Annotated in this window: 102 protein-coding genes and 4 pseudogenes (1 of these 106 running past the window's edge); 50 read left to right on the top strand and 56 right to left on the bottom strand. The window is 70.4% G+C overall.

What is annotated here, in order from left to right:
- Window positions 1-324: the 5' portion of a helix-turn-helix domain-containing protein gene (locus tag MMR14E_RS04060; protein WP_331312923.1), read on the bottom strand. 105 nt of this gene lie to the left of the window's left edge; 324 of the gene's 429 nt are visible here — the first part of the coding sequence; the start codon lies at window positions 322-324; its stop codon lies off the left edge, out of view.
- 134 nt (window positions 325-458) lie between these two features.
- Between MMR14E_RS04060 and MMR14E_RS04055 the strand changes: the two genes are divergently transcribed.
- Both MMR14E_RS04055 and MMR14E_RS04050 read left to right on the top strand, forming a co-directional pair.
- Window positions 459-2276 (top strand): chloride channel protein, encoded by a 1818-nt coding sequence (locus tag MMR14E_RS04055; RefSeq protein WP_331312922.1) that lies wholly within the window; start codon window positions 459-461, stop codon window positions 2274-2276.
- Window positions 2273-2752, top strand: a complete 480-nt coding sequence (locus MMR14E_RS04050) for a hypothetical protein (protein WP_331312921.1) — start codon at window positions 2273-2275, stop codon at window positions 2750-2752. The genes MMR14E_RS04055 and MMR14E_RS04050 overlap by 4 nt, the downstream gene beginning before the upstream one ends.
- Before the next feature lie 19 nt (window positions 2753-2771).
- Here the strand turns inward: MMR14E_RS04050 and MMR14E_RS04045 are convergent.
- Together MMR14E_RS04045 and MMR14E_RS04040 are read right to left on the bottom strand one after the other, a co-directional pair.
- Window positions 2772-3395 (bottom strand): annotated as a pseudogene (locus tag MMR14E_RS04045) (4-(cytidine 5'-diphospho)-2-C-methyl-D-erythritol kinase); the annotation flags it as partial.
- Window position 3396: 1 nt separating this feature from the next.
- Window positions 3397-3573, bottom strand: a pseudogene (locus MMR14E_RS04040) (molybdopterin molybdenumtransferase MoeA); the annotation flags it as partial.
- Window positions 3574-3761: 188 nt separating this feature from the next.
- Here MMR14E_RS04040 and MMR14E_RS04035 point away from each other — a divergent pair.
- Complete coding sequence (locus MMR14E_RS04035) at window positions 3762-4904, top strand: aminotransferase class V-fold PLP-dependent enzyme (RefSeq protein ID WP_331312920.1); 1143 nt, start codon at window positions 3762-3764, stop codon at window positions 4902-4904.
- A gap of 126 nt (window positions 4905-5030) precedes the next feature.
- A complete protein-coding gene (locus MMR14E_RS04030; RefSeq protein ID WP_331312919.1) occupies window positions 5031-6347 on the top strand; it encodes a hypothetical protein in 1317 nt (438 codons plus the stop codon).
- 16 nt (window positions 6348-6363) lie between these two features.
- Here the strand turns inward: MMR14E_RS04030 and MMR14E_RS04025 are convergent, their stop codons facing one another.
- Window positions 6364-7362: a GNAT family N-acetyltransferase gene (locus MMR14E_RS04025; protein ID WP_331312918.1), complete on the bottom strand. Its 999-nt coding sequence runs from the start codon at window positions 7360-7362 to the stop codon at window positions 6364-6366.
- Between the two features lie 324 nt (window positions 7363-7686).
- Window positions 7687-8946, bottom strand: a complete 1260-nt coding sequence (locus MMR14E_RS04020; protein ID WP_331312917.1) for a glycosyltransferase family 4 protein — start codon at window positions 8944-8946, stop codon at window positions 7687-7689.
- A 106-nt stretch (window positions 8947-9052) separates the two neighbouring features.
- Between MMR14E_RS04020 and MMR14E_RS04015 the strand changes: the two are divergent.
- Window positions 9053-10099: pseudogene (locus MMR14E_RS04015) on the top strand (DUF1972 domain-containing protein); the annotation flags it as partial.
- Between the two features lie 133 nt (window positions 10100-10232).
- A complete protein-coding gene (locus MMR14E_RS04010) occupies window positions 10233-14276 on the top strand; it encodes an autotransporter domain-containing protein (protein WP_331312916.1) in 4044 nt (1347 codons plus the stop codon).
- 955 nt (window positions 14277-15231) lie between these two features.
- Here the strand turns inward: MMR14E_RS04010 and MMR14E_RS04005 are convergent.
- The 3 genes from MMR14E_RS04005 to MMR14E_RS03995 all read right to left on the bottom strand — a co-directional run bounded on the left by MMR14E_RS04005 (window position 15232) and on the right by MMR14E_RS03995 (window position 18910).
- Entirely contained in the window at window positions 15232-16119 is an 888-nt protein-coding gene (locus tag MMR14E_RS04005) for an ABC transporter permease (protein ID WP_331312915.1), read from the bottom strand.
- Window positions 16116-17045, bottom strand: a complete 930-nt coding sequence (locus tag MMR14E_RS04000) for an ABC transporter permease (RefSeq protein WP_331312914.1) — start codon at window positions 17043-17045, stop codon at window positions 16116-16118. The genes MMR14E_RS04005 and MMR14E_RS04000 overlap by 4 nt, the downstream gene beginning before the upstream one ends.
- A 221-nt stretch (window positions 17046-17266) precedes the next feature.
- Window positions 17267-18910 (bottom strand): ABC transporter substrate-binding protein, encoded by a 1644-nt coding sequence (locus MMR14E_RS03995; protein WP_331312989.1) that lies wholly within the window; start codon window positions 18908-18910, stop codon window positions 17267-17269.
- Window positions 18911-19207: 297 nt separating this feature from the next.
- On the opposite strand from MMR14E_RS03995, the gene MMR14E_RS03990 reads away from it, so the two are divergent.
- Genes MMR14E_RS03990 through MMR14E_RS03980 form a run of 3 tightly spaced genes read left to right on the top strand, consistent with a single transcriptional unit; the run spans window position 19208 to window position 21134 of the window.
- Window positions 19208-19840, top strand: a complete 633-nt coding sequence (locus MMR14E_RS03990; RefSeq protein ID WP_331312913.1) for a MotA/TolQ/ExbB proton channel family protein — start codon at window positions 19208-19210, stop codon at window positions 19838-19840.
- Window positions 19841-19842: 2 nt separating this feature from the next.
- A complete protein-coding gene (locus tag MMR14E_RS03985) occupies window positions 19843-20313 on the top strand; it encodes a biopolymer transporter ExbD (RefSeq protein ID WP_331312912.1) in 471 nt (156 codons plus the stop codon).
- On the top strand, window positions 20310-21134 hold the full coding sequence (locus MMR14E_RS03980; protein WP_331312911.1) for an energy transducer TonB: 825 nt from the start codon (window positions 20310-20312) through the stop codon (window positions 21132-21134). Before MMR14E_RS03985 ends, MMR14E_RS03980 begins: the two co-directional genes overlap by 4 nt.
- Before the next feature lie 99 nt (window positions 21135-21233).
- Here the strand turns inward: MMR14E_RS03980 and MMR14E_RS03975 are convergent, their stop codons facing one another.
- The 3 genes from MMR14E_RS03975 to MMR14E_RS03965 all read right to left on the bottom strand — a co-directional run bounded on the left by MMR14E_RS03975 (window position 21234) and on the right by MMR14E_RS03965 (window position 25662).
- Entirely contained in the window at window positions 21234-22367 is a 1134-nt protein-coding gene (locus MMR14E_RS03975) for a LacI family DNA-binding transcriptional regulator (protein ID WP_331312910.1), read from the bottom strand.
- Between the two features lie 110 nt (window positions 22368-22477).
- Entirely contained in the window at window positions 22478-23266 is a 789-nt protein-coding gene (locus MMR14E_RS03970; RefSeq protein ID WP_331312909.1) for a DUF1868 domain-containing protein, read from the bottom strand.
- Window positions 23267-23310: 44 nt separating this feature from the next.
- Window positions 23311-25662: a TonB-dependent receptor gene (locus MMR14E_RS03965; protein ID WP_331312908.1), complete on the bottom strand. Its 2352-nt coding sequence runs from the start codon at window positions 25660-25662 to the stop codon at window positions 23311-23313.
- A gap of 1040 nt (window positions 25663-26702) precedes the next feature.
- Between MMR14E_RS03965 and MMR14E_RS03960 the strand changes: the two genes are divergently transcribed.
- Together MMR14E_RS03960 and MMR14E_RS03955 are read left to right on the top strand one after the other, a co-directional pair.
- Window positions 26703-27845: a glycerophosphodiester phosphodiesterase family protein gene (locus MMR14E_RS03960; protein ID WP_331312907.1), complete on the top strand. Its 1143-nt coding sequence runs from the start codon at window positions 26703-26705 to the stop codon at window positions 27843-27845.
- 96 nt (window positions 27846-27941) lie between these two features.
- On the top strand, window positions 27942-28826 hold the full coding sequence (locus MMR14E_RS03955; protein ID WP_331312906.1) for a peptidylprolyl isomerase: 885 nt from the start codon (window positions 27942-27944) through the stop codon (window positions 28824-28826).
- A gap of 123 nt (window positions 28827-28949) precedes the next feature.
- Here the strand turns inward: MMR14E_RS03955 and MMR14E_RS03950 are convergent, their stop codons facing one another.
- Window positions 28950-29543: a prepilin peptidase gene (locus MMR14E_RS03950; protein ID WP_331312905.1), complete on the bottom strand. Its 594-nt coding sequence runs from the start codon at window positions 29541-29543 to the stop codon at window positions 28950-28952.
- A 47-nt stretch (window positions 29544-29590) separates the two neighbouring features.
- Between MMR14E_RS03950 and gspG the strand changes: the two genes are divergently transcribed.
- Both gspG and MMR14E_RS03940 read left to right on the top strand, forming a co-directional pair.
- Window positions 29591-30082 carry a type II secretion system major pseudopilin GspG gene (gspG, locus tag MMR14E_RS03945; RefSeq protein ID WP_331312904.1) on the top strand — a complete coding sequence of 164 codons (492 nt, stop codon included), beginning with the start codon at window positions 29591-29593 and terminating at the stop codon, window positions 30080-30082.
- Window positions 30083-30175: 93 nt separating this feature from the next.
- Window positions 30176-30847 (top strand): hypothetical protein, encoded by a 672-nt coding sequence (locus tag MMR14E_RS03940; RefSeq protein WP_331312903.1) that lies wholly within the window; start codon window positions 30176-30178, stop codon window positions 30845-30847.
- Between the two features lie 131 nt (window positions 30848-30978).
- On the opposite strand, the gene gspD is transcribed toward MMR14E_RS03940, so the two are convergent.
- Window positions 30979-33150 carry a type II secretion system secretin GspD gene (gspD, locus tag MMR14E_RS03935; RefSeq protein WP_331312902.1) on the bottom strand — a complete coding sequence of 724 codons (2172 nt, stop codon included), beginning with the start codon at window positions 33148-33150 and terminating at the stop codon, window positions 30979-30981.
- 154 nt (window positions 33151-33304) lie between these two features.
- On the opposite strand from gspD, the gene MMR14E_RS03930 reads away from it, so the two are divergent.
- Genes MMR14E_RS03930 through MMR14E_RS03895 form a run of 8 tightly spaced genes read left to right on the top strand, consistent with a single transcriptional unit; the run spans window position 33305 to window position 40138 of the window.
- Window positions 33305-35149: a GspE/PulE family protein gene (locus tag MMR14E_RS03930; protein ID WP_331312901.1), complete on the top strand. Its 1845-nt coding sequence runs from the start codon at window positions 33305-33307 to the stop codon at window positions 35147-35149.
- A gap of 13 nt (window positions 35150-35162) precedes the next feature.
- A complete protein-coding gene (locus MMR14E_RS03925; RefSeq protein WP_331312900.1) occupies window positions 35163-36404 on the top strand; it encodes a type II secretion system F family protein in 1242 nt (413 codons plus the stop codon).
- Window positions 36401-36877, top strand: a complete 477-nt coding sequence (locus tag MMR14E_RS03920) for a prepilin-type N-terminal cleavage/methylation domain-containing protein (RefSeq protein ID WP_331312899.1) — start codon at window positions 36401-36403, stop codon at window positions 36875-36877. Before MMR14E_RS03925 ends, MMR14E_RS03920 begins: the two co-directional genes overlap by 4 nt.
- The gene (locus MMR14E_RS03915; RefSeq protein ID WP_331312898.1) at window positions 36867-37274 is read left to right on the top strand and encodes a hypothetical protein; all 408 of its coding nucleotides are present in this window, start codon (window positions 36867-36869) and stop codon (window positions 37272-37274) included. The genes MMR14E_RS03920 and MMR14E_RS03915 overlap by 11 nt, the downstream gene beginning before the upstream one ends.
- Entirely contained in the window at window positions 37271-37948 is a 678-nt protein-coding gene (locus MMR14E_RS03910) for a prepilin-type N-terminal cleavage/methylation domain-containing protein (RefSeq protein WP_331312897.1), read from the top strand. The genes MMR14E_RS03915 and MMR14E_RS03910 overlap by 4 nt, the downstream gene beginning before the upstream one ends.
- Window positions 37939-39012, top strand: a complete 1074-nt coding sequence (locus tag MMR14E_RS03905) for a hypothetical protein (RefSeq protein ID WP_331312896.1) — start codon at window positions 37939-37941, stop codon at window positions 39010-39012. Before MMR14E_RS03910 ends, MMR14E_RS03905 begins: the two co-directional genes overlap by 10 nt.
- Window positions 39009-39662, top strand: coding sequence for a type II secretion system protein GspM (gene gspM / locus MMR14E_RS03900; protein ID WP_331312895.1), 654 nt, complete (start codon window positions 39009-39011; stop codon window positions 39660-39662). Before MMR14E_RS03905 ends, gspM begins: the two co-directional genes overlap by 4 nt.
- Window positions 39659-40138: a hypothetical protein gene (locus MMR14E_RS03895; protein WP_331312894.1), complete on the top strand. Its 480-nt coding sequence runs from the start codon at window positions 39659-39661 to the stop codon at window positions 40136-40138. Before gspM ends, MMR14E_RS03895 begins: the two co-directional genes overlap by 4 nt.
- 162 nt (window positions 40139-40300) lie before the next feature.
- Here MMR14E_RS03895 and MMR14E_RS03890 read toward each other — a convergent pair whose 3' ends face one another.
- The 3 genes from MMR14E_RS03890 to MMR14E_RS03880 form a co-directional block, all read right to left on the bottom strand.
- Window positions 40301-41251, bottom strand: coding sequence for a hypothetical protein (locus MMR14E_RS03890; RefSeq protein ID WP_331312893.1), 951 nt, complete (start codon window positions 41249-41251; stop codon window positions 40301-40303).
- Between the two features lie 893 nt (window positions 41252-42144).
- Window positions 42145-43290, bottom strand: coding sequence for a hypothetical protein (locus tag MMR14E_RS03885; RefSeq protein ID WP_331312892.1), 1146 nt, complete (start codon window positions 43288-43290; stop codon window positions 42145-42147).
- Window positions 43291-44693: 1403 nt separating this feature from the next.
- Window positions 44694-45407 carry an SDR family NAD(P)-dependent oxidoreductase gene (locus tag MMR14E_RS03880; RefSeq protein WP_331312891.1) on the bottom strand — a complete coding sequence of 238 codons (714 nt, stop codon included), beginning with the start codon at window positions 45405-45407 and terminating at the stop codon, window positions 44694-44696.
- Between the two features lie 304 nt (window positions 45408-45711).
- Here MMR14E_RS03880 and MMR14E_RS03875 point away from each other — a divergent pair, with 304 nt between their 5' ends.
- Both MMR14E_RS03875 and MMR14E_RS03870 read left to right on the top strand, forming a co-directional pair.
- The gene (locus MMR14E_RS03875; RefSeq protein WP_419539297.1) at window positions 45712-47346 is read left to right on the top strand and encodes a caspase family protein; all 1635 of its coding nucleotides are present in this window, start codon (window positions 45712-45714) and stop codon (window positions 47344-47346) included.
- Window positions 47340-48584, top strand: coding sequence for a cellulase family glycosylhydrolase (locus tag MMR14E_RS03870; protein WP_331312890.1), 1245 nt, complete (start codon window positions 47340-47342; stop codon window positions 48582-48584). The genes MMR14E_RS03875 and MMR14E_RS03870 overlap by 7 nt, the downstream gene beginning before the upstream one ends.
- Before the next feature lie 34 nt (window positions 48585-48618).
- Here the strand turns inward: MMR14E_RS03870 and MMR14E_RS03865 are convergent, their stop codons facing one another.
- The 3 genes from MMR14E_RS03865 to MMR14E_RS03855 form a co-directional block, all read right to left on the bottom strand.
- A complete protein-coding gene (locus MMR14E_RS03865; protein ID WP_331312889.1) occupies window positions 48619-49917 on the bottom strand; it encodes a VpsF family polysaccharide biosynthesis protein in 1299 nt (432 codons plus the stop codon).
- On the bottom strand, window positions 49914-52019 hold the full coding sequence (locus MMR14E_RS03860) for an exopolysaccharide transport family protein (protein WP_331312888.1): 2106 nt from the start codon (window positions 52017-52019) through the stop codon (window positions 49914-49916). Before MMR14E_RS03860 ends, MMR14E_RS03865 begins: the two co-directional genes overlap by 4 nt.
- Before the next feature lie 414 nt (window positions 52020-52433).
- Window positions 52434-54314, bottom strand: a complete 1881-nt coding sequence (locus tag MMR14E_RS03855; RefSeq protein WP_331312887.1) for a lysozyme — start codon at window positions 54312-54314, stop codon at window positions 52434-52436.
- Between the two features lie 401 nt (window positions 54315-54715).
- Here MMR14E_RS03855 and MMR14E_RS03850 point away from each other — a divergent pair, with 401 nt between their 5' ends.
- From MMR14E_RS03850 to MMR14E_RS03820, 7 genes and pseudogenes are all read left to right on the top strand, one after another.
- Window positions 54716-54916: a hypothetical protein gene (locus MMR14E_RS03850; RefSeq protein WP_331312886.1), complete on the top strand. Its 201-nt coding sequence runs from the start codon at window positions 54716-54718 to the stop codon at window positions 54914-54916.
- A complete protein-coding gene (locus tag MMR14E_RS03845; protein WP_331312885.1) occupies window positions 54913-57411 on the top strand; it encodes an AAA family ATPase in 2499 nt (832 codons plus the stop codon). The genes MMR14E_RS03850 and MMR14E_RS03845 overlap by 4 nt, the downstream gene beginning before the upstream one ends.
- Window positions 57412-57591: 180 nt before the next feature.
- Window positions 57592-57987 (top strand): annotated as a pseudogene (locus tag MMR14E_RS03840) (EamA family transporter); the annotation flags it as partial.
- A gap of 62 nt (window positions 57988-58049) precedes the next feature.
- The gene (locus MMR14E_RS03835) at window positions 58050-58736 is read left to right on the top strand and encodes a 5-formyltetrahydrofolate cyclo-ligase (RefSeq protein ID WP_331312884.1); all 687 of its coding nucleotides are present in this window, start codon (window positions 58050-58052) and stop codon (window positions 58734-58736) included.
- A gap of 3 nt (window positions 58737-58739) precedes the next feature.
- Window positions 58740-59558, top strand: a complete 819-nt coding sequence (locus MMR14E_RS03830; RefSeq protein WP_331312883.1) for a TIGR00282 family metallophosphoesterase — start codon at window positions 58740-58742, stop codon at window positions 59556-59558.
- Window positions 59559-59764: 206 nt separating this feature from the next.
- Window positions 59765-60754: a flagellar motor protein MotA gene (locus MMR14E_RS03825; RefSeq protein ID WP_331312882.1), complete on the top strand. Its 990-nt coding sequence runs from the start codon at window positions 59765-59767 to the stop codon at window positions 60752-60754.
- The gene (locus MMR14E_RS03820; protein WP_331312881.1) at window positions 60754-61767 is read left to right on the top strand and encodes a peptidoglycan -binding protein; all 1014 of its coding nucleotides are present in this window, start codon (window positions 60754-60756) and stop codon (window positions 61765-61767) included. Before MMR14E_RS03825 ends, MMR14E_RS03820 begins: the two co-directional genes overlap by 1 nt.
- A 464-nt stretch (window positions 61768-62231) precedes the next feature.
- On the opposite strand, the gene MMR14E_RS03815 is transcribed toward MMR14E_RS03820, so the two are convergent.
- The gene (locus MMR14E_RS03815; RefSeq protein WP_331312880.1) at window positions 62232-64076 is read right to left on the bottom strand and encodes an ABC transporter transmembrane domain-containing protein; all 1845 of its coding nucleotides are present in this window, start codon (window positions 64074-64076) and stop codon (window positions 62232-62234) included.
- 240 nt (window positions 64077-64316) lie between these two features.
- Between MMR14E_RS03815 and rpmE the strand changes: the two genes are divergently transcribed.
- Together rpmE and MMR14E_RS03805 are read left to right on the top strand one after the other, a co-directional pair.
- A complete protein-coding gene (rpmE, locus tag MMR14E_RS03810) occupies window positions 64317-64565 on the top strand; it encodes a 50S ribosomal protein L31 (protein ID WP_012322259.1) in 249 nt (82 codons plus the stop codon).
- A 367-nt stretch (window positions 64566-64932) separates the two neighbouring features.
- Window positions 64933-65715: a MetQ/NlpA family ABC transporter substrate-binding protein gene (locus MMR14E_RS03805; protein ID WP_331312879.1), complete on the top strand. Its 783-nt coding sequence runs from the start codon at window positions 64933-64935 to the stop codon at window positions 65713-65715.
- A gap of 55 nt (window positions 65716-65770) precedes the next feature.
- Here the strand turns inward: MMR14E_RS03805 and MMR14E_RS03800 are convergent, their stop codons facing one another.
- The 4 genes from MMR14E_RS03800 to MMR14E_RS03785 form a co-directional block, all read right to left on the bottom strand.
- A complete protein-coding gene (locus tag MMR14E_RS03800) occupies window positions 65771-66301 on the bottom strand; it encodes a DUF1465 family protein (protein WP_331312878.1) in 531 nt (176 codons plus the stop codon).
- 179 nt (window positions 66302-66480) lie between these two features.
- Window positions 66481-68625 carry a TonB-dependent receptor family protein gene (locus MMR14E_RS03795; RefSeq protein ID WP_331312877.1) on the bottom strand — a complete coding sequence of 715 codons (2145 nt, stop codon included), beginning with the start codon at window positions 68623-68625 and terminating at the stop codon, window positions 66481-66483.
- Between the two features lie 221 nt (window positions 68626-68846).
- Window positions 68847-69821: a copper chaperone PCu(A)C gene (locus tag MMR14E_RS03790; protein ID WP_331312876.1), complete on the bottom strand. Its 975-nt coding sequence runs from the start codon at window positions 69819-69821 to the stop codon at window positions 68847-68849.
- A gap of 46 nt (window positions 69822-69867) precedes the next feature.
- Complete coding sequence (locus MMR14E_RS03785) at window positions 69868-70245, bottom strand: hypothetical protein (RefSeq protein ID WP_331312875.1); 378 nt, start codon at window positions 70243-70245, stop codon at window positions 69868-69870.
- 229 nt (window positions 70246-70474) lie between these two features.
- Between MMR14E_RS03785 and MMR14E_RS03780 the strand changes: the two genes are divergently transcribed.
- Together MMR14E_RS03780 and MMR14E_RS03775 are read left to right on the top strand one after the other, a co-directional pair.
- Window positions 70475-71773 (top strand): L,D-transpeptidase family protein, encoded by a 1299-nt coding sequence (locus MMR14E_RS03780; protein WP_331312874.1) that lies wholly within the window; start codon window positions 70475-70477, stop codon window positions 71771-71773.
- Between the two features lie 214 nt (window positions 71774-71987).
- Window positions 71988-73652, top strand: coding sequence for a calcineurin-like phosphoesterase family protein (locus MMR14E_RS03775; RefSeq protein ID WP_331312873.1), 1665 nt, complete (start codon window positions 71988-71990; stop codon window positions 73650-73652).
- Window positions 73653-73685: 33 nt separating this feature from the next.
- Here MMR14E_RS03775 and MMR14E_RS03770 read toward each other — a convergent pair whose 3' ends face one another.
- Window positions 73686-74264: a type 1 glutamine amidotransferase domain-containing protein gene (locus MMR14E_RS03770; RefSeq protein WP_331312872.1), complete on the bottom strand. Its 579-nt coding sequence runs from the start codon at window positions 74262-74264 to the stop codon at window positions 73686-73688.
- Between the two features lie 165 nt (window positions 74265-74429).
- On the opposite strand from MMR14E_RS03770, the gene MMR14E_RS03765 reads away from it, so the two are divergent.
- Window positions 74430-74633 carry a hypothetical protein gene (locus tag MMR14E_RS03765; protein ID WP_331312871.1) on the top strand — a complete coding sequence of 68 codons (204 nt, stop codon included), beginning with the start codon at window positions 74430-74432 and terminating at the stop codon, window positions 74631-74633.
- 30 nt (window positions 74634-74663) lie between these two features.
- Here MMR14E_RS03765 and MMR14E_RS03760 read toward each other — a convergent pair whose 3' ends face one another.
- Window positions 74664-75053, bottom strand: a complete 390-nt coding sequence (locus tag MMR14E_RS03760; protein WP_012322268.1) for a hypothetical protein — start codon at window positions 75051-75053, stop codon at window positions 74664-74666.
- 317 nt (window positions 75054-75370) lie between these two features.
- Here MMR14E_RS03760 and MMR14E_RS03755 point away from each other — a divergent pair, with 317 nt between their 5' ends.
- Together MMR14E_RS03755 and MMR14E_RS03750 are read left to right on the top strand one after the other, a co-directional pair.
- Window positions 75371-75580 carry a cold-shock protein gene (locus tag MMR14E_RS03755; protein ID WP_010682786.1) on the top strand — a complete coding sequence of 70 codons (210 nt, stop codon included), beginning with the start codon at window positions 75371-75373 and terminating at the stop codon, window positions 75578-75580.
- A gap of 216 nt (window positions 75581-75796) precedes the next feature.
- Window positions 75797-76033, top strand: a complete 237-nt coding sequence (locus tag MMR14E_RS03750; protein ID WP_331312870.1) for an AsnC family transcriptional regulator — start codon at window positions 75797-75799, stop codon at window positions 76031-76033.
- Between the two features lie 41 nt (window positions 76034-76074).
- On the opposite strand, the gene MMR14E_RS03745 is transcribed toward MMR14E_RS03750, so the two are convergent.
- Window positions 76075-76890: a 3'(2'),5'-bisphosphate nucleotidase CysQ gene (locus MMR14E_RS03745; RefSeq protein WP_331312869.1), complete on the bottom strand. Its 816-nt coding sequence runs from the start codon at window positions 76888-76890 to the stop codon at window positions 76075-76077.
- Between the two features lie 421 nt (window positions 76891-77311).
- Between MMR14E_RS03745 and MMR14E_RS03740 the strand changes: the two genes are divergently transcribed.
- The gene (locus MMR14E_RS03740; RefSeq protein ID WP_331312868.1) at window positions 77312-77767 is read left to right on the top strand and encodes a DUF6101 family protein; all 456 of its coding nucleotides are present in this window, start codon (window positions 77312-77314) and stop codon (window positions 77765-77767) included.
- 14 nt (window positions 77768-77781) lie between these two features.
- On the opposite strand, the gene ubiA is transcribed toward MMR14E_RS03740, so the two are convergent.
- Window positions 77782-78729 carry a 4-hydroxybenzoate octaprenyltransferase gene (ubiA, locus tag MMR14E_RS03735; RefSeq protein WP_331312867.1) on the bottom strand — a complete coding sequence of 316 codons (948 nt, stop codon included), beginning with the start codon at window positions 78727-78729 and terminating at the stop codon, window positions 77782-77784.
- An 88-nt stretch (window positions 78730-78817) separates the two neighbouring features.
- A complete protein-coding gene (locus tag MMR14E_RS03730) occupies window positions 78818-79297 on the bottom strand; it encodes a hypothetical protein (RefSeq protein ID WP_331294091.1) in 480 nt (159 codons plus the stop codon).
- A 220-nt stretch (window positions 79298-79517) separates the two neighbouring features.
- Here MMR14E_RS03730 and MMR14E_RS03725 point away from each other — a divergent pair, with 220 nt between their 5' ends.
- From MMR14E_RS03725 to MMR14E_RS03705, 5 genes are all read left to right on the top strand, one after another.
- Window positions 79518-80270, top strand: a complete 753-nt coding sequence (locus MMR14E_RS03725; protein ID WP_331312866.1) for a 16S rRNA (uracil(1498)-N(3))-methyltransferase — start codon at window positions 79518-79520, stop codon at window positions 80268-80270.
- A 294-nt stretch (window positions 80271-80564) separates the two neighbouring features.
- Window positions 80565-81932 (top strand): glutamate--cysteine ligase, encoded by a 1368-nt coding sequence (locus MMR14E_RS03720; protein ID WP_331312865.1) that lies wholly within the window; start codon window positions 80565-80567, stop codon window positions 81930-81932.
- A 98-nt stretch (window positions 81933-82030) separates the two neighbouring features.
- Entirely contained in the window at window positions 82031-82378 is a 348-nt protein-coding gene (locus MMR14E_RS03715; protein ID WP_331312864.1) for a hypothetical protein, read from the top strand.
- Window positions 82379-82456: 78 nt separating this feature from the next.
- On the top strand, window positions 82457-82717 hold the full coding sequence (locus tag MMR14E_RS03710; RefSeq protein ID WP_331312988.1) for a sulfurtransferase TusA family protein: 261 nt from the start codon (window positions 82457-82459) through the stop codon (window positions 82715-82717).
- 37 nt (window positions 82718-82754) lie between these two features.
- The gene (locus MMR14E_RS03705; protein WP_331312863.1) at window positions 82755-83330 is read left to right on the top strand and encodes an NUDIX hydrolase; all 576 of its coding nucleotides are present in this window, start codon (window positions 82755-82757) and stop codon (window positions 83328-83330) included.
- Between the two features lie 2 nt (window positions 83331-83332).
- Here the strand turns inward: MMR14E_RS03705 and MMR14E_RS03700 are convergent, their stop codons facing one another.
- The 6 genes from MMR14E_RS03700 to MMR14E_RS03675 form a co-directional block, all read right to left on the bottom strand.
- Window positions 83333-84196, bottom strand: a complete 864-nt coding sequence (locus MMR14E_RS03700; protein ID WP_331312862.1) for a WecB/TagA/CpsF family glycosyltransferase — start codon at window positions 84194-84196, stop codon at window positions 83333-83335.
- Window positions 84189-85664 carry a GumC family protein gene (locus MMR14E_RS03695; protein ID WP_331312861.1) on the bottom strand — a complete coding sequence of 492 codons (1476 nt, stop codon included), beginning with the start codon at window positions 85662-85664 and terminating at the stop codon, window positions 84189-84191. Before MMR14E_RS03695 ends, MMR14E_RS03700 begins: the two co-directional genes overlap by 8 nt.
- Before the next feature lie 279 nt (window positions 85665-85943).
- Window positions 85944-87071 (bottom strand): glycosyltransferase, encoded by a 1128-nt coding sequence (locus MMR14E_RS03690; protein ID WP_331312860.1) that lies wholly within the window; start codon window positions 87069-87071, stop codon window positions 85944-85946.
- The gene (locus MMR14E_RS03685) at window positions 87068-88279 is read right to left on the bottom strand and encodes a hypothetical protein (protein WP_331312859.1); all 1212 of its coding nucleotides are present in this window, start codon (window positions 88277-88279) and stop codon (window positions 87068-87070) included. Before MMR14E_RS03685 ends, MMR14E_RS03690 begins: the two co-directional genes overlap by 4 nt.
- Window positions 88280-88365: 86 nt before the next feature.
- The gene (selD, locus tag MMR14E_RS03680; protein ID WP_331312858.1) at window positions 88366-89424 is read right to left on the bottom strand and encodes a selenide, water dikinase SelD; all 1059 of its coding nucleotides are present in this window, start codon (window positions 89422-89424) and stop codon (window positions 88366-88368) included.
- A 51-nt stretch (window positions 89425-89475) separates the two neighbouring features.
- Window positions 89476-90195 carry a cytochrome c biogenesis CcdA family protein gene (locus MMR14E_RS03675; RefSeq protein ID WP_331312857.1) on the bottom strand — a complete coding sequence of 240 codons (720 nt, stop codon included), beginning with the start codon at window positions 90193-90195 and terminating at the stop codon, window positions 89476-89478.
- A 157-nt stretch (window positions 90196-90352) separates the two neighbouring features.
- Here MMR14E_RS03675 and MMR14E_RS03670 point away from each other — a divergent pair, with 157 nt between their 5' ends.
- From MMR14E_RS03670 to MMR14E_RS03660, 3 genes are all read left to right on the top strand, one after another.
- The gene (locus MMR14E_RS03670) at window positions 90353-90862 is read left to right on the top strand and encodes a metallophosphoesterase (protein WP_331312856.1); all 510 of its coding nucleotides are present in this window, start codon (window positions 90353-90355) and stop codon (window positions 90860-90862) included.
- A 127-nt stretch (window positions 90863-90989) separates the two neighbouring features.
- The gene (locus MMR14E_RS03665; RefSeq protein WP_012322287.1) at window positions 90990-91313 is read left to right on the top strand and encodes a hypothetical protein; all 324 of its coding nucleotides are present in this window, start codon (window positions 90990-90992) and stop codon (window positions 91311-91313) included.
- A gap of 88 nt (window positions 91314-91401) precedes the next feature.
- Window positions 91402-91539, top strand: coding sequence for a hypothetical protein (locus tag MMR14E_RS03660; protein WP_273561625.1), 138 nt, complete (start codon window positions 91402-91404; stop codon window positions 91537-91539).
- Here the strand turns inward: MMR14E_RS03660 and MMR14E_RS03655 are convergent, their stop codons facing one another.
- Window positions 91540-91785 carry a hypothetical protein gene (locus MMR14E_RS03655; protein ID WP_331312855.1) on the bottom strand — a complete coding sequence of 82 codons (246 nt, stop codon included), beginning with the start codon at window positions 91783-91785 and terminating at the stop codon, window positions 91540-91542.
- Between the two features lie 168 nt (window positions 91786-91953).
- Here MMR14E_RS03655 and flaF point away from each other — a divergent pair, with 168 nt between their 5' ends.
- Window positions 91954-92325, top strand: a complete 372-nt coding sequence (flaF, locus tag MMR14E_RS03650; protein WP_020090652.1) for a flagellar biosynthesis regulator FlaF — start codon at window positions 91954-91956, stop codon at window positions 92323-92325.
- 15 nt (window positions 92326-92340) lie between these two features.
- Here flaF and MMR14E_RS03645 read toward each other — a convergent pair whose 3' ends face one another.
- On the bottom strand, window positions 92341-92754 hold the full coding sequence (locus MMR14E_RS03645) for a flagellar biosynthesis repressor FlbT (RefSeq protein WP_331312854.1): 414 nt from the start codon (window positions 92752-92754) through the stop codon (window positions 92341-92343).
- A 149-nt stretch (window positions 92755-92903) separates the two neighbouring features.
- Here MMR14E_RS03645 and MMR14E_RS03640 point away from each other — a divergent pair, with 149 nt between their 5' ends.
- Entirely contained in the window at window positions 92904-93680 is a 777-nt protein-coding gene (locus MMR14E_RS03640) for an SDR family oxidoreductase (protein ID WP_331312853.1), read from the top strand.
- A gap of 72 nt (window positions 93681-93752) precedes the next feature.
- Here the strand turns inward: MMR14E_RS03640 and MMR14E_RS03635 are convergent, their stop codons facing one another.
- From MMR14E_RS03635 to MMR14E_RS03615, 5 genes are all read right to left on the bottom strand, one after another.
- Window positions 93753-93983: a hypothetical protein gene (locus MMR14E_RS03635; RefSeq protein ID WP_331312852.1), complete on the bottom strand. Its 231-nt coding sequence runs from the start codon at window positions 93981-93983 to the stop codon at window positions 93753-93755.
- 210 nt (window positions 93984-94193) lie between these two features.
- On the bottom strand, window positions 94194-94445 hold the full coding sequence (gene moaD, locus MMR14E_RS03630; protein WP_331312851.1) for a molybdopterin converting factor subunit 1: 252 nt from the start codon (window positions 94443-94445) through the stop codon (window positions 94194-94196).
- Between the two features lie 70 nt (window positions 94446-94515).
- Window positions 94516-95115: a CDP-diacylglycerol--glycerol-3-phosphate 3-phosphatidyltransferase gene (gene pgsA / locus MMR14E_RS03625; protein ID WP_331294069.1), complete on the bottom strand. Its 600-nt coding sequence runs from the start codon at window positions 95113-95115 to the stop codon at window positions 94516-94518.
- Window positions 95116-95188: 73 nt separating this feature from the next.
- Window positions 95189-97255 carry an excinuclease ABC subunit UvrC gene (gene uvrC, locus MMR14E_RS03620; protein WP_331312850.1) on the bottom strand — a complete coding sequence of 689 codons (2067 nt, stop codon included), beginning with the start codon at window positions 97253-97255 and terminating at the stop codon, window positions 95189-95191.
- Window positions 97256-97329: 74 nt separating this feature from the next.
- On the bottom strand, window positions 97330-98046 hold the full coding sequence (locus tag MMR14E_RS03615; protein ID WP_331312849.1) for a protein phosphatase CheZ: 717 nt from the start codon (window positions 98044-98046) through the stop codon (window positions 97330-97332).
- Between the two features lie 270 nt (window positions 98047-98316).
- Between MMR14E_RS03615 and MMR14E_RS03610 the strand changes: the two genes are divergently transcribed.
- On the top strand, window positions 98317-99123 hold the full coding sequence (locus MMR14E_RS03610; protein WP_331312848.1) for a L,D-transpeptidase: 807 nt from the start codon (window positions 98317-98319) through the stop codon (window positions 99121-99123).
- A gap of 79 nt (window positions 99124-99202) precedes the next feature.
- On the opposite strand, the gene MMR14E_RS03605 is transcribed toward MMR14E_RS03610, so the two are convergent.
- The 4 genes from MMR14E_RS03605 to pgeF all read right to left on the bottom strand — a co-directional run bounded on the left by MMR14E_RS03605 (window position 99203) and on the right by pgeF (window position 102463).
- Window positions 99203-99967, bottom strand: coding sequence for a DUF2076 domain-containing protein (locus MMR14E_RS03605; protein ID WP_331312847.1), 765 nt, complete (start codon window positions 99965-99967; stop codon window positions 99203-99205).
- Between the two features lie 198 nt (window positions 99968-100165).
- Complete coding sequence (locus MMR14E_RS03600) at window positions 100166-100681, bottom strand: hypothetical protein (protein ID WP_331312846.1); 516 nt, start codon at window positions 100679-100681, stop codon at window positions 100166-100168.
- Complete coding sequence (locus tag MMR14E_RS03595) at window positions 100635-101429, bottom strand: hypothetical protein (protein ID WP_331312845.1); 795 nt, start codon at window positions 101427-101429, stop codon at window positions 100635-100637. Before MMR14E_RS03595 ends, MMR14E_RS03600 begins: the two co-directional genes overlap by 47 nt.
- Window positions 101430-101695: 266 nt before the next feature.
- Window positions 101696-102463, bottom strand: a complete 768-nt coding sequence (gene pgeF, locus MMR14E_RS03590; protein ID WP_331312987.1) for a peptidoglycan editing factor PgeF — start codon at window positions 102461-102463, stop codon at window positions 101696-101698.
- A gap of 144 nt (window positions 102464-102607) precedes the next feature.
- Here pgeF and MMR14E_RS03585 point away from each other — a divergent pair, with 144 nt between their 5' ends.
- Complete coding sequence (locus MMR14E_RS03585) at window positions 102608-102799, top strand: fibronectin-attachment protein (FAP) (protein WP_273561633.1); 192 nt, start codon at window positions 102608-102610, stop codon at window positions 102797-102799.
- 42 nt (window positions 102800-102841) lie between these two features.
- Here the strand turns inward: MMR14E_RS03585 and MMR14E_RS03580 are convergent, their stop codons facing one another.
- From MMR14E_RS03580 to rpsF, 10 genes are all read right to left on the bottom strand, one after another.
- A complete protein-coding gene (locus MMR14E_RS03580) occupies window positions 102842-103912 on the bottom strand; it encodes a class I SAM-dependent methyltransferase (protein WP_331312844.1) in 1071 nt (356 codons plus the stop codon).
- Window positions 103909-104811: a prolipoprotein diacylglyceryl transferase gene (gene lgt / locus MMR14E_RS03575; RefSeq protein WP_331312843.1), complete on the bottom strand. Its 903-nt coding sequence runs from the start codon at window positions 104809-104811 to the stop codon at window positions 103909-103911. Before lgt ends, MMR14E_RS03580 begins: the two co-directional genes overlap by 4 nt.
- Window positions 104812-104893: 82 nt before the next feature.
- The gene (locus tag MMR14E_RS03570; RefSeq protein ID WP_331312842.1) at window positions 104894-105781 is read right to left on the bottom strand and encodes a VOC family protein; all 888 of its coding nucleotides are present in this window, start codon (window positions 105779-105781) and stop codon (window positions 104894-104896) included.
- Between the two features lie 23 nt (window positions 105782-105804).
- The gene (locus tag MMR14E_RS03565) at window positions 105805-106707 is read right to left on the bottom strand and encodes an SMP-30/gluconolactonase/LRE family protein (protein WP_331312841.1); all 903 of its coding nucleotides are present in this window, start codon (window positions 106705-106707) and stop codon (window positions 105805-105807) included.
- A gap of 10 nt (window positions 106708-106717) precedes the next feature.
- Window positions 106718-107167, bottom strand: a complete 450-nt coding sequence (locus MMR14E_RS03560) for a cupin domain-containing protein (RefSeq protein WP_331312840.1) — start codon at window positions 107165-107167, stop codon at window positions 106718-106720.
- Window positions 107168-107356: 189 nt separating this feature from the next.
- Window positions 107357-108844, bottom strand: a complete 1488-nt coding sequence (locus MMR14E_RS03555; protein ID WP_020090635.1) for a replicative DNA helicase — start codon at window positions 108842-108844, stop codon at window positions 107357-107359.
- A 312-nt stretch (window positions 108845-109156) separates the two neighbouring features.
- A complete protein-coding gene (rplI, locus tag MMR14E_RS03550) occupies window positions 109157-109729 on the bottom strand; it encodes a 50S ribosomal protein L9 (protein WP_012322309.1) in 573 nt (190 codons plus the stop codon).
- 41 nt (window positions 109730-109770) lie between these two features.
- Complete coding sequence (locus MMR14E_RS03545) at window positions 109771-110805, bottom strand: hypothetical protein (RefSeq protein WP_331312839.1); 1035 nt, start codon at window positions 110803-110805, stop codon at window positions 109771-109773.
- Between the two features lie 129 nt (window positions 110806-110934).
- A complete protein-coding gene (rpsR, locus tag MMR14E_RS03540; protein WP_007561044.1) occupies window positions 110935-111186 on the bottom strand; it encodes a 30S ribosomal protein S18 in 252 nt (83 codons plus the stop codon).
- A gap of 3 nt (window positions 111187-111189) precedes the next feature.
- Window positions 111190-111651, bottom strand: coding sequence for a 30S ribosomal protein S6 (rpsF, locus tag MMR14E_RS03535; protein WP_020090632.1), 462 nt, complete (start codon window positions 111649-111651; stop codon window positions 111190-111192).
- Window positions 111652-111733 lie beyond the last annotated feature (82 nt).

Below are 111733 nucleotides of genomic sequence, written 5' to 3'. Positions count from 1 at the left end.
CGTCAGCGACAGCTCGCTCCGCCGCCTGTCCTCGACGGCGCGCGTCTTGGTCAGCAGGCCGGCCTCCACCATGCGGGACACCAGCTCGGCGGCGCTGTGGGGCGCGATCAGCAGCTGCTCGGCCAGCAGGCCGACCGTGGCCGGCGCGCGCCCGGCATGGCCCGCCAGCGTCAGCAGGGCCTGATGCTGCTGCGGCGGCAGCCCCGCCCGGGCCGCCGCGGCCTCGCTGAACGCCAGGAAGCGGCGGAGCCGGAAGCGGAAATCCGCCAGCGCCGCGTACTGCTCCCGCGACAGCGCCGCCGGTCCGGGGGCATCGGCCTCCATGATCGCCTCCGTGGTGAGTCTCTCGAGCCGTCGACGCCGCGTCGTATCGAGAGTCCCGCCCCGGCCGCAACGGCCGGGCCGTTGTCAAATATATCGGACTACGACATAAATCGTCTCGAGGAAGGGAGACCTCGATGAGCGGCGAGACGGAGAGCGGGCGCGGGGAGGAGAGGCCGCCGCGCCGGGCGCTGGGGGATTTCAGCGCGGACCGGCGGGTCCTGACGCTGGCCGGCCTGGCCATCGTCACCGGGACGGCCGCGAGCGGCACCGCCTGGGTCCTGCTCACGCTGATCGGCCTCGTGACCAATCTCGCGTGGTACGGCCGGCTCGACACCGCCTTGACCACCCTGGCCGACGCCGCGCCCGGGCCCAGGATGGTGGCGATCCCGGTGATCGGGGCGCTGATCGTCGGCGCCATGGCGCGCTACGGCTCGGAGAAGATCCGCGGCCACGGGATCCCGGAGGCGATGGAGGCGATCCTGATCGGCGGCAGCCGGATGTCGCCCAAGGTCGCCGTGCTCAAGCCGCTCTCCTCGGCAGTGGCGATCGGCACCGGCGGCCCGTTCGGGGCGGAGGGACCGATCATCGTGACGGGCGGCGCGGTCGGCTCGCTCTTCGCCCAGTTCTTCCATCTGAGCGCAGCCGAGCGGAAGACCCTGCTGGTGGCGGGCGCGGCGGCCGGCATGACCGCGATCTTCGGGACGCCCGTGGCGGCCGTGCTGCTGGCCGTCGAGGTCCTGCTGTTCGAGTGGCGGCCGCGGAGCCTCGTTCCGGTAACCGTCGGGGCGGTCACGGCGGCCTGCTGGCGGCCGGCCCTGTTCGGCGCCGGCCCGCTCTTCCCCTTCGCCGACAACCCGGTGCTGCCCTGGTGGGGGCTGCCGGCCTGCGCGCTGCTCGGCGTCGCCTGCGGCCTGATCTCGGGCGCGTTGAGCCGGGCGCTCTACGCGCTGGAGGACGGCTTCGGGCGGCTTCCCCTGCACTGGATGTGGTGGCCCGCCCTCGGCGCAGTTGTGGTCGGGCTGGGCGGCCTCGTGGAGCCCCGGGCGCTCGGCGTCGGCTACGACGTCATCCACGACCTGCTCTCCGGCCACATGCCGGTGAGCGCCGTGGCGCTGATCCTGGTGGTGAAGGCGGTGATCTGGCTCGCCGCCCTGTCGTCGGGCACGTCCGGCGGCGTGCTCGCGCCGCTGCTGATCCTCGGCGGCGCCGTCGGCTGGCTGATCGGCCTCCTGCTGCCCGGCGCCCACGGCTTCTGGGCCCTCGTCGGCATGGCGGCGATGCTCGGCGGCGCCCTGCCGGCGCCGCTGACCGGCGTCGTCTTCGCCGTCGAGGTGACCGGCGACGTCGCCGCCCTGGCGCCGCTGCTCGCGGCCACCATGGCGGCCTACGCGGTGACCGTGCTCCTCCTCAAGCGCTCGATCCTGACCGAGAAGATCGCCCGGCGCGGGCAGCACGTGACCCGGGAATACGGGATCGACCCCTACGACCTCGCCCGGGTCGAGGCGGTGATGACCCGCGCGGTCGAGACCCTGGACGAGGGCCTGCCCCTCGCCGAGGCCCTCGCGGCGATCGAGACCGGCGCCCACCACGCCTACCCGGTGATCGACGGCGCGGGCCGGCCCGTGGGCCTCGTCTCGCGCAGCGACGCCCTGCGCTGGACCCTGGAGGAGCGCGACGGCGAAGTCGCGGACGGCACCCTCGGCGAGCGCGTCTCGGACGCCGATCTCGCCGTCGTCCATCCGGGCGACGTGGTCTCGCACGCCCTCGACGTGATGCTCTCGGCCGGGCAGGGGCGCCTGCCGGTCACCGATCCGCGCACCGGCGGCCTCGTCGGGCTGCTGACGCGCAAGGACCTGCTCCAGGTGCGCGCCGCCGTGGTGCGGGCCGAAGCCGAGCGCCGCGCGTACTACCGGAAGGGGCGGGGTGAGCGGCGCGCACGGATGGACGCATGACCCTGGGTCCGCACCTTCCCGGCCGGGCCGCCCGCCTCGATCGGCTCGCGCCGGGCAGCTGCTACCTGATCGCCGGCGCGGCCGGGCCGGACCTCGCCCTCGCGGTCCTGCGCGAGGGTCGTCGGGAGGCCCTGCTGCTGAACCGCCGTCACGCCGTCGACGGCCACCTGCCGGTCGTGTCCGAGATCACCCCGGAGGCCGACGTGCTGGCGCTGCGGGGCGCCGTCCTGGCGCCGAGCGGCGCCCTCGCCGACATCGCCTCCGGCCTCACCGCCACGCCGGCCGCGCTCCACCTGGGCGACGGCAGCGCGTATCTGCGCGGACGCGACCGGGACGGCCGGCTCGCGACCTTCGAGGTCGGGAGCGGTCGGTCCAGCGCGATCGATCCCGGCGACCTGCCGCGGGCGCGCCGCTGGCGCGTGATGGTGCCGGAGGCGGGCGGCGTCGTGGCGGTCTACGAGGCGGGGCCCGACTGAGCGCCGCCCGCGGGCCGGCTCAGCGCAGGAAGGTCGACGCCACCCACCATCCCGGATGGGCGGCGCGCAGGGAAGCGGCGGCCCGGACGGCCGCGCGCCGGTCGGCGAACAGCGCGAACACGGTCGCGCCGGAGCCCGACATCCGGGCGAGGCGGCAGCCCTGGGCGCGGAGCGCAGCGAGCGCATCGCCGATCACCGGCGCCACGGTCAGGGCCGGGGCTTCCAGATCGTTGCGGGCCCCGGCCAGGGCCTGGAGCAGCGGGTCGGTGGCCGCGGCCCGCGGGATCGTCGGATGCGGCGCGCCCGCGAGATCCTGGCCGACGCTCAGGCCCAGCGCCTTGAAGACCGGGGCGGTGGGCACCGGAACGCCGGGATTGATCAGCACCGCCGGCAGCGGTTCGAGCCCGAGGGCCGGACCGATGGCCTCGCCCGCGCCGCGCATCATCCGGGCCCGCGGGTCGAGGCAGACCGGCACGTCGGCACCCGTCTCCCGCGCCACCGCGCCGACGGCCTCGTGGTCGAGTGGCAGCCCGTTGAGGCGCGCCAGCAGGCGCAGGGCCGCGGCGGCGTCCGAGGAGCCGCCGCCGATCCCCGCCGCGACCGGCAGGCGCTTCACCAAGTGGAAGGCACCCGCGCGCAGGCCCGNCGGCGCGCAGGGCGTAGCCGTCCACCGCGGCGTTGTCGAAGGGCGGCAGGTCGAGGGGCGCGACCACATCGTCCGCGAGGACCCGGCCGTCCGCCTCCGCGAGCGCGACCGTCTCGGTGCCGGACAGGACCGGGAGTCGCGCCCGGATCAGCGCCACCGCGTCGGCGACCCGCATCGGCGCGGGGGCGGCGTCGAAGCAGTCGGGGCTCAGGCGGCCCATGGCGCTGCCGGATCGGACTGGGGCGAGCGGGTCGGCACGGGCGGCCTCGCGGAGTGTGACGCGCCGACTTGCGGCATCGGCGCCGCGCGATCAAGCCCGGGCCGTAGTCCTGGCGGATCCGATCCTCTAGGCTCCCGGGCATCATGGCGTTCACCGAATCCGTCGCCGCGGCGCTGCCGTGCCAGCGCCACCTCTTCGAGATGCCCGCCGACGTCTGCTACCTCGACGCCGCCGCGTGGTCGCCGCTGCCGCGGGCCGTGCGCGCGGCGGGCGAGGCGGGGATCCTGGTGAAGAGCCGTCCCTGGGACCATCCGCGCACGGCGGTGCCGGCCTGGGCCGAGCGGGCGCGCGCTGCGGCCGCCCGGCTGATCGGAGCGGGCGCGGACGAGATCGCGATCGTCGGCGCGGTCAGCCATGCCATGGCGGTGGCCGCCCGCAACCTGAGCCTCGGGCCTGGTGGGCGCCTGCTCCGCGTGGCCGACGAGTTCCCGTCCCTGCGCTTCGCCTTCGACCGGCTGGCCGACCGGCAGGGTCTGGTGGTGGAGGAGGTCCCGCGCCCCTCGGACGGCGACTGGACCGCGGCGGTCGCGGCCGCGATCGCCCGTCCGGGTGCGCCGCCGCTCGCCCTCGCTACCCTGACCCCGCTGCACTGGACCGACGGCGGCCTGATCGACCTCGATCGGCTCGCCCCCATGGTCCACGCCGCCGGCGCGGCCCTGGTGATCGACGCCACGCAGGCCGCGGGCGCCGTGCCGGTCGACGTCGCCCGGTGGCGCCCGGATTTCCTGGCCTTCCCCACCTACAAATGGGCCCTCGGACCCTACGGTCTCGCCTTCCTGTACGCCGCGCCGCACCGGCAGGACGGTGCGGCCATCGAGGAGAATATCGGGAACCGGCCGCCGGCCGTCGGCGCGCGCCGCTACGACCGGGGCGAGCTCAACGATCCGGTCGCGCTGTTCATGGCGGTGACCGGGCTGGAGCAGATCGCCGCGTGGGGCGTGCCGGCGGTCGCCGCCGGGCTGCGGGGGCTGACGGACCGTTTGGCGGACGGGGCCGCCGACCTCGGCCTCACGCCGATGCCGCGTTCCCTGCGGGCGCCCCACGTCCTGGGTCTGCGGCCGCCCGCGGGCCTGCCGACGGGCCTGGTCGATCGCCTGCAGCGGGACCGGGTCTACGTGAGCGAGCGTTCCGGCGCCCTGCGCATCAGCCCGCACGTGTGGACGGACGGGGACGACCTCGCGCGCTGCCTTGCCGCACTGTCCGAGGCCGTCCGGGGGATCACCTGAGACCGTCCGGAAACGGACGCTCCGGCATGCGTGCCGGGCCGGAGGAACGAGAATGCTGCGCCGCCGGCCGGTTCCCGGCGCCGGTGAACAGGCACGGCGCGCCCACACGGAGACCGTCCCCCCCACATGACCGACTCGATGCCGCGTTCCGGCGATCGGCTCTTGGGCGCCGGCCGCCTCCGTCTGCCCGGACCGATCCGCGCGATCTTCTCGGGGCGGTTCGCCGTGATCCTGTCGGGCGAGCTGACCCAGAGCCTGTTCCACTTCCTCCTCAACATCCTGCTGGTGCGCGCGCTCGGCGCGCACGATTACGGCGTGTTCGCCATCGTTTTCGCGGTCGGGGCCGTCGGCATCACCTACATCCGGGCCCTGGTGGCGGTCCCGGCGACGATCCACGTCGCCCGGAGCCTGGGGCGGCCGGCGGCGCTCGGCTACGACGTGATGTTCGGCTCGGGCGCGGTGCTGGTCTCCGGCCTCATGGCGGCCGGCGTCGGCGTCGCCCTGATCCCGGTGATCGGCCTCGGCGCCCTCGCGGCCGGCGCCTTCGTGGGCCTCTACGCCTTCCGCAGCTACCTGCGGATCGTGCTCCTCGCCCGCGGCCGGCCCCGGATCGCCGGCCTGAGCGATCTCGTCTACGCGGTCTGCGGCGGTCTCCTCGTCGCGCGCTGGCTGACCGGCGAGGGCACGGCCCTTCTCGACCGGGCCTTCGCGGCGATCGCGCTCGCCCACGCGGTCGCGATCGCCGTGGCCTACGCGGCGCTGCGCGAGCGGATCCGCTTCGCGCTTCACGCGCGGGCGCGCGCCCGCTACCGGGCGATCTGGCGGACCCTGGCGTGGTCGCTCGCCGGCGTCACCAGCCTGACGGTCCAGGGACAGGGCCTGACCCTGCTGCTGGCGCTCCTGGCCGGACCCGCCGCCTACGCGCCGATCGCCGCCACGATCGTGCTCTACGCGCCGCTGCGCATCCCGGCGAGCGCGCTGCTCAACATGATACTGCCGGAGATCAGCCGGCTGCTCGCGGCCGGGCAGGTGGACGCCGCCCGCCGGCTCGTCGTCCGCAACGGGATCCTCCTCGGCGGCGGCTGCCTCGCCTACGGGGCGGTGATGGCGGCCGTCTTGCCGCTGGTCGAGGACATCCTGTTCAAGGGCCGGTTCGCCGCGCAGCCGATGGGCTGGATCGGGCTCGGCGTCTGGGCGGTGGTGACTGTGTCGCTGCTCTACGCGATCCCGCGCGCCTATCTCGAGGCCTCGGCGGCGTTCCGGACCATCACGGCGGGGGCGGTGGCGAGCGCCGCCCTCGGGATGGCCGTGATGGTGCCGGCGCTGCTGCTGCTGCTGCCGCCCGCCACCGCGCTCCTGGGCCTGCTGGCCTCCGAGATCGCGACGCTGGTCTGGTCGGTCTCGGCGTTCCGGACCCTGGCACGGCCCCTCGGCGCCCGGTGACCGGAGCGCCCGACTCTCAGCGCAGGGCGAGCAGGGCCGGCGCGAGCTTCCGCAGCGCGGGCGTCCTGCTGTAGACCCAGAGCGGGTCGTGCTGGACCACGTCGGTGCACAGGCCGCGCTTGAACTCGAAGACGGGCCGGTTCGCCGCCGGATCGATGCCGCCGAAATCGAAGACCCGGCAGCCCTCTTCCTTCGCCCGCTCCACGAAGCGCCAGACAGCGAGGGTCGCGGCACCCGTCGCGCGGGCCCGCTCGTTCGAGGCCGTGTAGAAATCCGTGCAGCGGCTGTCCGACAGGTGCGCGATCCGGACGAGGACGCGCTGGCCGTTCTCGCGGACGTCGAGGAACAGCAGGTGATCGTCCTCGGCCGCGATGTCGCGGTAGGCCTGCGGCTGCAGCGTCGTTGCGAAGCCCTTGCGCTCGCGCAGGGCCGCGAACATCGCGGTGAAATCGTCGAAGGCCTCGAGGCGCTCGGCCCTGTCCTCGAGGAAATGCGTCGTCACCTCGGCGTTGCGCTCGGCCTTCCGCAGGGCCTTGCGCCAGCGCGGCTCCATGCCGGCCTGGATGGCGTCGAGGTCCTGGGTCAGGTCGAGCTCGAGGGTGTGGTCGGGCGCGCCGATCACCGGTGCGAAGCCGTGCATCAGCAGCGCCAGCGTCGCGTCGCGGCTCTCGAACTGCTCGTAGTCGACGGCGAGGAGGTCGAGCCGGCCGAGCGCGAGGTGGTCGATGAACGCGCCGAACACCGCCTCCGCGCGATGCGCGCCCGCGGCGGTCAGCAGCGGGCCGCCCTGGACGTGGATGAACCGCGCCGGCCCTCTGCGGCGCGTCTGCCACTGGACGAAGGCGAGGTCCGCGCCGTCGCCGGACACGACCGCGCGCCGCACCTCCAGGCCGCGCCGCGCCTTGTAGGTGCCCCAGGGCGTGGCGCAGTAGATGTTGGCGCCCGGGCAGGCCCAGACCCGCCGGTCCCAGTCCAGGGCATCCGCAGTCTCCTGAACTGCGAGCTTGGCCGCCATGTCGCTCCCCGTCCTCGCTCCTCGCCCGGCCCGGGCAGGGTGTCGCGGGCCGCACGCCTCATCGGTCAGGCGCGCCCGCTTTGCATCCTCGCGGAGCCGATCGTCCACAGGGTGACGGAGGCCGAGCGGGTCTGTGCCCGCTGCGTCGATGAGGGGACGCGCCCGGGCCGGTCGCCGCGCGGTGCCTGCGGCACGCTCGGCCGCGGCGCTTGGCCACGGACCGCGGGCACTCGGAAGGTCACACCGGTCTCGCCCCGGGCAACCGCGTCCACGGCCGGCGCCCGGTCCGGACCGACGCCGGTCCGGCTGTCACCGACGGGATTCCTAGGCGGCCGGTCGCGCCGGCGCCTCCGCGGCGCGCGACGGGTCCGTCGCCGGCGGACGGCGCAGCGTGGTCCGGACCATGGCCTCGATGCCCTCCGCGGCCGAGGCCTCCGAGAACAGGCTCAGGTAGCGCGCCCGGGCCGCCCGGCCGAACTCGCGCCAGCGCGCCGGGTCCGCGACCAGATCCGCCAGCACGGCGGCGATCGGCTCCGGGCCGCCCGGCGGGACGATCCAGCCGGTCTTCCCGTCCTCGACCACCTCGGGCAGGCCGCCGATCGCCGTGACGAGCGGCGGCACGCCGTAGGACATCGCCTCGATCGCCACGCGGCCGAGGGATTCGGGCCGCTGCGACGGCATCGTGACCACGTCGGCCCAGCGGTAGAGGGAGGCGGGATCGGCGACGAACGGCTCGAGCGTGACCTGCGCGGCGAGCCCCGCCTCGGCGATCCGCCTGACCAGGGCCTGCTCGCGGGCCTCGTCCTCGAAGGCGCTCCCGACGATGCGCAGCGCGATCCGCCGACGGACGGGCTCCGGCAGGGAGGCCAGGGCCTCCACGAGGACGTCCTGGCCCTTGATCCGGCTGATCCGGCCGAGCATCAGCACCCGGAGCGGGCGGCCGCCGTCGTAGGCGCTCCGATTGGGCTCGTCGGGACCCGCGATCCCGTTGTAGACGACCCGGGCTGTCGAGCCGGGGGGCAGGGCGTAGGCCCGCTCGGTGGCGCGCGAGTTGAACACCACGTTGGCGCCGCTCCAGCGGATCAGCCCGCGCAGGACCCTCAGCACGGCGCCTTCGGGGATCTCGTGGACGTGGACGATGCTCCGACCCGGCGCCAGGCGGGCGGCCAGCAGGTAGTCGGCCACCACGGTGGTGTTGATGTAGACGAGGTCGCTCGCGCGGATGCGGCGCCATGCACGGAACATCGCGATGGGCAGGGCCATCAGGCCGAGGGTTGCGAGGCACGCCAGGTTCTTGCGCCGCAGGATCCAGAGGGGCGCGATCACGATGTCGCTGGCGAACGGCGCGAGAGCGGCCACGATCGGCCCGTGCCGCGGCAGCACGACGTCGATCCGCGCGCCCGGATGGGCGGCCCGGATCGTGCGGACGGTCTCGATGAAGCAGCGATCCGAGCCGTACAGCTCGAATCCCTGGTGGACGCACGTGATCCGAAGCCCCGCCGCGGCGTTGCCGATGGCCCGCGGCGCGGGGGCCGCAGCACGATCGCTGTCGCGCGCTGCCGCAAGTCTCGAACTATCTACCATAAGATGATTTCTGTATTGAATAAACAACTAGCAGTTGTAGTCTGTGGGCGCTGCGATTGTATCCTTCGGGTTTACAATAGGGCCGAAGGATTGGGAAGGAAGGTTCATGCCTGACCGCGCACCGAAACTACTTATTCTCGGCACGCGCGGGATCCCGGCCGCCCACGGTGGTTTCGAGACTTTCGCGGAACGTCTCGCACTCTACTTGGCCGGGCGCGGCTGGCAGGTCGGCGTGTACTGCCAGCGGGATGTCGAGACGGTGCGGGAGCGCATCGCCTGCAGCACCTGGAACGGCGTCGAACGGATCACCGTGGAGATCGGCCTGCGCGGCCCCGCGGCGACACTCGCCTTCGACGCGATCTGCGCCCACGATGCCGGGACTCGCGGGGGCGTCTGCCTCGTGCTCGGCTACAACGGCGCCGTGTTCCTGCCCTACCTGCGGGCGCGGGGCGGGCGCATCCTGACCAACATGGACGGGATCGAGTGGCGCCGGCCGAAATGGTCGCTGCCCGTGCGCGCCTTCTTCTACGTCAGCGAGTGGATCGCCGCGTGGTCCTCGCAGCGCCTGGTGGCCGACCACCCGGTCATCGCCGATCACCTCGCGCGTCGCAGGCCGCGCGGCGCCATCGCCACCATCCCGTACGGCGGCGATCCCCCGGCCGCGGATGTCGGGCCGCCGCCCCTCGGCCTCGCGCCGGACCGCTACCTCATCTCGATCGCCCGCATCGAGCCGGACAACAACATCCTGACGCTCGTCGAGGCCTTCTCGCGCCGTGCCCGCGGCGTGCGGCTGGTGGTGCTCGGCACGCTGCGGGTCGGCAACCCGTACCATCGCGCCGTGGAGGCGGCCGCCTCGCCGGAGGTGCTGTTCCCCGGCGCCATCTACGAGCCCGAGCAGGTCCAGGCCCTGCGGGTCCACGCGCGGGCCTATCTCCACGGCCACACGGTAGGCGGCACCAACCCGTCGCTGGTCGAGGCGCTCTGGGCGGGCAACGCCGTAGTCGCCCACGACAATCCGTTCAACCGGGGCACGGCCGGGGACGCGCAGTTCTATTTCTCGGATCCGGACAGCTGCGCGGCGGCGATCGAGCGCGTGCTCTCCGACGCGGCCGCGCAGCTGTCCGGATCCGAGGCGGTCAGCCATGCCATGGCGGTGGCCGCCCGCAACCTGAGCCTCGGGCCTGGTGGGCGCCTGCTCCGCGTGGCCGACGAGTTCCCGTCCCTGCGCTTCGCCTTCGACCGGCTGGCCGACCGGCAGGGTCTGGTGGTGGAGGAGGTCCCGCGTCGTGCTCGCGGGCGGCACCCTCGCGGTCTCGCGCGACGCCAACCTCGGCGCCGCCAGCGGTCCCCTCGCCTTCGACGGCGGAACCCTCCAGGTCACCGGAACCGCCTTCACCGCCACGACCCGGCCGATCACCTGGGGCCGGAACGGCGGCGGCCTCGACATCGCCGACCCCGCCAACACCTTCACCCTCACCCAGGCCCTCGCCGGACCCGGCGGCCTGACCAAGCGCGGACCCGGGACCCTCGCGCTCTCGGGCGCCAACACCTACACCGGCCCCACCACCCTCGCGCAAGGCACCCTCTTGGCTCAGGGCGGGCAGGCCATCGGCGATCGCAGCGCCGTCGCCATCGCGGCCGGCGCCACCCTGGCCCTCGCCGACAGCGAGACCGTCGGATCCCTCGCCGGGCAGGGCCGCGTCGCCCTGGGCTCCGCCCGCCTCAACGCCGGCGGCGACGGCACCTCAACCACCTTCGCCGGCACCCTCGACGGGACCGGCGGCCTGACCAAGGCCGGACCCGGAACCCTGACGCTCACCGGCGCCAGCACCTACTCCGGCGGCACCACCATCGCGGCCGGCACGCTCGACCTCACCGCCACCGCCAGCCTCCTCGCCCCGCTCGTCAGCCGGCCCGACACCGCCCTGATCAATGCCGGGACCCTGGCCGGTGGGCTCACCAATGCCGGGACGGCTTTCAATAGCGGCGCCATCACGGGCGGCGTCACCAATATCGGCAGCCTGACCACTTCCGGCACGGCGGCGGGCGGGCTGACCAACACCGGCACGGTGCTGGCCAGCGCCGGCCGGATCGACGGCGCCATCCGCAACGACGCCGGGACCTTCACCGTCTCCGGGGCCTTCGCCAGTGACGGCACCTTCGCCAACGCCGCCAGTGCCGGCTTGGTCGTGACCGGCGCCTACACTCTCGTCGGGGCGCTGACCAATGCCGGACTCGTGACGCTCGCTCCGACCGCCAGCCTCACGGCGCCCGCAGGCGTCAACAGCACCGGTACCCTGGCGAGTGCCGGCACGATCGCCGGCCGGGTCCTCAACAGTGGCTGGCTCACGACCAGCGGGATGATCGCCGGCAGCCTCACCAATGCCGGCGTGGCGACCAACAGCGGCACCGTCACGGGCGGCGTATCGAACACCGGCACGCTCACGACCAGCGGAACCATCGCCGGCGGCCTCGCCAATGCCGGTCCGGCGATCAACAGCGGCTCTGTCACGGGCGGCGTGTCGAACAGCGGCCTGCTCGCCACATCCGGCACGATCGCGGGCGGGCTGACCAACACCGGCACCGTGACGGCCTCCGCCGGCCGGATCGACGGCGCCATCCGCAACGACGCCGGCACCCTCGCCGTCACCGGGGCGGTGGCCAGCGACAGCACCTTCGCCAACGCCGCGGGCGCGACGCTCGCGGTCACTGGCGCCTACAGCCTCAGCGGGCCGCTCATCAATGCCGGCACCGTCACGGTCGTCCGGACCGCGAGCCTCACGGCGCCCGCCGGCCTCGGCAATGCCGGCAGCCTCACGAATGGCGGGACGATCACCGGCGCGGTCGCGAACACCGGCTGGCTCACGACCAGCGGAACCATCGCCGGTAGCCTCACCAATGCCGGCCTGGCGATCAACAGCGGCTCTGTCACGGGCGGCGTGTCGAACAGCGGTCTGCTCGCCACATCCGGCACGATCGCGGGCGGGCTGACCAACACCGGCACCGTGACGGCCTCCGCCGGCCGGATCGACGGCGCCATCCGCAACGACGCCGGCACCCTCGCCGTCACCGGGGCGGTGGCCAGCGACGGGACCTTCGCCAACGCGACGGGCGCGACGCTCGCGGTCACTGGCGCCTACAGCCTCAGCGGGCCGCTCATCAATGCCGGCACCGTCACGGTCACCGACGGCGGCCGAGTCCTGGCCGGCGGCATCGCCAATGCCGGACTGCTCACCGTGGCGCAGAATGCCAGCGTCGTTGACGATCTCCTCAACACCGGCCGCCTCGTGAACGCCGGCAGCTATACCGCCGATGCCGTCAACGCCGCTGGCGCCACGCTCGTCAATACCGGCACCTTCACCACGGTCTCCGCCCCCTTCGCCAATGCCGGCACCCTGATCAGCTCCGGCACCCTCACGGGTGGGCTGGCCAATACCGGCGTCGTTCAGGCCTCGGGCGTGCTCGCGGGCGCGGTGAGCAACGCCCCCGGCGCCACGATCGCGCTCACCGGGCCGGCCGCCGGCATCACCCGGCTGACCAACGACGGCAGCCTCGACCTCGGCCGCACCGACCTCGCGGTCGGCTCGCTGGCCGGCTCCACGCCCGAGGCCGTGCTGGGCAACGGTCAACTCACCGTCGGCGGCGACGGCGCCTCCACTCTCTATGCCGGCCGGATCGTCGACGGCGCCACGCGGACCAGCCTGACCAAGGTCGGGCCCGGAACCCTGACCCTGTCGGGGCTCAGCACCCTGTCCGGGCCGGTCCGTGTGCTCGGCGGCGAACTCGCCGTCACCGGGGCCCTGCCCAACGCCGCCCTCGCGATGGGGCCCGGCAGCCTGCTCACCGGCGAGGCCCGATTCGGCGGCGTGAGCCTCGGCACCGGCGCGACGCTCGCCCCGGGCATCGGCGCAGGGGCGCCGGGCCGGATCAGCGTGGCCGGCAATCTCGTCCTCGCGCCAGGGGCGCTCTACCGAGTCGACGCCACCGCGGACGGCCGCGCCGACCGGGTCGACGTCGGCGGCAGCGCCACGGTGGCGGGCGCCACCGTCCAGGCGGTTGCCGGGACCGGCCACTATGCCCCGCGCACCCGCTACACGATCCTGACCGCTTCGGGCGGCGTGCAGGGGCGGTTTGCCGGGGTGAGCAGCACCTTCGCCTTCCTGACCCCGTTCCTGAGCTACGCCCCCGACGCGGTGACGCTGACGCTGGCACGCAACGACCTCGACTTTTCCGCGGTGGCGCGGACACGGAACCAGCGCGCGGCGGCGGGGGCCGTGCAGGCGGGGTCGGTCGGGTCGCCGCTCTACGACGCGGTGGCGATGCTGTCGGCGCCGCAGGCGCGGGCAACCTTCGCCGCGCTGTCGGGAGACGGGCATGCCACCCTCGCCTCGACGGTGTTCGCCAATGCCGGCCTTCTGCGCGAGGCGGTGCTCGACCGGCTGCGGTGGGACGCGGCGCCGGCGACACGGCCGGGCGACCTGCCGGAGCCGGCCGTGAGCCTGTGGGGGCAGGGGCTCGGCAGCGTCGGGCACGTTCGCGCGGACGGCAACGCCGCCGGGCTGTCGCGCAACAGCGCGGGCTTCCTGCTGGGTCTGGACGCGCGAGCCGACACGCCGCTCGGTGCCCTGCGCGTGGGCGCGGTCGGCGGCAACCTGGAATCGAGCTTCGCCAGCCCGGCCCAGGCTCAGACCGGCGCGCTGACGAGCACGTTCGGCGGCGTCTACGGCAGCCTGCAGGCGGGATCGGCCGCGCTGCGGTTCGGCGCGCTGGCGGCGGACGATCCGGCCCAGCTCCGGCGCGGGGTCGCGTTCCCGGGCCTGTCGGACAGCGCCACGGCGCGGATGAGTGGGCACAGCGTCCAGGGCTTCGGTGAGGCGGGCTACCGGATCGGCTTGAGCGAGACGGTGGACCTGGAGCCGTTCGCGGGCGGGGCGGTGGCGTCGGTCACCCGCGAGCGGTTCGCAGAGCGGGGCGGTGCGGCCACGCTGATCGGCTTCGCGCATGACCACACGGTGCCGAGCGTCGCGATGGGCTTGCGGATGCAGGCGCAACTGGACCGCGACGGATCTGCGCCGGCCTTCGTGCACGGGATGGTCGCCTACCGGCGGTCGTTCGGCGACCTGGCCCCGACCGTGCCGCTGGCATTCCGGGGGACCGGGGCGCGGTTCGCGAACCGGGGCCTGCCGCTCGACCGGGACGCGCTGGTCAGCGAGGTCGGGCTCGGGCTGACGCTCGCGCCGGGCCTGAGCGCCGGGCTGTCCTACACCGGGCAGATCGGGGCACGCGCTCAGGACCACGCTGCCAAGGGAAGCCTCGTGTACAAGTTTTGAAAAATCAGTCGTCCATCGGACCGCGCTTCGGAGGGCGTCCTGGAATCCTTGCTGGGCGCCTGTTCGGCGCACCGAAAATCTGGATGGGGGCGACACACGCCCTGGTCCGGATCTTGGCGATGGTCGGGACAGAGATGACCTTTGGCGGTGGAGATGCACGACATAGTGCGGGGGCAGAGCAGAGCAGGGGAGGGCGCCGAGCGCGCGCACGATGGACAGCAGGCACGGCGTGGCATTGGGAATCATTCGACAGATAAGAAGGTCTTGTCCAATTCGGATCTAGAACCTGATGCCGCAACGATTATATTCGCATAACAAACATTATGGAACTAGAGAATATATTATCGATAACGCACTTTCGTGCTGCCCTCCATCTATAAGGTCTGCCCCCGTTCTGAGCAAACACTTCGCGTCCTTGGCCGAAGCGATAGGGGAGGACACTCCCGCTTATCGCAGCGCCCTCCCCTCCCCTGCTGACCTCCGCCTGCCTTCAGCGCGCGCCGGGCCATGTTACGATCGGAGGTAGATCGAGGATCAGGCCCTCGCTGAGGACCTATCGCGAGCGGCCATTTTCGCCTCGCTGCGCTCCCTCAACCGCACCGAGGGTGTGGCCAAGAATGGAGCGGGTGAAATTTACGAAAAACGAGATATTCCGGTCTCGTTCGATCAGTCCCGATGCAATACCGATCAGGCGGATCTAGCACCATTTCCGAGAACACTTCCTGACTGCCGGATAGCATCGGTATGGGGCCCCGGTCGGCTTCCAATCGCGCTTTAGCGATGGCTGGCTCTCTCAAGGCAGTTGCGTGAACTGACCGGGCCGGGAGAGCGGCATCCACCCTCCTTCCGGGTTCAGGATGCCCGAAAAACTTGCGCTCGGCGCGGACCAGTTTGCTGGGTCGGGGTCAAACCGAGGGGGATGGACCGAAAGGGGCGTCCTGTTGTGGCCACGATTTTACCCGGACCTCGCGTCAAGACCGTCTCGCAGCCAGTCCCCCACGATACTGACGGCTAACGTCGTCAGCACGATGATCAGTGCGGGCAGCATCAAGATCCACGGCGCGCGCGTGAGGTATTCGCGGCCATAGCCGATCATCGCGCCCAGGCTCGTGAGCGGCGGCTGCACGCCGAGGCCCAGGAACGACAGGGCGCTCTCCAGCATGATGACCTCCGGTATGACGAGCGTCATCAGCACGATCAGGGTCGCGACGACGTTGGGCAGGATGTGGCGCAGGTAGACGTGGAGCGGGCGGGCGCCGAGTTGCCGGGCGGCGGCGACGTAGTCCTGGGCCTCCGCGGTGAGCGCCAGCCCGCGGGCGATCCGCGCGTGGCGCTCCCAGCCGCAAAGGCTCGTCAACCCGATCGCCGGCAGCAGGCCGTGGCCCAGGACTGCCATGACCGTCAGCGCGAAGATCGGGAACGGCACCGCCGCCTGGACATCGGCCACCGCCAGGATCGCCTGCTCGGTGAGGCCGCGGCGATGGGCAGCCAGAAACCCGAGGCTCGTCCCGATGCCGGCCGAGAGCAGCGACGCAGTCAAGGTCAGGAACAGCGAGATCCGGATGGATGCGATCAGGCGCGAGAGCACGTCACGCCCCAGCGCATCGGTGCCGAGCCAGTGGGCCGAGAGTCCGGCGCCCGTCAAAGGGGGTAACAGACGCGCCCGAAGATCGACGGCGAGGATGCTGTAGGGCTCGATCACGTCCGCCAGGGCGGCGACCATGAGCATCAGGGCAAGCCATGCCAGGGCGATCCGCACGGGGTAGTTGAGCCGCGCCCGCAGCGATCGGATGGCGCAGGGCAGCGGGGAGCCTCGCTCGGCGTTGGCGGTCCGGTCGCTCATCGCGGCGCCGCCCGAGCCAGCAGGCGCGGATCGAGCAACCCGTAGAGGAGATCGACGATCAGGTTCGCCGTCACCATGGTGGTGGCAGTCAGCAGCAGAAGGCCTTGTACGACCGGCAGATCGCGGCTGGCCACCGACACGACGAGGAGCCGTCCGACACCGGGCCAGGAGAAGACGCTCTCGACCACGACGGATCCGGCCAGCAGCGACCCGACTAGGAAGCCGCCCAGCGTGACGAGCGGGATCGCCGCGTTGGGCAGGGCGTGGCAGCGGATGATTCGCCCCCATGGCAGCCCCCGTGCACGGGCCGCGCGGATGTAGGGCTGCCCGAGGACCTCCAGCATCGCGCTGCGGGTGAGACGCGCGACGACGGCGGCGCCGCCGAGGCCGAGGGTCAGGACCGGCAGCACCGCGTGCCGCCATGTCCCCTGGCCCCCGGAGGGGAACCAGCGCAGCTCGACGGCGAAAACCAGCACGAGGATGAGGCCGAGCACGAAGCTCGGCACCGCGAAGCCGAGGACCGCGAGCGTCGTCAGGACCCGGTCGACGAAGCGCCCTCGGTTCAGTGCGGCCGCGATCCCCGCGGTCAGGCCCAGGCCGAGCTTGAGCGCGAGCGCCGGCAGCATCAGCGCCAGGGTCGCCGGCACGCGCTCGGCGACCAGTGCCATGGCCGGCCGGCCGTCTCGCATCGACGATCCGAGATCACCGCGGGCGACGGTCGCGCCGTAGGTCACATATTGCTGCCAGAGCGGGGCATCGAGGCCCCAGGAGGCCCTGAACGCCGCCACCGCATCGGGCGGCGCGTCGTCGCCCATGATCAGGAGTGCCGGATCGCCGGACAGGCGCAGGCCCACGAAGGCGAAGGTGACGACGAGCAGGATGGTCAGCACCGCCCGCGCGAGACGTGGGGCGAGGAACCGGATCACGCGGCCATCCTCCGCGCGGCGCTCACGCGCGCGGCATCCCAGCGGGTCCTGTCGCGGTGACCGTGAGCGGCGGCAGGTTCGGCCGAAACGCGACGAGCCCGCCGGCCCGGCACGGGGCGATCGCGTCCGGAGACCGGGGACGACAGGCGCGGTTCGGCGAGAGTCCGCGGAACCGATCTGCAGTGCTCATGGCGCACGATTGCGATCACCGCAGGCCAACCTCAGGCGCGCGGGCCGCAATTGCCGGGTCTGAAGTCCATGGCGAAGGCCGGAGAGGCCTTCCAGCGGATCGCCCTGCGCTTGGCCGTGAAGGTCGCGTTCTGGTGCAGCACCGTGTAGGCGGGATCCTCGCGCTCGGCGATCGTGAGCAGCCGATGGAAGATCGACCGGCGCCGGGACTGATCCGTCGAGCGCTCCAAGTCCAGGCAGAGGCGATTCAGTTCCGCGTTGGCGTATTCACCGAGCTGCTGCTGCTGCCCGTTCGGCCCATGCTGCGCGACCAGGGACGAGACCGGATCGTTGAAAAGCGCCGAATTTGACCAATCCCGCAGGGCCCGGTCCGCCGACCGCTCCATGACCTGCTGGGTGTTCTCTTTCATGCGGATCTCGACGTTGAGACCCACCTGCCGCCACATCTCGACGAGAATTTGAGCCGTATCGACCTGGTTCGTGTAGTAGTTCGGAAGCAATCGATACGGGATCGGCTCGCCCCGGTAACCCGCTTCCCGCACCAGGTTACGGGCCAGGGCGGGGTCGTAGGCCGGCACCGACCAGTCCGCGATGTACAGATCACCGTAATGCGGCCATTGCAGCCCCTTGGGCACCGAGGTCCGCCCGGCCCAGAGCGCCGCCACGATCGCGTCGCGATCGATGGCATGGGTCAACGCCCGGCGGATCCGCGGGTCGGCGAGAACCGGGTGGGTCTTGTCGAAGACGAGGATGCGGTGGTTCCTTACCGGGCCGCCTTGCACCTCGAAGGCGGGATCACGCTCGATCCCGGCGATCTGATCCGGCGGGATATCGCAGGCGAAGTCGTATTCGCCGGACAGGAGGCCGTCGATCCGTGCGGTCGTCTCGGGGACCTCGACGAATCGAATGCGCCGCAGAGGGGGACGGCCTCCCCAGTAGGCGTCGTGAGCGTCCAGGATCAGGTGCCGGTCGGGCTCGTAGGCGGCGACCCGGTAAGGTCCGGTGGTGATCGGGTTGCGTGCCCATTCCAGGTAGCTGCCGGCTTCACGGAACCCGCGCTGGCTGGCGATCTCGCCGCCGTACCGCCCGATCCGGCCTTCGAAAGCGATGTCGGGCGTCCCGTTGACGAAGCGGACGGTGTAGCGGTCAACGACCTCGACCGAGACGAGCGCCGGGAACGCCCGCCGGGCCACCGCCGGCACCTCGGGTGGCGGCAGCTTGCCGGTCAGATAGGTGGTGGGGCGCTCACTGACCCGCAAAGTTTCTCCGGTATCCGCAACGGTGTCGCCGAACATCCGCTCGCGACCGAAGCTGAAGGCCACGTCCTCGGACGTCAGTTCGTCACCGTTGTGGAACCGCACGCCCGGCCGCAAGGTGAACTCGATCGTGCGGTCGTCGAGGTGGCGCCAGCGCGTTGCGAGACCCGGCATCGTCCTGAGATCGCCGCTCCAGTCGCGTCCGATCAACGATTCCCACAGGGACGAGAAGAAGATCCGTTCGCCGACATTCGACTGCTCGCGCAGGACGTCGAGCGTGTTGGTGTTCGCGATCTTCTGCACGGCGACTGCGATCGATGGACGGTCCTCCGACCGTCCGATGCTGATGCGAGGGAGCGCACCAGCGCCCGCGGCGGCGGCAAGCCCACCCAGCACGGTGCGCCGCCCTAAGACCGTCATCGCATCCTCTCTGGCCATGTCGCTGTAGCTCGGCACATTCTCGATCCATCTGCGGTTTCCGGCCCCGCGGATCGGTTCTCGGCACGACGCACCATGAGACGACCCGGCTACGCTTGTGTGACGGCGGGCCGACGCGCTTCCGCCTCGATCCGGCATGACGCGCTGCAAAATCCGGGAGCGCCGCCGGATTTTTGCCGCAGGAATGCCCGTTTCTCGCCTTAATAGAACGTTCCAATAGTCCGTGGACCGGACGGACCACACAATTTAGCCACGAACGTAAAAACCGGGGATCGTACGATGGACCCAGCAAGCCTGTCGCCGTCAGCCATGTTCTTCCAGGCCGGACCGGTCGGGAAGGCTGTGATCATCACGCTCGCCGCCGCATCGGTGTGGTGCTGGGCGCTGATCGCCGAAGGCATCTACACCACCTTCCGGCTCCGCCGGTCGCTGAAGGCCCTGGAGAAGGGCACCGTCTCCAAGTTCCTGAGGCCGGTCCTGGACGCCGGGACGCGGGCGGCGGCCGTCACGCTGCCCGACGAAAGCGTCGGGGACATCCGCCGGCGCACCATCGAGGCGATGAACGGCGCCGCCACGCAGACCATGATCGCCACCGAGGGCGGATTCTCCAACCTCGCGGTGATCGCCTCGGTGTCCCCGTTCGTCGGGCTGCTCGGGACGGTCTGGGGCATCATGAGCAGCTTCATCAGCATCGCCGCCTCGAACGACACCAGCCTCGCGGTCGTGGCTCCCGGCATCGCCGAGGCGCTCGCCACGACGGCCATCGGGCTGATCGCCGCGATCCCGGCCGCCGTCGCCTACAGCCGGCTCGGCGCGATCCTGGGCAAGCTGTCCCAGACGCTGGCTCATCTCATCGAAGCGCTCTCGGTCGACCTGATCGCCAAGGGCCGCCTCACCGTGAAGGAGGCCTGACGATGGCCTTCTCGACCAATTCCGGCGGGCCTTACCGGCCCTCCGCCGACATCAACGTCACCCCGCTGATCGACGTGATGCTGGTCCTCCTGATCGTGTTCATGGTCACGGCGCCGCTGATGACCACGGCCATGAAGGTCAACCTGCCCCAGGCGCAGGTCGCCAAGCCGATCGACCCGAAGGAACCGGCCGTGATCGCCGTCGGCAAGGACGGCAAGCTGTTCATCGGCAAGGACGAGATCGAGCCGGACAAGCTCGTCCCGGCCGTGGTCGCGGCGGTCGAGAACGACCTGTCGCGGGTGATCCATCTCCGGGGGGACAAGGAGGCCGCCTACGGTGACGTCGTCAAGGTGATGGACCTCCTCGCGCGGAACGGCATGACCCACATCGCCATCATCACCACGAAGGGCGGCGCGGACCGGTCCGCCGACGCGGGGCGCGCACCCGCCGCGGCCGGGAGTGCCGCGCCATGAGCACGATGGTGCTGACCGGGGGCGATTCCTTCGCCCTGTCCCTGCCGCGGCAGGCGGATTCGAAGGCGCTGGTACGCGGCGCGGCGCTGGTGGTGGCGCTGGCGGTCCACGCGCTGCTGTTCGTCGGATCGGGACCGCAACCGCAGCCGATCGCGCCACCGGCCGTCGAGACCCTCGAACTCAGCGTCGTCGCGCAGGGCGACGCGACCACCGACACTGCGGCGGAGACGCAGAGCGCAGCCGAGATGGCGCCCCCGCCGGAGCCCGAGGTTCTCGAACCGCCGAAGGAGCCTGAGCCCCCGCCGGTGATCGAGGAGGCGCCCGTCAGGGAGGATCCGACCGCTCTGGCGATTCCGGTGCGCAAGCCGGAACCGCCCAGGCCGCCGGAAGTGCGGAAGCCACCGGAACCTCGCCCGGTGCCGAAGCCCAAGGTACTGCCGAAGCCCAAGGCGCCGCCGAAGGCCGATAAGCCGAGCGCGGCGAGCGTGGCGCAGCACAGGGGACATTCGGGTGCCGAGCGCGGCGTGCAGGCCAATGCCAGCCAGTCGCTTGCCGATTACGGCGCCAAGCTGAAAGCCGAGATCAACCGGCACAAGGCCTATCCGGCGGCGGCCCGCGACCGGCACGCATCCGGCGTCGTCCTCGTGACCTTCCTGGTCGGTCCGTCCGGCCGTGTCTTGTCCGCGTCCGTCGCGCGGTCGGCGGGGGATGCGGCCCTGGATCAGGCCGCCGTGCAGGCGGTGCGTTCAGCCAGCCTGCCGCCACCGCCGGGGGGACATTTCGGCGGCCGCATCGCCATCGACTTCACCCTGAAGCGATGAGGCGAAGGGCTGCGCATCCCATCGGAAGCCCGGCTGATCGCTTCGGGTCAGGCCGGGCTTCCGTCACAGATGCGATCGATCAGCCGGATCGCCGGCGTATCACGACGCGCCGTCGCGACGGGCTGTGATCCGTCCGGCGCTGGGGCGATCGACAGCGTCACTGCGCACCTGACCAGTCGAGTCGCGGATCACGAGGCGGGCGGAAAACAGCCTCTGCGCCAGGTCGCCCGGCGCGCGCGCGCCCTCGATCACCTCGACCAGGGTCGCGAAGGCGAACCGAACCATCTCGAGAGTCGGCACCTCGATCGAGGTCAGGCTCGGGATCGTGTAGGCCCCCTGCACGAAATTGTCGAAGCCGACGACGCGGATATCGTCGGGCACCCGCACGCCGCGGTCGTGCAGCGCCTTCAGCACGCCGAACGCCACCCGGTCGTTGGCCGCGACGATCGCGTCCGGCACGATCGCGTCCGACACGATCGCGTCCGGCTTGGCCGAGCGGTCCAGAAGATCCAGCGTCACCCGGTAGCCGCTCTCGGAGTTCCAGTCACAGGGGACGACGAGGTCGTCGCAGGGCGGCAGCCCCGCCTCCGCCAGCGCCTCGCGATAGCCGCGCAGCCGTTCGGTCACGGTGCGCAGCCGCCGCCCGTCGCGCTCGCCCTTGAAGAAGCAGATCGCCCGGCTGCCCGTCTGCGCGAGGTAGCGCACGGCCTCGTAGACCGCGTCGCGCTCGGCCCGCACGGCGAAGTGCGTGCCCGGCACGTCGAGGCCGAACACCACGAAGGGGAAGCGTTTGGCCTGCAGCATCGCGATCAGCGGGTCGTTTCTCCGATCGGCGAAGACCACGATGCCGTCGACCCGGGCCTCGCTGACGAGGCTCGAGATTCGGGTGAGCCCGTCCGGGTCGTCGCTGTTCCAGCGCCGATGGGTCAGGGTGTAGCCGTGCTGGTCGGTCACGGCCGCGAAGGTCTGAAGCACGAGACCCTGGTGGGTCTCCTGCATCAGACCGGATGTATCGTCGTAGGGTTGGGCGCCCACGGAGAACACGCAGGCGATGCTCCGGCTCGGCTTCTTGCGCAGCGAGCGGGCCGCGAGGCTCGGCACGAAGTCCAGGTCGCGCATGGCGGCCTCGATGGTCTCGCGCGTGGTCCGGGCGACCTTCTCGGGATGGTTCAGGACCAGGGACACGGTCTGGAAGCTCACGCCGGCCCGCCGCGCGACGTCCTTGATCGTCATCTGACCCATCGTCACCCACGCCCCGGTCAGCGGCCTCGACAGGCCTCTCGGGAGGCCGAGTGCCGAGTCACGCCCGGGTATCCAAGCACTGTTACTACCGATCTCCCAGGCTAAAGCTCGACGGGCCGGAGATAAAGCCTCGGATTGAACGCGAACATATCCTTGAACACGCAGAACGCCGGGGCACCGAGTTCGAGCACGGGCATCGCCGCGGCGAGACGCTCCAGCGACGCGCGGCGAACGGCGCGGTAGCGCGCCGTTTCCGCCTCGGTGAGCGGGGCGATCGCGTAGGTCTGGGTGGTGTGGAACTTGTAGGCTCGGTGATTCGGCTGGCGCAGCTTGAGCACATCGGCCAGCCGGTCGCGCAGCTGGCGCAGCCTGCGATCCTCCTCGTCGTCGACCGGCATCAGGTAGATCCCCGCGCCGGGCCGCATCTCGACATTGCCCGGGCCTTCCATGACCCGCATCCGGAAACGCGGCGCGCCGCCGAGATCGAAGGCTTCGAGCTTCTGCAGGAAGAGGCGGTCGCAGGCTTCGAGCGGGGCATCGGGGCTGAGATCCGAAGGCCAGAAGCCCGGCCTGCGCTCCGCGTCCACAACCCCTTCGAACACCGTCATGTGGTAGCTGGAGGGCGGCGTGAAGGTGAATTTGTGGGCGTAAGGCTCTGCTTCGAGGGCGGCGCGGAAGGCCTGGAGCGGGGCCATGGCGGGATGCTCCGACCCGATCGGGCAGATGATGGTGTTGCCCGGAAACGGCAGGACCCGGCCATCGGCCGCGAACTTCTTGCCGATCCAGGGGAATGGCCGCTCAGGATCGTTGCCGGCGACGGCCTCCGGCCATCCGGTCAGGCAGCCGATGGCCGCGGTCGCGGAGAGGCGGAGAGCGTGCCGGCGCGTCATCCTCAGGCCTGACGTCGATGAGGAGAGAGGGTCACGGCGCATGACTAGAAGTCCAGGCTGAGGCTGGCGACCACCGAGAAGGGCGCCCCGAGATAGAAGGTCGGCGTACCGGCCGAGGTGATCTGGATGCCCGTACTGTTGCCGGGATTGATATACAGGTACTTGGCGTTGAGCACGTTGGTCAGGTTGAGCTTGACGGTGCCGTCCTGCGCCCCCGGTATCCCGTCGAGGAACGCCGTCCCCTTGAGCTTGTAGGCGAGGCCCAGGTCCACGGTGGTGTAGCCCGGCAGGCGGATGTCGTTGGTGAGCGTCGCGAAGACGGAGCTGGTGTACTTGGCCCGGGCAAAAGCCGAGAACGGTCCGTCCTCGTACAGCAGCGTCGCGTTGGTGATGTATTTCGGAGCGTTGAAGTACTGCTTGCCCTTGGTGGGCAGCGCCCGGCTGCCGTCCTCGACCCTGAGGTTCGTGTCGAGGGTGTCGTCGTTGATCGCCTGCGAGAGCAGGACGCTCCAACCCTCGTAGGGCTTGGTGCCGACCTCGAGCTCGGTCCCGACCGCCGTGGTGCTGCCGATATTCGTGTATTTGCTGCTCAGGAGATCGTTGTTCTTGATCGTGACGGCGATCCGGTCACTGTACTTGATCAGGAACGCGGTGGCGTTGAAGTCGAACACATCGCCCTTGTAGCGGTAGCCGGTGTCGAAGCTGAGCGACCGCTCGGGCTTCAGTTCGTCCACCGTGACGGTGTTGGTCGCGGGGTTGACATGACGCCCGTCGGCGAGGTTCGGCGGGACGCGGGCGCCCGCGGACACGTTGAAGAAGATCTGGTCCGCCGCGTCGAGATCGTAACGCACTCCGAACGACGGCAGGAAGAACGCGTAGTTACGCTTCACCTTGTAGTCGAGATAGGCGTCCTGCACGCCGCTGCTGCCAGCGGGCAGGTTGTGGAAGGTCCGGGCATAGAGCCGCTCCTTCCCCGAGATGTCGATGTGCAGCCTGTCGTCGAGCAGCGCGATGCTATCGGCCAGCGACAGGGCGCTGTTGTAGTAATCCGTCACCCAATCACGGTTCGTCACGATCCGGCCGCCGTAGCCGCGGAGCAGGTGCGACTGGAAGAAGATATCGGCGATCGAATTGCTGAACGGATCGATCTGCTGGAACGGATTCAGCTGGTGCTGATGGGTATACTCGCCCCAGAGGCCGCCGGTGATCGTGTGGTCTCCGAAGTGGCCGGTCAGGGTCGCGGTGTTGCCGACCCGGTCGAAATTGCTCTGGCTCATCTGGACCAGCAGGGCGTTCGTGCTGGCCGTACCATAGGCCGTGAACGCGCCGATCGGGCCGGCCATGAACCTGTTGCGGTAGCCGCCCTCCTGCAGCACGGTCTCGCTCGTGCTCCCGGACTCCTGATGCAGGAAGTAGGGCGTCACTTTCAGGTCGATGGTGTCGGTCAGCGGGAACTTGCCGTCGACCGACGCGAAGGCGTGCCGACCCGGCTCCCACTGGTAGGGGCCGTAGCCGACATTGAACGGGGTGTAGGGCACGGCCGCGGTCGTCGCATTGAACACGGCGCGCGGGCCGGTCAGGATCGTCGGTGGCACCGTCAGCCAGCCGTTCCGGTAGCCGTAGGTGCGATACTGCGCCTGGGAGATCGGCCGAATGTACGTGTTCTCGAAGTGGTTGTAGAAGCTCGTGAAGCTCAGGCTGCCGCCCCCTTCGAGTTTCAAATCGAAGCGGCTGTCGACGTGGTGCCGGTCAGCGCCTCCGGGACCGGCGAAATAGTCGGATTGCGCGTGCGAATAGGAGACGTAGCCCTTCATCGCGTCGTCGAACATCGCGCCCGTATTGGCCCGCAGGAAAGTCTTGAAATTGTTGTAAGACCCGACCGATTGCGACACGGTGGTCCCGGGTTTGTCGGTCGGGGCGCATTGCTGCATCTTCACCTGACCGCCGATGGCGCCCTGCTCGGCGATGGAGCCGGCGCTGGTCCCCTGCTGAACCTCGACCGCGCAGAGGTTCTCCGCATCCGTGTAGATCTGCGGCAGGACCGCGAAGGTGCCGGAATCGTTGAGCGGCACGCCGTTGAGGGAGAGGCCGATCTGGGTGCTGTCGAAGCCGCGGATCGAGTATCCGCCGCCGAACAGGCCGGACGCGTCGCGCGAGTAGGAATTCACGCCCGTCACGCCGCCGATCTGCTGGGCGACATTCTGGGTGCTCGGCTGGCGGGCGATGTCGTCCTGGCGGAGCGCGGAGGCCGCGACGGTCCCGTTCTGCTCGGACAACAGCGGCGTGCCTCGATCGCCGCGGCCGCCCTGGTTGGCAGCCGCCTCTACTGAGACGGTGCCGAGATCGTTGACGCCCTGCCCGAAGGCAGAACCCTGGAGTGTCAATGTGGCCGCCATCACACCGAAGACACCTATATGGAACGTTCTAATTTCGTCCAGCACGTCTTTCTCCAGTCCGCCCCGCGCAAGTCATTCCAGGATCAATGGTCGCGTCGAAGCGACTCAGCCGCGCTCGAACGATCCTACGCGCTCATTTAGAACGTTCCAACAGGTAGCAGGTGAACTGTTAGCTTTTGTGACAACGTTCGTCGAGCACGAGGATCGGCGCCGTCCGGCCGTGAGTGCTACGTTGTCAGTTGGCCGATCTCTCACGGTTCGGTCAAAGACTGAAAAAGCCTGATCAGAGGCCATCGCGGCAGGTCAGCGCGACATGCCTTGCAGGTTCCGTGTCGGCCCGCAGCTCCGGTTCTCCTTAACAGAATATCAGAGCAGCACTCCAGTGGGGCGATTCAGCTTCGGACGGCACAGCGGAGTCCTCGTGATGGGCGCGTAACAATCCCCCTTCTCTACGACATACCTGTTGCCCGGAACTTCCAATGTTTTCGCCGAGCTTCAAGCCCGAAGATGTGGTTACAGGAAACAACCACTCTGCCAACCGCGCCACGATCGTAAGTCGATCGGTCAAGGCTCGCCTTCCTCGTAGCCCCGCAAGCCTGTCGTATGACGACACGAGGCTCGCGAAACTTCGGTTCACTAAGTGTATCGAACGCCATTCGATCATCGCGGCGACTCTTCCTCATATTTTGTCGTTTTGAAATCTCTTTACTTAGAATGCTGAAAATCTCTGTATCAATAATAAATCTAGAGCCGGCTAATACCGAAAATCTTTCCGAATGTGTAGACTTTTCCGAGGATCCGATCTAGAACGCGCCGTCGTTTTGGAACGTTCCAACAGCGGCCTGTCACGGCTTCGCGTCCAGTTTCACAGCTGAACCCGATGACTTTTGTTTGATCAACATCTCACTGGCGGGATCATCGATATGACAGCGATATTCAATGCTGTTCGATACAGCTTGGGCGCCGCGGCAGGCGCAGCCATGCTCCTCTCTTCGCAAACGGTCTTCGCGGCTGACTGTTCGGTCTCCGGATCGCAGCGGATGAAGGAGATCCTGAACACGTCCTCGACCTCCGATACTCTCGTGCTGGCGCATCGCGGCTATTGGGGCAAGTACGTCAGCACGTCCGGCGGCACGTCGAAGGTGCCTGAGAATTCTACCGGTTCTCTTTACCTCGCGAACTCGGCCTGTTTTGACGGCGTCGAACTGGATGTGAAGATGACTTCGGACGCGGTTCCGATTCTCATGCACGATTTCAATCTGGGCCGCACGACCAACGTCTATATATACGGACAGAACAAGTACAATCCCAGCAACAACACCGGACACAACCCAGCGGTCAGCAAGCTGCCGTGGAAGGGCCTGATCGAAAGCCTCCGACTGCTTTACCCGGACCGCAGCGACGTCTCGGCGTTTTACGTTCCCAGCGTATCCGAGATCTTCAATACCCATAAAAATAGCGGCTATACCGTACCGATGATTTTTGACACCAAAGATGCCGCCTCCGTCAAAGCCATCAATGATCTCGCGGCGAAAACCTACGCACAGCCCGGCACCGTCGTGGCCGTGAAGGTCAACGCCACCCTCTACACGTCGCCGGACTCGTTCTCGAAAGATGCTCCCAAGATCACGGCTATTCCGGTCTTCACAACCAACATGCTCGGCAAGATCAATGTGCCGTCTGTCCGCGCCGACTGGCAGAAGAGCGTGAAGACGATCGAGATCAACGTCAAGGAGAAGGACGGGCTGCTGCAAGGCCAGCTGGACAACGCCAAATCGGCCGGCCAGCGCATCGGCGTGTTCCAGGCGATTCCCGACGGTCCCGGAACCGGTCAGTTTTACAGGAACTACGGGGCCTGTTGCTATACGCTTTCGGATCTATACTACAACGGCAAGGATCTCGCGTCCGGAAAGACGGTCAAGGACACGGCCGACAAGCGTGGCGACATCGCCTATCTGATGGACCAGGGCTACGGCCTCATCACCACGGACGATCCGCGGACCGTCGTGGCGACGCTGTCGACGAACAGCCGCCGCAAGTCGCATACCGGCTCGGTGGCCAACATGGATGAATCCACCATTCCGGCGGATGCGAAGGTCAATTCGACGACAGCAGACAGTTCTCAGAAGGCCTCGAAGGACGATACCACCGATACCGATCCGGATATCTACGATCAGGAGTAAGGCGCGGATCGCTTCGAACATTTGAACGAGCGGGGCCGGGGCCGTTCTCGCACGGCCCCGGTCAGCATCGAAACCGTTGCGGATCGGCGATCGGCCATGATGATTCCCAGACTGTCCTTCTCCATCGGCCTGCTGCTCTCAGTGACCGCCCTTGATCCCGTCAGGGCCGATCCGCCGTCGGCCGCCCTGTCCACCGACCGGTCCACCGCCCCGTCGGCCGATGCGATCCGTGCACGCCTGATCGAGGTTTATCGGCACCAGCCGGACCTGTCCTGGATTCTGAAGGCGCCGCCCGTCTATGCCCGGCACCCGCCGACGGCCGACGAGGCGGCCGGCGCCGACCGCCTCGCGGCCCTTGCGCGGGCTGCGCGCCGCGATGGCTTGGACGGCGCTCAGCACGTCGCCGTCGAACTCGCGGCCGCCGAGACGCTGGTGCTCGCCGAGGCTCAGCGTCAGGCGATCGCCGCCCGGATCCGCATCTCCGACGACGAGATCGATGCACGCATCAGGGAACAGCCGGATCTCTATGACGAGTACCGGATGAGCCATATCTTCGTCGCGGTCGGTGAGACGCCGGATCATGCGAATCGATCCGACTCGGAGGCTCTGCAGCGGGCTCAGATGCTCCGCGGCCGGCTTGAGAACGGCGAATCGTTCCAGAGCCTCGCGGTGGCCGAATCCGAAGACCGGTCGACCGCCGCCGAGGGCGGCATGTTGTCGTCGATCTTCGGCGTGTACATGGACGATGTCTTCTTCCCGATCGTGCGCAAGCTCGCCGAGGGACAGGTCAGCGCGCCCGTGCGTGGACCGCAGGGCTACCACCTGATCCGCCTGGAGCAGCGTAGTCCATCGCGCCCGGAACGCGTCCGCTTCCTGGCCGAAGAGGCCCTCCGTGGCGAGCGCTTCGCCCGGGCCGTCGAGGCCACGGTGCAGGCCGCGGCGACACGGCCGGATCAGCGCTCGGCCGACGGACGGCGCTAGAGCATCCGCTCGAGCGTGGCTTCGGTCTTCATAGACATGGACGATGCGCAGGCCTCGTCGGTGTTCAAAGGCGATCGCTCCGGCCGCTTCCAACGCCACGCGGAGGCTCGTGGAACGCCGCGATCAGGAGAGGGCACGCCCCGTGGTCATCGCCCGGAACAGCCAGATGAGCAGCATCGCCGCGGCGAGGAAGCAGCCATACGGAGCCCGCATCCGCGAGACGCGCCGCGACGGACGATGGGCAAGGCGGAGCAGAACGAAGCCCAGAGTGAGGACAGCGCCCAACCAGAGCGATGCGGCCACGTCATCGACGCCGAGCAGGAAGCCTTCCGCCGCGACGAGTTCGATGTCGCCCGATCCGATCCCGTCGACATGCCTGACCTGCCGGTAGGCACGCTGGACCAGGATCAAAATCGCCACAAACGAGGCGCTTGATGTAATAGAACACAACAAATCTTTCAGAAAATCGCTCGAATATATTGTAGCATCTATTATACCGACGGCAGATAAACAGAAAATGTCACGGCGATCGATGACGCACAGCTTCAAGTCGATCAGCATGATGCGATATGTGACTGCCGCGAGGGCTGCGCCGATGATACATGTCGGCGCAGCGCAGCCGGCGATGTGAGTCGCGGCGGCCGCAATCAGGGCCGCCGCAGCCGCTGGCCGGCGCAGATCCTTCGGCGCACGCGGCGCCAGACTTGTAGGGCGCACGTCCTCGACCTCCTCGAAACCCGATCGATGGCCCGGAGAAACAACCGATGCTGACCCAGCACATCGTCAACGGTTATGCCTGCGTCACGCGCACCTGGATCGGCCTCGTCGAAGCATCGCATCGATCTCGGCGCCTGCGGCGCGGCTTCTCGCTGGTCGAGATCCTGGTGGTTCTCGCGATCATCGGTCTGCTCATGGGCCTCGTCGGACCGCAGGTCTTGAAAGTTCTCGGCGACGCGCGCGGCAAGACCGCCAAGGTCCAGATCCACAACCTTGGAGAGGCGCTCGACGTATTCTATCTCGATGCAGGCCGCTATCCGACGCCCGAGGAGGGCTTGGACGCCCTGCTCCATCGACCGCCGGAGGTCAGCGGTTGGAACGGTCCCTACGTGAAGGGCGCGACCGTGCCCAAGGACCCGTGGGGCCGCTCCTACGTCTATCGTGTGCCGGGGCGGAACGGCGAGCCTTACGAGATCACGTCCCTGGGGCCGAGCGGACGCGCGGACGACCGCACCGAAGCGCTCGCGGGCGGCCGCTGACGGCCGCGGCACCCGCGACAGATGGGCAGACCCATATCTATCCGGGGATCCTCTATCCGGGGAGCGCGGGGTTTCGCCCTGCCGCTTGTCCTCGTGACGGTCGCGACCTTCGCGGCCGTCGGCGTGGCGATCATCCCGCAGGTCGAGGCCCGCAGGGCACAGGCGGAGGCCCGCGAACGGCGCGCGCAGGAGGGATATCTGCTCGATGCGGCCGTGGCGCGGGGCCTTCTGAGCCTCCTGAGTCCGGACGATCCGCTCGAGGCGGTCCTGGACCGGGATGGACGCGCGCCCTGGCACTTCGCAGATCGCGACCTCGTCATCGAGATCCGCCCGGAGCGCGGCAAGCTCGACCTCGAACTTGCGGAGCCGCGCGTCCTGGCCAGTCTGCTCGATCGGTTGCTCGGCCCGTCCGTCGGCACGGCCGCGCTCAGCGCCGTTTCGGCGAGCCGGCGGCTCGGCCGCGTGCCCGCGACACCGGACCTGATCCTGCCGTTGTCGGAACGGGCCGGATATCGCGGCGCCCTCTTGCGCGATCAGCTGACGGTGTACGGCGGCCGCAAAGGAAGCGAGCAGGAGGGCGGTGCGGCGGCGAAGCCCGCCGTCGCCGGCGGCGCGACCTCCATCGTCACGATCCGCGCCTGGCTCGCCGGACAGATCCGTGCGCGGGCCGAGACGGTCCTGGTCGATGCCGGCCGCCGCCGCTTCGTCATTCTCGACCGAGCGGATCTCATCCTCGAGGGTGGCCAGAGCGTCCCGGACGAGTGACGCAGCGGCGATCGACGCGCCCAGGGAGCGAGAGCTCCTCGCGAAACGCCTGCTGCACCCTCGCGGCCTGGAAGAGGTAGCCTTTCGACCGGGCGCCGCGCCACCACGCATGATCCCCGATCGGGCCCGCATCAGGGCACGACGTCAGCGCCGGCTTCGGCTGCCGGGTGCGGATGGCGCCGGGCGATGCGCTGCTTGATGACATCCGTCACCGCGCGGACCTCGGTCGGATTCTTCATGATCGTCGGGCGGATGATCACGATCAACTCAGTCCGCCCGCGCATGTTTTCGGCATTGCTGGTGAAGGCCTTGCCGAGAACGGGGATGTCCTTGAGGATCGGGATGCCGTCGTTCTCCCATTCCCTGTTGCGCTGAATGATGCCGCCCAGCATGATTTCCTCGCCGCTCTTCACCGCGACGGTGCTCATGACCTGACGCAGGCGGATGGTCGGCGAATCGAGCTTGGACGACGTCGTCGGCACGACGTCGCTGGCCTCCTGCTTGACGTCGAGGGTCACGAGGCCGCCCGCGTTCACCCGGGGCGTGACCTGCAGGATGACGCCGGTGTCCTTCATCTCGATGTCGTTGACGAGAGGCGCGTCGACCGTGGTGACGCTGCGCGAAGACCGCGTCGCCAGGGGAACCTGATCCCCGACCTTCAGGACGGCCATCTGGTTGTCGAGGACGGTCAGGGCCGGCGACGAGATGATCTCGACGTCCGTGACACTCTCGAGGGCGGAGACCACGACGCGGGCGCTGTGGATGCCGAACGCGTAGGTGAGGTCTACCGGGTCGCTGCCCGCAATGGTTCCCCCCGACTGTTCGGCTTCGTCGCGTTTGAGACCGTGCCCGCGGCTTCTCAGGAACCAGCGCACGCCGTGACGCAACGTGTCGTTCAGGCGGACCTCGAGGATGGTCGCCTCGATCATGACCTGCGTCGGCAGGACGTCGAGCCGGCGGATGGTGGCTGCCGTGACGGCATAGTCCTCGGGGCGGCAGACGATGACCAGCGAGTTTGTCGTGACGTCGGCCCGCACCTCGATCCCGTTTGGGCCCCGTGCTTCGCGCGAGGCACTCGAACCACTCGAACCACGTCCGCCCGCTCCGTAGGCATTGCCGCTGGTGTCGCGCGACGGATCCGATCCCTGGCCGGTCGCCACCGAGCCGAAGGATGCCTCGGGTTTCGTGTTGACCGTCTTCTGGCCGAGGGTCATGTCGAGCGCGGGCGCAGTGTTGGGCGTGGTGCCGAACATGCCCTGTTGCGGCCCGAGGCCGGGGATGCCGGGCTGGCCGGCATCCGCGTGGATCTGGCCCTGAAGCATCCCGTCCAGCAACCGGGTCAGTTCCGCAGCGCGGCGATTCTTCACCGGGTAGACGTGGATGCGGCGCTGATCCTGCCCGCTCTGGTCGAGACTGGCCGTCCAGTGCCGCACGCGCGCGAGCATGCCGGGATCGAAGGCGGCGACCATCACGGCGTTCATGCGCTCGACGGGGAAGATGACCACGCCCTGCGCGGTCCCTTCGGGTCCGAGCATGCGCACCAGATCCTGAGCCACCGGCGCGGCGCTCGCCCGCCGCAGGGGAATGAGGGCGTAGGCGCGGGCGCGCAGTTCGTCGACGTCGAGCGCCGCCACCGCCCGCTCGACAGTCTCGATATCGAGAGCGCGGCCGGCCAGGATCAGGAACTTTCCCGTGCCGCTGGCGAGCACGTCGGCCGCACCGCCGCCGACGAAGGGCTGAAGCGCCTGCTTGGCGTCCGCGACGTTGATGAACCGGAGCGGGATGACGCGCACGAGCTCGCGCGGCGTCGCGTTGCCCGGCGGCGGACCGATGCGCCAGACGTTGGCAGGCCGACTCAGGGTGGCGCCGGCACTGGCCAAAGCTTCCCGCACGAGCGTGAGTACGGTCTTCTTCGAAACGGGATTGTTCGTGCGCACCGTGATGCGCCCGCTCAAGGCCGGATCGATGATCACGTCCTCGTGGAGCACCTCCTCGAAGACGGTACGGGCGAAGTCCTGCAAGTCGACGTTGACGAAGTTCAGGCGGATGTCCGATCCGCCGGCAGCGACCTCGACGGCGCGCGGATCGCCGCCGCCTGTCATGACGGCCGGCGGCCTGCCCCAATCGACGAAACCCCGTGCCGCCGGCCGCCGCGTCGCGAACGAGCCGCGCTCGTCCGGGCGAGCGAGGGTGAAGTCCGGCGCCGATCCGCTCAGGAATAACGCCTCTTCGGACGGCTGCTGCGCTCCGAGGGGACCCGAGTAGCCGATAAAACCTGAATAGATCGCAGCTAGTGCGGACATCCATAGACGAAATCGACTCGCGCAACGCATAAAATCCACTCTATAGCCGGCTATAAGGCATAGATCGGTCTGCCGTCCGGGGCGGATGCCGACTTTTTCTGTGGGATAGCAAGAGAAATACTGAGCGGCGAGCGCTATCATCTCGCCCCGCGGTTTGCTACGTGCTGATCCACAGGCTGATTTGTGGGGAACAGCCCGATGCAGATCGTGGCTCATGGAGCACAGGTTCGGCAGCACCGCGCAACGGCGCGGCGGCCGGCCGGATGCCTCAGCCGAAGCTAGCGGCCCGCCGCCGATGTCCGACGGAACGATGCCGTCCGCCGAGGCCATGCTCGGCCAGTTCGTCGATCGCCTGCTCGCGTCCGAGACGGTCGACCGGGCCATCTTGGAGCGTGCCGAGCGCGTGGCTCAGGCCGAGGATCGGCGGCTCGACCGCGTCCTCAACGAACTGGGGCTCCTCGACGACGACGCGTTCGCGCGGACCTGGGCCCAGGTCGCCGGTCTCCCCTGCGCGGCGGAGACCGATTATCCCAAGGCCCCGATCCTCGAAGACGTCCTGTCGCCGGCGTTCCTGAGGAGCGCCGAGGTCGTCCCGATCGAAGCCACGGATACGGGGCTCGATCTCGCCATTCTGGATCCGCTGGATCGGTTCACCGTGGCCGCCGTCGCGGTGAAGACGGGCCGCAAGATCCGGCCACGCGTTGGACGGCCGCGGGATCTCCGTCACGCCCTCGAAACCCTCTACGCGCCGCGGCCGAGCGCGGATGGGCCTGCCGCCGCCGGCGGCGACGTCTTCAGCCACGATGTCGACAGGCTGCGCGATCTCGCAAGTGACGCTCCGGTCATCCGCCTCGTGCAGGACCTGCTCACCCGCGGCGTTGAGCGGCGCGCTTCCGACCTTCACCTCAGCCTCAGCCGGCGCGGGCCGCGGGCGCGCCTGCGCGTCGACGGTCTGCTGCACGACATCGCGCCGCCGCCGGTCGACCTCTACGAGGCCGTCGTCTCGCGGCTGAAGATCATGAGTGGTCTCGACATCGCCGAACGGCGGCTGCCGCAGGACGGCAGCGCCCGCGCCGTCGTGGCGGGGCGAGAGGTCAACCTGCGCGCCGCGACGATGCCGCACATCACCGGCGAGGGGATCGTGCTGCGCATCCTCGATCGCTCCAACCTGTCGGTGGATCTCGAGGGTCTGGGCGTCTCGCGCACGTTCCTCGCCGACCTGGGAACGGCCCTCGCGCAGCCGAACGGCCTCGTGCTCATGACCGGCCCGACAGGCTCAGGAAAGACGACGACGCTCTACGCCGCGCTCCGCTCGATCGCGCGCGCCGACCGCAACATCGTCACGATCGAGGATCCCGTCGAGTATCAGCTCGACGACCAGATCACCCAGATCGAGATCAATGCGCGGATCGGCCTCGATTTCCCGCGCGCCCTGCGCGCCGTGCTGCGTCAGGATCCCGATGTGGTGCTGATCGGCGAGATCCGCGATGCCGAGACGGCGACGATCGCGGCGCGCGCCGCGATGACCGGACACTTGGTGCTGGCAAGCATCCACACCGGCTCGGCGGCGGCCGCGATCCCACGCTTGGTCGATATGGGGGTAGAGCCGTATCTCCTGTCCTCGACCATTCGCGCCGTCATGGCGCAGCGGCTCCTGCGTCGGATCTGCCCATCATGCCGCGGGGACCGCGTACCGCTGCCGGCACACCGCCTGGCCGCTCTCGGTCTGCGCTGCGACGAGCCGGTGCTCGGCTGCGCGGCGCAGGGTTGCGAACGGTGCGATGGCTCCGGTTACGCCGGGCGCGTCGCGGTGACGGAATTCCTGTCCGTCAACGAGGCCGTCCGCGCCGAGATCGCCAAAGGCAGCGATGCGACACGTCTCGAAGCGGTCGCGCGCGGATTCGGGATGCGCGTCCTGATCGAGAACGCCGCCGATCTCCTCACCACGGGTGCGAGCACCCTGAGCGAGATCGAACGCGTGTTCGGTCAGGCGGCCTGAGCGAGAGCCGACGGTGCAGGATTTCCGCTTCAAGGCCCTCGACGCCACCAACACGGTGCGCTCCGGATCTATCGAGGCCGAGAGCAGGCGGGCGGCCCAGCTCAGCCTCTCAGCGCAGGGGCTCACCATCATCGACCTCGCGGTCGCTGAGCGGGACAGCGTCGAGACGGGGCGCCGAGGGACTGACCGTCCACCGTCGGCCGCGCGGCGCTGGAGCCCGACGGCGCGGGACATTCAGGTCCTGGCTGCCGAGTGGGCGCGGTGCCTGGATGTCGGTCTCACCATCGCGCAGGCGGTCGACATCTCGGCGGACGGCCGCAACGGTACGAAGCTCGGCCGGTCGACGGTCGCGATCCGGGACGACCTGAAACGCGGCAGCACCGTGCACGACGCGCTCCGGGCGCACATGCCGCGGCTGCCCCCCGCCGCCCTGTCGATGATCGAGGCGGGCGAACGGTCGGGCGAACTCGCAGAGGCGCTGGCCAAGCTCGCCGAACGGCTGGTCCGGCAGCAGCGCCTGAAGGGTGAGATCCGCTCGGCTCTGATCTACCCGAGCTTCGTCGTGGTCACGGCCGTCGTGGTGATCGCGATCCTCCTGCAGGTCGTGGTCCCCGCCATCGACGAGGTGATCGGCGACCGCAGCGGCGAGCTACCGATCTCCGCGCAGATGGTGCTCGCGGCGAGCCGGGCTTTCCGCAGCTACGCCGTCGAGATCGTCGCCGGGCTTCTGCTGATGGTGGCCGTCGTCCTCGTCCTGGTCCTACATCCGGCGGCGCGGCCGGCCTTCGACCGCCTGCGCCTTCGCATTCCCGTGATCGGCGCGCTGCTCCTGGCCGGGGATGCGGCTCAGTTCGCGCGGTCGCTCGGCGCCCAGATCGGCGGTGGCGTCCCGCTCGGCCGGGCCGTCCGGCTCGCCGTGGACGCGGTGTCGCTGCAACCGGTTCGGCACCGGGCCGCCGGGCTGGAGCGCAGGCTCGCCGAAGGCTGCTCCCTGAGCGAGGCCCTCGCTCTGAACCTGCCGAGCCTGCCGCGGGAGCTGTCGCGCTTCGCCCGGATCGGCGAGCAGACTGGACGCCTCCCCGCCCTCCTCGCGCACGTGGCGGATCTGCTCGACGAGCGCACGCGGCAGCAGCTGCGCGTGCTGACGGGCCTGGTGACGCCCACGGTCACGGTCACCCTCGGCCTCCTGGTCGGCTTCATCGTCCTCTCCCTCATGAGCGCGATCATCGGCCTCAACGAGGTGGCGCTGCGATGAGCGTGGACCGTCACGGCGACCGGGCGCGCAGCTTCTCCGCACCCGGCTTCACGCTCATCGAGATGGTCGTCGTGCTGGCCGTTCTCGCCGGCGCCGCAGCGGTCGCCGGCGTCGCCGCGCGACCGCTGCGGGAACGCAGCCTCGTCGCCCGGTCCGCCCGAACGATCGAGGCCCTCGTCGTCCGCGCCCAGGCTCTCGCCGTCCGCGACGGCCGGCCGAGTCTGGTTCGGTTTGCGGAGGCGGGTGCCATAACGATCCCCGGCACACGGCACCGCGTCCAGCTTGACCCTGCCTTGACGCTGTCCGTGACGACGATCCGCGAGGCCGGGCCGGCGGACGAGCAGGCGCTCATGTTCCTGCCGGACGGAACCGGCACGGGCGGCGTGCTCCGCCTGGCGATCGCAGGTCGCGACGCACCGACCCGGACGCTCCGCATCTCCTGGCTTACCGGGGCGGTCACCGATGCGCCCTAGCCGTTCGACAGCGCCCGGGTTCTCCCTGATCGAGGCGGTCGCCGCGATGGCCCTGCTCGCCCTGGCCCTGCCGCCCGTCACCGCGATCATCTCCGGCGCCGTCACCCGGACGATGCGGATGAACGACCGCATCACCGCGCTCCTGCGGGCCGAGTCCCTCCTGGCCGAAGAGAAGGCCACGTTCCGCGGTCGCTTCGGCGTTCGGGAAGGCGCGGATGACGGAGCGCGGTGGACGGTCGAGACGGCGCCTCTCGCGGTTCCGCTTCGGGACAATAGGACCGGACCGGCTCAGGAGCCCGTTCTGATCCCGGCGCGCCTCTCGGTCTCCGTCCAGCTGGGCCATGGGCCCTCAGTCACCCTCGACACCCTGGTCCTGTTCAGCGGAGCGCGCCGATGAAGCGGTTGCGAGCCGGTTTCACCCTGATCGAGGTGCTCGTGGCGCTCGTCGTGGCGGCGCTCATCGTGGCGAGCCTCGGTCACGTCGTGCGCGACGCCTTCGACCTTGACGGGCGCCTCGCCGGACAGGCCCGGACGATCGACGGGACGGTCTCGCTCTTCACGCTCGTCGACACGCTCCTGGCAACGACGGCGTACGAGGCGCGGGTGGAACCAGCGGCGGCGGGCGCGCCGCCGACGGGCGGCGCCGCGATCCGGTCGAGCGCGGTGCCGCCATCCATCTCGGGCACGGAGGACGCGATCACGATCTGGTCCCGGGGGCCGGCGATCCTCGGGCTCTCCGACAGGATTCCCTTCACCCTCGCGCAGGAGAGCGCGGCGGATGGGCAGGAGACGATCGTCCTGCGCTGGCGCAGCCCCGGAGGCACCCTGGAGAGCGAGCCCGTCCTCGGCGCGCAAACCCTGCGGCTCCGGTACGGTGGCACAACCGGGAGCGGGGCTACGCTCTGGCAGGACCGCTGGTCCGGCCCGACAGAGTCCCTGTCGCTGATCGAGGTGAGCACGACCGACGCCGTCACGGGGCGCCGCTTCACCCGCGTGGCGCATGTAAGACCCCTGCTGCCCCGGATCTGCGCGCGTCAGCCTTCCCTGAAAGGATGTCTGCAATGGCAGTGAGCGATCTGGCGCGCCCGGTCGCGCTGCGCGCTGCCGCGGCGGCGCGTGAGGGGATGGCTCTGGCTGCCGTCTGGTGGAACGATATCCTGTCGTATCTCAGCCCCGAACACCGAGCCCGTCTTGCCAAGCTGCTCGACCACGGTGATCCCGTCCTCATCACGGGCGATCGGGACCGAGGCTTCGTGGTCGACGGCGTGCCTCTCGAATCGGCCCAGCCCGACCGCCTGCGGCTCATCAGCCTGCTGATCGAGACGCAGGCGGTCATGCGACGCAGGCTCGATGTGCCGCAAGCCGTGGCGACTGAACTCGCCGCGGCCTTGCGCATGAACCTGGAGACGTGGACGCCGTTCTCGGAGGGGGACGTCTACGCGCTCGCGCGGCCGATCCCGGAGAGCCGTTCGGGTCCGGGTTCCGCGACGATCCGGATCGAGATCCGGTGCGTCGCGCGCCGCGCAGTCGATGATCGGATCGCGGCCCTCGCAGATCTGAAGGATCTCACGCCGGACGCCCTTCGACTCGGCGACCCGGCCTTCGAAATCGCGCGGCCGACGGCCAAGCGCTCGGCGATGCTGCGGCGGCAGCGATGGCTGCTCGGACTCGGTGCGCTCGCCGTGGCGGAGGTCGCGACCCTGCACGCGCTCGTGTCGGGGCGTCAGTCCGATCGAATCGCCGGCTTGGAGGCCGAGCAGGAGCGGCTGACCCGCGCCCTGCGGCAGAAGGCGGCCCTGGGCAGGAAGGCGACTGAGGCGCGCGAGTCGCTGCGGACCATCGCGGCGCAGTTCGACGCACGTCAGAGCGTCTCCAGGGCCCTGGAGGTCCTTGCGTCCGCTCTGCCGGCGGACACCCGCATCCGCGAGATCGCGTTCAGCCGCGACCGGGCCGAAGGCACGCTGGTCGTCGCCGGCGCTGCGGATCTCGATATTGCCGGCGTCCTGGCGCCCACGGGTCTGTTCCAGACCCGGGAGATCGCGGCCGACGCCGCGTCGGCGGGCGGGCCGCGGCTGTACTCCGTCGTGTTCGCGCTCGCCGGCTGGATCCCGAACGACAGGCGGCCGCGCCGATGACCTCCGGGATCACCTTCGCGGCGATGCCTGACCGGTGGCGAAGGCCGCTCAGCCTCGGCCTTGCGGCTCTGGCCCTGGCATCGGCCGCTGGATCGTGCGCGGCAATCCTGTCCGGTTATCGGGATCGGACGGCGAGCATCGATGCGCTCACTGAGGACGTCGCGCGCCTCAAGACCGTCCTGGATCAGGACGCGCACGGGCGCCCGTCGCCCGGAGATGCTCGAGACGGCGAGGCACCCAACATCCTCGCCGCGGATCCGGCGGCCGCCCAGGCCCTGATCCAATCACGGCTCCGGACCCTGGGAGCCGACAGCGGCACGCCCGCCGTCCAAGTCGAGTGGACCCGGTTGCTCCCGTCTCAGATCGGTGAAGCCGTGACCGCCGTCCGGGCCTCGATCAAGCTCACAATTCCCGCGTCGCATGTCGGCCGCGTCATCAACGCGCTGGAATCGGCCGTGCCTCCCCTGCTTCTGGACGAGGTCCAGATCGGTCCGACCCAGGGGCCCGGCTCGGGTGAGCCAGCATCGGCGAATGACGGCTCGATGACGCTCGTCCTCGCGGTGCGCATCTACGCCCCTGGGGGGAGAGCACCCTCCCCGGCTCGGCAGCCATCCGAGGCCCGCAATCCGGCCCCGGACCGGCTGCCATGATTCCGCACCTCCGTCACCGGGCAGCCATCCCGATATGTCTGGCCCTGAATCTGCTGCTGGCCGGCGCCTGCCTCCTGGTTCATGACCCGGCATCGAGCGGTGTGAACGGAAGCGAGAAAAGCCTCCCCGAACCGACCGCGGCGGCTCATGCTGTCGGTCTGCGAGCGAAGATCGTCGATCGCATCCGCGACGATCCGGGTATCCGCCTGTTCCGGCCGCCGCAGAAACCCAGCACGTCCGCGGCACCGGTGCAGCGTCGAGACAACGGGTCCGAACCGGCCCGGCTCGTCGGGATCATCCTCTCCGAGCCGACAGGCGAAACCGGGATCGCCGTGGTCGAGCTGGAGGACCATCGGATCGTGCGCGTCCGTGTCGGCGCAAAGGTGCAAGACACGAGCTGGACCGTGCGGCGGATCGGACACCGCTCGGTGGAACTGGACCTGGGATCCGGCCGGCGCGTCCTGACCCTGAACTGACGGCGTCGCCCCGCCTTGACCGAAGCGCACCCCGTGCCGAAACGACCTGAGCGTGCTGCTCTTCTGTGGAAAGGGCAGCACGCAGAATGTTGCTTTATGGCGCGCTGCGCGGAAAATCCGATCCTCGAAAATCCGCAGTACGGATCATTTCAAAATTCGATCTTACTTCGATGCCGTCAATGTCGAGCTTTGCTGACCCACGAAGCCTGCAAGCCAGTCCATCGTGGGGTTAAGCTCCCATCCGGTTCTCCCGGACGCATAATGGCTGTCGACGTAGAGACCCATGCACTGAGTATAAGGCAATCCGCCATAGCCCATGAAGCAATGATCGGCATAACCGTCCTGAACCTCTGAGTCCTTGACCACATACCATCCGCTCCCATTCGTTCGGAAGCAGGATTGGCTGCCGCTGCTGCACGACAAGCCCGTAACCAGTGCCGCTTGGGACGCCGCGACGGCCAGACTCCCGCCGACGAACCCGTCGTGCTCACCGTTGATGATGCGCAAGTTGCTTCCACTCTGTGTGTGCTTACCATCGGCGATACAGGAACTCAGATCGTAGTACTGTGTGTAGGTCGAGCCGGTGCCCTGCCCAAAGGAGGCGCGAACACGGCTGTCGTAGTCATGCGAGAGGACGGAGATGATCGAGCCTTGGCTCAGCCCCCCTGTAACGACGCCTTTCGAGCAATCTGCGCGGGTCGAGGAGCAGAGCTGCTTGATCGCACTGTTGGCGTTGGAACTGTCGAAGATGGCTTTGGCTTTCTCCGAGATCACGGAGCAGTTTCCGAACAGGCCGTTCGCGTACTGCACCGAGGCAGCGACCATGCCTCTCTCGGCCGCAGCCTCGATCGCCGCAAGGGCCCAGAGACTTTGATAGGGCTCACCGGTTCCACCGATATGCACGTAAACCGGGTAATTACCGCTTGTCTTCGGCCTGCGTCCCTCAATATTATAAGTCGTGCCTCCGGCCGTATAAGTTGACTGGAAACTCTCGGTTTCATATGTGGCCTGAGTCTGATCGTTGGCCGCAGCCGGTCCTGCCAATCCAACGATCGCACACAGGATCCCGGCCGAAATCGCACGAAGACTCCGAGTTGTTGATAAGAAAGTCATGACAATGTCCTCTCTGTGTTGCTATAATGTATAGATTGCGCGCAAAGACAGGACATAATTGTTATATCTCTCGATATTTTACCTCAAGTTGAAGCAAAAACTTCCGATCTATCCTTTGCGCGCACGTAAAACATAGCAGAAAAACCTTAGCGATCACATGACGGAGCTGGCGCAACAAGGGACTGATGTGAGGGAAGCGACACAAGCCGGCCCCTCGGCGAAACCGACCAGTTCAATGTGCTGACACGCCGCTAGGGGCGCCCTGGACGTCATCGGACGCCGCATAGGGCATACATTGAACAGCGACGCACCGAGCGTCGGTCAGGGACGGACAGAGATGGGATAGCGCCTGCATGCCGCTCACGCCGGGACGGCGCCACCCTGTACTGTCCTACGACTTCGTCGAGGCGCACACTGGGCGCAGGTTCTGATGCTCAACGCGCCCGGTGCGTTCACGCGTGCGCGGCGAGGTATCCAGTCGCTCTCAAGCCCGAGATAACAGACGTGATCGATGCAGCCTCGGATCTGCCGATCCTGCGCAGTTGGCCGGAGCGTGTTCGTTAAGACACCGGTCCTCGTTCATCGCCTGCCGGTGTCGACGTTGATCGCAGAGATCGGCGCAGAGGCTGCCTATGTTTCTCGGAGCCGTGGCCAATCACGACGAGCTCGAACAGGGATCCAAGTTCTTGTTCCGACGGGCTTCTCACGCCGAATCGGTGCCCCTCTCAGCCAAGGGCACTCCAGCACGCTTCGCGATAACCCGAGACAAACCGGATTCGTGGTGATCCAGATCGGGGCCGGCATGCCCTGGGTGATAGGCATGCCGCGTCACTGCGTTGGCAGTCTGGGCTGGGCTGCGCATCGTGAAAACCAGCCAGTAATCGCCCCGCGTTTCAGCGCGGACCTGTGGCGTTTTTCAGGTTGTCCGGGAGAGTGGACGCAGAGTCCAATTTGTAAGTATATTTTACAGGCGCGTCGGTAAAATTCGTGCCGGTCAGGGATTTCCCCGTCGTTTGATTATATGTGTTATTCCGTTCGAGAAACGTATAGCTGTCATTATCGGAATCGAGCCCGAGCTGATTGCTGTTGTTGGTTTTATCAAAATAATTCGATTCCGAGACAACGTTGGAGCCGCTACCGATTTGCAGAGCGTTGTACTGCGCAGTCGGGTATGATTTCCCGTCCGTGCCCTTGTTGTAGCTATCGGGGGCTTTGCTGTTGTCAAAGTAATTATTATACACGTGGACCCAGCCGCGCAGCAAAGGCCGACCGCGGAGGTTCGGGCCAAGCCAGTTGTGATGCAATGTGACGTGAAGCTTCTTGCCACCATAGGTGTAAGAGTCGTCCTTGTTGATCCCGACCACCATGGCGAGCCGCTCACCGGCGAGGTCGGTGTCATTGCCAACCCAGTTCCAGACTGGATCCGGGCTCATACTCACCCATTGGTCCGTGAAATAGAAGCGGTTGTAAGAAACCGTGACATTATCAGATGCAAGACCGATACTGAACAAATCGTCGCTTGTATCGTAGAATGTGCAGTGATCGATCCATACGTTCTTCACGCGTCGGAGAGAGACGCCCAGATAATTCACGCCCGCCTTATTGTCCGTGCCCTGGACCTGTTTCGGCAGGGCCTGAAGATCTGCAATTTTGCCGTGAAACGTGATGTTTTTGATAACAATGTTGCTTATACTTTTATCGGAATCGAGTTTTTCTCCGGAAATTTTGATTTGAATATTCTCCAGCTCGGCCTTTCCGCCGTTCTCGCCCTCGATTGTCGTGTTATCCCAACTCTTATCTTGCAAGGTTATTGTCTTCAAGCTCGATCCGCCGTAAATATGGCCGCTGATGACGATATGATGGCTGCCATTGGAGATGGCACGATCAAGTTCGTCGACTGACGTCACCGTCACAGCACTGGAGGAGGAGCCAGTGGCGGATGCGAAACCACCAGTGTCCGTGTCGGCGAGAGCAAAGGATGCGCTGAATGCGAGACCGGATAGCGCAAGAAGCGATCTGTATATTCTAATTTCGGTCATGTCGTAAGCCTCAAGATTTTATAGGCTGCCTGACGAAAATAACGGTAAAGAAATTATATGAAGATTTTATGTCATTTTGGGATTTTATGCCCAGAGTTTCGGATCTTTTGCTTGTATTGATCGCAATTCACGAAGATGTATCTAAATAATTATTCTTCCGGAAGATGAAAGGTCATCTCACGCAGATACATATTATTTAGAATTTGGAACGCGCGGATCGTGCGCATGTTGAGCGTTGCCGGTGCAAGGCTCGATCCCGACCTGGGATCATCGCTGAATGCGTCGCAAATCGTAGTCCAGCTCCAAATTTGTAGGCTTAAGTTCTTCGGTTTGTTTCATGTCTCACCGGGCTCACGGCGTCGACGCCTTCTCGTATCTGTGGCGCAGCGTTCGAGATGAGCGTTTCGGGCTTGCGCCCGATGCGGACGGTGCCAGAGCGGCCGCGCGAGACGTCCGCAGGCCGAGCGCGCCACCGTGCCAGCCGCGCGGCGCCATGGAAGCCGGCATCCTGCGCAGCACCTGCCGGACGCCGTCGCGCTGGTCTCAGCCGGCCTCGCCCAGTCTCCTACTTCCCCGACAGACAGCCGGATGACGCGGTTCTGCAGAACGCGATTGCGGCGTCGGCCAGCTCGGCCTTCGCCACGGAGGCGATCGTCCTCGCCGCAGCGGATGCCTCGGATCGCGTCGATGCCGTCAGAGCCGCCGGGAACGACGAAGGCGATCTGGCCGAGGGCGCCGCTCTCGCTGCGGCGCCTGCGAGAGGCAGGGTCGACGATCTCGCGCTGCACGCCGGTTGGCGACTCTTCGACGGCGGCGGCGCCTCGGCGAACCAGCGGACTCAGAGCGCCTCACAGAGCTCGTGTCCCGGGCGGTGGTGTATCTCGCGCGGGGCGGTCATCGGCGGTTGCCGGGCAGGGTCGGATCGCGAGCACCAACCTCGTATCCGAGAGACCCCCGATGACGGACGAGATGATGGCCCTGCGCGGGCTGATCGAGTCGGAGGACGGCGGCCTGACTGGCGCGGCCCACGGCCGGCCGCGCCCGGTCCGTGGGAACGGCTCCGGCCAAGCGTCGCGGTTCCGCCCGTGCCGTGCGGCGTCGCCGTCACATCGGCACGCCGACCGGGGAGCGGCGGCACTGTCGTCGGTCTGCGGGCAGAAAAAAGGCCGTCCTCGCGGAACGGCCCGAAGTCTTGGGAGGAAACGCCCTCGAGGAGGGCTGCGAGATCGCGACGCCATCGCGACCCCGCGCAGGTGATCTGGGCACCGGGCGAGCCCTGGACAACCGTCCGCGGGCCGGATCGCGCGTCGCAGCGGCGCCGTTCGGCCCGCCGGGTGCGCTTCCGCACCAGGCCCCGTCAGGCCACCGGTCGTGCCGGCCCGGATGCCGGATCGGGACCCGCGTTACGGTGGGATCAGCTGGCCATCCCAGGCCAGGGTGTGACCGGAATGTTCAGCCCGCAGCCCGGACACCACGCGCAGCAGGCGAGCCGCGGACTCGGCCGGCGCGAAGACGCCGGGTGTGTCGGCATCGGGGCGGAACGGCCGGGACAGGGCCGTCCGCACGGTCCCGGGATGGAGGCCGACGACGATCAGCCCCGGATGGGTGCGCGCCGTCTCGACGGCGAGCGTCCGGAGGATCTGGTTCAGCGCCGCCTTCGAGGCTCTGTAGGCGTACCATCCGCCCAGGCGATTGTCGCCGATCGATCCGACGCGGGCCGAGAGCGCGGCGAAGACGCCGTGCCCGGCGCGCGGCATCAAGGGGATGAAGTGCTTGGCCACGAGGGCGGGCCCGATGGTGTTGACGGCAAACACCGCGTTCATCGCGGCCGGATCGAGCGCGCGGATCGCCTTCTCCGGCGCGATGCCCGGCCCGTGCAGCAGCCCGCTGGCGACCAGGACCAGCCCGACCGGTCCCGCCGCGCCGACCGCCTCGGCCGCCGCCGCGATCGAAGCCTCGTCCGTGATGTCGACGGTCAGGGACTGCACAGCTTCGGGCTGGGACGCCGGCGCGCGCGAGAGCGCGACGATGTGCGTGTAGGTCCCGGCCTCCGCCAGGGCCGCGACGAGCGCCTGACCGATGCCGCCCGAGGCTCCGAAGACGACTGCACTGCTCATTCGGCACACCGCGAGCGGGGTGGCTCCCCGGACGTCCCACTCAACGGATCCCGGCCGCCGCGCGCAAGATCCGCGAACGCTCACCCGGCGGTTATGCCGCGCTCGGGAGAAGGGCCCGGGGGCGGCCTGGCGGGGGCTCACGCCGTCGGGCTGGCACACGATCGTGACCACCCGGATCGGTCTCGTGCCCTGACCGGGCCGTTCCGCTGCCGCATTCGGGCGCGTTGATGCACCCGCACCACGACCGCCCCGCCGGACGGCATCCCACGTCCGGCGGATACATCGCCTCCGACGGGATTCCGCGATGCGCCTGCCCTCCGCCCTCCGCCGCCGCCTCGCCGCGCTGATCCTCGCCGCGGCGTGGCTCGCCAACCCCGCCCGGGCCGCGGAGACGCGCATCGCGCTCGTCGTCGGCAACGGGGCCTATCAGGCCGGCCCGCTCGCCACGGCCGCCAACGATGCCGGGCTCGTCGCCCAGACCCTGCAGGCGGCGGGCTTCGACGTCATTGGCGCCCGCGACCTCGACGAGGATGCCCTGCGCAGATCGCTGCGCGACTTCGTCGACAAGGCCGCGGCCGCCGGGCCCGACGCCGTCGCCTTCGTCTATCTCGCCGGCTACGGCCTGCAGCTCGAGGGTGAGAACTACTTCGCGCCGGTCGACCTGCGCGTGGCGAGCGCCGCCGATGTCGCCCTGCGCGCGCTGCGGATCTCCGACTACACCAGGAGTCTCGCGGCCCTGCCGCTGAAGGCGCGGTTCTTCGTGCTCGACGGGGCGCGGCGCGCGCCGTTCACCGTGCCGGACAAGCCGCTGGCGGGCGGCCTCGCCCTCACGGAGGCCGAGCCGGGCAGCCTGATCGCCTTCAACGCCGCGCCGGGGACCGTCGGGCCGGTCGAGAAGGGACCCTACGGCGCCTACGCCCAGGCCCTGGTCGAGATGATCCGCGAGGGCGGCCTCCGGCCGGGCCCGCTGTTCGACCGCGTGCGCCTGCGCGTCGACGCCGCCACGAGGGGCGCCGAGGTGCCGTGGGATGCCGACCGCGCGGGCTCGACCTTCGTCTTCTTCGACCGCGCCGCCGACGCCCCTCCCCTCGGTCGGGAGCGGGTCGCCGCGCTCCGCGAGCGGCCGCTGCGCGACCTCGGCGCTCAGGACGCCTACGCCGTCTGCCTGGAGCGCGACGACCTCGCCCGCTACCAGGAATTCGTGGCCGATTACCCCTCGGACCTCCTGGCCCGGCGCGTGCGCGCCCTCATCGCCGCCCGGCGCGAGGCGCTGGTCTGGCGGCGCACGTGGCTCGTCGGCACGCCGGACGCCTACTGGTCCTATCTCGCCCGCTATCCGCGCGGACCGCACGCCTGGGACGCGCGCCGCCGCCTCGCCTCGCTCGCCGCCGCGCTGGAACCGCCGCCGCGCTACGTGACGCTCGCCTACGACGTGCCCCCTCCCCCGCCGGACGAGGTCGTGTACGTCGATCGGCCGGTGCTGTTCCTCGACGACCCGGTCTTCGCGCTTCCGCCGCCGCCCACGCCGGCCCTCGTGTTCCTCCCGCCGCCGCCGGCCTATCTCGTCGCGCTGGCGCCCCCGCCGCCCGTGTACGGGCTCTACGTCCTGCCGGCCCCGCCGGTCGTACCGGTGCCGGCCTACGTGTCCGCGCCGGCCTACGTGGCGCCGCCGCCGAACAACCTGCTCTTCCAGAACATCCACAACACGACCGTCATCGAGCAGCTCAACCGGCAGAATACGGTGATCCAGGCCCCCGCCGCGGCCRGGGGCGGGTCCCGGAACCCGAAGGCGCCGAGCCGCGCCAGGGTCTCGNACGCCGTGCTGGCCGCCTACGAGGACGCGCTGCGCCGTGTCGGCGGCTACCCGCCGGCCGCGGACGGCGCGGGGCGTGACACCGCGGGCGCGCCGGTCAGCACCACGGCCGATCCCCGATGGTAGGCCCCAGCCGGCGGTCGGTGCTCGCCGGCGCGTTCGCGGCAGGTGCGGGCGTCCGACCCGTCCAGGGCAGTCCCGCGCCGATCGCCCTGCGTCGGGGTATCGCCCTCTGGCCCTGGTTCTCGCTGACCACCGAGTACCCGCCCCCGCGGACCGACTACGCGTGGCCGCCCTTCCAGGCCGACCGGCCGGTGCCGACCCGCGACGACCTCATCCGGATCGCCGGGTTCGGCTTCGACTTCGTGCGGCTGCCCCTCGATCCTGGGCCGTTCGTGGCCTTCACGGGGTCGCGGCGCGCCGAACTCCTCGGTACGCTGTCGGCGGCCGTCGACGCGGCGCTGGCCGCCGGTCTGCGCGTCCTGGTCAATGTCCAGGCGAACGCCGCGACCCACCATTACACGCCGGACGCGTTCTACGGCTCGGACCGGGCGCCGCTCCTCGCCGCCTCTCGCGATCTCGTCGGTGACCTCGCGCGCCTGTGCGCGCGGAAGGGCACGGACCGCGTGGCCCTGGAGCCGGTCAACGAGCCGCCGCAGGCCTGCGGTGCGGGCGCCTGGAACCGGGTGCAGGACGGGCTCCTGGCGGCGGCCCGAGCGGCCGCGCCGGCGCTCACCCTCGTGGCGACCGGTTCCTGCGGCAGCCTCGTCGCCGGCCTGACGGCTCTGGATCCGGCCGCGCTCGCGCGGTTCGCGCCGCTTCTCTACACGTTCCACTTCTACGAGCCGTACCTGTTCTCCCACCAGGGGGCGACCTGGCTCACCGAGGAGCCGTTCTACCGCTGGCTCACCGCCGTGCCCTGGCCCGGGAGCCGCGGCACACTGCGCGAGACCCTGGCGGCGGTGCGGGCGCGCATGGAGGCCGATCGCACGGTGCCGCAAGCCGAGAAGGCGCGCGACCGCGCGGTGATCGAGGCGAAGCTGCACGAATATTTCGAGGCCGCGCCCGGTCCGGCCTACGTCGCCGACGCGATGGCGCCGGTGGCGACCTGGGCGGACCTCTGCGGGATCCCGCGGGGGCAGGTGCTCATGGGCGAGTTCGGGGCCCTGCGCACCGATGCCCGGTTCACGGCGTCCCGGGCGCCGGACCGGGCCGCCTACATCCGGGACGTGCGGCTCGCGGCCGAGGCGAACGGGTTCGCGTGGTCGTTCTGGAACCTGTTCGACGGCCTCGGCCTCATGGACGACGCGCACGTCGCCGATCCTGCCCTGATCGCGGCGCTCGGGCTGCGGACTCGGCCGTGAGAGCGCCGACGATCGGGCCCTCGCCCGCCCGCTCTCAGCCGCGGCGCGGCAGAGGCGGGAACAGGACGATGAGCATCAGGGCGAACTTGGCGAGCAGGGTCGTCTTGCCGGCGAGGCCCTCGAACGTGTTCACGAGGATCACGAAGGCCAGGATCGGCAGCCAGACGCCCCGCCGGCAATCCCGCGCGATCTCCGCGAGGTAGAGCCCCACCGCGATTACCAGCACCGCCGTGACCAGGATGCCGTGGTAGAGCACGGCCGAGATGATCGAGTTCTCGATGCCCCATTCCAGGCCGTAGATCCGCCGCAGCGTGTTCACCTGCAGGAAGTCGGGGGCGAGCAGGAGCTGCCGGAACGGGATCGCGTCGAACACCGTGAGCATGTCGACCCGGGCCTGCGCGCTGCCGCCGTCCGAGACGAACCGGTCCAGCAGCGTGTCGAAGAACCCGGCCGCGGCGAGGACGGCGACCAGCACGGGCAGCAGGGTCAGGGCGAAGCACGCGCAGGCCGCCGCCGCCAGCGGGACGCGGCCGGTGCGCAGGGTGCGGTTCAGGCCCACGAGCCCGACGGCGCCGCCGAGGATCAGCGTCGTGACCGTGGCCGAGCGGCCCCCGAACGTGACCAGGGCGACGAGCTGGAGGACGATCATGGCGGCGCGCGGCATCGGCGCCAGGCGGCCGCCGCCCTTGGCCAGCGCCAGGATGTAGCACGCCGTCATGGTCGCGTTGGCCAGCGGGTGGCCCTGGAGCGCCGCCGAGCGGGTGTCGGACTCGAACGCCACGCCGTCGAACCGGTAGGGGAAGAAGCGCTGGCCGCTCGCGAGCTCGAACAGGCCGAGCAGGGCGTTGGCGAGCATAACGAGGTGGAAGATCGTCTCCAGCCGCCCGAGCGTTGCGGCGTCCCGGTCCATCAGGAGGATCGGGACGAGCCCGGCGAGCACGAAGGTGTCGATGGAGCCGGCTAGGCCGGCACCGCCCCGGGCCACGATCAGCGCGAGGAGCAGCACGCCGCAGGCGGCCAGGAGCACGCTGGCCGGCCGCCGGTTGAGCGCTCCGGCCACCGGGATCACCGGATTGCCCGCGCGCACCAGGGTCCAGCCGATCAGGACGACCGCCAGGTAGGTGGCAGGGTGGATCTTCGAGGCGGCCGAGCCGGTGATCCCCTCGTAATTGAGGCCCAGCACCCACAGGAGGCCGCCCGAGACCCCGACGAGGAGCAGGGCCCAGACCGACAGCGCCATCGATTCCGCCCGCAGCAGGGCGCGCAGCACCGGACCCGTGCGCGCCGCCGGATCGTGGCGGCGCGCGAAGCCGGTCTGCCGGACGGTCCTCACGCCTCGCGCCGGGTGAGGAGCAGGGAGCCCGAGATCGGCCGGCCCAGCGCCTCCGACGTGTCGACGAGATCGATCAGGTCGCGCTGGCGCGTCGCACCGTTGCAGGCGACGAGCAGCAGCCGGTCGGCGGCGGCCGCCAGGGGCCCGAGGCGCAGGTTCTCGGTCAGCACGCCGCCGTCGACGAGCACGAGGTCGAAGCGTCCCTTCACGCCGGCGATGAAGCGCTCGACATTGGCGGGCGTCAGAGCGTCGCGCAGGGGCTTCTCGGTGTCGCCGAGCCCGATCCGACGGGCGCCGGAGGCCGGGTCCGTCCGGGTCACCGCGTTGAGGCTCTGCTCGCCCCGGAGCACGTCGAGCAGGCCGCCGGCGCCGGAGCCGTCCGCCCGAAGGTCGGCGTCGACGCGCAGGACCCGGTCGCCCCGCGCGACGGCCACCGCGGCGAGCAGCCCGATCACCGCCTGCCGCTCCGCCTCGTCGGATTCGCCCGAGGTGACGAGCAGCGCCAGCGCGTGGCCGCGGGTGCCGGAGGTCGCGGCCAAGTGGTCGAGGGTGACGCTCGCGGCGGTCGCGCTCGCGCCCCGCGGCCGCAGGCCGGGCAGCACGGCCACGACCGGGGCGTGTGACAGCCGCTCCAGCTGCCGCGGCGAGAGCACGGTCGGCGCGAGGTATTCCCGCGTCAGCGCGAGGCCGGCGCCGAGGCCGAGGCCGCCCGCGAGGGCGGCGGCGACCAGGATCAGCCGCGGCGGCCAGCTCGGATCCTGCGGCGGTCGCGCCGCGGTGATGATCCGGGCGTTCGAGCTGTCGATGCTGGTCTGCTCCTTGATCTCCCGGGCGCGCACCAGGAAGGCGTTGTAGACCGAGCGCGCCGCGTCGACCTCGCGCTCGAGCTCGCGCTGCTGCACCGACGACTGGGCGTTCACCGCCGACTGCCGCTGCAGGCGCTCCAGCTCCGCCGCGAGGGTCCGCTCGTTGGCCTGGGCGCGCTGGGCCTCGGTCTCGGCGGCGCCCGCGATGCGGTTCAGCTCGGCGTCGATCAGCCGGCGGACGTCCTGCATCTGGGCGCGCACCGCGGCGATGAACGGGTGGCGCTCGCCGAGATTGGTGCGCAGGTCCGCCTCCTTGGCGGCGAGCTCCGCGTACTGCCCGCGCAGGCGCTCGATCACCGAGGACTGGACCGCCTCCGGCATCGCCCCGGACCCGATCGCCTGCCCGCGCGCCTCCCGGATCCCCTGAAGCCGCGCCTTGGCGTCGGCGGTCCGCGCCCGCGCGGCGACCAGCCGCGCGTTCAGGTCGGTGAGCTGCTGCTCGTTCACCAGCCGGCCGCTCGACGCGATCAGGCCGTTGCGCGCCTTGTAATCCTCGAGCTTCTTGTCGGCGGCGTTGACCGCGCTGCGCAGCTCGTCGAGGCGGCCGCGCAGCTCGCCCGCGGCGCGCTTGGCGGCGTCCGAGCGGGCGTCGGTCTGGTCCGTCAGGTAGGCGCTCGCGATGGCGTTGACGATCCGCGCCGAGAGGTCGGGATCCGTCGTGGTGACCACAAGATCGATGACGAAGACCTTGTCGGCGCGCTTGACCGCGAGCCGCCGCCGCAACTGGTCCAGCGCCCGGCCGCGGGCGTCGACTGGCCGCTCCGCTCTCGGCCCGGCCACCAGCGCGCGGAGCTCGCCGAGGGCTCGCGTGACGACGCCGTCCCGCGGCGTGCCGAAGCCCGGCGTTGTCGCGAGCCCGACCTGATCGACCGCCCGCCCCAGCACGGCGTCCGACTCGATCACCTTCACCTGGCTCTCGACCTGGGCGATGCCGCCGTCCGGCGACAGCCCGGCGGGGTTGACGTCGTTCGAGACGACCTGGCGGTCGCGGGGGTCGATCAGGATCTGCGCCGTGGCGGTGTAGAGGGAGGGCGTGATCAGCGCGTAGGCGAGGGCGAGCAGGCCGAGCAGCAGCGCCGTCCCGAGGACCAGCCGCTTGCGCCGCCACAGGATCCGCCACAGGTCGCCCAGCTCGGCGGAGGTGTCGGGTCGGTTCGGGCCCGGACGCTCGGGATGCGCCGGCTGCACGGGGCCGAGCCACGTCGCGACAGCGATGTTATGGTCGATCTGTGCCACGATCGGTCACCGTCGTCTCAATCCTGGTCGGTCCCTCGCGGGTGCCCTCTCTAACTGCAAGAGTCGCGCAGCCTGCTGACAATGTATCGGGACCGCGATCCGCGCCGCGGCGGCCCGGATGACTGGGAGCGTGGTAAATGATCTCCGCGCTGCGCGCGGCCGCACGCACCGCCGTCATCGCGGTTCCGGTGTTGCTACAGCATGTCGGCGGCGCGCGGCGCGGACGCGTCGCCGCATCGCGGAGACCGGCCGAGGGCCCGTCCGGATGTCCCGCGCGCCTCGCCGAGCCCGGCCTCGACGGATGCCGACTGTCATTGGCGTGGATAACGCCTTCAGGCTGCTCTATTGTCCGATCGGATAAATTGTATTGGTCCTCACGAGACGTAACAATCGCTCCAGGCTGCGGCCTCTACTTTATATCGGGTGCTCTGCCATGGAAGCGATCAGCGTTGAGGACCGGGTCGGCCGGCGCGGCGCCAGCGCCCGCCTGCGCCGGATCGCGGCCGCGACCGGCGTCCCGATCGCCGCCTTCTTCGGAGCCCCGGCACCGCGCCCGCTGGCCGAGCTCAGCGAGCTGATCGGCCTGTGGCAGGCGATCGCCGATCCGGAGGGCCGCAGCGAGATCCTGGCGGTGGCCCGGGCGCGGGTGTCGCCCGAGCGCCCGCGGATCGCGGCGGCGAGCGCACCCTCGTCGCCGCCGCGCGCCGCCGCCGCCACGTCCCGCGGCAGCGAGCCGTAATTGTAGGCCACGGAGGTGAGCGAGGCCTTCGCCCGGTCGGACAGGCCCTGCCAGGCCGCGCCCACCTGCGCGGCCGCCTCGGTCTGGAACGCCACGAGGCGGCGGGCGAGATCGCGCTCGGCATCCTCGCGCGTCGTGACGGTATCGGCGGTCACCGGGCTGACGCGGCCGTCGGCGCCGGTGGTCGTGTCCGAGCCGAAGCCGACGCGGAAGCGGCCGTCGTTGTCGCGGTAGGCCGCGCTGCTGAACCCCTCGAACTTGCGGATCAGCGCAGCGGCGTCGCCGGTCGCGCCCTGGAGACGCTGGCGCAGCAGGTCGATCCGGCCGGTCGCCTGATCGATCCCGGCCTGCGCGGTGTTGCCGAGCAGGCCCGCGGTGGCGTCGGTGAGTTGCTCCGCGTTGAGCGGGGTCCGCGCCAGGGTGGCGTTGCGGCGCTCGATCGTCTCGAGCTGCTTCTCCAGCGCCTCGGTGACCCGGTTCGCCTCGTCGACCTGCCCGCGCAGGCGCGAGGCGAACAGGCCGGCGAGCGGGCCCAAGGCCGCATAGCTCTTCAGCTGCTCCTGCAGCGACCGGGTCATCTCGTTGCCGTAGGCGCGGGCGCGCTCGACCAGGGCGGACAGGATGGCGGCCTGCATCTGGTTGGCGTTGCCGTTCTGGCGGGCGAGGTCGAACTGCGCGCGCAGCTCGCGCGAGACGCCGCCAAGCGCCGTGAGATACGGCCCGCCCGCGGCGGCGGGGTCGCGCAGCGCCCCGGTCAGCGCGGAGGCCATCTGCTTCGCCTCGTCCTCGGACGAGGCCATCATGGCGATCAGCGAGACGATCGAGGCGTTGGCCGAGCCGGTGTAGCTCGGGACCGAGGCGAGCATGGCCTCGATCGAGGCCGCGCCCTGGTCGGTCATGCCCGGGACCTTGGTCAGCTCCAGCGTGAACGCCTGGAGCATCCGGGTGGCGTTCTCGAAGCCGCGCGCTTGCGCGGCGGCCTGGAGCCGGTCCATGTTGCCGGCGGCCGCGATGGTGCGGCCCTCGACCTCGAGCAGGCCGGAGCCGTAGATCTGCGAGCCGCGCCGCCATTCCTGGAACGCGCTGCGCTGCCGCTCGATCGCGCCGGTCAGCCCCTGGGTGGACAGGGCCGTGACGTCGAGGGCGCGCGAGGCTGAGAGCGCGTTGAAGGCGTACTCCACCAGCGCGGTGGCGCCGGACCGAGCCGCCGTCGCGGTGGCCGCGATGGCGGTGCCGACTGCCGCGTAGGTCCGGCCAGTCGCGCCGGACACGGCTTCGTCGGCCGCGCGCAGACCCTCGTAGGCGGTGACCAGCACCGCCACGGCGCGGGCCTGCGTGGCGAGCGCGGACGTGTTCTCCGCACTGGCCTGGATCTGCCGCAGCGCCGCGTTGGCCGCGTCGATGGCGGCCTTCAGCTCGTCGTAGCTCTGGCGCGCGGTCGCGTTCTGGCCGCGGGCCGCCGTGGCGAAGCCCTGGATCGTGCCCTTGGCCTGATCGGCGGCCGCGCGGATGCCGCCCGCATCGCCGCCGAAGCGGATCTGGATGTCGTCGGCCATGGTCGAGCTCAAACGCGATCGGGTTGACCGAGCGGGCGGCTGCTAAGGAGGGTTCTCTGCCTGTCCGCTTCTGGACGGCGGATGCGTCGAAGGAGTTACAGCCGCGGGGAACGTTCACGAGCCAACGCAGACCTACCGACCCTTCAGGACGGTATGCGCACCGCCGTCCATCAGGGCGCTGACAGCGCACGAGCACGGACTCCGCTGGTGCACGCCCCATGAGTTCGATTGCGGACCCGCGGGGGCGTCCCGCCACCGCGTATGGAACCTGCTCGTAGTCCGTCCCGGGCACGTATGCCGTGACGCCGCGGCGACAACTTGTTTACCTCTATCATGTTCGGTCTCGGCACGCCTTGGTTGCGTCAACGGATCTAAGGTCCGTTTTTGCCCAAGAGGGGAACATGACCGAGAACATAGAAGCAGCAAATTCGAGCGCCGAAGATTCCGTTGTCGAGCGCATTCTGCACGAATTTGTTGCGGCCGTTTCTGCCGAAGAAGATTTCGAAGAGATTTCTCGCCGGCTCAAATCGACACTCATCATAGAAAAAGATTTCAGCGACAGCGCGCTCGAACTAGCTCTCTTCGGAGCCGCTCAATCATGATCAAAGTTCAAGAGCTTCATATTCTTGAATTCCGCGGCATCAAAAAGCTTACCTTGGATTTGAACCGAAGGAATTTTGCTGTCTGCGGTGCGAACGGGACTGGTAAGAGCGGCGTCGTCGATGCGTTGGAGTTCGTGCTGGCCGGAACGATCTCGCGCCTGACCGGGAAGGGCCGCGGTGACATCTCGGTGAAGGTGCACGGGGCGCACGTTGATTGTCAAAGCGATCTGGAGAAGGCGGCCGTCGAGGCCGTCATATGGATCCCGTCGCTGAACAGGACCGTAAGGGCGCGCCGCTCCGTGAAGGCCCCGTCGGTACTGACGCTGACGCCCGACAGCCCCGAGGCGCAGAAGGTGTTCCGAAAGCTGGAAGCGCATCCGGAGTTCGCGTTGAGCCGCCGGGAGATCATCCGGTTCGTGCTGGCTGAGCCTGGCCAACGTGCCAAGGATGTCCAGGCGCTTCTCAAGCTCGATGAGCTCGAAACGCTGCGGTTACGTCTTCAACGGATTGCCAAGGCGGCGGCATCGACGTCCAAGAAGGCCCTGACCGACCGCAACGCGGCAGGTGCTGATCTGGCTCGGGCAATGGAAATTGCCGGGGTGGCGGACGCGTTGGTCGTTGAAGCCGCCAACAGGCGTCGCGCGGTCTTGGGACTGGCACCGCTACCGGAATTGGGCTCGACGGTATCCCTCCGCGAGGGAATGGCGGCCGTGAATGGCAAGCAGGCTTCGCGCGTGATCAAGGCAGTCGCCAAGGTCGACGTTTCAGCTGCGGCGGCGTCCCTTAGGTGGCGTGTCGGCGACGATTACGCGGCGCTGTTGGAGGAGGCGAAGGCGGCGACGTGCGCTCTCCAGATGGATGAGGCGATGCTTAACGCCGTTGTACGTGACGACTTCCTCAAGACCGCCCTGGAACTCTACGACGGCGAGGTCTGCCCGACCTGCGATACCCCGAAATCGCTGGAGGAATTCGGTGCCATTATAAGCCGGAAGCGCGCGAAGCTCGAAGAAGTCAGGTCGCTGCGCGATAGGGCGGAACGGGCAATCGCACCGTTGAGCGCCGCTATCGAGGATGACCTTTCTCTCGCCCGGACCGTCTATCAGCATGCCAAGCTTCTCCTTGACGAGGCCGAACTGAAGGTCCTCGCTGACCATGGGTTGGCGCTGAAAGCCGCTGCAGCCCAGCTCCGAGCTTTCCTTCCCCTGAGCCTGACGCTCAGCGTCCTTGGGGAACTGGCGTCGCATACAGCGGCCATCGACTCCCTCGGGCGGCTCGAAACGCTCATAGACGGGTTGCCCGAGCCGTCAGACCAGGATGCCGCGCAGGAGTACCTGATCACCGCCCAGCACAGACTGGAAGCCTTCAGGAAGGCGAGCACCACGGCCGAAGTGGCCGAGGATCGTGCCGTCAAGGCCTCAAGGGTGTTCGACCTCTTCAAGCTGACGTCGGACACCGCGCTGGAGGGGATGTACGCGGAGGTCCAGCGCGATTTCGCAGATCTCTACAGGCGCATCAACGCGGATGACGAAGGGGCCTTCGAGGCAAAGCTGGATCCGACCCTGGGGCGGCTGGGCTTCGGAGTCGATTTTTACGGCCGCGGCTTCTTCCCTCCTGGGGCGTATCATAGCGAGGGGCACCAGGACAGCATGGGGCTGTGCCTCTACCTCGCACTGATGCGGCACCTTCTCGGAAGCCGTTTCACCTTCGCGGTCCTCGACGACGTGCTGATGTCGGTCGACGCCGGTCACAGGCGGGAGGTGTCCAAGCTCCTTCGCGCGGAGTTCCCCGACACGCAGTTCGTCCTGACAACGCACGACAAGGCGTGGCTCAAGTTCATGGGCACAACCAAGCTCGTCGAACCGAAGGACACGGTGCACTTCCGGAAATGGACTGTCACCGATGGCCCGACTGTCTGGGCGAAGGGGGATGTTTGGGACGAGATCCGGAGCCTCGCCAACGGCGACGACGTGTCGGGTGCCGCGGCGCTCCTCAGGCGGTCCCTGGAGCACATGACGTCCGAGTTCTGCCAGGCGTTGCGGGTGAAGGTCGAATTTAGCGTCGACGGGCACCATGACCTGGGAGATCTGCTGGATCCGGCAATCAACCAGTTGAGATCCCTCTACAAGGACGCACGGGTCGCCGCGGACAGTTGGAAGGCTTCGGATCGGATCGAGGCCATCCGACGTCTGGAAGGTGCATTGGACGAGGCAGCGCGCCTGGCGAAGGTCGAGCAGTGGCAGATTAATCCGACAGTCCACTACAACGAATGGGCAAACTTGCACCGGGACGAGTTCCTTGCCGTCGTCAATGCCTTCCATGCACTGTGCGTCCTGTTTGAATGCGACGCGTGCGGCGTTCCCATCGAGGTCAGTCCTCCACGTGGCAGCCGGGAGTACATCCAGTGCCTGAGTGGCGAGGTGAAATTTTCCTTCATGAGGAAGCCCAAGGAGAAGCCTGCCACGTCAGCGTCAGCGGTTTTGCAAACGCAGTCCTGATCCTGCAGGCTGCTCAACCCATGCACCGCCTTAAGTCCGCACAGGGTGGAATGAAGATGGTCCGCTTCTGAGCTGCGGATACATCGGAGCAGACATGGCCGGTGAAGCCGCTCAGGCCACTCGGTGCAGGGACGACGGTTCGCTCGCAGGCGTTTGCTGAAACGCTGTAAGAGTGAGGGCATGAAACACATCCACTCCCACCTCTGGCCAGGGGTGCCGTTGGCCCTCGTCTCGGCCGTCTTGTTCGGTGCCTCTGCTCCGTTCGCGAAGCTTCTGCTCGGCACCGTCTCGCCGCAACTGCTTGCCGGGCTTCTCTACCTCGGCGCGGGCATCGGCCTTGCAATCGTGCATGTCAGCCGAGCTACCTTTGGCGTTCCGGCCCAGGAAGCTCCGCTTCGCCGGCATGATCTGCCGTGGCTGGCAGCAGTCGTGCTGTTCGGCGGGTTGGCCGGGCCGCTTCTGCTGATGCTGGGGCTGTCCCACACCTCTGCCGCGTCTGGGTCGCTGTTGCTCAACCTCGAAGGGCTGGCGACTATGCTCATCGCGTGGGTGGTATTCCGGGAAAACGTTGATCGCNCGTCTCGCCGCAACTGCTTGCCGGGCTTCTCTACCTCGGCGCGGGCATCGGCCTTGCAATCGTGCATGTCAGCCGAGCTACCTTTGGCGTTCCGGCCCAGGAAGCTCCGCTTCGCCGGCATGATCTGCCGTGGCTGGCAGCAGTCGTGCTGTTCGGCGGGTTGGCCGGGCCGCTTCTGCTGATGCTGGGGCTGTCCCACACCTCTGCCGCGTCTGGGTCGCTGTTGCTCAACCTCGAAGGGCTGGCGACTATGCTCATCGCGTGGGTGGTATTCCGGGAAAACGTTGATCGCCGTCTGATACTGGGTGCGTTCGCCATCCTCGTGGGCGCGGTCGTGTTGTCGTGGAACGGTGAGGGTGTGCGCCTCGATGCGGGCGCGGCGTTGATCGCCGTCGCCTGTCTGGCCTGGGCGCCGGACGGCCTGCTGTTCCGGGAATGGCGCGCGGGCGACGCCCTCGTCGCCGGCCGGTTCGGCCTCAGCGAGCCAGACCCGTCGCTGCCGCCGGTGGAGCCCGACGCGCTGATCGTGCCGCTCGCCGCCTTCGACCGGACCGGGCAGCGCATCGGGTACGGCCGCGGCTACTACGACGGCGCGATCGCGCGCCTGTCCCGGACGAGCCCCGTCCTGACCGTCGGCATCGGCTTCGCCGCCCAGGAGGTGGAGCGGGTGCCGGCCGAGCCGCACGACCGCCCCCTCCAGTACGTGATCACCGAAGCCGGCGTGATCCGCTGCGACAGGACCGCCTGACTCATGCGCCTGCTCTTCCTCGGCGACGTCGTCGGGCGCTCGGGCCGCACGGTGGTGTGCGAGCAGCTGCCACGGCTCCGCGAGCGCTGGCGCCTCGACTGCGTGGTGGTCAACGGCGAGAACGCGGCCGGCGGCTTCGGCATCTCCGAGGGCATCTGCGACGAGCTGATCCAGGCCGGCGCCGACGCGGTCACCCTCGGCAACCACAGTTTCGACCAGCGCGAGGCGATGGTGTTCATCGCCCGCCAGCCGCGCCTGGTGCGGCCCGCGAACTATCCGCCCGGCACGCCGGGCCGCGGCGCCACGGTCGTGGAGACCCAGGGCGGCGCCCGCGTGCTCGTGGTCAACGTCATGGGCCGCGTCTTCCTCGACGCGATGGACGACCCCTTCGCGGCGGTGGAGCGCGAGCTCACCGCCTGCCCCCTCGGCGCGGCGGCGGACGCGGTCATCGTCGACGTCCACGCCGAGGCGACGAGCGAGAAGCAGGCTTTCGGCCACTATCTCGACGGCCGGGCGAGCCTCGTCGTCGGGACGCACACGCACACGCCCACGGCGGACCACCGGATCCTGCCCGGCGGCACGGCCTACATGTCGGATGCCGGCATGTGCGGCGACTACGATTCGGTGATCGGCATGCAGAAGGACGAGCCGATCCGCCGCATGATCCAGAAGACGCCGGGCTCCCGCTGGGAGGTCGCCGTCGGCGAGGGCACCCTGTGCGGGATCGCGGTGGAGACGGACGCGCGCGGCCTCGCCACGCGGGTGGCGGCGCTCCGCCTGGGCCCGAATCTCGAGGAGACCGCGCCGCACTTCTGGGATTAGGGCCCTGTTCGGCCCGGTGGATGCCGCTTTGGCGTACGTGGGTCGCGGGCCGCTAAGCCTTTTGTGCGGGACTGGTCTCGATCGGCCTGGGCATAGCTCCGCGGTGACCTTCCCGAGACTTGATCGCGTGCGGGCCTACCCCCACAGTGCCCCCGAGGGGCGCCGATGGCCGGCTGCCGCGTGGTGAGATCAGGCTAGAACGATCGATGGCCGCCCGAGAAACCGGCGACGACAGGAATGGGCCGCTGGCACAGCCCGGGATCTATCTCGGGCGGATGGTCATCTTCCTGATCCTTGTAGGCTTCCTGGCCTTCATTCTGTTCCGGCAGATCACACCGGCCTTCCTGGCCAATCCCGGTCTCAACGGCCTCATCCTCGGTGTGCTGCTGATCGCCGTCCTGATCGCCTTCGGGCAGGTCGTCAGGCTGTTCCGCGAGACCGCCTACGTCAATGCCGTCGCCAACGGCGCGCAGGTGAAGAAGCCGCCCGCCCTGCTGGCGCCGATGGCGCCGATGATCGCCGCGCGGGCCGGCGGGGCCACCCTGCCGGGCACGACCGGCTATCTCGACACGATCGCGGTGCGCCTCGACGAGGGTCGCGAGATCCTGCGCTACATCGCCGGGATCCTGATCCTGCTCGGCCTGCTCGGCACCTTCTGGGGCCTCATCGACACGCTGTCGGCGGTCGGCGGCGTCATCAAGGGGATGCGCGGCGGCGGCGATGCCGGCGTGATGTTCGACGAGCTGAAATCGGGCCTCGCGGTTCCGCTCTCGGGCATCGGTCTGGCCTTCTCGGCCTCGCTGTTCGGCCTCGCCTCGTCGCTGATCACCGGCTTCCTGGAACTGCAGGCGGGCCAGGCCCATGCCCGTTTCCACAACGAGTTGCAGGACTGGTTGATGTCCGGCGCGGCAGCCCCGGAGACGGCGCCGGTCGCTGCGGCGGCGACCGCGGCGCGGCCGGCTGCTGGCACGCAGGAGCTGAAGGAGGCGGTCGACCGCCTGAGCGCCCTGGTGGCCGAGGGCGGCGGCAGCCGCGCGGCGACCCAGGCGATGACCAACCTCGCCGAGGGCATCCAGGGCCTCGTCCAGCACATGCGCGCCGAGCAGCAGATGATCCGCGACTGGGTCGAGGCACAGGCGAGTCGCGAGCGCGAGCTAAAGCAGGTGCTCGACCGGCTGGGCCGGGAGCGCGTCTAGTGGCGTCCACGGCGACCCGGACCCGGCGGACGGTCAATGTCTGGCCCGGCTACGTCGACGCGCTGGCCACGCTGCTGCTGTCTGTGGTCTTCCTGCTCACCGTCTTCGTCGTCGGGCAGTTCTTCCTGTCGCAGGAGCTGACCGGCCGGGACGAGACCCTGGCCAAGCTCAACCGCCAGATCGCCGACCTCACCGATCTCCTGGCCCTGGAGCGGACGAACCGCCGCAATCAGGAAGACGAGGTGCGCAACCTGCGCACGACGCTCGCCGGCGTCGAGGCCGAGCGCGACCGGGCCAAGGTTCAGGCCGAGGCCGCGACGGTCAGCCAGGGCGCGGCGGGCACCCTCGACAAGCAGCTGGAGACCGAGCGCGGCGCGACCCGGCGGGCGCAGTCCCAGATCGACCTGCTCAACGAGCAGATCAGCGCCATGCGCCGCCAGCTCGCGGCCCTGGAGGACGCCCTCGCGGCCTCCGAGAGCCGTGACAAGGAATCCCAGGCCCGGATCGCCGAGCTCGGCAGCCGGCTGAACGTCGCCCTCGCGCAGAAGGTTCAGGAACTGGCCCGCTACCGGTCCGACTTCTTCGGCCGCCTGCGGCAGATCCTCGGCAACCGGCCCGACATCCGCGTGGTCGGCGATCGCTTCGTGCTTCAGTCCGAGGTGCTGTTTCCGGCCGGCTCCGCCACGCTCAAGCCCGAGGCCGGGCCGGAGCTCGACCGCATCGCCGGCGCGGTCTCGGAGCTCGCCAAGCAGATCCCGGCGGACCTGCCCTGGGTGCTCCGCGTCGACGGGCACACCGACGCGCGCCCGATCAGCACGTCGCAGTTCCCGTCGAACTGGTCCCTCTCGGCGGCGCGCGCCATCGCGGTGGTGCAGTTCCTCGCCGGCAAGGGGATCCCGCCGCAGCACCTCCTGGCGGGGGCCTTCGGCGAGTTCCAGCCGCTCGAGGCGGGGGCGACCGAGGAAGCCTACGCCCGCAACCGCCGGATCGAGATGAAGCTGACCGAGCGTTAGGGCCGTCGGGTCGTCGCGGCGCCACAGGAGGTGGCGGCGCAGAGCCGGGTCCGGTAGCCAGTGTCGCGGCGATTTCACGCCGTGTTCAAGGGTGCTCGCACCGATCAGGCCAGCATCCGATCGTGTTGCGGAAGCTCCGGCCGCTAGAATTCGGAAGAGAGAGGCCGAATTTCCCCCGGTGGGAGGCGATTTCTCCTGCGCGCACCGCGGCTCTGCTGGATTAACGCATCGTTATCCTTGACGCTTCATGGTGCGGCCGATCCAGGGAGACCGTACCGATGTCGAAGCTCAGCCTGTCCCTGAACCCGGTTCGGCCCGGTGCCGACGACCACCCCCGGGCGCCCGTCGCCGGCGCGCCGCGGGACGAGGCCAGCGCGATCGCCGCGGCCGTGCGGGTGTTCGAGGCCGGGCTGACGAGCNGGCGCCGCCCCGGGCGGCTCCGGGCGGATCGGGGCGCGGTCCGGCTACTCGGCCACCGGCAGGCGCTCGCCCCGGCTGCGCGGCTCCTTGCCCCGCGCCGTCTCGTCCAGCGCGTCGGTGAACTGCAGGTTGGCGAGCTGGGCGTAGAGCGCGCCCTGGGCCAGCAGGCTCTCGTGGGTTCCGGTCTCGACGATGCGCCCGTCGTCGAGGACGAGGATGCGGTCCGCGGCGCGGATCGTGGCGAGCCGGTGGGCGATCACCAGCGTCGTGCGGCCCTGCATCAGCGTGGCGAGGGCGGCCTGGACGGCGCGCTCCGACTCGGCGTCCAGGGCCGAGGTGGCCTCGTCGAGGAGCAGGATCGGCGCGTCCTTGAGGATCGCCCGGGCGATGGCGATGCGCTGCCTCTGGCCGCCCGAGAGGGTCACGCCGCGCTCGCCCACCTGGGTCGCGTAGCCCTGCGGCAGGGCCGAGACGAAGCCGTGCGCGTTGGCGAGCTCGGCGGCGCGCCGGACCTCCGCCTCGCCGGCCTCCGGACGGCCGTAGCGGATGTTCTCGGTGACGGTCCCGGAGAACACGACGGGGTCCTGGGGCACCAGGGCGATACGGGCGCGCAGGCGCTCGGGATCGACCTGGGCGATGTCGGCGCCGTCGACCAGGATCCGGCCGCCCTGCGGGTCGTAGAAGCGCAGCAGCAGTTGGAACACCGTCGACTTGCCCGCCCCGGAAGGCCCCACGATGGCGATGCGCTCGCCGGGCGCGGCCGCGAAGCTCAGCCCGCCGAGCGCGGCGTGTTCCGGGCGCGTGGGGTAGGCGAAGCGCACGTCCTCGAAGGCCACCGCGCCCCGCGCCGGATCGGGCAGCGGCAGGGCCGGGGACGGCGCGCGGATCGCGGGCTCGGCGGCGAGGATCTCGGTGAGCCGCTCGGCCGCGCCAGCCGACATGGCGAGGTCCCCGTAGACCTCGGAGAGCTGCCCGAGGGCGCCGGCGCCGAACACGGCGTAGAGCACGAATTGCGAGAGTTCGCCGCCCGTCATCGTGTGGTTCAGGACGCCCTGGGCGCCGTACCACATCACCCCGACCACCGAGGCCGAGATCAGGAAGATCGCGACGCCGGTGAGCAGCGCGCGGGCCCGGACCGAGGCCTGGGCGGCACCGTAGGCCTCCTCTGAGGCCGCGGCGAACCGGGCCGCCGTCGAGTCCGAGCGGCCGAAGGCCTGCATCGTCCGCACCGCCCCGACCGCCTCGGCCGCGTAGGCCGAGGCCTCGGCGAGCCGGTCCTGGGCCGCCCGGGAACGTCGGCGCACGCCGCGGCCCGACACGATCAGCGGGAAGACGATGATCGGGATGGCGGCCAGCACCATCACCGACAGGCGCGGGCTCGTCACCACCATCATGGCGGTGGCGCCCACGAACAGGAACAGGTTGCGCAGCAGGATCGAGACCGAGACGCCGAAGGCCGACTTGATCTGCGTCGCGTCCGCGGTGAGCCGCGAGACGATCTCGCCGGACTGCGCCCGGTCGAAGAACGCCGGATCGAGCTGGGTCAGCCGCGCGAAGACGGCGCTGCGGAGGTCGGCGACGACCCGCTCGCCCAGCGTCACCACCGTGTAGACGCGGGCGGCGCTCGACAGCGCGAAGGCCGCGACGACGCCGAGCAGGGCGAGGAAGTAGGCGTCGATCACGTTCGAGCCGTCGGCGGTGAAGCCGTGGTCGATCACCCGGCGCATGGCGATCGGGACGACCAGCGTCGAGGCCGAGGCGCAGATGAGGGCGACCAGCCCCGCGGCGATCCGCGCGCGGTAGCGCAGCGCGAAGGGGACGAGCGGCCGGAGGGCGCTCAGCGGGGCTCTGGGTCGGCCGGCCGCGGCCGCCTTGGTCTTACGGGCCATCACGCCTCACGTGTTGTCGTTCTCCCGGTCCGCGGCGCTTGTGACCGGGGAGCGGCTGCGGTATAGGCCGCCGCTCATCCGATTGCGTGTGTTCAATGGCCGCGGGCCGCCACCACGGTCGGCTTGGACGTGCCGTTGCCACGAACCCATGGTTCGGTGCAACCGGTGACATCTTCCGCATTCCGGGCCGGGCGGCGCCTCCTGCGCTTCCCGCCGGCGTGCCAGACAGGGACCAAGGTCATGGCGAAGGACGCGGCCGCGAAGGCCAAGGGGACCGAGCACCCCGATTACCACTTCATCAAGGTCGTGATGACGGACGGTACCGAGTACCAGACCCGTTCGACCTACGGGAAGGAGGGCGACACCCTCAATCTCGACATCGATCCGCTGACCCATCCGGCCTGGACCGGCGGTGAGCAGAAGATGCTCGACCGCGGCGGCCGCGTGTCGCGCTTCAACTCGCGGTTCGGCAACCTCGGCAAGCGCTGAGCGCCGGAGCCGTCACGGCGACGCTGTTCGAGACGGGCGGTCCCTGACGGGGCCGCCCGTTTTCGTGCGGCGTCGCGCGGTCGCGGCCGCGCGCGTTGTCCACAGGACGGGTTTGCGAAGATCGGCGGGACCGCGATGCGAACCGCGCGTCCGCGCGCGCGAGGGGAGACGCGTCTTCCCCGACGGGCCGCGCCCGCGGTTCCCGTGGCCGGATCGGCCGCTGCCCGCTCATTCAAAGCGCGGCCGGGCCATCGTATGCTGCTCCGGTCACCCGCGCTTCGCCCGGACTCCGCGCCGGAGCCGAGGCGGGCGCCGCTGCCTGTCCGGGGCCAAGGCTCTCCGGACGCACTGCCAGGATCGAGATACGATGAGACGTCTGCTGCTGCTGGTCCTCGCCCTGATCGCTCTGGCCGCCGCGCCGGCCCTGGCCGCCGACAAGATCAAGGTCGGCATCATGGGCGGGGATGCCGAAGTCCTCTGGGCGAAGGCCAAGGAGATCGCGGCCCGCGACGGGCTCGCCATCGACCTGGTGGTGTTCTCCGACTACCTGCTGCCGAACGAGGCGCTCCAGTCCGGCGACCTCGACGCCAACGCCTTCCAGCACAAGCCGTTTCTCGCCAACCAGGTCAAGGCGCGCGGATATAGGATCGTCCCCGTCGGCGAGACGATCGTGACGCCGATCGGCCTGTACTCCAAGCGGGTCAAGGCCGTCGCGGACCTGAAGGACGGCGCGCTGGTCGGCATCCCGAACGACCCGTCGAACGGCGGCCGGGCGCTCCTGCTGCTGCAGGCCGAGAAGCTGATCCGCCTGAAGGACGGGGTCGGCCTGCTGCCGACGGTCTTCGACGTCGTCGACAATCCGAGGCGCCTGAAGTTCCAGGAGGTCGACGCCGCGCAGCTGCCCCGCAGCCTCGAGGATCTCGACGCCGCGGTGATCAACACCAACTACGCCGTCGATGCCGGCCTCATCCCCGGCAAGGACTCCATCGCGATCGAGTCCAAGGTCGACAACCCCTACAACAACGTCATCGTCGTCCGCGAGGCGGACACGCGGAAGCCGTGGGTGCCGAAGCTCGTCCACGCCTTCCAGAACGACGCGATCCGCCAGATCCTGAAGGAGCAGTTCCCGGGCCAGTTCCCGGCGTTCTGAGCGCCGGGGCCGGCACGCCGGCCCTGCGCGGCGGCGGCGCTCCGCGGAGCGCCGCTCAGCCCTCGCTCATGCGGAACGCCATCCGCAGCAGGCCCTGCTGGGCGGCGACGGGGCTCTCCACCGGCTGGGGCGTCGGCCGGTCCTCGGCGATCAGCGCGTCGAGGTGCAGGATGCGGCTGTGCAGGCGCCGGGCCCGGAGGATCAGCTGCTGCAGGCGCATCGGCAGCAGGTTGAAATCCTGCTGCTTCGGCGGCTCGGCCGTGCCGAGCTTGACCCGGTGCTTCTCCAAGAGGGCCTCGGCCGGGGTCATCTCGCCCTCGGCGACGGCGCGCTGCACCAGGAGCCACGAGGCGATCTGCATCAGCAGCGTGGTCAGGCGCATGCTCTCGGCCGCGTAGCTGAGCGTCGCGTCCCGGGACACGAGGCGCGACTCGTCGCGGCCCTCGCCGTCGAGATAGGCGGCCGTCTCCTCGACCAGGGTCATCCCGTCGCGGAACAGCGCCTTGAAGGCGTCCGAGTTGACGTAGGACCTGCCGAAATCGACCCAGTCCTGATCGTCCCGGAACGTGACATCGAAGCCGTTCATCTGCCTCTCCTGTGCCGTCCGACGGCCCGGCTCGTTCCGATCCGGGACGCTCCGTCCGTGGCTTTCGGACGACGCCGCAATCCTAGCGCCGATTGGCCCGGACGGCAGGGTTCATGTTTTTTTAACCTTAACCCGCCGCCCGGGATCTGGAGAAGGCCCCCGGATGGCGGCACGCGCGCTCAGAACGAGGCGCGGATACCGCCGAAGACGCTGCGGCCGCTCCCGGGATAGAACGCGGCCAGCGCGGCCGGGCCTCCGGCGGTCGCGGCGGCGTTGGCCACCACGGCGATGTCCGAGACGTAGCGGGCATTCGTGAGGTTGCGGGCATCCACGAACAGGGCGACGCCGTCGGCGAGGTCGAGGCCGGCCTCGAGGCCGAGCAGGGCGTAGCCGGGCACCCGCAGGGTGTTGGCGTGATCGGCGAAGGCGCCCTGCGGCACCCAGTCCAGCGACGGCGCGACGTGGAAGCCGCCCGGGTGCCGGTAGCTCAGGACGGTGCGCAGCACGTCCGTCGGGATCCCGGCGATGCGGTTGTTGCCGAAGACCGGGTCGCCGACGAACCGGAAATCGTTGTGGGTCCAGATCTGGGTCACGCTGAGACCGTCGCCCGCCACCGCGAGGTCGCGGACGAGGTCCAGGGTGACCGCCGCCTCGACGCCCTGGTGGACGGAGCGGGGGGTGTTGAAGGTGGCGGCCGGGATGTTGAGGCCGGGATTCGTCGCGAAGTTGATCAGCTCGTCGCGCAGGTCCGAGCGGTAAAGGGTTACGTCGAAGGCGAGGCGGTCGACGCGCCCGCGGGCGCCAGCCTCGTAGGTCCAGGCGCGCTGCGCCCGCAGGGGCACGAAGGTGGTGCTCAGGAGGTTCTGCTGCACGAGGTCGGAGAAGTCCGGCACGTCCCGGGACCGGACGACGTCGCCGAAGATCTGGATGTCGGGCCGCGGCTGCCACAGCAGGCCGACCTTCGGATTGACGCCCGCGTAGGTCACGTCGGCGAAGCGCGGATTCGGGTTGCCGGGCAATCCGCCTTTGTCGCTGAAGGTCCGGTTCGACGAGAACGCCTTCGCGCCGGTCATCAGCGCCACGTCCGGCAGGAACCAGAAGCGGTTCTCGCCGTACGCCTCGACGCTCGAGGCGCTCTGCAGGGCGTTCAGCGTCTGCGCGCCCCGCTGACCGCGGACGTTGACGAATTGCAGCGCGGAATTCTGGCCCGCGAAGGCGCGCAGGCCCAGCACCACGTCGTCGCGGAAACCGTTGAGATCGAAGGTCCCGGCCCAGTGCGGGCTGATCCCGTAGGTCCAGCCGTCCTGGTCGATCGCCTGGAAGATCGGGTGGTACAGGCTCTTGTGGATCGCCCAGGTGTCGACGTCGAGCTTGCCCACGTCGAGCAGGAACGAGGTGCGGTTCGCGATCCGCTCCGTCTCGACCTTGCGGGACTGGTTGCCGGTGATCGCCGTCGGATTGGCCAGCGTCGGGGTCGAGAGGCTCTGGCCCAGGGTCAGGGTGCCCGGCAGCTTCTGATCGGTGATGTAGGTGCCGAGATAGAAGCGGGTCTCGATGTCGGGCGCGATCCGGTAGCCGATATTGGCGTTGAAGTTCTTCGTGGCCTGGGCCTCGTGGGCGCGGAACCCGTCGGAATTGGTCAGCGTCGCGTTGACCAGCACGTCGAGCGGCCCGTCGATGCGGGACATCTGCGCCTGCTCGCGGATCGTGCCGAAGCTGCCGCCGTCGACCCGCAGGATGTTGGGCGCCAGCGCCGTGTAGGCCGTGGGCGTGACCGCGTTGACCGCGCCGCCGAGCGTCGTCGCGCCGAAGGTCAGGGCGTTGCCGCCCTTGTAGACCTCCACCGAGCGCAGGGCGAGCGGGTCGACCTGATAGAAGTCGCCGCTCCCGTCCGCGAGGTTGAGCGGGATCCCGTCTTGCAGCAGCTCGATTCCGCGCAGGTGGAAGGCGCGGGCGATGCCGGAGCCGCGGACCGACAGGCGCAGCTCCTGCCCGTAGCGCTCCTGCACGTAGACCCCGGGCACGTCCTTGAGCACGTCGCGGAGCGTGTTGGTGTAGCGGTCCTGGAGGGCCGCGGCGTCGACGAAGGCCACGGAGCCGACGGTCCCCGCGAGGGCGGCCCTCTGGCGGTCGACGCTCGGCACCGAGAGCGAGCCGCGGGTCTCGTTCGGCGGCGCGTCCGTCGCGGCGGCGCCGACGACGCTGAGTTCGGACAGGGTGACCGAGGTGGCGGCGGACGGTGTCCGCGTCTGCGCTGCGGCCGGTATCGCGCAGGCGAGCAGCAGGAGCGCGGCGCGTCGGCCGGCCCGGACGTGGCGGGGCATGGGGCGGGATCCGTGTCTGGCGATCGGGGAGGATGGGGCGATCGGTCAGACGACGGGCGGGGCGCGGGCTCCGAGACCGCGACGCGGGGGCGCCCGCGGGAGGGCGACGNGGGGCCGCGGTCGGGCCGCGGCGCTCGCGGCTATCTCGCCCGCGACGCCGGCTTCGTGGATCTGCGCGCGTCACGGCTGTCGCCCGGCGGCCGTAGCTCCGTCCCGGGCGGCTAGTGCTGGTGCTGGTGCTGGCCGCCCGGCGCGCCCGCGCCGATCGGCGCCACCGTGAAGGTCACCGGCACGGCGCCGGCGCGCTGGAAGGTGAGCGTCCCCGCGACGGTCTCGCCCGCCTTCGGCGCGGCGGTCAGGTCCTCGAACATCAGGTGATAGCCGCCGGGCTTCAGCTCCACGGTCTCGCCGGGCTTGATGGTCAGGCCGTTCGTCACGGGCGCCATCTTCATGACGCCGCCCTCCATCGACATGGAGTGGATGTCGCTGCTCTTGGCGAACGGCACCGCGGCGCCCGTGAGCGTGTCGGGTGCGCTGCCCGTGTTGGTGATGCGCACGTACCCGCCGGCGACCTTCGCGCCGTTCGGCGTGGCGCGCAGCCACGGCGTCTCGATCGTCAGGTCACCGGCCTTCACGGTCGTCGCGGCCGCGGCGGTCCCGGCGGGCGGCGCGCCGGCCGCCTGCGCGACCTGGATGATCCGGAAGGACGGCGCGGCCGCCTTCAGGTCGTGGGCGTCCTGACCGGCCTTGGGGATCTCCGACCAGGAAAAGCTGCCCTCCGCGCAATCCTGCTGGACCGGGACGTAGACGGTCGCGCCGGGCTCGAACGTGCCGGCGACCTGCGCCAGGAAGGTGAACTCGTCGACCTGATCGTCCGGCAGGGAGCCGCCGCTCCATGTGATCGCCGTCACGCCCTCCGAGGCCGTGCCATGGTGGGTCGCGTAGGTCCTGGCGTAGGGGCCGCGCGTCGTCGCGAGGGTCCAGCCGGGCTTCGGCATCGGCTTGGCGCCGATCAGGCCCTCCGGAACGGTGACGCTCACGCGGGTCGTCGGCTTGCCGTTGCAGCCGTGCATGATCTGGACGACGCCGCGATACGGGGCGCCGGGGGCGGCCTGCTTGCGTTCCAGCACCGCGTGGGCCTGCGCCGCGGAGACGAGCAGCCCGAGGCCGAGGGCGGCCGAGACAAGGGTCTTCATGGGAATACATCCGTCCTGAGGGATCGATCCGAAGGGTGGTGATCGCTCAGGCGGATGGCGGCCCTCTCGGGGACGCTATGGTGCCGGGTGGCGCCCGCGCCCCGACGCTTCCGGCGAGGGGCCAGGCCGGGTGTCGATTCGCGGCCACGGACCACCGGACGCCGATGGCGGCCGCCCGCGGCGGGAGCGCCGGGCCGGTGGCCTGGGCGGCCGTGCAGCAGTCGCCGTGGTCGTGCGGGACGGGCGCACCCGGCAGGGCGGACCCGTCGGCATGCTGCGCGCAGAGACCGTCAGTGCCCGTCGGCAACGGCATCAGGCCGCCGAGAAACCCCTGGAGCAGGAGGGCGTAGAGCGCCAGCACGGCGATCGCGGCCCGCAGGGCCGGCCCGACACCTCGATCCGAAAGGGCCTCGCCCGAATCCATGCTGCTCCCGCGCGCCGTCCGAACCGGAAAGCTATGGCATCTCTGCCACACCGGCGCGGCGATGGCTGTTGCCAGGGCGCCGCACCCGGACACGGCGTGCGCTGGCGCACGGCGACGCCACATTCCGGCCCCTTCGATAGGGAGTCTTAACGCCATCCCGACACCGTGACGCCCGAGACAATCCGCTCCCGTCACGACCTGACGAACCCCGGACCAGAGCCAGCGACCGATGCGCAAGAAGGCACAAAACCGGTTCACCGCGATCCTCGGCGTCGCCGCCCTCGGCACGCTCGGCATCGGCGGCGCCCAAGCCCGCGATCAGGGCAACTATGCCCAGGCCGAGTGGGCGCAGGACTACGCCTCACCCGCCGGCATGCAGGTGCAGCGCGAGACGGTCCCGATCCTCTCGCCACAGACCGTGGCGTCCACCGAGCAGATGGTGGAGCGCTACAAGGACATCGTCGCCCGCGGCGGCTGGCGGCAGGTTTCCGGCGCCGACCATCTGCGGGTCGGCTCGCGCGGCCCGGCCGTGGCGGCCATCCGCCAGCGCCTGATCGTCACCGGTGACCTCGATCCGGCCGCGGGCGGGTCGGGCGTCTACGATTCGTACGTCGCCGCGGGCGTGAAGCGGTTCCAGGCCCGGCACGGCCTCAGCCAGACCGGCGCGATGACGATGGCCACCCAGCAGGCCATGAACGTCCCGGCCGAGGTGCGCCTGCGCCAGCTCGAGATCAACGTCGTGCGCCTGCGCTCCTACTCGGGCGATCTCGGACGGCGCTTCGTGATCACCAACATCCCGGCCGCGCTCGTCGAGACGGTCGAGAACGGTCAGGTCGTCACGCTCCACGCCGCCGGCGTGGGCAAGATCGACCGCCAGTCGCCGATCATGAACACCAAGGCGACGCAGATCAATTTCAACCCGACCTGGACGGTCCCGGCTTCCATCGTGAAGAAGGACCTGATCCCGAAGATGCAGAAGGATCCGAACTACCTCACGGACAACAAGATCCGGATCCTGTCGAACGGCTCCGAGGTCTCGCCGAAGTCGGTGAACTGGTTCTCGGACGAGGGCACCCGCTACACCTACCGGCAGGATTCGGGCGCCGACTTCAACTCGATGGGCATCGTGCGCATCAACATCCCGAACCCCTACGGCGTGTTCATGCACGACACGAACACCAAGGGCGTGTTCGGCGACGATTTCCGCTTCATCTCGTCGGGCTGCGTGCGCGTGCAGAACGTGCGCGAGTACATCACGTGGCTGCTGAAGGACACGCCCGGCTGGGACCGCCAGAAGGTCGAAGAGGCGATCGAGAGCGGCAAGCGCGTCGACGCCAACATCGCCCAGCCGGTGCCGGTCTACTGGACCTACATCACCGCTTGGTCGACACCGGACGGCATCGTCCAGTTCCGCGACGACATCTACAAGCGCGACGGCGTGAATGTGCCCTCGACCATCGGCGCGCCGACCCCGGTCGCCAGCGCCGAGCCGATGCCGCAGACCTTCGAGCCCGGCGACGAGGAGTAGTCGATCCGCGGGCGCCGGCCGCTCCCGGCGACGCCCGCCCGTCGCACCCGATCCGAGGCCCGCACCTCTGCCGAGGCGCGGGCCTCGCGCGTTCGGGGCCACCTCTGTCATCCGGAGGTCAAACGCGTCTGCTTGGCCGCGGGGGGCTGCGTCCCGGAGCCGGGCTCCGCCCGTCCGCGGGACGACGCGCCGCGAAGCCGTGCAGGAGCCGCCCATGTCGCGCGACACAAAACCCGGAGGCCTGACCCGCCGGGGCACCGTAGCGGGCGCCGCCGCCCTCGGCCTCGTCGCGGGCCGGGCCGGCGCGCAGGAGGCCGCCGGGGCCGCTGAGGCCATCGGGATCGTCACCGCGCGCGACGCGGCCGGCGTGGAGCCGGTCCCGCTGCCGGGCGTGCTGGTCTCCAACGGTCGCGAGATCGCGCGGACCGACGACCGGGGCCGCTACCGCCTGCCGATGCCGGGCGACGGCGCGGTCTTCGTCATCAAGCCGCCCGGCTACGCCCTGCCGCGCGACGCCGACAACGTGCCCCGGCACTCTTACATTCACCAGCCCGGGGGCACGCCCGCGGAGCTCGGCCTGCGCTACCGCGGGCTCGCCCCCACCGGCCCGCTCCCGGCCTCGATCGACTTCACCCTGACCCGCACGGACGAGCCGGACGACTTCGACGTCGTGCTGTTCACCGATCCCCAGCCCGAGAGCCGGTTCGAGCTGGACCACGTGCGGGACACCGCGGTCGCCCGCGCCCTCGCGATCCCGGCGGCCTTCGGCCTGACCACCGGCGACGTGCTGTTCGACGATCTCTCGCTCTACGGCCGGTCCAACCGGATCGTCGGGCGGATCGGCCTGCCCTGGTACAGCCTGCCGGGCAACCACGACCTCAACATGCAGGCGCCGGACGCGCGCTATAGCCGCGAGACCTGGAAGCGGGTGTTCGGGGCACCGACCTACGCGTTCCGGCACGGCCGGGCGTGGTTCGTGATGCTCGACAACGTCGAGTGGCTCGGGCCGCCGGTTCCGGTCGGCGCCAACACCTACCGAGGGCGGATCGGCGACCGCAACCTGGCCTTCCTGCGCAACCTCCTGGCCGAGATCCCGCGCGACGACCTGATCGTGCTGGCCATGCACATCCCGCTGCACACCGACACCGCGCCGGACGATCCGCGCAACACCACCACCGACCGCGCCGCGCTCCTCGCACTGCTCGCCGGCCGCAAGGTCCTGAGCCTCGCCGGCCACACTCACACGACCGAGCACCATGACCTCGCCGACGGGCACCACCACCACGTGCTCACCGCCGTCTCGGGCTCGTGGTGGAGCGGTCCCGACACCCGCACCGGCATCCCGTCGGCCGACAGCCGCGACGGCACGCCGAACGGGTTCCACGTCCTGTCGATCCGCGGCACCGCCTACACGTCGCGCTACGTCGCCGCGCAGGGCCAGCCGGACGAGACGATGCGGATCCTGTTCGAGAGCGAGCTGCGGGCCGGCGCGCCCGAGGTGGTGCGCTGGACCCGGCCGGTGCAGGGTCTCCGGCCGCCGGTGCCGCAGGACGCGCTCACCGACACGACCCTGGTGGTGAACGTCTTCGACGGCGGCCCGCGCACGCGGCTCGCGTTCCGGATCGGGGACGCGCCGCCCCGGCCGATGGCGCGGACCCGCCGCCTCGACCCGTTCGTCACCGAGCTCTACGAGCGCTACCCGGAGACCAGGAAGAGCTGGGTCAAGGCGGTGCCCTCGACCCATATCTGGACGGCGCGACTGCCGGACGACCTCGCGCCCGGCGCCCACCGGGTGACCGTGGAGGGCGCGGACGAGTACGGCCGCCCGATCCGCGGCTTCACGGTGCTGGAAGTCACCGGGGAGCGCGGCCGGGGCTGAGACCGGGCGCCGGTCGTCCGGCGCCCGCGCGGCTCAGGCCGCCAGCTGGCGGGCGCCGTGGCCGCCTTCACGGATCTCCTCGACGATCTTCGCGCAGAAGGCGTCGAGGTCGCCCGGGTTGCGGCTCGTGACGATGCCGTGGTCGGTGACGACTTCCTTGTCGTGCCAGCGTCCGCCGGCATTGATCACGTCGGTCCGGATCGAGCTGAACGAGGTCAGGTCGCGGCCCTTGGCCGCGCCGGTCTCGATGAGCAGCCACGGGGCGTGGCAGATCGCGGCCACGACCTTGCCGGAGGCCAGGAAGCTCTTGATCAGGGCGAGGGCCTGCGGCTCGAGCCGGAGCTTGTCCGGATTGATCTGGCCGCCCGGGAGGACGAGGGCGTCGTAGGAGGCCGGGTCGACCTGCTCCAGATCGGTGTCGACCGCGACCGCCTTGCCCCAATCGGTCTTGTCCCAGCCGCGGATCGTGCCCTTGCTCTGGCGCGACTGGGGGGCGGCGACGGTCACGGTGGCGCCGGCCTCGGTGAGCTTCGTCTGCGGGACGGTCAGCTCGCTCTCCTCGAAACCGTCCGTGGCGAGGATCAGGATCTTGGCTTGGCGGATGTCGGGCATGGCGGGTCTCCGATTCGGGGATCTCCCCGGCTAACGGAGGGTCGTCCCGCCCGTTCCCGCGGCCCTGGGCCGCCGGCCGCGTGTAGGAGCGGACGCCGGGCCGGCGTTCGGAACCCCCGCGAGGGCGGCCCGTTGGTCCCCATCCCAACCACCAGGAGTCGCGTCATGGCCAATCCCGGCCTTCCCGAGCCCACGCCCGGCGACCTGCCGCCGCCCCCGCCGGTGCCCGAAGAGCAGCCCGATATCGGCCCGACCGGCCCGCGCACGCCCTATCCGGTGAACGATCCCGGGATCGGCGAACCCGGCGGTCCGGGCTCCGAGCCGGACATCTTCCCCGGCACGCCGACGGATCCGGGTACGCGCATGTGACGGCGCCCGCGACGGCTGTGCGCCCGGCCGTCAGTGACCGCCGTGCGAGGTCCGCACGTCGCGCGGGGCATTGAGGATCTCGGAGAGGCTCGTCACGACGTGGCGGGCCTCTTCGTCCGTCAGGCGGAGCTGGAACGGCGGCAGCGCGCCGGCCTGCAGGGCGACCACCGCCTGGCCCTCGTCGTCGGTGCCGATCTCGATGGCCGACGACGTCACGTCGAGCATGGCGACCTCCTCGTCGCCCATCTCGTCGGCCATGTCGGGCTCGTCGGTATCGTCGATCGCCGTGAGGAGCTGCCCGACGGCGCGCACCAGCGCCCGGGCGGCGCGGGCATCCATCACCACCGCCGTCGCCTGATCGTCCTTCTGGAAGGAGAGCTGGATGTTCGCACCGTCCAGCGAGACCGAGATGCCTGCCATGTATCGTCCAGAGCCACGCGCCTTAACTGCTTGAGCGCATTCCGTATATGCATCGTGAATGCCCGGAATCACAGGGGGCGGTGCCGCTCGGCTGCCTCCCGGACCGGGCCTGCGACGCAGATGATACGCCGCCCATGCCTTGTTGCGGCCGCAGCCTGCGCCTAAATACGTCCTCGGGGGGCTTATCCACCGAGGCTGACGCTGTTCAAGGTTCAGCGACTCGCGCCCCGCCGCACTGGCCAAATCCAGAAAGACCGTGGTGCATCACGCGGCCCCCGTGCCGCGCGGATGGCCTATGGACGAACGAGGTACACTACGTGAATACCGGCACTGTGAAGTGGTTCAATGAGACCAAGGGCTACGGTTTCATCCAGCCCGACGATGGCGGCAAGGACGTGTTCGTCCACATCTCGGCCGTTGAGCGCGCCGGAATGCGCAACCTGATCGAGGGCCAGCGGATCACCTACGAGATCCTCACGGACAAGCGCAGCGGCAAGGACGCCGCGGGCAACCTGCAGGCGGCCTGACCGTCACGGGTTCTGATGCGCCTCCCGCGGCTGTCGGTGCGCCAGCGTGCGCAACCGGAGGTCGCGGGTGACGCCTGAAGCGGCCGCCAGACGCGGTTCCCCCTTCCGACGCTGCCTTCCCGGGCGAGACTGCCCGGATCGGGTCGCGTCGGAGGCAATATCCCAGAAACGACGCCGGGCGCAGCCAACGTCCGGTCCAGAAAAGAAAAGACATTGATGCTATTCGAGTACACACGGCGCCGCGGCGTCCGTTCCCCCGTCACCGATGCCCCGACCTTCCGGGTCGGCAAGCTGGCGCGGGCCAAGACCGCGGATCAGACCGGGGCCGATCTCAGCAACCTGATCGACCGGTCCTACAACTACCACTCCCCGCGTGAGCTGCACTGGCATCTCGCCGAGCGTCTCGGGCTCGCGCCCGCCGCGGTGAAGATCCGCGAGGCCGCGGCGGCCTGAGGCCGTCCGCCGCTCGCGCGGGATCGTCCGGGGCCTCGGCCTCAGCGGTCCCAGGCGGCGAGCACCGGCTCGCGCAGGCCCACCGGCGCGGCGAGCAGCTCGCCGTGCACCGGGTCGGCCCGATTGTACGGCGTCGCCGCCCCGGAGAAATCGCAGACGACGCCGCCCGCCTCGCGCAGAACGAGGTCGGCGGCGGCCAAGTCCCAGTCGCGGGCATTCCCTGAGATCATCCCGACATCGACCGTCCCGTCCGCCACGCGGGCGAGCCGCAGGGCGAGGGACGGGATCCGCGCGATCACCTCGAAATCCGGGTCCGCTCCGGCGCCCCGGGCCAGGCGGTCGAGCATCGGCTTCGGGCCGGTGATGCGGGCGCCCGGCAGGCTCTGCCTGGGATCGACGCGGATCGGCTCGCCGTTCCGCGTCGCGCCGCGCCCGCGCACGGCCTCGTAATCCGCGTCGCCCACCGGCGCGTGGACGAAGCCGATCAGCGGCTCGCCGCGCGACAGGAGCGCCACCGCGATCGACCAGTCCGGATGGCCGGACAGGAAGGCCCGCGTCCCGTCGATCGGGTCGACGATCCAGACGAGATCGTGGCCCAGGCGGGCCGGGTCGTCGGCCGTCTCCTCCGACAGCCACGCCGCCCGCGGCACGAGGGCGCTCAGGCGCACCTTCAGGAAGGCGTCGACCGCGACGTCCGCCTCGGTCACCGGCGAGCCGCCGGCCTTCGACCAGATGCGGGCCGAGGTCTGTCCGCCGAGCCTGAAGAACGGCCGGGCGATGTCGGCGGCCTCGCGCATCACGGCGCGCAGCTCCGGCATCAGGGCGGATACGGCATCGTCGGTGAGAGGCTCGGGCATCGCGCTCCGCGTGGAATCCGTGCGGCCCGCGAGGGCCCAGCCGTCCGGCCCGTCCGCCGACGCGGACGTCCGGGCCCGCCTGGGCTCACCCGCTCGGGCTGAGAAGACCCGGCGCGGAGGATCGCGCGCCCGGTCGCCCCGTTGTACGGCGCCGCCCGCAGCGCCACAAGGACGCTGGTTGATCGATCGATAACGACCGATCTGCGCAAGGAAATGTTGAGCATTCAAGGAAGCATTGAGCATTCCGCAAATGACAGCGCTGTCCAGATTCGCTTAACGACGGCTCTTAAGCGGTGCGGAGGAGTTCGGGTGCGATTTTGCTTGGCATAACGGACGGCCCGACAGGGGCCGCCACTTGCTCCAGGGACTCGGACCGATGAACACTTCCCCGGCCACGGACAGAAGCCACGCAGGACCCTCGATGCACGGTGCCGACACCGCGCCCCGCTTCGTCGCCTCGCCGCTTCCGGTGATCGGCCGCGCCTCCGGCGCGCGCCGGGCCGCCGGGATCGCGCTCGCCTACGCCGCCGAGGACGCGGAGATCGTGGGCGCCGACCGGTTCAGCCTGATCCTCGTCGATGACGAAGGGGACGTGCTGCAGCGCCTCGGCAGCTTCGAGGAGGACGACGTCGTCGCCGTGTGGCGCGACATCGCGGCGCGGGCGGGCCTCGTGCGGATGATCGTCCGGGAGGACGGCCTCCTCGTCCCGGTCTCCCAGCAGATCGGCCGGCTGATTCTCGGTCAGGTCCGCATCCGTCGCCGCCATGCCGGCCTCGGCCGCCGCCGCCCGCGCTTCCTCGCCCGCCGCAAGACCGGCCGGCTGCCGGCGCGCCCGCAGATCTTCCGCGGCGAGAACGAGATCATCGCCCGCACCTGAGGGGGCGGCCGCGCCTAGAACAGGTTGCGTAGCACGGCGTCGGCGGTGAGGCCGACGAACAGGATCAAGCCCGCGTCCCGGTTCGACCGGAACAGCGTGAGAGCCCCGCGGCCGTCGCGTTCGCGCAGCGACAGGACCTGCCAGGCGAGGTGCCCGGCGAAGGCGGCGACCCCCAGATACCCGACGAGCCCCGCTCCGGCCCCGCGCGCCGCCAGCACCACGAACAGAGTGGCCAGCGCGTAGCAGAGCCCGATGGCGAGCCGCACGTGCCGGCCGAACAGGCGGGCCGAGGACCGGATCCCCGCGATCTCGTCGTCTTCGATATCCTGCACCGCGTAGATCGTGTCGTAGCCGATCACCCAGCACAGGGCGCCCGCGTAGAGCAGCAGCGCCGGCGGGTCGAGGCGGGCGAACACGGCGGCCCAGCCCATCAGCGCGCCCCAGGCGAAAGCGAGGCCCAGGATCGCCTGCGGCAGCGGCATGACCCGTTTCATGAACGGGTAGATCGCCACCGGCAGGAGCGAGCAGAGGCCGATCACCACCGCCTCGGCGTTGAACTGCAGCAGGACGGCGAGCCCGATCAGGGCCTGGATCACCAGGAACAGGGCCGCGTGGCGGGGCCGCACCTGCCCGGAGGGCAGGGGGCGCAGGCGCGTGCGCTCGACCTGCGCGTCGAGGTCGCGGTCGGCGATGTCGTTGTAGGTCGAGCCCGCCCCGCGCATCGCCACCGCGCCGATCAGGAACAGGAGGCAGTGCCAGGGATCGGGGAAAGCCTGGTCCGCGGCGATCGCCGCCAGGGCGGCCGACCACCAGCAGGGCAGGAGGAGGAGCCACCAGCCGATCGGCCGGTCGATCCGGGCGAGGCGCAGGTAAGGGCGCCAGGGACGGGGCGCCCGCCGGTCGACCCAGTGCCCGGAGACGGCATCGGCCGGTCGCCCGTCGTCAAACACCGTGCCGTTCATCGGTCGGATCTCCGGTCGTCCCGCACGTGAATCCCCCGCCGCTGCAGAGGGGGGACCCGCGCCGGATCCGTGATCCTCTCAGACGATCTCAGAGAGCGCCCTGCGGCAGCTTGAAGCTTCCGGTCAAGCCCGGACCGCCGAGCAGCCCGCCGCCGCCGCCGCCTGCCTGAGCCTGGGCCTGTGCGCGGGCCTGCGCCTCCATCTTGGTCGCCTGGGCGGCGACGCTGCAGATCTTGGTGCGGATGCCGCTGACCTTCATGTGGTCGGCCTTGAAGCCCTCGGCGAAGGAATCGGGGATCGAGCACCATTCCTTGTTGGCGGCGATCCACTTCATGCCCTCGGCGCCGTTGGACTGGAGCTTCCCGAACAGGGCGCAGGCCTCCTGCGGAGTCATCTTCTTCTTGGACTGCGACGCCGCGTTGGCGCGGCCGACCAGGGCCTTGCGCTCGGCCAGGGTCTTCTGGATGGCGCCGCATTCGGGGGCCGCGCTCTGCGCGAACGCCGCCGTGCCGAACAGAACGGTGCCGACCAGCACCGCCGCCCCCAGCTTCAGACTCCCCTTCGCCATTCCGCGACTCCCTCGACGCCCCTGCCGAATCCGCGAGCGGCCGGCTCTCTTCCGTTCCGTTGGGTTCGCCATAGGATTGTGGCGTCATTCGAGCGGCAAACCGGCTGCGCCATGCACCGGTGGACTGCCTGCCGAAAACCGGGGCTCGTAACCATTCGGCAACACTTTCGACGCCGCGCTCCGCGTTGACAGCCTCGCCGGCCCGCGCGACCACGCCGCCATGCCGGCCTATGACTTCACCGCTCCGCGCCTTCACGTCGCGGCCGATCTCGCCGCGGGGGTGATTCTGCCCCTCGACCGTGCCCAGGCCAACTACCTGCTCAACGTGCTGCGCCGCGGGCCGGACGATCCGGTCCTGGTCTTCAACGGCCGCGACGGCGAGTGGCGGGCGCATCTGGTCCAGACCGGGCGCAAGGGTGCCGACCTGCGCGTCGCCGCGCGGACGCGTCCGCAGCCCGGGCGCGCCGACCTGCACTACCTGTTCGCCCCGCTGAAGAGCGCGCGCCTCGACTACCTCGCGCAGAAGGCGGTGGAGATGGGAGCCGGGACGATTCGGCCGGTCATCACCCGGTTCACGCAGGGCGACCGCGTCAACATGGACCGGCTGCGGGCCAACGCCGTCGAGGCCGCCGAGCAGTGCGGGATCCTGGCGATTCCCGATTGTCCGGAGCCCGAGCGCCTCCCGGCCGCGCTCGCGGCCCTGGCGCCCGAGCGGCTCCTGGTCTTCTGCGACGAGGACGCGCCGGTGTGCGATCCGGTCGCGGCGCTGAGGGCTGCCGGCGACCCGCTGGCGCCGCCCCCGCTCGCCGTGGTGGTCGGTCCCGAGGGCGGCTTCTCGGAGGAGGAGCGGGCGCTGATCCGGGCGCGGCCGAACACCGTGGCGCTCTCCCTCGGGCCGCGCATCCTGCGGGCCGACACCGCCGCGGTCGCCGTGCTGGCCCTGGTCCAGGCGGTGCTGGGCGACGCGCGCTGACGGTGCGCCGGTCCGGTCCATGTGTGCCCGCGCACATGGGAGGACTGCGCCGGCCGATTGTTCCGTCGGATCAGACGTGAAGCGGCGCGCCGGTCGAGGCCGCCGCGTTGTGGGTTCACGGCGGCTCGATTATGTCCCGGATCGGACGCCGCCTGCGCCGCGTGCTCATCGGGGTCGGGGGCGGGTGTCCGCCCGGATCCCGCTCGCGAGAGCGGGTTTGTACCGGGTGGATCCGCCGGAGCAGTCCGGCGCGCCCGTTCCCAGGCACACGTCAGACGCACGGGCAGGCAGCGCATGGCGCGCGACAGCAACGACACCACGCCGCTCACCACGCGCGCCGAACTGATCGACTGGTTCGCGGCGGGCGAGAAGCCGCGCGCGCGCTTCGCGATAGGCACCGAGCACGAGAAGATCCCGTTCTATCGGGAGACCCGGACACCCGTGCCCTACGAGGGCGACCGCGGCATCCGGGCGCTGCTCGAGGGGCTCGCCCGCGAGACCGGCTGGGAGCCGATCCTCGATCTCGGCAACATCATCGGCCTGTCGGCGGAGGCGGGCGGCGCGATCTCGATTGAGCCCGGCGGCCAGTTCGAGCTGTCCGGCGCCGCGCTTCCCGACGTTCACGCCACGGCGGCGGAACTCGCCACGCACCTCGCCGCCACGAAACGGGTCGCCGATCCCCTGGGCATCGGCTTCCTGACGCTGGGCATGAGCCCGCGATGGCGGCGCGACGAGACGCCGGTCATGCCCAAGAGCCGCTACCGAATCATGGCCGGCTACATGCCGAAGGTCGGGTCCCTCGGCCTCGACATGATGCTGCGCACCGCCACCGTGCAGGTGAATCTCGATTTCGCCTCCGAGGCCGACATGGTGCGCAAGATGCGCGCGTCCCTGGCGCTGCAGCCGGTCGCGACCGCGCTCTTCGCCAACTCGCCCTTCACAGACGGCCGGCCGAACGGCTTCCTGTCGCGCCGGTCCGAGATCTGGCGCGACACGGATGCCCACCGGACCGGAATGCTGCCCTTCGCGTTCGACGCGGGGTTCGGCTACGAGGCCTATGTCGACTGGCTGCTCGACATGCCCATGTACTTCGTCAAGCGGGGCGACACCTACCACGACGTGTCGGGCGCCTCGTTCCGCGACCTGATGGCCGGCAAGCTCCCGCAGCTGCCCGGGGAGTTCGCCACGGTCTCCGACTGGGCCAACCACGCCTCCACGGCCTTCCCGGAGGTGCGGCTCAAGCGCTTCCTGGAGATGCGCGGCGCCGATGTCGGCGACCCCGGCATGATCGCCGCCCAGGCCGCCTTCTGGGCGGGGCTCCTCTACGACGAGTCGGCCCTCGACGCGGCCCTCGACCTCGTGAAGGGGTGGAGCCCGGCCAACCGCGAGGCCGCGCGGGCGACCGCGCCGCGCCTGGGTCTCGCGACGCCGGTGGCCAACACCACGCTCGGTTCCGTCGCCGCCGAAGCGCTGGCGATCGCCCGGGCGGGACTCCGGGCACGGGGCCGCCGCGACGCCGAGGGCCGGGACGAGGTGATCTACCTGCAGCCGCTCGAGGCGATCGTCGCCGCCGGGCGCACGCGGGCCGAGGATCTGCTCGCCGACTACGAGGGGCGCTGGGGCGCCTGCGTGCGCCCGGCGTTCACCGAATGCGTCTTCTAGCGACCGCCTGAGCGACTACCGCGGCCCGCGCGAATCGCCGTTGGAACGTGCTAATGGAACGTTCCGACAAGGCGTCACGATCAGGGAGAGGCCGCATCATGACCCGCATCATCGCCGCAATCCTCGCCGGGCTGGCCTCCGTGGCGGCGAGCCCCGGTACAGGGCGGGCCGCCGACCTCGCGCCGATCCAGGGCGCAGGCCCGGCGCCGACGCCGAGCCGCTGGCACGCCGGAGCCGCCGGCCGGATCGCCGGCACCGTCGCCGCACGCGGGCGGCCGGAGTACAGCTACTACGGCGAGTACGGCTATCCCGCGCCGTTCGGCTACGGCTACGCCTACGCGCCCGTCCCGAGCCGCGGCTTCGACTACGGGTACCACGGCCCCCGCTACGTCTGGACGGCGCCGGACAGCTATTCGGGACCCGCCTTCGGCTACTACGAATGGTGAGAGCGCCACTGGCTTCCGAGCGCGGCGGTGCCTATGACCGCCGGGGCCGGCAACCGCGCCGGTTCGGGAGCTTCCGGGGTGCGGGACGAGGATCCGGACTGCGTCGACCTCGACCTGAGCGGGCTCAAATGCCCGCTCCCGGTTCTGCGCACGCGGAAGGCGCTGCGCGGCCTGGCCCCCGGCCGGACGCTGGTGGTGACCTGCACCGACCCGCTGGCCGCCCTCGACATCCCGAACCTCGTGCGCGAGGAGGGCGCCCGCCTCGACGCCGCCGAGCGGCTGAGCGAGGGGCGCCTGCGCTTCCGCATCACCGTGTCCGCAAGGCCGCCGCATTCCTGAACGATCCGTCGCGCTCCAGCAGCGAGGCGAGATCGGAATGGCACCACGGATCGGGGGCGTGCGCCTCGTACATGACGGTTGGGCGCGCTACCTCGTCGCCGAGGTGATGCAGGAGGACGGAACCCGCATCACGCGGGAGATGGAGGATCACGGCCGGGCCGTGGCGGTGCTCCCCTACGATCCGGACCGGCGGGTCGCCACGCTCGTCTCGCAGTTCCGGGCGCCGGTCCTGTACTCGGGCGGGCCGCCGAGCCACATCGAGGTGCCGGCCGGGCTCCTCGACGAGGGCGCCTCCGAGGACGAGGCGCGGCGCGAGGCGATGGAGGAGACCGGCCTGCGCCTGAGCGCCCTCGACTTCGTCGCGAGCGCCTGGTCGATGCCGGGGATCTCCACGGAGCGGATGGACCTGTTCCTCGCCGCCTATGGTGAGGCCGACCGGACCGGGACGGGCGGCGGGCTCGCCGCCGAGGGCGAGGCCGTGGCGGTCCACGAGATCCCGCTGCCGGAACTGGCCGCCATGGGCTGCCGCGGGGCAATCACCGACATGAAGTCGCTGACCCTGCTCTTCGCGCTCCAATTGCGGCGCCCGGACCTGTTCGCGGAGCGGCGCTGAGATCAGCCGGCGCGCCGCCGGAACTGGTCCCGCGCGGCGAGGCCGATGAAGCGCCACGACTTGATGAAGTAGCGCCGGAACAGCCGGCGCGGCGCCTGCAGGAACCGGTAGATCCACTCCAGGCCGAGGCGCTGCATCAGCCCTGGGGCGCGCGGCAGGAACCCGGCCGCGACGTTGAGAGCGTCGCCGACGCAGAAGACCACCGGCTCGCCGAGCGTCTGGCCGTGGCGATCCACCCAGATCTCGGATTTGGGCGCGCCGACGCCCATCACCAGGAGCGTCGTCCCGTGGGCGCGGATCCGCTCCGCCAGGGCGCGGCTGTAGGCCACGTCGTGCTCGAAGCCGAAGGGCGGCACGGCGCTCGCCACGGCGCCGGGCGGAAGGCCCGCCGCCTGCAGCCGGGTCGCCAGCGCGTCCGCCGCGTCCTGGCGCGCGGAGACGAAGAAGACCCGCTTCGCGAAGGCCGGCGGATCGGCCAGGACGCAGCCCAGGAGATCGTGGCCGGTGATCCGGTGCACGGGCTTGGCGCACGCCTTCCGGGCCAGCCAGACCAGCGGCATCCCGTCGAGCGTCCTGGCGGCGGCGCGGGCGTAGGCCTCGCGGAACGGCGCGTTCTCGCTAAGCTGGACGATGTGATCGACGTTCGCGGTCACGATCATGCGCGGGCGGCCGTCTCGCCGTGCCGCGATGTCGGCCACGAGGGCCGCGGCGGGACCGGTGTGGAACCGGTAGCCGAAGAGTTCGACGGTCGCGCCGGTCTGCGGCGACCCGGCCGCCGCGGAGGCCGGTGCGCTCACCGTGTGTGCCTCCCCGAGGATCGGATCCATAGCGCTCAGGTAGAGGCTGATCTCGCCGATGTCACGCATCGGCGGCCCGGAAGCTCGCGGCGGGCCGGGTGGCGGCGCGCAGGTTGCGGCGGCGATCGCTGTCGGCGCCCAGCATCAGGGCGATGCCGCCGCCGAGCAGCAGGCCGAGGACGAGCGCCACCGGCAGGACGATCTTGGGCGAGGGCGGGAAGGTCCGCTGGCGCGCCGGCACCGCGGCCGAGATGATCCGGACGTTGGTGGTGTTCAGCCGCTCCTGCTCGCTCGCCTCGCGGGCCCGCTTCAGGTAGGCCTCGTAGATGCCGCGGCGGGCGTCGAGGGTCCGCTCCAGCTCGCGCAGGCCGACATAGGCCCGGTCGCTGGACGCGGTCTCGTTCTTCACCCGGTCGAGATTGGCCCGGATCGCCGCCTCGCTGGCGGCGGCGCGGTCGTAATCCTTCTGAGTCGTCTCGATGATCCGCTCCTTCTCGCGCTGGATCAGGCGCTGCAGGTCGCGCTGCTGCGCGTACTGCTCGGCCATGGCCGGGTGGCGCTCGCCGAGGCGGGTGGCGAGCTCCGCGGTGTTGCGGGACAGGGTGGCGTATTGCTGCCGCAGGGCCTGCATCTCCAGGCTCTGCAGCATCTCCGGCAGGGCGGTGCTGGGATCCGACGAGCGCATGCGGCGCGCCTGCTCCAGGCGCGACTTGGCCTCGGCGGTCTTGATCGAGGCGGTGACGAGCTGCTGGTTCAGGTCGCCGAGCTGCTGGTCGGTGAGCAGGCGGCCGCTGGCGGCCACGAGCTTGTGATCCTCGCGGTAGCGCACCACGGCGCTCTCGGCCTGCTCGACGTCGCGCTTGAGGCTGTTGAGCCGGCCCGCCAGGGCGTCGGAAGCGCGCCGCGCGGTCTCGGTCCGGGCCGCGGCCTCCTCGGCGAAGTAGGCGTCCCCGACGGCGTTGGCGATGCGGGCGGCCTTCTCGGGATCGCGGGACTGCACCGAGACGTCGATCACGAAGGTCCGCTCGGCACGCCGGACGGTGAGCCGGTTCTGCAGCGTGTCGAGGGCGGTGATGACCGGGTCGCGGCTCGCCGGCGGGGGCAGCATGCCCAGCGCGCCCTTGATCCAGGTCAGGGTCGGGTTGTTGCCGTCCGGCAGGACGAACTCGTCGTCCTGGTCGAGGTGGAGCTTGGCGATCACCCGGCGCAGGACGCTGTCCGACTGGATCACCCGCACCTGGCTCTCGGCGATCGACACGCCGCTGTCGGCCTGAGGCTGGCGCGCGTTCACGTCGTTCTCGACGACGCGCAGGTCGCTCGGATCCACCAGGACCTGGATGCTCGACGTGTAGCGCGGCGGGATCAGGCCGAGGAGCGCCACGGCCACCGCGACCATGAACAGGCCGCCGAGCACGATGAAGCCGCTGCCGCGCCACAGGCGGCGCAGGATCACCCGGCCGTCCGTCGGCGGCGCGACCTGCGGCAGCACCATCCGCACGGGCTGTTCGCCGCTCATCCGCGTCGAGAAGTCGAACATACGCCCCGCTCCCTGACCTGCCTCGGCGGAGACCGCCGCCCGTCACCAGCCTCGCCGCCGTTCCCGTTCTGACCCGCTTCGTGCCGATCTGGAACAGGCGCTCGCCCGAGGCGCTACCGTCTTCGGGAGACCAGCAATCAACATACCGGGCCAGTAGTGTCGCCCCGATGCGGCACTTGCTCCAGGAAGCCGCCAGATATCGGTTACCGATGCAGTCCTAACTGTCACGACAATCGGCCGTGAAAAGTTCCCGATTTGTTGGGGACTACGCAGGCCGTGTCAGCGATCGCCCTCGTGTGCGACAATTGACTCCAGCGATTCGTAGGCTGCGGGGTCGCCGGCCAGGAAGCGCTGGAAGCGCGCGCCGTCCTCGGCCGCGGCCGCGTTCCAACGCGCGACGTTGGCCCGGCTCATCCCGGCGGCGCGGGCCAGGGCCCCGTCGCGGATCCAGCCGGCGAGCGCGCCCGCGGCCGCGTCGGGCTGCTCCGGCCGGATCAGCAGGGCGGACGCGTCCAGCACCTCGCGGAACACCGGATCGTCGGGCGCCACCACCGGCAGGCCACCGTGCTGCACCTCCAGCAGCGGCAGGCCGAGTCCTTCGGCCTTGGAGGTGGAGACCAGCAGATGGCAAGAGCCGGCGAGGGCGCGCAGTTCGGCGTCGGCGAGGTAGCCGTAGCGGTGCAGGAACGGTGGCGGTGTCTCCAGGAAGGCGTGCTGCCCCCAGCCGACCCGGCCGACGAGGTGGAGCTCCGCCGGGATGCCGGCGCGGATCAGCGCCGCCGTCAGCGCGAGGGTCGCCGGGTAGTTCTTGCGCGGCTCGATGGTGCCGATGGCCAGGATCCGCAGCGGCCGGCCGGGCGCGTAAGCCGCCGGTCCCGGCAGGTCGTCCAGGCCGAAGGCGTCGCGGACGGGGGGGCGCAGCAGGGCGACGCGGGCGCGCTTGGCGCAGAGCGCGCGCACGTCCGCCCCGGTGGTGCGGCTGTTGACGAACAGGTTCGGGCACCAGCGCAGGGCCAGGGCGAAGCTCGGGCTCATGTAGATCCGGCTGCGCAGGCTGAGATCTTCCGTCCGGGTGAGCAGGAACGTGTCGTGGACGTAGAGGAGGCAGCGCGAGGCCGCGACGGCGCAGAGCGGCCCGGGCGGGAAGCCCGGGAACAGGAACAGGGCGTCCCGATCGGTCAGCGCCCGCACCGGCAGGCCGAGCTGCTGCGCGGCGACCATGCCGGGCAGGGAGCCCGCCCTCACCGGCCGCACCGTGTGCGGGGCGAGGCGGTCCGGCGCGAACAGGTCGAGGGTGACCCGCTCGATCCCCGTGACGTGGGCGCGCAGATGGGTCTGATCGAGGTAGATCCGCCGCCGCGCCGGCACCGACCGCGCGCCGCCCGGCCTGTCGCCGCGGGCCGTCACGGCCGGCTCCGGCGCAGGGTGCCGGCGAGGTAGAGACAGCGTCGCACGAGGAGCGGCATTCGCCGCCCGAAGACCATCTGCTTGGCCCGCCGCAGCCGGCGTACGAGCGGGCGCGAGACCGCCGGGGCGGTGCCGGTGGCGCCCGCCCGCAGGACCGCCGCGAACGGGAAGTGCCCGAGCATCTCGGGGGCGTAGCGCGGGCCCGTCGNGGGGCAGGCGGCGTCGCAGCCGGACGCGGCGCGCCCGCAGTCGCGCGGGTGGGCGCACCGGCCGGTCAGGGGGAAGAGGTCGTGCAGCACGAGGCCGACCGGACCTCGCCGCGCCAAGCGGCCGACGACGTCGAGGCTGCGGGTGGCGCCGTGCAGGTTGCCGGCGAGGACGAGATCGGGGGCGGCCGCCGCGATCGCGGCCTCCGCCCGCGGGAAGTCGTCGGTCCACTCGGCGGCCTCGGGCCGGCCGCTCAGCGTCACATCGGTGACCCGGTGGCCCGCGAGCGTCAGCGCCTCGGCGAGGCGGCGCTGGGCCACGCCGGCACCCCCGCGGGTTCCGGTTCCGGTGAGCGACACGATCGACAGGCCGTCGCCGGGCGGGGGCAGCGGCGCGGAGAGCCTGTGGAGCAGCACCGGGCGGCCGATCAGGCTCCGCCGATTGGCGGGGATCGCCGACCAGGCGGTGGCGGCGTCGAGCACGCCGTCCGCGTCGAGGCGCGCGCGGGTCGCGAGGACGTCCCGCCGCCACAGGATCCCGCCTCCCGCGGGCGGGATCGCCGGCGTGCCGCCGGCGGTTCCGGGACCGTCGAGGCCGCGGACGGCGACGTCGAACAGGACCCGGAGCCCCGCCACCGCGTCGGCGCCGGTCAGGGTGGCCTCCAGCGCCAGGGCAGTCAGAGCGCCCGGCGCGAGCAGGTCGCCGGCGCGGAGCCAGAGCAGGTGATGCGGACCGGGATCCGCCAGGATCCGCGCCGCGGACGCGCGGCCGGCCGTCGGGTCGAGCACGTCGTGCCGCAGCTCGGGGTAGCCCTGGCGCAGGACCGACGCGACGGTCTCGGCGAGCGCCGCATCCGCGCCGGCCACTGTGACGACGCGGATCCGGGGCCAGGGGCGCCCGTCGGGGAGCGACGCGGGACGGGCCGGCGCGTGGGCTCCGCGCCCGAACGGCCAGTCGGCGACGCCGTGGGCGGGCGGTGACATGTCTGCGGCGTCGGTCACGGCGGCTCTGGCGGCGGCTCGGGTCTCGTGCGGGGCGGCAGAGTGGACGGGAAGGTTGAAGATTGCCTCTCGGAGCGGGCGGCGCCTCAGGCCGCCGCTCCGGCCTCCACCCGGATCCGCGCCGGGCCGGCCTCGATCCGGCCGATCCGGGCGGCCGCCGGGTAGCCGGCCGCCCGGATGCGGTCCAGGATCGCGTCGGCCCGGTCGGCCGAGCAGGTCACCAGCAGCCCGCCCGAGGTCTGCGGATCGGTCAGGAGGTGGCGGCGCCAATCGGGGAAGTCGGCCGGCAGGTCCACCGCCTCGCCGAACGCCGCCCAGTTGCGGTGCGAGGCGCCGGTGACGGCGCCGGCGCGCGCCAGCGCCTCCGCCTGGGGTAGCAGGGGGAGGGCGTCGGCCTCGAGGGCGAGGGTGAGGCCGGCGCCGCGGGCGATCTCCAGGCCGTGGCCCAGGATGCCGAAGCCGGTCACATCGGTGAGGGCGTGCACGGCGGGCTCGGCGGCGAGGTCGGTCCCGATCCGGTTGAGCAGCGTCGTGGTCGCGATGAAGTCGCGGTAGCCGGCCTCGTCGAGAATCGCCCGCTTGATCGCCGCCGAGTAGACCCCGACCCCGAGGGCCTTGGTGAGCAGGACGGCGTCGCCGGCCACCGCGTCGGCGTTGCGCCGCACCGCCTCGCGGCGGCAGGTCCCGATCACCGCGAGACCGTAGATCGGCTCGGGCGCGTCGATCGAGTGGCCGCCCGCCACCGGGATGCCGGCCGCGGCGCATTGCTCCGCGCCGCCGCGCAGGATCCGCGCGACCACCTCGGGGTCGATCTTGCCGAGCGGCATCCCGAGGATCGCCAGCGCGAAGAGCGGCCGGCCGCCCATGGCGTAGACGTCCGAGATGGCGTTCGTCGCGGCGATCCGGCCGAAATCGACCGGGTCGTCCACCATTGGGGTGAAGAAGTCCGTGGTGGCGATGAGGCAGGTTCCGTCCTCCAGCTCCCACACCGCCGCGTCGTCCGCGGTCTCGTTGCCGACAAGGAGCCGCTCGAACGGGCCCGCTGCCGGCTGCTGGGCGAGGAGCTGGCGCAAGGTGGCCGGGTCGAGCTTGCAGCCGCAGCCGCCGCCGTGGGCGAGACTGGTCAGGCGGGGGGCATCGCTCATGGCCGAACTCCGTTCCGGCTAATCTCGGGTCTTCGCCGGGTCTTCGCGGAGTCAGTAGCGCGTCGTCACCGCGTTGAGCCAGTCCGGCGAGGCCGCGACGGCCGCGGCCTCGACCCGCTTGTCGAGGCCCGTCAGCACCAGCAGCCCGAGCACGACCATCACGGCGCCGAGCGCGMCCTTCGCGGCCCGGCCGGCCGCGGCGAGACCGCCGCGCCAGCGCAGCAGCGCCTCGCGGGAGACGAAGCCGAGGAGCATCAGCGGGGCCGCGGCGCCGATCCCGAAGGCCAGCATCGTCAGGGCGACGCCCCCGAGATGCTCGCCCCGCGCCGCCATCAGCGAGGCCGCGCCCAGGGTCGGTCCCACGCAGGGACTCCAGGCCGCGCCGAGCAGCAGCCCCACGGCGAACTGGCCCGATAATCCCCCGGAGCCGACGCCGCCGAAGCGGTCCTCCGCCCAGGCGCCGACTGGGCCGGCCGCCGTCGCGACCCGGGCCTGGAGCCGCGGCAGCATCAGCACCGCGCCCAGGAGCACCAGCAGCACCGCGCCGGCACGCCGGAACACGTCGCCGTCGAGCCCGACGGTGAAGCCGATCGTCGCGACGAACAGCCCGATGGCCGTGAAGGCGATCGCGAGGCCGGCGGCCAGCGCCGCCGGACCGAGGCGGTGCTCGGCCGCCGCCGTGCCGAGTACGATGGGGATCAGCGGCAGCACGCAGGGCGAGAGCACCGAGAGCAGGCCGGCCAGGAACGCGAACCCCACCGTTCCCAGCATGTCCCGTGCCCTCCCGCTGGCGCTCTGCCGGAGGAGGCTTCGACCCTGGCGCGCGGGCCGTCAACGCGCCAGGCGGACGCGGGCCCGCGGGAACAAGGCCGCCGCGCGCCGAATTCGGCGGCAGGTCCGGTCCTCCCGGGCGAGGCGGAGCAGAGCGGTGACCACCTTCTTCACGGGCGACACGCATTTCGGCGACCCGCGGGCGCTGCGCTTCGACCACAGGCCCTATCCCGATCTCGAGGCCCACGATGCCGGCCTGATCGCGGCCTGGAACGCGACGGTGACGCCGGGCGACACGGTCTGGCACCTCGGCGACTTCGCCCTCGGTCCGAGCGGCGACCGGATCCGCGCGATCCTCGACGGGCTGAACGGCGAGAAGCACCTGATCGCCGGCAACAATGACGGGCCGGACACGCTCACGGCGCCCGGCTGGGCATCGGTCCGGCACTACGCGGAACTCGATGTCGAGGGGCGGATGGTGGTGCTCTGCCACTACGCGTTCCGCACCTGGAACGGCATGAGCCGGGGGGCGCTCAACCTCCACGGGCACAGCCACGGCAAGCTCAAGCCGATGCCGAAGCAGTACGATGTCGGCGTCGATCCGATGGGTGCGGCCCCCGTGCCACTCTCCGCCATCCTGACCTCGCGCCTGCGCCGAAAGCCGTGATTCGCCGGAACTTTCACGTCAGCTTCACTGTTTCAGCGGACAGAGAGGGAGTGGACCTGAGCCGCTCCGAGAAACCCGGCAGGGCCGCTCGCGGGCCTGCCATCACGAACCGTGTGTGAGTGTTCCCGTGAGTGCCAAGTCGGTCACTCTGACCCGCTGCCTCGCCAGCCTCCTGGCAGGCCTCGCCCTGACTTCCGCCGCGTCGGCCCTGCCGTCCTGCATCGAAGCCCAGCGCAAGGTCGACGAGGCGAACGCCCTGCGCTTCCAGGCGCGTCAGGAAGCCCGCCTGGGTAACCATGACCGCGTCTGCGACACGCTCGACGAGGTGGGCGACCGCTACGACGATGCCCGCGACGCGTTCGAGCGATGCGGCGAGGGCGTCGTGGCGATCGACCTCCGCAGTGAGCTGCGGGGTTTGCGGATCGCCAAGAAAATCAACCGCTGCGACTGACCGGGTGCGCGACCGCACCTCGGACGTCCCGTTCCTGAAGCATCACCCCGTTACGCGCGACGCTTGTCGCCGAGAAGGTTCTGCGCCGATGACCCCCGCCACGCTCTCGAACGACATCGAGCCCGCCGTCACCCGCACCGGCCCGTCCTTCGCGGCTGCCCTGTGCGGCTTCGTCAGCACCACCGTCGCCACGACGATGCTGCTCATGCTGATCGGCACGTTCTGATCATGGTGCGACCGACCAGAACCGCTGGCGGTTGAACAGCATTTCCTGGGAGCCGATCTTCGGAGCCGGCTCCGTCCGTCGGCCGCAATCGGGCTCGGGCGGCTTCGTGACAGCGGCCAGGGTCGCCGGTGCCGTGGCCGGGATCAGCCCGAGTCGGGACTGCACTTCGGGCTGCCGCGCCGCGGCGATGGTCAGCACGCAGGCGATCAGCCCGCCGGCAACAGTTCCGAGAACGAAATTCAACATCGGGGTTGGGATCCGGGGGCCGGTTCCTTTCGGCCGCACAGCGTCGTTGATAACCAACCCGGCGGGATCATGGCGGATGCGGCGCTCACGCGCTTTTAACTCCTGATCTGCGACAGCTACGCGCTAGCTTGCCTCCGTGGCAGGCCCGACGACGGGGCTGGACCGCCGATGAACTACGCCGCCAACGCCTACGCCAAGACTTCCCACAGCGCGCTGTCGCCCCGCGAAGCCGAATCCGCCGTGCTGCTGAAGGCGGCACAGAAGCTGATCGGCGCAAGTCAGGGGCTCGCCAGCGGCGATGCCGGGCGCATCAACGAGGCCCTGTCGTTCAATCAGCGGGTCTGGACGCTGCTGACCTCCGAGGCGACGTCCGCGGAAAACCCGCTCCCCGCCGACGTGAAGCAGGGCGTCGGTCGCCTGGGCGTGTTCGTGCTCCAGAGCTGCATCGACACCATGATCGCACCGACGCCTGAGAAGATCGCCACGCTGGTGTCGATCAACAATCACATCGCCGCCGGCCTCCAGGGCAATCCCGGCTGAGGCCGGGCGGCCCGACTAGGGAGCTGCCGCCCGGTCCGGCACCTCGGCGAGCGATGCCGAGCCGGCGGCCTCCCACTCGACGAGTTTGCGGCTCAGCTTGAGTGACCGGTAATACTCGCCGGCCTCGACCGCCTGCGCGATCGCGGCGATCTGCCCGGCGGCGGCCGGCGCCAGGCCGAGCAGGTCCGTGGCCTGCCGGAAGAACAGGTCGATGCTCTGCGTCGGGTCGTCGGCGAGGTAGATGACCGTCAGCGTCAGGTGGAGACGCTTGCAGGCCGTGTCGGCCTCGCTCTCCGTGATGATCTCGCTCTCGCGCAAAAATTTGCACTGCGTCTCGATCAGGAAGGTCGAGCGACGATCGCCGTTGCGCAGCAGCGCGCCGTTGATGATCAGCCGCTCGAACGGCTTGAGTTCCAGGCGCAGGGGCATCGGGCGTTCCTTTCTAGAAGACCCGCCGATCTCATTCGCGAACCGTTAACGTTCCGCGAATTTCGCGCCGCCGCGTCGCCGTTGCGACAGGCGGCCGCCCTGGTAAACTCAGACAAATCAGGTCGACGGGACGCTGCCGAGGAAGTCCGATGACGGTTCAGCCCGACCAGCGCGCGCGGTATCCGAGCCTCGCCGGCAAGCGCGTCCTCGTGACCGGCGGCGCCTCGGGCATCGGCCAGGGGTTGGTCGAGGCCTTCGTCGGGCAGGGCGCCCGGGTGCTGTTCTGCGATATCGCGGACGACGCGGCCCGAGCCGTGGTCGCGCGTCTCGCGCCCGCCGCCGCGCACACGCCGCTCTACCGGCGCTGCGACCTGACCGATGTCGAGGCGGTCGGCGCGCTGGTCGCCGAGGCCGACACGGTCCTGGGCGGGCTCGACGTCCTGATCAACAATGCCGGCAACGACGACCGCCACGCTCTCGCGGAGGTGACGCCCGCCTACTGGGACGATCGGATGGCTGTGAACCTGCGCCACCTGTTCTTCGCGGCGCAGGCGGCAGTCCCGCCCATGCGCCGCGCCGGCGGCGGCGTCATCCTCAATTTCGGATCGATCAGCTGGCATCTCGGCCTGAAGGCGATGCCGCTCTACCAGACCGCTAAGGCGGCGATCGAGGGGATGACCCGAGCCCTCGCCCGCGACCTCGGCCGCGACAACATTCGGGTGGTGTCGATCGTACCGGGCAACGTTCAGACGCCCCGCCAGGAGAGATGGTACTCGCAGGAGGGGGAGGCCGAGATCATCGCCGCGCAGTGCCTCGACGGACGGATCCAGCCGGCCGACGTCGCCGCGCTGGTCCTGTTCCTGGCCTCGGACGACGCGCGCATGTGCACAGGCCACCCTTACGTCATCGACGCGGGCTGGCGGTGAACGCGCGCCAGGCCGGAGACCGGCCGGACCGGCGGCGCCACGAGGCGCTCCGGGCCGGCCCGCTCCCGCCCCTCAGTCGCAGGTCTCCTTCTTCACGGTCTTCGTGTCGCCCATGTCGTTCTCCTTGCGCACCGTCTTGGTGACGCAGCCGTCGCCGTGGTCGTGGACGGTCACGGACTTCGATTCGGTGGCCGGGCGGTCGACGACGACGGCCGGGCGGTCACGCTCGATGACGGTGGTCTGGGCCTGCGCGGCGGCGCCGAGGCTCAACAGGGCGGCGGTCGCGAGCAAGATCGTGCGCATGCGGAAACTCCCATACCGATTTCGGTAGCGAGTAACGGCGATGCCAGCTTGGGCGTTCCGCGAAGTGTCGTGAGGCGGGCCGAACCCGTAACGAACTTGGCTCGGCCCGCGCGCCGTTCGGCTGACGGGCAACCGGAGCGACGGCGCCAATGACCGCGGAAGCCGACCCGTGGCAACCCCGGCGGACTACGTGCGCGGCACGGCCGGGTCTCAGCCGCCGGTCATCGGCGGGAAGAAGGCGATCTCGCGGGCCCCGGCGATCGGCGCGTCCGGCTTGGCGTGAGCCCGGTCGATCGCGGCGCGGACGACGCCGGGATCCTCGAAGGCGTGGGCGTATTCCTCGCCCCGGCCCCGGAGCCAGCCGACGAGATCCGCGACGGTGGCGACCTCGGGCGGCGGCGCCAGCTCCTCCTCGGAGCGGCCGATCCGCTCGCGGACCCAGGCGAAATAGACGAGCTTCATCGCATCACCGTACCGGAGACAGGGCAGGGGCGGCGCGCGCCGCAGACCGCGCGCCCCGCGGGCGGATCCGTCAGCGCGGATCGTCGATGACGTGCTTGATCCCGGCCCGCATGTAGTCCCAGCCGGTCCAGAGCGTGAGCGCGGCGGCGAGCCACAGGAGCGTCAGGCCGATCGGCTCGGTTCCCGGCAGCACCGTCTCGCCCGCCGGGCCGGCGACCAGGAAGCCGAGCGCCACGAGTTGCACGGTGGTCTTCCACTTCGCGATGCGGCTGACCGGCACGCCGACCTTGAGCTCCGCGAGGTACTCGCGCAGCCCGGAGACCAGCACCTCGCGGCACAGGATCACGATGGCCGCCCAGATGTTCGAGCCGACGATGGTGTGGTCCGCCGTCAGCATCAGCAGGCAGGCCGAGACCAGGAGCTTGTCGGCGATCGGATCGAGCATCCGGCCGAGCGCGGAACTCTGGTGGTAGGTCCGGGCGACGTAGCCGTCGAGGTAGTCGGTTATCGCGGCCGCGACGAACACCCCCAGCGCCGTCCACCGCGCCGTGTGGGACTCGGGCCAGAACAGCAGCGCGACCATCACCGGCACGGCAACGAGGCGCCCGTAGGTCAGGCAATTCGCGAGCGTCCAGGCCGGCGACCGTCGTCGGGGAAGGACGGCGTTCATCGCAGGGGTGAAATCAGAGTGGGCCCCGGGCGTCAACGCCCCAGTTTCCGCCTCGGCCATCGCGGCCGGGTTCTCAGGCGCCGGCATGGAAGAAGTCATAGACCGCCCGCGCGGTGGCGGCGTTCACGCCCGGGGTCTTGGCCAGATCCTCGAAGGCGGCGCGCTCGATCGCCTTGACGGTCCCGAAGTGGTGCAGCAGCGCGCGCTTGCGGCTGGGCCCGATGCCGGCGATCTCGTCCAACGGATTCTTCACCATCTCACGCTTCCGCTTGGCCCGATGGCTGCCGATGGCGAAGCGGTGCGCCTCGTCGCGGAGCCGCTGCACGAAGTAGAGCGTCGGGTCGCGCGGCGGAAGCTTGAAGGGCGGCCGCCCGGGCACGAAAAACGTCTCGCGGCCGGCATCCCGGTCGCGGCCCTTGGCGACGCCGACGAGCGGCACGCCCGCGACGCCGACCTCCTCCAGCGCGGCCCGCGCGGCGTCGAGCTGACCCTTGCCGCCGTCGATCAGCACGAGGTCCGGCCAGGCCGGGAACGCCTCGCTCTCCTCCGCCAGGGCGGGCACAGGCTCCGACGCGCCGCCCTCGGCGGCGGCCACGGCCGCCTCGCGCTCTGTGCGCGGCGCCTCCTTCACGAGCCGCTTGAAGCGCCGCTGCAGCACCTCGCGCATCATGCCGTAATCGTCGCCCGGGGTGAGGTCCTCGGACTTGATGTTGAACGTGCGGTAATGCGCCTTCATGAAGCCGGTGGGACCGGCGACGATCATGCCGCCGACCGCGTTCGTGCCCATGATGTGGGAGTTGTCGTAGACCTCGATCCGGCGGGGCGCGCCGTCGAGCCCGAAGGCCTGGCCGAGCGCGGCGAGGAGCTTGCCCTGGGAGGCCGTGTCGGCGAGGCGCCGCGCCAGCGCCTCCTTGGCGTTGCGCTGGGCGTAGTCGACGAGGTTCTTCCGCTCGCCCCGGCTCGGCCGGTGGATCTCGACGCGGTACTCGACCCGGCTCGACAGGGCCGCCGCCACCAGCTCCGCGTCCTCGATCGCGTGGCTCGTCAGCACCGTGCGGGGCGCGGGCTTGTCGTCGTAGAACTGGCCGATGAACGAGCCCAGCACCTCGTCGGGCGTCATCGTCCGGTCGGCCTTCGGGAAATAGGCGCGGTTGCCCCAGTTCTGGAAGTTCCGGAAGAAGAACACCTCGATGCAGAACTGGCCGGCCTGCTCGTCGAGGGCGAACACGTCCGCCTCCTCGACGCCCTGGGTGTTGACCCCCTGCACGCCCTGGATCGCCGACAGGGCGGCGATGCGGTCGCGGAACCGGGCGGCCCGCTCGAACTCCATCGCCTCGGACGCGTCCTGCATCTCGGCGCGCATCCGGTCCTTCACGGCGTTCGACTTGCCGGCGAGGAACGCACGGGCGGAATCCGCCATGGCGGCGTAGTCGTCCGCGGCGATCTCACCCGTGCAGGGGCCGGAGCAGCGCTTGATCTGGTAGAGCAGGCAGGGCCGGGTGCGGTTCTCGTAGTAGCTGTCGGTGCAGGTGCGCAGCAGGAAGGCGCGCTGCAGGGCGTTCACCGTCCGGTTCACCGCCCAGACGCTGGCGAAGGGGCCGTAATAGTTGCCTTTCCGGCGCCGGGCGCCCCGGTGCTTGACGATCTGCGGAGCGGGGCCGTCGTCGGTGACCAGGATGTAGGGGAACGACTTGTCGTCCCGCATCAGCACGTTGAAGCGGGGCTTCAGCTGCTTGATCAGGTTGGCCTCAAGGAGGAGCGCCTCGGTCTCGGTCGCCGTGGTGACGAACTCCATCGCCGCCGTCTGCGAGATCATCCGGGCGATGCGGTTCGAGTGCGCCTGGCCCCGCGCGTAGGAGCCGACCCGCGCCTTCAGGTTCTTGGCCTTGCCGACGTAGAGGACGTCGCCGCGATGGTCGAACATCCGGTAGACGCCGGGCGAGGACGGCAGGGTCGACCAGAACCGGCGGATCACCTCGGTGCCGGCCTGGACGGCGCCCGGCTCGAAGTCGAAATCGATCTCCGGGGCCTCCGTGTCGGGGAGGCCGGCCTCAGGCTCGTCGGCGGTCTCGTCCCGCTCGGCGTCGCGGCCGTCGTCGAAGGTGTCGGGGGGCAGGTCTGAGAGGGCTCTGCGGCTCATACCGCAGATCTAGGCGTTCCGGACCGCGAGGGGGACCGGGGCGGCGACAAAAATCGCGCGCCCGGTCCGATCGATCAGTCGAACAGCGAGTCGATGTCGCTCTGGTCGACGTGGCCGATGTCGTGGTCGAGCTTGGGACCGTTGAGGAGCGAGCTCTCGTCGTCCAGGGAGGTCGGCACCGGCATCACGGTGATGAGTTCCTTGAAGCTGTCGAGCTCCGACCACGTGGCGATGAGCCGGTCGAGGTGCTCCTCGATGAACTTCATCACGCTGACGATCTTGGTGATGCGCTGGCCAGTCAGATCCTGGAAGTTGCAGGCCTCGTAGGCGGTGATCACGCGCTCGAGGATCACGTCGACGTGCGGCTTCGTGCCCGGCGGCAGCGTCGAGGCGTTGAGCATGCCGGCATGGCTCTCGATCTCCTCGATCGCGCCGAGGAGCTGCGTGGTGGCGCGCTCCGTCGAGTCGACCACCGCGTCGAGTTCGTCGGCCGCCCGGCGCATGCCCTTACCGGTGTTCTCGGTCCGGTGCAGCGTCGCCAGCTCCGACTTGGTGCGGGTGATCGCCTCCTTCATCACGTCGAGCTCGGTGCGCATCGCCAGCGCCTCGTGCAGCTCGCGGCGGCACGACTCGATGGTCTCGCTCGCGCTCATCTGCGTGACGCGGCGCAAGTCCTGGATAGCGTTGAAGATATCCTCCAGGCGCTCGCTCGAGGCGGTTGCCCCGGGCCCGGGAGGGGGAGCCGCGGGAAGCCCGAGACTGTCTTCGATGCGATAGCGCTTCTGGGTCATCGTCCGGGCGTGAGCGTTCGGGTTCCGTCGCCGCGACTGTCTACCATAACGGTTAGCGGACTGTGACTGCCGCGCTTGTTCCACGGGACTCCGTCCGCCGGGGCGGGGCGGGCCGGGAGGGGTTAACCGCCGATTCACGCTGGCCGCGACCGGCCGGGGAGAGGCCGGTCCGAACCGGCGATTCACCACGTTCGTTCACCTGATTCGGTAAAATTCGACGGGATCGTTCGCGCGACGGGAGCGCGGGCTCCGGCTCGGGAGCAGGCGACGATGCGGCGTTCAGTCCGTTTGGGAATGGGGGCGGCCGCGGCCGCGTTCGTGCTGTGCGGCCCCGCCCGGGCGCAGCAGGCGCGCTACTCCGAGGGCGGCTACGGCGGCGGGCTGATCGAGTACCTCGTCACCGGCAGCGCCGGCACCGGGAACGCCGGGCGCGGGTGGCCGCAGCGCGCCGCGCCGCAGCAGCGGGTCGCGGCCTATTCCGGCGAGCTGGTGCCGGTCGAGACCGAGCCCACCCAGGGGTATGGGCAGGCGTACGGCCAGTCCTACGCGGCACCCCAGCAGCCCTACGGCGCGCCGCCCGCGGCCGCCTACGGTGCGCCCCAGGCCGATCCGGCCCGGATCGGCCGCGCGGTCTCGCCCGAGTACCAGCGCCAGGAGGTGGCCTTCCCGGGGCGGCAGAAGCCCGGCACGATCGTGATCGACACCGCCGGCAAGCACCTCTACCTCGTGCAGGCCGGGCAGCGCGCCCTGCGCTACGGGATCGGCGTCGGCCGCCCCGGCTTCGCCTGGAGCGGCCTCAAGACGGTCAGCCGCAAGGCGGAGTGGCCGGACTGGACGCCGCCGGCCGAGATGCTCGCCCGCCGTCCCGACCTGCCGCGCCACATGGCCGGGGGCCCGGAGAATCCGCTGGGTGCCCGCGCCCTCTATCTCGGCTCGTCGCTCTACCGGATCCACGGGACCAACGAGCCCAACACGATCGGGCAGTCGGTCTCGTCGGGGTGCATCCGGATGATGAACGACGACGTCATCGATCTCTACGAGCGCGTGCCCGTGGGAACGCGGGTCGAGGTTCTCTGAGCGCCTGACGCCGCCCCGGATACGAGGAAGGCCCGGCCGCGCCTGACGCGACCGGGCCTCCCTTCGGCGTGACGGACGATCAGGTCCAGTCGCTGTCGTCGCCGCCGCCGAGGTCGCCGCCGAAATCACCGCCCGGATCGCTGTAGCCGGCGTCCTGGAAGCCGCCCATGTCGCCGCCGCTGTTGTCGAGGGCCGAGCCGAGATCCTGGTTGCCGCCGCCGTCGCCGTAGTAGTTGTTGACGATGGTCTCGCCGCCACCGCCGCCGAGGCCCGCCGCCGCGGCGCTGCCGAGGCTGGAATGGCCGCCCGCGAAGGCGTTCGAGAGGGCGCTTCCGAGGAGCATGCCGCCCGCCGCGCCGGCCGCCATGGGGAGCGCCGTCGCCATGAAGCCGCCGCCGCGCGCCGGAGCCTGGGGCTGGCCGCCCCACGGCCCGCCCTGCTGCTGCGGGTAGCCGCCCTGCTGCGGATATCCCTGCTGCGGGTAGCCCTGCGGTGGGCCGCCCTGATTGCCCCAGGGCTGGCCGCCCGGACGCGGCTGCCCGTAGCCGGGCTGGGGCTCCTGCCGCTGCTGGCTGCCGCCGCCGAAGATGCTCGACAGGAAGCCGCCGCCCCCGGAGGACTGCGCCGGGGCCGCCTGGCTGCGGGCCTGCTCCAGCTGCTGGTTCAGGCTCTTGATCGCCTCTTCCTGGACGTAGATCAGCTGCGCCATCGCGTAGGGCGCGTAGGGCTGCGCGCGGAGTTTGTCGGCGATGAAGCGCTCCGCCTCCGCGTCGCGGGGCTGGGTCTGCGCCTGCTCCAGCCGCTGGAAGATTCCCGAAATGACGTCGCGTTCTTCGCTGTTCATGGAGTCGTCCTCCTCGAATCTCACCCGCGGGCCCGAACGCGCCGCATGGCAGCTAGGACATGGGTGCGCGGCGACGCTTTGTCAGGGGGATTGCGAAAACTTCATCCGCACGTCCCGAAACGCGAGAAGCCCGGCCTGCGGGCCGGGCTTCCTGCACGCGGACGGAGGCAGCGCGGCCGCGGCCGCGCCGGCCCGATCCTAGAAAGTGCCGAACTTGTAGTTCAGGCCGGCGCGGACGACGGCGAACTCGTCGGAGCGGCGTCCGACGCCGCTGTAGACGACCGGGAAGTTGTTGGCGGCGTTGATGACGAACGCGCCCTGGTTGCGGGTGCCGCGGTCGAGGTTGACGTACAGGCCTTCGACCTTGAGCGTCACGGCCGAGGAGCGGAAGAAGTTCAGGAACGAGTCGGTGGGCAGGGCGTACTCGATGCCGCCGCCGGCTGCCCAGCCGGTGCGGAAGCTGTCGTTGCCGGCGAAGCCGCCGAAGGAGCGGTCGGCGCTGCCCGAGCCGTAGGCGAAGCCGCCGGTGCCGTACACGAGGGTGCGGTCGAAGGCGTAGCCGAGGCGGCCGCGGACGGTGCCGAAGAAGTCGAGGCTGGAGAGGCCGCGCGGGTCGGTGAGGTAGTAGCCGGGGGCGACGGCGCCGGAGACGAAGGCGTTGTTCCGGTTACGGCCGAAGTCGAGGTACTGGGCGTCGGCCTCGAAGCCGATCACGACGCCGGAGCCCGGGGTGAACTGGTAGTTGTAGCCGATCTGTCCACCGCCGGAGAAGCCGTCCTGGCTGCGGTTGCGGAAGGAGGCGACGGTGCCGGGCTCGCTTTCGGGCCGGAGGCAGGCCGGTGAGCCTCGATAGCTTGGCCCACCGCTGGCATGCGTCGGAAGGGGGTGGGTCGCCGGCGAAGCCGCCGAAGGAGCGGTCGGCGCTGCCCGAGCCGTAGGCGAAGCCGCCGGTGCCGTACACGAGGGTGCGGTCGAAGGCGTAGCCGAGGCGGCCGCGGACGGTGCCGAAGAAGTCGAGGCTGGAGAGGCCGCGCGGGTCGGTGAGGTAGTAGCCGGGGGCGACGGCGCCGGAGACGAAGGCGTTGTTCCGGTTACGGCCGAAGTCGAGGTACTGGGCGTCGGCCTCGAAGCCGATCACGACGCCGGAGCCCGGGGTGAACTGGTAGTTGTAGCCGATCTGTCCACCGCCGGAGAAGCCGTCCTGGCTGCGGTTGCGGAAGGAGGCGACGGTGCCGGGGGCGGCGTACGGGAAGGGGACGGCGAAGGTGTTGCCGGTGTTGCGGTCGCTGGCGTCGAAGGCGTAGCCGGCGTTGATACCGAAGTAGGCGCCGGTCCAGGTGAAGACCGGAACGGGGGTGAACACCGGCGGCGGGGCGGCGCGGCGCGGCAGGTCGGCGGCGAAGGCCGATCCCGCGAAGGCAACGCCCGCGAGGGCCGTGGTCACACGGAGCATGGATTTCATGATCTGGTCCTCACTGGTGGTCCGCGCCGCCCCACGCGGGGACGGTTGCGGAGCCGGATCTGGCTGCGTTCCAGCGGTTCCAGGGTTGCTTTGCGCTCCGCGGTGTCGCCGACCGCTCTCGCGGCCCCTTGTGACGACCCGCCGTTTTCCCCGGCACCTTGACCCCTAAACGCGGGCGAATGGCCAAGGTTCATTTACGGCTACGCTTTTTTCCAGGCCTCCGACTGACAGAGTGTCGCATCCCCTGTCCGCGGGGAACCGTGCCGTCACGGAACGAGCGCGATCGCCGAGATCAGGCGGCCGTAATCCGCCTCGCCGCGATGGGTGGTCCGCCGGTAGCTGTAGAACCGCTCCGGATCGGCGTAGGTGCAGAGATGGAGCGCGGCGGCCTCGCCGATCTCGGCCTCGCCCAGTCGGGCCAGGATGAAGCCCGGCAGGTCGAACTGCGCGTGGTCGGGCCGCGTGCCCGGGCCGAGGAAGCGCTCCATGCCGGGGGCCTCGCTCCGGAACCGCGCGACGAAGTCCGGACCGACCTCGTAGGAGGCCTGCCCGATCGTCGGCCCCAGGACGGCGACGATCCGGCTCCGCCGCGCGCCGAGCCCCTCCATCGCCGCCACGGTCGCGCCGATCACGCCGGTGAGCGCGCCCTTCCAGCCCGCGTGGGCGGCACCGACGACGCCGTTCTCGGGATCCGCGAACAGGATCGGCCCGCAATCCGCGGTGGCGATGCCGAGCGCCAGGCCCGGCACCCGCGTCACCATGGCGTCGGCCCTCGGCCGCTCCGCCGCGTAAGGCGCCTCGACGGCGATCACCTCGGCCGAATGGACCTGATACAGGCTCACGAGCCGGTCGGGCGGCAGGCCGAGCTGCGCGCACATCCGCGCGCGGTTCTCGGCGACGCGCTCCGGCGCGTCCTGGGAGCCGAGACCGCCGTTGAGCGACGCGTAGAGGCCCTCCGAGACCCCGCCGACGCGCGTGAAGAAGGCGTGGCGCACGCCCGCATGGGCGGAGAGTTCCGGCGCCTCGATGAACATGCCTGCGGTCACGGTCGGCCTCGCGCTTGCCCCTGTCGCGCCCCGATAGCGCATGGGCGGACCCTTGACGATGTCGTTCAAGCGTCAGATTCTTGCTGCATTGCAGTATGGAGCCGATCCGGCTCCGCCTTGAGAAGGATCGCAATGTCACGAGGGATCGAGACCGACGCCCTGCCCGAGACGCCCGAGGCCGAAGAGCCGCGGATCCCGAGCGCGCCTGCCCACCCGGTAACGGGAGAGCCCGCCGCCTTCGACCCGACCGACCCCAACCCGCCCGCGCCACCGACCCCGCGGCCCGCCAGCCAGACCGATTCCGGCTTCGGCTCCTTCGGCTGAGCGATCCCGGCCCCGCCCGGGGTCGAGGATCGTCCCGGCGGCTCAGGGCGCCGGAAATCCCGGGAGCGGCCCGAGGAACGGGCCGCTCACCGCCAGCACCTTGAACAGGCGGCCCATCCCGCCCCGGCCCGGATCGGTCAGGCGGGTGACGGCCGCGTCGATCGCGGCGGCCTGCGCCGGACTGGCCCGGGCCCGAAGTCGGTCGGCGCGTGCGCCGAGACCGAGGGCGGCCAGGAAGTCGCCCTGATCGACCGGTCCGTGGATCGCGGCGCCCTCGGCCCGCGCGGCCTGGGCGAGGGCGGCGAAATCGACGTGATGCGTCAGGTCCGCCGCGCCGGGCTCCGCCAGCGGATCGGCGAAGCGATGCCCCGCCAGCGCCTGGAGCGTGTCGCCGAAGCCCGGGCGGACATGACCGTAATCGATGGTCAGCAGGGCGCCGCCCCCGGAAACGAGGCGCCGGGACAGCGCGCGGATCAGCGCGAGGCCGGCCGCCGGCACACTCATCAGCGCGCCGTCCGGGCCGTCCGCCGCGAGGCCCGGGACCGGCTCCGGCGACAGGCCGAAGGCGAGGCCGCCCGCCGGAGCGAGGCCGATCTGCCGCTCGTGCCACCCCGACGGCCGGCGCTCGAACTGGCGCACCGGCAGGCAGTCGAAGAACTCATTGGCCAGGATGATTGCCGGTCCCTCGGGCAGCGTCTCGACGCTGTCGTGCCACGCGGCGCCCGTCCCGGAGAGGGCGCGCGCCTGCGCGGCCCGCAGCACCGGGCTCGTCTCGACGAGGTGCGGTGCCAAGTGCACCCCGGGGAGCGCCGCCCGCAGGGCCCGCAGCGCGTCCGCCATCAGCGTGCCGCGGCCGGGCCCCAGCTCCACCAGGAGGAGGGGATCCGGCCCACCCATCAGGCCGCGGACGTAGGCTGTCCAGGCGCCGAGCAACTCGCCGAACATCTGGCTGATCTCGGGCGCGGTGGTGAAGTCGCCCTGGGCGCCGAGGGGATCGCGGGTGCGGTAGTAGCCGTGCACCGGGTGGCCGAGGCAGAGGGCCATGTAGCGGTCGACGCCGATCGGCCCGTTCTGGCGGATCAGCGCCGCGATCTCGGTTCCGAGGGGGGTCACGCCTCGACGGCCGCCTTGCGGGCCGCCTCGGCGGCCGAGGCCTCCACCGGATGGCGGGGCCGCGTCCGGCCGGTCGCGGCCAGCACGATGTAGGTCAGGCCGACGACCATCATCGGCACGCACAGCAGCATGCCCATGGTGACGCCGCCGCCCATCGGACCGAGATGGTCGCCGAACAGGAAGCCGAGCTGGCGATCCGGCTCGCGGAAGAACTCGCAAAATGTCCGGGCCAGCGCGTAGCCGAGGACGAAGATGCCGCCGAGGAGCCCGGGCTTGCGGAACCCGAACCGGCGGACGCTGAGCGCCATGACGATGAACAGCAGCAGGCCCTCGGTGGCGGCCTCGTAGAGCTGGCTCGGGTGGCGCGGCAGCGGCCCGCCGCTCGGGAACACGATCGCGTAGGGGAAGTCGGGCGCGACACGGCCCCAGAGCTCGCCGTTCACGAAATTGGCGATCCGGCCGAAGAACAGGCCGATCGGCACCACCACGGCACCGATATCGAGGAGCGTGTAGGCGTTGAGCCCCTTGCCGCGGGCGAACAGCACGAAGGCCAGGATCGCCCCGATGAAGCCGCCGTGGAACGACATGCCGCCGTTGCGGATCGCCAGGATCTCCCACGGATCGGCGATGTACATCGGGAGATTGTAGAACAGCACGTAGCCGATCCGGCCGCCCAGCACGACGCCGAGCGCGACCCAGACGACGAGGTCGTCGATGTCGACCACCTGCGGACGCTTCACGACGCCCCAGAGGCTGTCGGCCATGACGAGGCGGCGCGCGTAGTACCAGCCGCCGATCAGGCCGGCGATGTAGGCGAGCGCGTACCATTTGATCGTGATCGGCCCGATCGCGATCGCCACCGGATCGATGGCCGGGAAGGGCAGGGCGAGGAGCGGCATCTATCTCACCTCCGGGGCGGCCGGATTGGACGCCGGAGGGGCGACGCGTCAAGCCCGGGGTCCCGCTCGCGCGGCGGAGGCCTCAGCCGCGCACGAACAAGAAGCCGTGTCCGTCCGGTCCGGCGCAGTAGGCTGCCGTGCCGTCGGTGGCGGCCCGCGGCGTTCGTCCGCTCTCGCGCAGGCGCTGCGACAGGGCCAGCGGATCCGCGGCGGCGAACACGTACCGGGTGGACGCCCGGTCGGCGGGCCCGAAGGCGAGCCGCCGCTCCGTCGCCGGTGTGCGGTAATGCAGGAGTTCCACGTGCGGCGCGGGTGCCGGGGGGTCGAGGGCGATCACGTCGACCTGCGGATCGTCGACACCGTCGAGGCGCGCCTGCTCCGGCCCGCGGTTCAGGCCCCGCGCCGCCACCGTCAATCCCAGGGGGCCGGTCAGGAAGGCCAGGGTGGCGTCGAGGTCGGTGACGGTGATCGCCGAGTGGTCGATCCCCAGGAACAGGCCCGGCGCGTCGCGCCAGCGGGCGGCCGCGGGGCCGCCGGGGAAGTAGATCAACTCCAGGGGATGCCCGTCGGGGTCGCGGAACTTGTAGGCGGTCACGCCCCCCGTCGAGGCCGGCAGACGCTGCGGCCCGCCGCGGCTGATCGGCACCGGGGCGAGCCGCGCCAGCCGCGCCGTTGCGGCTTCCATGTCGCGGACCGGGATCGCGAGGTGCTGGAAGAACGGGTCCGTCGCCGCGGGATCGGCCGGGTAGGGCGCGCCGGGCGGATCCACCGTCAGGAAGGTCACGGTCTGGCCGCCGAGCCGCAGGCGCAGCTGGACGGCGCGCCGGTCCGCGAGCCCCATCGCCTCCGCCTGCGCGGCGGGAACCGGCTCCGGCGGCGCGACTCGCGCGAAGCCGAGCCCGTCGCGGTAGAAGTCCTCCGTGACGGCGAGGTCCGCGACGGTGCGGCCGAACCCGACGAGGGCCCGCACGCCGCTCTCGGGCGCGGTGCCGTTCACAGCGACGGTGCCCCCCGCACGTTCACGTAGATCGCGTAGAGCGCCTGCGAGGCGCACAGGAACAGGCGGCTGTTGTAGCGCCCGCCGAAGGTGAGGTTGGCGACCGTCGCGGGCACGCGGATCTTGCCGACCAGCTCGCCGCCGGGGTCGATGCAGTGAACCCCGTCCCCGGCGCTCGACCAGATGTTGCCGTGCTCGTCGCACCGGATCCCGTCGGCATTGCCGGGCGCGATCCTGAAGAGCACCCCGCCGCCGGACAGGCCGCCGTCCTCGGCCACGTCGAACGCCCGCACGTGCTGGACCGGGTCGGTGTCGAACTGCAGCCCGGTCTCGACGATGTAGAGCCGCCGCTCGTCGGGCGAGAAGCAGAGCCCGTTCGGGCCCTGGAAATCGTCGGCCACCACGCGGAGCGAGCCGTCGCGCGGGTCGAAGCGGTAGACCGCGGCGGGCAGCTCGGATTCCTGCTTGCCGCCCTCGTAGTCGGTCTGAATGCCGTAGGGCGGATCCGAGAACCAGATCGTCCCGTCCGACTTGCAGACGACGTCGTTGGGCGAGTTCAGCCGTCGCCCCCGGTAGCGCTCCACCAGGCCGGTGACCCGACCGTCGAGCTCGGTCCGATGGATGCGCCGGCCGCGATGCGAGCAGGACAGCATCCGCCCCTGGCGGTCGCGGGCGTGGCCGTTCTCGAAGTCGCCCGCCTCCCGGTAGACGCTGAGGCCGCCAGTCTCGGACCAGCGCATCACACGGTTGTTGGGGAGGTCCGAGAACAGCAGCTCGTCGCGGTCGCCGAACCAGACCGGGCCCTCCGTCCAGCGGAACCCGTCGGCGAGCTTCTGCAGCGGCGCGTTCGGCAGGATGTAGGCCTTGAAGCGCGGCTGCGTGAGTTCGAAGCCGTCCATGGAGCCGCCCCTACTTGAAGCGGCCGGGCTGATTGACGGTCGACTCGACCTGGAGCCCGGTCACGATCATCGTGCAGGGCTCGTCGCCCACCGTGCCGGACAGGTGGCCCTTCCGGCCGTCGCGCGCCTTCGTGTTCTGGTCCTCGCCCATCATCAGCTCGCCCGGGCCCATCTCGACCCGGTGGCCGTCCATGGTCTCGACGAACCAGCGCCCCGAGAGGACGGCGATCCATTGCGGCCGCGGATTCTCGTGCCACTCGCCGACCCAGCCGACCGGCAGCACCGTGAAGGTCACGACCGACGGCGCCGGATCCATCTTGTCGTTCCACTGGGGCGCGGTCTCGGGGTTGATCCCCTCGAACTTGAAGCGATCGAGGTGGAACAGCTCCTGGCGGCTCACACCCTCCGCATCGGTGTAGACGTGCCAGTACGGCATCTTCGGAGGGGTCGGCTCGCTCATCGTCGCTCCTGCCGCGGCGGGACACACCCTCCCACAACGGCCGGGCTTGGCGATGGTTCGCGGACACGCAACCGGAGGCGATCACGCCCCGTGCGCTCCCGGCGGCGCCGCACTCTCCAACCCGCGCAGACTCCGAGCAGCACCGCGTCCCTGGGTCGCCTCGCCGCGTTCGCGATGACGGCGCCACGCTCACATCTGCTCGGGGATCCGGTCCGTCTGCGCGAGGTTCGAGAACCGGGTGATGTTCGCGTCGAACTGCAGCTCCACGGTGCCGGTGGGGCCGTGACGCTGCTTGCCGAGGATCACCTCGGCCTTGCCGTGGACGCGCTGCATCTCGGCCTCCCAGGCGAAGAACTCCTCCGTGCCCTCGCGGGGCTTCTTGTTCCCGACGTAGTACTCCTCGCGGAACACGAACATGACGACGTCGGCGTCCTGCTCGATCGAGCCCGATTCGCGCAGGTCGGCGAGCTGCGGGCGCTTGTCGTCGCGGTTCTCCACCTGACGGGAGAGCTGCGACAGGCCGATGATCGGCACCGCCAGCTCCTTGGCGAGCGCCTTCATGCCCGTCGTGATCTCGGTCATCTCCTGCACGCGGTTGTCGCTGCGCTTGCCGGAACCCGACAGCAGCTGGAGATAATCGACGATCAGCAGGTCGAGGCCCTTCTGGCGCTTCAGGCGCCGGGCTCGGGCGGCGAGCTGGGCGATCGAGATGCCGCCGCTCTGGTCGATGTAGAACGGGATCGTCTGCATGTCCCGGGCGGCGTCGGTGATCTTGTAGAAATCCTCGGGCCGGATATCGCCGCGGCGGATCTTGTAGGAGGGCACGCCCGACTGCTCGGCGATGATGCGGGTCGCGAGCTGCTCGGCCGACATTTCCAGCGAGAAGAAGCCCACGATGCCGCCATTCACGGTCCTGGTCGTGCCGTCCGGCTGCTTCTCGCCGCGGTAGGCCTTGGCGATGTTGAAGGCGATGTTGGTCACCAGCGAGGTCTTGCCCATCGCCGGGCGGCCCGCGAGGATGATCAGGTCGGAGGGCTGCAGGCCGCCCATCTTGGCGTCGAGGTCGGACAGTCCCGTGGCGATGCCCGAGAGCTTGCCGTCGCGCTGGTAGGCCTTGGCGGCCATGTCGACCGCGGCGGTCAGGGCGTCCGAGAATTTCTGGAAGCCGCCGTCGTAGCGACCGGCCTCGGCCAGCTCGTAGAGCCGGCGCTCGGTCTCCTCGATCTGGTCGCGGGGCGCCTGCTCCACCGGCGCCTCGTAGGCGCCGTTCACCAGATCCTCGCCGATGGTGATCAGCCGGCGGCGGATGGCGAGGTCGTAGATCGTGCGGCCGTACTCGCCGGCGTTGATCACCGTCGTCGCGTCGGCGGCGAGGCGGGCGAGGTACTGCATCACCGTCTGGCCGCCGAAATCGGCGTCGCCCAGGTAGGTCTTCATGGTGATGGGCGTGGCGAGCTTGCCGGCCTTGATTAGGGAGGCCGCCACCGTGAAGATCTGCTGGTGGGCATCCTCCATGAAGTGCTCGGCCAGCAGGAAATCGGACACCCGGTAATAGGCGTCGTTGTTCACCAGGATCGCGCCCAGCAGCGCCTGCTCCGCGTCGATGTTGTGCGGGGCGACGCGGTACTCGGCCTGGACCGCTTCGAGCTTGGCCGTGAGCGCATTGGGCAGGGCCATCGGCGGACGACTCCGTATCAGGCGCCGCGGCGGGCGCGCCAGGATCACACCGCACGACCTTGGCGCCGGTATGGTTACCGAAGCCTAGCCGACGGCCGGTTCTCCCGGGCCGGGGCGCGGAAAAGCGGACGCCCGCCGACTCTCGCGAGGGGCGGGCGTCCATGCTGGAACAAAACTGGAACGTGTCAAGTCTCGGGGGCGATCATCCCCGATGTTCACCGGTATACACGTCCGGGTGGACCCCGCCGCCCGGCGTTGCCGCCGCGGGCCCGACCGGCCGAACGGCCGACCGGTCGGGCGTGCGAGCGGGGATCAGCCGCGGTCGTCGGCACCCTCGCCGGCATCGGCCAGCGCCTGACCGACCTCGAGGCCGAGGTCGTCGAGGTTGAACGCCTCGCGCTCGGTGACCGACTCGCCGCGGGCCTGACGCTCGGCCTCCTCGGGGCTGCGGGCGACGTTGACGGTGATCTCCACCTCGACCTCGGGGTGCAGAACCACCGGGACCGTGTGCAGGCCCAGCGTCTTGATCGGCTGGTTCAGGGTGAACTGGCCGCGATCGACCGTGAAGCCCTCCTTCGAGACGACCTCGGCGAGGTCGCGGGTCGAGACCGAGCCGTAGAGCACGCCGGTCTCGCCGGACTGGCGGATCAGGATGAAGCTCTGGCCGTTCAGCTTCTCGGCGACGACCTCGGCGTCCTTCTTGCGGTCGAGGTTGCGGGCCTCGAGCTGGGCGCGCTGGGCCTCGAAGTGCTTCTTGTTGGCTTCCGTCGCGCGCAGGGCCTTGCCGCGGGCGAGCAGGAAGTTGCGGGCGAAGCCCGGGCGGACGTTCACGGTCTCGCCCATCTGGCCCAGCTTGGCCACGCGCTCGAGCAGGATCACTTCCATGGTCTTTCTCCTTCAGGTGTTCGGCCGCGCGGGCCGGGGTCTCACGGCGCCGGATCGCCCTTGGGACGTCGGCGGTCGAGGGCTGTGTCGGCGAGGCCGAACAGGGTGAGGGCGACCAGGGCGATGCCCTGGGTCACGAACAGGATCAGGTACATGCCGAACAGCATGAGCCCGCGCCCCGGCCGGCCGCGGGAGCGGTCGTGGAAGGCGGCGAGCCCCTGGAGGGCGAAGGCCGCGCTGAACGCGCCGAGGAGGGCGACCCCGAACACGCCGACATAGCCGGGGGCGAAGCACATCGCGACGGCCGCCGCGACCGCCACGAGCGTGCTGCGCGGCATGGCGGTGGACGGGATGTCGGGCCAGGGCCGCGGCAGGCGGCCGGAGATCTTCACGATCCGGGCCGAGGCCCAGAGGTAGAAGGCCAGGAGCAGGGCGAGGCCGTTCGCCGCGAAGGCCGGCACGACGCGGGCGAGGGCGTCCGCCACCTCGGCCCGCGTGACGTCCGCAGGATCGGCGTCGGCCTGCGGCGCCGGATCGGGTTCGGCCGTTCCGTCCTTTCCGGCCACATCGCTGCCGGTCGAGGGCCCGTCCGCGCGCCGTGTCTCGGCGGGTGGGCGGTTGGCGGGAAGCCGCGTCTGGACCAGAGTCTGGGCGAGCCCGCGCAGCTGCGCGTCGAAGGCGGCGTGGTTCGGCGAGGACAGGACCGCGATGGCGATGAACGCGAGGGCGGCCGTGGCGGCGATCCAGCCGAGCAGGCGGCCGGTCGGGTACCATTCGAGGCCGGCTTGCGTCTCGCGCCCGAGGAGCGCGAGGTAGGCGAGCCACCAGGCGGGCAGGGCGATGTAGGCCGCGAAGGCCAGCCCAAGGAACGGCGCGATCACCAGGACCAGCGCGAGGCTGCCGGCGGCGGCCGCGGCGAGCGCGGCCTTGTGGCTCCAGCCCAGGCCGACGATCAGGATCGGCAGAGGCGCCACGAGGTAGAGCAGGATCGCGAGCGGCGTCGCCTTCAGCAGCACCCCGAACAGGAGTGCGGAGACGAGGCCCGCGCCGATACCGATGCCGATGTGCTGTGCCATGAAGTCCGCTGTCCCGCTGCCGGCGCGGCAGGGTTAGAGGCGGCAACGCGCCCCAACGATCGGGCGGCGCGAGCCGCCCTCTTGGAGGACCGGCCCGGGCAGAGGCCCGGGCCGGCGGGTTCCGATGGCCTACTTGATCACGTAGGGCAGCAGGCCGAGGAAGCGGGCGCGCTTGATCGCCTGGGCGAGCTCGCGCTGCTTCTTGGCCGAGACCGCGGTGATCCGCGACGGCACGATCTTGCCGCGCTCGGACACGTAGCGGGACAGGAGCTTGACGTCCTTGTAGTCGATCTTCGGCGCGTTCGCGCCGGAGAACGGGCAGGTCTTGCGACGACGGAAGAAGGGACGGCGTCCGCCGCCCGCACCAGCACCGAATGCCATGGGTTAGCCCTCCCCGCCGAAGCTGCGCTCGCCGCGGTCACCGCGATCGCCGCGGTCACCCCGGTCGCCGCCGAAGCCGCCACCGCCGAAGCCCTCGTCATCGCGACGACGGCCGCGCTCGCGATCCTTGCGGTCGTCGCGGTCGCGCTTCTGCATCATGGCGGACGGCTCGGAATCGAGCTCCTCGACCCGGATGGTCATGAAGCGCAGCACGTCCTCGGAGATCTGCATCTGGCGCTCCATCTCGGCGATGGCGGCCGGCGGGGCGTCGATGTTGAGGAGCGCGAAATGCGCCTTGCGGTTCTTCTTGATCCGGTAGGCGAGGGACTTCACGCCCCACATCTCGATCTTCTCGAGACGGCCACCGTTCTGCTCGATCACACCCTTGTAGGTGTCGATCATCGTCTCGACCTGCTGGGACGTCACGTCCTGGCGGGCCAAGAGCACATGCTCGTAGAGAGGCATTGTCGGGCCTTTCATCGTCAATAGGAGCCCGGCCGCCGGAGGGCAGCTGATTCGGGCCGGTTCATCTCGCGCTACGCTCGGC

Origin of the sequence: Methylobacterium mesophilicum (assembly GCF_036441335.1) — a bacterium.
GTDB classification, from domain to species: domain Bacteria; phylum Pseudomonadota; class Alphaproteobacteria; order Rhizobiales; family Beijerinckiaceae; genus Methylobacterium; species Methylobacterium mesophilicum_B.
Note: the sequence above shows the minus strand (reverse complement) of the source record. Positions and strands in the feature narration are given on the sequence as shown.

Coding starts and splice junctions, on each gene's coding strand:
- MMR14E_RS04055 (WP_331312922.1), top strand. CDS start 459: ATGAGCGGCGAGACGGAGAGCGGGCGCGGGGAGGAGAGGCCGCCGCGC.
- MMR14E_RS04050 (WP_331312921.1), top strand. CDS start 2,273: ATGACCCTGGGTCCGCACCTTCCCGGCCGGGCCGCCCGCCTCGATCGG.
- MMR14E_RS04035 (WP_331312920.1), top strand. CDS start 3,762: ATGGCGTTCACCGAATCCGTCGCCGCGGCGCTGCCGTGCCAGCGCCAC.
- MMR14E_RS04030 (WP_331312919.1), top strand. CDS start 5,031: ATGACCGACTCGATGCCGCGTTCCGGCGATCGGCTCTTGGGCGCCGGC.
- MMR14E_RS04025 (WP_331312918.1), bottom strand. CDS start 7,362: ATGGCGGCCAAGCTCGCAGTTCAGGAGACTGCGGATGCCCTGGACTGG.
- MMR14E_RS04020 (WP_331312917.1), bottom strand. CDS start 8,946: ATGGTAGATAGTTCGAGACTTGCGGCAGCGCGCGACAGCGATCGTGCT.
- MMR14E_RS04005 (WP_331312915.1), bottom strand. CDS start 16,119: ATGAGCGACCGGACCGCCAACGCCGAGCGAGGCTCCCCGCTGCCCTGC.
- MMR14E_RS03995 (WP_331312989.1), bottom strand. CDS start 18,910: ATGACGGTCTTAGGGCGGCGCACCGTGCTGGGTGGGCTTGCCGCCGCC.
- MMR14E_RS03990 (WP_331312913.1), top strand. CDS start 19,208: ATGGACCCAGCAAGCCTGTCGCCGTCAGCCATGTTCTTCCAGGCCGGA.
- MMR14E_RS03985 (WP_331312912.1), top strand. CDS start 19,843: ATGGCCTTCTCGACCAATTCCGGCGGGCCTTACCGGCCCTCCGCCGAC.
- MMR14E_RS03980 (WP_331312911.1), top strand. CDS start 20,310: ATGAGCACGATGGTGCTGACCGGGGGCGATTCCTTCGCCCTGTCCCTG.
- MMR14E_RS03975 (WP_331312910.1), bottom strand. CDS start 22,367: ATGACGATCAAGGACGTCGCGCGGCGGGCCGGCGTGAGCTTCCAGACC.
- MMR14E_RS03970 (WP_331312909.1), bottom strand. CDS start 23,266: ATGACGCGCCGGCACGCTCTCCGCCTCTCCGCGACCGCGGCCATCGGC.
- MMR14E_RS03965 (WP_331312908.1), bottom strand. CDS start 25,662: ATGGCGGCCACATTGACACTCCAGGGTTCTGCCTTCGGGCAGGGCGTC.
- MMR14E_RS03960 (WP_331312907.1), top strand. CDS start 26,703: ATGAAGGAGATCCTGAACACGTCCTCGACCTCCGATACTCTCGTGCTG.
- MMR14E_RS03955 (WP_331312906.1), top strand. CDS start 27,942: ATGATGATTCCCAGACTGTCCTTCTCCATCGGCCTGCTGCTCTCAGTG.
- gspG (WP_331312904.1), top strand. CDS start 29,591: ATGCTGACCCAGCACATCGTCAACGGTTATGCCTGCGTCACGCGCACC.
- gspD (WP_331312902.1), bottom strand. CDS start 33,150: ATGTCCGCACTAGCTGCGATCTATTCAGGTTTTATCGGCTACTCGGGT.
- MMR14E_RS03920 (WP_331312899.1), top strand. CDS start 36,401: ATGAGCGTGGACCGTCACGGCGACCGGGCGCGCAGCTTCTCCGCACCC.
- MMR14E_RS03915 (WP_331312898.1), top strand. CDS start 36,867: ATGCGCCCTAGCCGTTCGACAGCGCCCGGGTTCTCCCTGATCGAGGCG.
- MMR14E_RS03910 (WP_331312897.1), top strand. CDS start 37,271: ATGAAGCGGTTGCGAGCCGGTTTCACCCTGATCGAGGTGCTCGTGGCG.
- MMR14E_RS03905 (WP_331312896.1), top strand. CDS start 37,939: ATGGCAGTGAGCGATCTGGCGCGCCCGGTCGCGCTGCGCGCTGCCGCG.
- gspM (WP_331312895.1), top strand. CDS start 39,009: ATGACCTCCGGGATCACCTTCGCGGCGATGCCTGACCGGTGGCGAAGG.
- MMR14E_RS03895 (WP_331312894.1), top strand. CDS start 39,659: ATGATTCCGCACCTCCGTCACCGGGCAGCCATCCCGATATGTCTGGCC.
- MMR14E_RS03890 (WP_331312893.1), bottom strand. CDS start 41,251: ATGACTTTCTTATCAACAACTCGGAGTCTTCGTGCGATTTCGGCCGGG.
- MMR14E_RS03885 (WP_331312892.1), bottom strand. CDS start 43,290: ATGACCGAAATTAGAATATACAGATCGCTTCTTGCGCTATCCGGTCTC.
- MMR14E_RS03880 (WP_331312891.1), bottom strand. CDS start 45,407: ATGAGCAGTGCAGTCGTCTTCGGAGCCTCGGGCGGCATCGGTCAGGCG.
- MMR14E_RS03870 (WP_331312890.1), top strand. CDS start 47,340: ATGGTAGGCCCCAGCCGGCGGTCGGTGCTCGCCGGCGCGTTCGCGGCA.
- MMR14E_RS03855 (WP_331312887.1), bottom strand. CDS start 54,314: ATGGCCGACGACATCCAGATCCGCTTCGGCGGCGATGCGGGCGGCATC.
- MMR14E_RS03850 (WP_331312886.1), top strand. CDS start 54,716: ATGACCGAGAACATAGAAGCAGCAAATTCGAGCGCCGAAGATTCCGTT.
- MMR14E_RS03845 (WP_331312885.1), top strand. CDS start 54,913: ATGATCAAAGTTCAAGAGCTTCATATTCTTGAATTCCGCGGCATCAAA.
- MMR14E_RS03830 (WP_331312883.1), top strand. CDS start 58,740: ATGCGCCTGCTCTTCCTCGGCGACGTCGTCGGGCGCTCGGGCCGCACG.
- MMR14E_RS03825 (WP_331312882.1), top strand. CDS start 59,765: ATGGCCGCCCGAGAAACCGGCGACGACAGGAATGGGCCGCTGGCACAG.
- MMR14E_RS03815 (WP_331312880.1), bottom strand. CDS start 64,076: ATGGCCCGTAAGACCAAGGCGGCCGCGGCCGGCCGACCCAGAGCCCCG.
- rpmE (WP_012322259.1), top strand. CDS start 64,317: ATGGCGAAGGACGCGGCCGCGAAGGCCAAGGGGACCGAGCACCCCGAT.
- MMR14E_RS03805 (WP_331312879.1), top strand. CDS start 64,933: ATGAGACGTCTGCTGCTGCTGGTCCTCGCCCTGATCGCTCTGGCCGCC.
- MMR14E_RS03800 (WP_331312878.1), bottom strand. CDS start 66,301: ATGAACGGCTTCGATGTCACGTTCCGGGACGATCAGGACTGGGTCGAT.
- MMR14E_RS03795 (WP_331312877.1), bottom strand. CDS start 68,625: ATGCCCCGCCACGTCCGGGCCGGCCGACGCGCCGCGCTCCTGCTGCTC.
- MMR14E_RS03790 (WP_331312876.1), bottom strand. CDS start 69,821: ATGAAGACCCTTGTCTCGGCCGCCCTCGGCCTCGGGCTGCTCGTCTCC.
- MMR14E_RS03785 (WP_331312875.1), bottom strand. CDS start 70,245: ATGGATTCGGGCGAGGCCCTTTCGGATCGAGGTGTCGGGCCGGCCCTG.
- MMR14E_RS03780 (WP_331312874.1), top strand. CDS start 70,475: ATGCGCAAGAAGGCACAAAACCGGTTCACCGCGATCCTCGGCGTCGCC.
- MMR14E_RS03775 (WP_331312873.1), top strand. CDS start 71,988: ATGTCGCGCGACACAAAACCCGGAGGCCTGACCCGCCGGGGCACCGTA.
- MMR14E_RS03770 (WP_331312872.1), bottom strand. CDS start 74,264: ATGCCCGACATCCGCCAAGCCAAGATCCTGATCCTCGCCACGGACGGT.
- MMR14E_RS03765 (WP_331312871.1), top strand. CDS start 74,430: ATGGCCAATCCCGGCCTTCCCGAGCCCACGCCCGGCGACCTGCCGCCG.
- MMR14E_RS03760 (WP_012322268.1), bottom strand. CDS start 75,053: ATGGCAGGCATCTCGGTCTCGCTGGACGGTGCGAACATCCAGCTCTCC.
- MMR14E_RS03750 (WP_331312870.1), top strand. CDS start 75,797: ATGCTATTCGAGTACACACGGCGCCGCGGCGTCCGTTCCCCCGTCACC.
- MMR14E_RS03745 (WP_331312869.1), bottom strand. CDS start 76,890: ATGCCCGAGCCTCTCACCGACGATGCCGTATCCGCCCTGATGCCGGAG.
- MMR14E_RS03740 (WP_331312868.1), top strand. CDS start 77,312: ATGCACGGTGCCGACACCGCGCCCCGCTTCGTCGCCTCGCCGCTTCCG.
- ubiA (WP_331312867.1), bottom strand. CDS start 78,729: ATGAACGGCACGGTGTTTGACGACGGGCGACCGGCCGATGCCGTCTCC.
- MMR14E_RS03730 (WP_331294091.1), bottom strand. CDS start 79,297: ATGGCGAAGGGGAGTCTGAAGCTGGGGGCGGCGGTGCTGGTCGGCACC.
- MMR14E_RS03725 (WP_331312866.1), top strand. CDS start 79,518: ATGCCGGCCTATGACTTCACCGCTCCGCGCCTTCACGTCGCGGCCGAT.
- MMR14E_RS03720 (WP_331312865.1), top strand. CDS start 80,565: ATGGCGCGCGACAGCAACGACACCACGCCGCTCACCACGCGCGCCGAA.
- MMR14E_RS03715 (WP_331312864.1), top strand. CDS start 82,031: ATGACCCGCATCATCGCCGCAATCCTCGCCGGGCTGGCCTCCGTGGCG.
- MMR14E_RS03705 (WP_331312863.1), top strand. CDS start 82,755: ATGGCACCACGGATCGGGGGCGTGCGCCTCGTACATGACGGTTGGGCG.
- MMR14E_RS03700 (WP_331312862.1), bottom strand. CDS start 84,196: ATGCGTGACATCGGCGAGATCAGCCTCTACCTGAGCGCTATGGATCCG.
- MMR14E_RS03695 (WP_331312861.1), bottom strand. CDS start 85,664: ATGTTCGACTTCTCGACGCGGATGAGCGGCGAACAGCCCGTGCGGATG.
- selD (WP_331312858.1), bottom strand. CDS start 89,424: ATGAGCGATGCCCCCCGCCTGACCAGTCTCGCCCACGGCGGCGGCTGC.
- MMR14E_RS03660 (WP_273561625.1), top strand. CDS start 91,402: ATGACCCCCGCCACGCTCTCGAACGACATCGAGCCCGCCGTCACCCGC.
- MMR14E_RS03655 (WP_331312855.1), bottom strand. CDS start 91,785: ATGTTGAATTTCGTTCTCGGAACTGTTGCCGGCGGGCTGATCGCCTGC.
- flaF (WP_020090652.1), top strand. CDS start 91,954: ATGAACTACGCCGCCAACGCCTACGCCAAGACTTCCCACAGCGCGCTG.
- MMR14E_RS03645 (WP_331312854.1), bottom strand. CDS start 92,754: ATGCCCCTGCGCCTGGAACTCAAGCCGTTCGAGCGGCTGATCATCAAC.
- MMR14E_RS03640 (WP_331312853.1), top strand. CDS start 92,904: ATGACGGTTCAGCCCGACCAGCGCGCGCGGTATCCGAGCCTCGCCGGC.
- MMR14E_RS03635 (WP_331312852.1), bottom strand. CDS start 93,983: ATGCGCACGATCTTGCTCGCGACCGCCGCCCTGTTGAGCCTCGGCGCC.
- moaD (WP_331312851.1), bottom strand. CDS start 94,445: ATGAAGCTCGTCTATTTCGCCTGGGTCCGCGAGCGGATCGGCCGCTCC.
- pgsA (WP_331294069.1), bottom strand. CDS start 95,115: ATGAACGCCGTCCTTCCCCGACGACGGTCGCCGGCCTGGACGCTCGCG.
- uvrC (WP_331312850.1), bottom strand. CDS start 97,255: ATGAGCCGCAGAGCCCTCTCAGACCTGCCCCCCGACACCTTCGACGAC.
- MMR14E_RS03615 (WP_331312849.1), bottom strand. CDS start 98,046: ATGACCCAGAAGCGCTATCGCATCGAAGACAGTCTCGGGCTTCCCGCG.
- MMR14E_RS03610 (WP_331312848.1), top strand. CDS start 98,317: ATGCGGCGTTCAGTCCGTTTGGGAATGGGGGCGGCCGCGGCCGCGTTC.
- MMR14E_RS03605 (WP_331312847.1), bottom strand. CDS start 99,967: ATGAACAGCGAAGAACGCGACGTCATTTCGGGAATCTTCCAGCGGCTG.
- MMR14E_RS03595 (WP_331312845.1), bottom strand. CDS start 101,429: ATGAAATCCATGCTCCGTGTGACCACGGCCCTCGCGGGCGTTGCCTTC.
- pgeF (WP_331312987.1), bottom strand. CDS start 102,463: ATGTTCATCGAGGCGCCGGAACTCTCCGCCCATGCGGGCGTGCGCCAC.
- MMR14E_RS03585 (WP_273561633.1), top strand. CDS start 102,608: ATGTCACGAGGGATCGAGACCGACGCCCTGCCCGAGACGCCCGAGGCC.
- lgt (WP_331312843.1), bottom strand. CDS start 104,811: ATGCCGCTCCTCGCCCTGCCCTTCCCGGCCATCGATCCGGTGGCGATC.
- MMR14E_RS03565 (WP_331312841.1), bottom strand. CDS start 106,707: ATGGACGGCTTCGAACTCACGCAGCCGCGCTTCAAGGCCTACATCCTG.
- MMR14E_RS03560 (WP_331312840.1), bottom strand. CDS start 107,167: ATGAGCGAGCCGACCCCTCCGAAGATGCCGTACTGGCACGTCTACACC.
- MMR14E_RS03555 (WP_020090635.1), bottom strand. CDS start 108,844: ATGGCCCTGCCCAATGCGCTCACGGCCAAGCTCGAAGCGGTCCAGGCC.
- rplI (WP_012322309.1), bottom strand. CDS start 109,729: ATGGAAGTGATCCTGCTCGAGCGCGTGGCCAAGCTGGGCCAGATGGGC.
- MMR14E_RS03545 (WP_331312839.1), bottom strand. CDS start 110,805: ATGGCACAGCACATCGGCATCGGTATCGGCGCGGGCCTCGTCTCCGCA.
- rpsR (WP_007561044.1), bottom strand. CDS start 111,186: ATGGCATTCGGTGCTGGTGCGGGCGGCGGACGCCGTCCCTTCTTCCGT.
- rpsF (WP_020090632.1), bottom strand. CDS start 111,651: ATGCCTCTCTACGAGCATGTGCTCTTGGCCCGCCAGGACGTGACGTCC.